Raw genomic sequence first — 115,343 nt, 5'->3', positions numbered from 1 at the left:
CTAAGTGCGGCCTCAAAGGTTTTCGACCAACGTCCGGACTGTTACGCCACCGACGACCCTTAAAAGCTGAAAGGGCCCGTCGCCCACCACGGCAACGAACCCCTCTAAGCTCTCTCAACCAGCAAGTTGATCTGAAATCAGATTAACAGAAATGCAGACCGATGCAAGTCTATTGCATAGGGATCTGCAAAAATATGCATCACTGCCGTGGCGGCAGGTATTCGGGATCAGGTTCCATGTCCTCGTACGGAGAACGCGCGATTACGCCCGCGCGGTCCTCCGCGTGGAGTTCGGCCATCATCTTCCGAAAGTCCTCAGGGTCAAACTTCGCCATGTCGTGAAGCTATATCGAAGGTCCGACAAATTTGAGCGCTAATAGTCGGGGCTCGTGCCTGAGTGGTAGCACTGGGCTGTAGGATCCGGGGTATTGAGCGTCATGCTCGACCGTTTGGGGGATCGCTTTGTGGGGGGATCATTGCCGCGTGCTCATGACTCTTCTGCGCCTCAAATCCCGAACACATTTCGTTCACATCGCACCCCTTTCGCATGATTTGCGCTGATGTACGTGGCGCTTAGGAGGATCTTCATGATTTCCAAGTTCACACAGTTCAGGGCCCTTCTTGTCGGTACCGTCCTGGCTAGCGTCGCTTTGGCTGGTTGCGGCGGGCCCGGTGGGGCTGCGCAGGCAGACCAGGCACCATCAGCAACTGCCACGCCCACACCAACCCCCGCTGCCTCCGTTGCTCAGTTCGCGAGCATCATCACTGAACGAGAAGAGGCCCGGCGGGAGTACGAAGACAACATTGTTGAGTGTGCCTTGGCGTCGATAGGGGACACTGCCATTGATTTCGCCAAGCGGACCACTTGCGGCTATACGGTCAGTACGGTTGCTTTGACTGCCAAGCAAGCAGCGGCCCAGATGCGCAAAATGCCTACTCCTCCTGCGGAGGTGCAGAGCCTGGTTGCTCGCACTCTCACCAATTTGGATGTCTTGGCTAAGAACCCAGCGCCGACCGCCTGCGAGGACAAACAGAGCGAAGCGTGCGACGCCGCAATAACTCAGGCGAATGGGGAGATAAGGCCGCTCATCACCGTCCTTGACGCCTGGAGGCCATACACGCGCTAATCGATAGCGGCCCGAAGCGACGGGCAGCTCCGACGGCAAGACACCCAGGAGACCCACCTGGCCAGGCCGTCAGCTTTCCGTGCACGTTCTCCCTGATCAGAGCCGATTCCGCGCTGCAGGTTCTCCGTTCCAAAATGGCGGTTTTCCGGATGACGCCGTGAACTATGCCGGTGACGAAGGTGAGAACTTCGTCAGACGAACTGTCGTATCCGGCCCCGAAAAATTCGTTATGGGAATCACCACCGGCAAATATGAGATAAGCCTCGGAGGAAATACTCGTTGTGTTCCCGACTCGGAAAAGAAACGGCTCTACTTTGCGGTCGGAGAGGGGCTGGGGTTGGAAGGGGCCCCGTAAATTTCGGGATACAGCTCCTTGTAGATTGCGGTTTGGTCTCCGGCGATGCAGACGGTGTCCATGTCGAGGCTGGACCCCTTGAGGTTTGCAGAGAACGACAGAAGGTGTCCGCCGTTTTTGTCAGCGTAGAGGCGGATGACGCCTGGATCCTGGGGGTTGGTTTCGGTACGGGTGGTGAAGCCCTTGGATTCCCAGAAGGATTTCACTGATTTTACAGAGTCGTCCAGGTCAAGCGTTTCCGTAGTATCCATGATTACCCTGTAGTTGACACCTTCCTTTCCATCATTGGTTCTACATCCGCCGTTAACTGGGTTCTCAAAGGGCGCCCATTTTTGGGCTCCGATAACCCTTTGTGTTTCGGTCTGGAGAGCCTGGACGTCCCTGAGGGCTTGTTTGAGTTGCTCGACCTGGGCTTTGACGGTTGCAGGATCGCTGGGATTGGCTGAGCCGGTCATAGGGTTCTCCATGGTGGGTGTGCAGGCGCTCAGTGCAACGGCCGCGCAGAACAACGCGATAGTCACGCGCAGGGTTTTCAGTCTCGTCCGGGGTTCATGGTGCATGTAGTTCACTCTTTCTGGGCTATTTGTATGCCGCAGCTCCAACATAGGGCGGTTCAGGTCTTTCCCCTGGCAGGACTCGGTCTCCGTGACCTGTTGTTGTGAGGGCCGCCTCATATAGTGCCGTGGTGTTCTTGTCGAGGTACCCGTAGCCGTCGCCGTCTTCTCTGTGTACGAGGGAGTTGTGTTCTGTGATGCCTTGATACTGGGTCCCGTCGATGGTTGCCTCTTCTGAGGAGAAGACTTTTGCGTCAAAGGATTCCATGCGCGGATCCTGGCGCAGGTGGCGACCCCACCTAGCTAGGCCGTCGCCTTCCGCTTCACTGGCGTAGACCTGCCCGGCGGGCACGTGGAGATCTCCGGCGTTCTGGATCTCTTTTTCTATGCCTGCGGAGCCGAGCATCGTGAAGGAGGCGACGTCCAATTTCGCGGCGGCAAGGGCGTTGGACGTCACAGTGGTGCCGTAGGAATGGGCCAGTACGTGCAGGGTCTCCGGGGTCCTGTTACCCAAACCCTCTCTGACGGCGTTGAACCCATGAAGGTCCGCGATAAACCGGCTGGCACCGGCTTGGGCGGCATCGCCGCTGTTCACGGTCGGGACAGTGGGCGGTTCATAGTTGATCCACGCCACCACGGCAAAGGACTTTCCTGGATCAACGTCGCGCTGTTTAGCCCGTAGGTCATAGGCGTTTTGAGCCCAGTCGTTGAAGCCGCTTTGGGGTGTAATGAGCATGCCGGACACGGCGTAGGTAACGTTGTCAGCCGTGTCCGGGTTACCCGCAGAAACCTGCGCCTTCGGAGAACCATTAGTCAGGTCGAAACCGAGCAGGACAGCATCGCCAGAGGCTCCGGCGTTGACAAGAGCCCCACGGATGCCGTCAAGGGCTTTCTGCTGGGTTTGCAGCAGTGTCCAGGCCGGGTTGGTGATGGACAGGCCTTGGCTGGCGGGCAGGAATCGAGGCGTACTGGCCAGTTCAGCGTTGATGCGGTCCTGCTCGGTGAAGAGACGCTTGAGATTGGCCTCATGCCGGGCAGTCGCGGTGATTCCGTTCAGGTTCCCAAGAACCGCCGGGAGGGCGTCGATCAGGAGCAACTGAGCCTCGCCGGGTTCCATTGCCCGGCCGACCATTTTGTGGCCCAGACCGGCCCACCACTTTGCTATCGCCCCGGGGTCCAGGCCAGGTTGTTGCAGGAGCCCTTGTAGCCGGTCTTTGTTCGCAGGCGCGGCGAGCCAGGCTTTCAGTTGATCGACGTTTAGGGCCCCGATGTCGGTCAAACCGACTTGCCCCGGTGGTGCGTACTGTATGAGGGCGCTGTTGAGCATGATGTCGGCCATGGACCCGCTGCCGGCTGTTTCGAATGCCGCGGCGATGTGCTCAAGCCACACCGCGTCAGCGGCGTTCTCAGCCAGCAGCTGCTCGAAGCCGGACACGAACGTGACAATGCCGCTGTTCACCCAGGAACACGCTGCGGTGAATGCGCTCCACGCGTTCCGGATTCTCCCCAGCTCTGCGTCCAGGATGTTCGCGGAGGCGCGGGACTGGGACACGAACCCGCGCAGCTTTCCAGGATCAGCCGAGCTTGTTCCGCCTCCCGATCCACCGGCGAACCGGGCCCGGTCGTGTGCGGAAAACACCGCTGAAATCGTCGGTGGCGCGACCCGCGTTTCCTCGGGTTTCGGATCATTTACCTTGCTCAGCAGGGCCACGGACTGGCGGGCTGGGTCGAGGGACGCCAGTTCCCGTTCACGGGCATCGGCGCGTTGCCGCCAGGCGGTGAGCTTTTTTAGCCGGGACTTCTCCTCCTGCGCTTTGAGCTTTGCTTGCCGGACGTCCTCGGCCAACATCGCGAGAACACCGGCAAGCCTGGCGCGGTCATCAGCCCTGATGGCACAAGCCTGGGTGAATAGCTGCGCGTATCCGCCTTTGAAGTCCTCCACGGCATGATCCATGGCCCCGTCCAGGAATCCACCTTCGCCACGCAGAACCTGATCCGCTGAATCAGCAGCACTGATCAAAGCGTCGGCAGCGCCATCATTAAAGACGATCCCGACAGTCGCGCTGTCATCAAAGGTAAAACTCATGCCCCTACCCCCATAAAGCGAACAATTAATCCAACGATTAGCATAACCCGTGGAATCCGGCCAACGGACTCCACCGCTACAGGACTTTAGGATTGATGAATGCCCCATGAAATCAATAAGCGCCGTTTCCTGACGATTGAGCAGGTCGCGGAGGAGTTAGCGACCACTGACGTTCAGATCCGCGCCATGCTCAAGACGGGCCAGCTCAAAGGCATCCAGATCGGGGCCGCAACGTCTGGCGCATCGGACGACAAGACCTTGAAGACTTCATCCAAGACGCCTACCGACAAGTCAGCGAACGAATCTCTTCGACGGTGATCTGGACTCAGTTTCGGACGCTCTAGATCACGCCGTTTCACAATCAAGTGTGGGCAAAATGTGGGCAAGCTCCTGATTTAGAGATGAGAAAGGCCCTGCCTCCCTTGTAAACAAAGGGAAGCAGGGCCTTTCTCATTGGCGGTGACGGTGGGATTTGAACCCACGTTGGCTTTTACACCAAACAACATTTCGAGTGTTGCACCTTCGGCCGCTCGGACACGTCACCAACTGAAATAGGCTACCCGAGATTGGCCCGGTTCCCCAAAACGAGTCCCTCTGGACCCTCCCCAAAAGGCAGGTGGCGCACCCTCAAATCCACGCCAACTTCCGTCCACAGCTCCGCACCGATAGATTCGTAAGCATCATGACGATTTCGCAGGAACACGAACGGAAACAAGAGCACGAAGCCCACGCCTACTGGGTCACTGAGACGGGCGATGGTGAGCTGCGCCAGGAAGACCTGCCAGCAAGGCAAGAAGGAGAAGCCCTCGTCAGGACCCTGTACTCAGGTGTCAGCCGAGGCACGGAGCGTGTGGTCCACGAAGGCCGCGTCCCGGAGCGCGTGGCTGACTTGATGCAAGCCCCACATCAGGAGGGCGACTTCCCGGGCCCGGTCAAGTACGGCTACCTGAGCGTCGGGGTAGTGGAACAAGGACCGGATGAATGGCGGGGTAAGACTGTGTTCAGCCTTCATCCGCACCAGGACTTCTTTATCCTCCCCACCAGCCAGCTCACGGCAATCCCCGAAGAAGTCCCTGCGAAGCGTGCCGTGCTCACGGGCATCGTGGAGGTCGCCATCAATGCCCTCTGGGAAGCCGGACCGAGGCTGGGTGACCGTGTCGCCGTCGTCGGGGGTGGCCTGGTGGGTGGGGTCTTGGCGACGCTCCTGCGGAAGTACCCGCTCGGTCGCCTGCAAATGGTTGACGCGGACCCGGAAAAGCAAAAACTCGCGGAAACACTCGGCATCGATTTCGCCCTTCCCGAAAACGCACAAGCCGACAACGACATCGTCTTTCACTGCTCAGCCTCCAACGACGGCCTCAAGCTGAGCCTTCAACTGGCCGGAGACGACTCGGACGTCATCGAGCTCTCCTGGTTTGCCGACAAGGAAGTTACCCTCCCACTAGGCGAGGACTTCCACGCCCGCAGGCTGAACATCCGTTCCAGCCAGGTCGGCGCCGTTGCCCTTCCACGAAGGCACCGGCGAACCAACGCCCTGCGCCTGCAGGAAGCGGTAAACCAGCTCAAAGACCCGCTGTTCGACACGTTCCTGAGCAGCGAATGCCAGTTCCAGAACCTGCCCACCACACTCGTTAAATTGTTCGAACGGCCCGGCGGTTTCTGCCACGTGGTCGCCTATCCCACCCCGGAGGATTAGTACATGTTCAGCCTGACCGTCCGACGCCACTTCATGATCGCCCACAGCCTTCCCCGCGAAGCGTTCGGCCCGGCCCAGGGCCTCCATGGTGCAACGTTTGTGGCCGAGGTCAGTTTCCGTCGCCCGGATCTCAACGACGACGCAATCGTCCTGGACATTGGCGCGGCGGGCGGCATCCTTGAGGAAATCCTGGAGGACCTGAACTACAAGAACCTCGATGAGCACCCGGCATTCAAGGGCAAGCTCTCCACCACGGAGGCACTGGCCAAGCACATCGCCGACGCCATGGCCACCCGGATCCAGGACACAGAAGACGGCCCGGCGCTCAGTGGCATCGACGTCGTCCTCCGCGAAAACCCCGATGCCTGGGCAGGCTACTCGCTGGAGCTCCCGGCCAAGTAGATGCACGTGCGCTTCCTGGTCCCGGGGAACGTTCGCCACGGCTCCGGGGGGAACAAATACAACGCCAAACTCGCGGAGCACCTGGCCGCCTTGGGCGCGGACATCGAGACGGTAGTGGTCGACGGCGACTGGCCGGTTGGCAGCCCAGCGGACCGGCAGCGATTCGCGGAAGCGCTCGACGGCGGCGCAACGGTGATTGCCGATGGCTTGGTGGCGGGTGGGGCACCAGATGAAATCGCCGGCGCCGCGGGTAAAGGAACCAAAGTCTGGATCCTGTCCCACATAGCGTTGGCGGACCACGATGACCTTGAGGCCAAGGCGCTGGCTGCGGCAGCGGGAATCATCTGCCCGAGCGCCCACGCCGCAGCGGAATTGGGTGCCAAATACGGGGCACTGGATGTGGTGGTGGCGACGCCGGGCGCAGCATCGGCCGGTGTCAGTGCCGGATCTGTACCGACGCACATCGTCTCGGTGGCTGCATTGCTTCCCAACAAGAGCCAAACGCTTTTGGTCGAGGCCCTCAGCCAGTTACATAACCTCGAATGGTCCGCGTCCCTGATCGGCTCCCACGATCCCGACCCGGCGTACGCGGCAAAGGTGAGGGACGCCGTCGAACATTACGGGCTGCAGCAACGCGTCACCTTGACCGGTGAGCTGACGGGCCAGGAACTTGAGGACCACTGGCACAAAGCCGACCTCAGCATCCTCCTGTCCCGCTCGGAGAGCTTTGGCATGGTGGTGACGGAATCGTTGGCCCACGGCGTCCCGGTGATTGTCCGGCAGGGGACCGGTGCAGTCGAAGCCTTGGGCGGCACCGGAGCGGGTGCGGCGCTGGACCTCAGCGACCTCAACACCCTGACAATGACACTCCGCGCCTGGCTCACTGACCCCGCCCTGCAGCAGCGCTGGCGCAACAATGCCCTCCAAGCCCGCCAGCACCTCCGCGGCTGGGACGCCACTGCCGCGACGGTCCTGAAAGCCATCACGTAGCAGCGTCCGAGGGTGCAGAATGGGCGCATGACCGCCACAGCGCCCGCCGCAGCCACCCTCACTCCCGAGCCGGACGCTGACGCCTTCAAGGACCAACCGAATCAGCCCGAACCGTACGGACGGGTGATCGCCTCAAGGAAGTGGCCGTCCGGATCGGTAAAGTAGATGCCGCGGCCGCCGTCGTTGTGGTTGATCTGTTGTGCACGAGCACGGGAAGGGTCCGCCCAATAAGGAACGTGCTCGGCCGTGATCCGGAGGAAGATCTGGTCGAACTCCTCTTCGCTGACCAGAAAGGCGTAATGCTGCGGGACGATGTCCCCGGAAGTCTCAAGGAAGTCCAGGGTGACGCCGTTCTCCAAGGAAACAGTGACAAAGGACCACATGGGCTGCGGCTTGGGAAGTCCGAGGATGCGTGCCAGGAACTCGGCAGACGCGTGCTTGTCGGTTGCGTAAACGATGGTGTGGTTGAAGGAAACTGACATTGCTACTCCCACAAAGAAGAGGATCAGGCCGGGCGATTACCCTCGCTGGGGACCCGGTGTGAGGCGAAGAACTCCTTGAGCAGGGCTGCGCATTCTTCCTCCCGCACGCCCGCGTAGACCTCCACCCAGTGATTGAGACGGCGCTCGCGGAGGATGTCGAACACGGAACCCACCGCTCCCGCTTTCTCGTCCCACGCGCCAAAAACGACGCGCGGAATCCGGGCCAGGACAATAGCCCCGGCGCACATGGCACATGGCTCCAAGGTGACCACCAGCGTGCAGTCCTCAAGCCGCCAACCGTCACCGTCCGAGCCCGTCTCCGCCGCGCGCTGGCGCAGCGAAGCAGCCGCTTGGCGGATTGCAACCACCTCAGCGTGGGCCGTAGGGTCCCCGTGCGCTTCGCGTTCGTTGCGTCCGGAACCCAGCACGCGGCCGTCGGGCCCCAAGACGACCGCACCGATCGGTACGTCGTCCGTTTGCAGCGCCAACCGGGCCTCGTCCAGGGCAAGGCCCATCCAGGCCATGTGGTCTGCGTGATACGGCTCGGTGGCGCTCATGTCTCAATGATAGTTTTGGGGGATGCGCACACTCGTCGTGGACCACCCGCTGGTCGCTCACAAGCTCACCGTTCTGCGGGATAAGAACACCCCTTCACCGGTCTTCCGGCAACTCACTGAAGAACTAGTCACCCTCCTGGCCTATGAAGCCACCCGCGAGGTCAAGACGCAGCCAGTCGAGATCGAGACCCCCGTCACCACCACCATCGGTACGGCTTTCACCAAGCCCACTCCGCTGGTTGTCCCCATCCTGCGCGCAGGGCTGGGCATGCTTGAGGGCATGACCAAGCTGGTCCCCACGGCCGAGGTCGGCTTCCTGGGCATGGCCCGCGATGAAGAAACCCTGGACATCATCACCTACGCCGAGCGCCTCCCTGAAGACCTCACCGGTCGCCAGATCTTCGTCCTGGACCCCATGCTCGCAACCGGCGGCACCCTGCGCGAGGCCATTAAGTTCCTCTTCAAACGCGGCGCCTCGGACGTCACCTGCATCTGCCTGCTGGCCGCTCCTGAGGGGTTGTCCAAGCTTGAGGAAGAGCTCTCCGACGCCAACGTGAAAATCGTCCTGGCCTCAATTGACGAGAAGCTCAACGAAAAGTCGTACATCGTGCCGGGCCTGGGCGACGCCGGAGACCGCCTCTACGGCGTGGCCGGCTGATCTTCACAGGGAACGACTGACCCCTACCGGTTTCCGGCGCACCCCGTTAGCCTGTGGCGCATGGACTGGAAACTTGAACTGGTGTTTGTCCCTGTGTCCGACGTCGATCGCGCGAAGGACTTCTACGTCAACAAGGTTGGTTTCAACGCGGATTTTGATGAGCGCCCCTCAGACAGCATCCGCTTCGTGCAGCTGACTCCGCCGGGCTCGGCGTGTTCCATCGCCATAGGCGAGGGCCTGAGTGACGCCCCTCCCGGAACAGCTCCAAGCCTGCAAATCGTGGTCAGCGACATCAACAAAGCGCACCAGCAGCTCAAGGACAACGGTGTAGACGTCAGCGATGTCGACATCCAGGACTGGGGCCACTTTGTGTACTTTGCGGACCCAGACGGCAATAAGTGGGCGTTGCAGTACCTTCCGCAACGGCCCAACGGCTGAGTCACACTTCAACACCACACCATGAGTGTGCGGCAGGATGGAACCATGAGCCATCCTGCCGCACCCGTGTTGACTGTTCGTGCCGTCCTCTTCGACATGGACGGAACGCTGGTTGATTCCACGGCGATCGTCGAGCAAGTGTGGCTGGAATTCGCTGAGCGATACGGCTTGGACTTCAACGAAATCCTGCGCACCTCCCACGGCGTCCAAGCCGGCGATACCGTGCGCCGCTACGCGCCTGCAGGTTCCGACGTCGCGGCGCTGACGGCGGAACTGGGCGAAATGGAGCGTTCCCGGACCGATGGCGTCATCGCGCTTCCCGGTGCCGAGGCCCTGCTGGCGGGCCTTCCTGACGACGCCATTGCGTTGGTTACCTCTGCTGACAGCGTCCTCGCCGATATCCGCATGCGGGCGGCCGGACTCACCATGCCGTCTACAACGGTCACAGCCGAGTCTGTCACCCGCGGCAAGCCGCATCCGGAGGGGTACCTCAAGGCGGCGGCGCTGCTGGGAGCCGACCCTGCCGACGTCGTGGTTTTCGAAGACGCACCTGCCGGTATTGCCGCCGCCCGTGCCGCAGGGATGCGGACCGTGGTGGTGGGCAAGGCCCCTGCAGGGCACACTGCGGAACTGGGGGCGGGTATGTGGCGGATCCCGGACTACTCGGCCGTGACGGTCACCTCGGTAATGGACAACGACGGCGGGCACCTCCTCACGCTGACCCTTTAGTACTGCCGGATTAAAGACTGTTCCAAGCGAAGAACCGGGCGTAGGCTGTGCGCATGTCTGCGATGCCGGAGGCGTACGGTGCTGCATTGGAGCGGGCCATGGTCCACGCCGGTGATTGGCTCGCGTCGGTACCCACCCGTTCTGTCCGTCCTTCCTCCGACGCCGATCAGGTTGCCAAGAGCATCCTGCCGCGTCTGCCTGATGAAGCGACGGATGCCGCCGAAGTAGTTGATGAGCTCGCCGCACTGGCTGAGCCCGGCTTGATGGCGATCCAGTCCGGACGGTTCTTTGGGTGGGTCATGGGCGGAACCCTGCCCGCTGCCATGGCCGCGGATTGGCTGGTCTCGGCGTGGGACCAGAACACAGGTCTCCGCTTTGCAACCCCCGCCGCTGCTGCCATCGAGGAATCTGCCGCCGCGTGGTTGCTGGACCTACTTCACCTTCCGGCAAGTGCCGACGTCGGGTTCACCACCGGCGCCACCACCGCCAACTTCGTGGGACTGGCGGCCGGGCGCCAATACCTGATGGACGAAGCGGGTTGGGACCTTGAGGCGCTGGGGCTGACAGGTGCCCCACGCATCACCACCTTTGCGGGCAGGGAGCGGCACGCCGCAGTGGATCTGGCGTTGCGGTATCTCGGATTGGGTGCCTGCGTGCCTGTCGACGCCGACGACGAAGGACGGATTCTCCCCGACGCGCTTGCCGACGCCATGGATCAGCAACCCGGCCCATCATTGGTCTGCCTCCAAGCAGGCAACCTGCATTCCGGCGCCTTTGATCCCATGGAGGAAGCAATCGCGGTGGCCCACGACCGTGAAGCGTGGGTGCACGTAGACGGCGCGTTTGGACTGTGGGCTGCTGTGAGCCCGGAGCTGCGGGGACGGCTGGCAGGAGTGGAAGAAGCGGATTCCTGGGCCACGGATGCCCACAAAACCCTGAATGTTCCCTACGACTGTGGATTGGCGATCGTTTCCCGGCCCGAATCCCTCAGGCGCGCTTTCAGCGTTCACACCAGCTATTTGATCGCCACCGAAACCGGACTCGGCGATCCGCTGGAGAAAGTCCCTGAAATGTCCCGTCGGGCCCGTGGCATTCCGGTGTGGGCGGCCCTGCGCCAACTGGGCCGGTCCGGGGTGATCTCCATGGTGGAGCGGCTCGCAGCAAACGCCCGCGCCTTGGCCGAGGGACTCGCCGCTATTCCGGGCGTCGAGGTGCTTAACGACGTCGTCTTCACACAGGTGTCGGTGAGCTTTGGCAGTGACGACCGCACCCACCGCATCACCCAACGGCTAATGGCTGAGGGAGCTGTATGGATGTCTGGTTCGTCGTGGCGTGGCCGGGAAATCCTGAGGATCTCCGTGAGCAACTGGACCACTGACGCCGGAGACGTTGCCGCGTCGATCGCCGCTGTGCGGGGTGCGGTGGAGGCTGAGCCGGAGGCCTGAGGGGACCGCCGTCTGCATGGTTACGTGGTCCTTCGACCAATCAGGCAGCCGCCAAGATGGGCGACGAGCGACGCGACAGCCAGTGCAGCCCCCTCAAGCCAGCGGTCCGGCGTCGTTATGAGCGGCAATAAGGCGAGCGCAACCGTGCCCAGCAGCAGCGTGAGAAAGATCGTGACCGGACCTTGGAAGCGCAGGCGGGTGCCGCCACTCACGAAAACAAGCGCGATGAGATGTGCCGGCAGGGGATCCACGACGCCGCGGACCAGCAGGAAACTCAGCGCGTAGACCAATGTCCAGGCCAACGCTTCCAGCACGCGCCCGGGAATGCCGGCACTTGGCGTTGTAGGTGGCCGGCCAATTTCCCGGCGAAGCTCATGAAGTGGAACGCGTCCACGCCCAAGGTCGCGGGTCAGGCGCGCCACGCCGCGCAGATCGGCCCAGGCGGTGCGTACGACGTCGACACTTGGGTTGGGGTCGTCGGTCCAGTCGACGGGGACTTCATGAATGCGCAAACCACAGCGTTCGGCGATCACCAGCAATTCTGTGTCAAGGAACCAGCCATCGTCCCTGGTATGTGGAAGAAGTCGGTGGGCAACGTCCGCGCGGACGGCCTTGAAACCGCACTGGGCATCCGAGAAGCCTGCCCCCAGGACAGCGCGCAGCAGGGCGTTGTAGCTCCGGGGAATGAACCCGCGCCGGGAGCTGCGTATCACGTGGGAGTTCCGGGCCAGCCGCGTTCCGATAGCGAGATCCGAGTGGCCGGAGAGCAGAGGCGCGAGGAGGGGAGCCAGCGCTGACAAGTCCGTGGAAAGGTCTGCTTCCATGTAGGCGAGCACGGGGGACGGCGAGGACTGCCAGACCTGGCGGAGCGCGTTTCCGCGGCCCCTTTCCTGGAATCGGACCACCAGCAGTTCAGGGAGCTCCCTGGCCAGGCGCTCGGCGATCCGCAGGGTGTTGTCCGTGCTGGAATTGTCCGCCACGGTGATCCGGAAGGTGTGCGGAAAAGAGTCAGTGAGATGTCCGTGGAGCCTGCGCAGGTTCTGTTCCAGGCGGGCTTCCTCATTAGACACGGGAAGGGTGATGTCCAGGACCGGGACGGCAGCCAAGGTGTCGACGGGGGAGCGCCGCGGCTGTGGCTCCGCGTAGTGCGTGGCCGGCTGCGCAATGGGTGACCTCGCGCCACCGAAGCGCTCGGAACGGACCCGTCGTGGAGTGGCGCTGATGGCTGGATCTGTGAGCGTCATGTTTCCAGAATGGAGCCGGCGATTATGAGGGCTGTAGGCGGAAACTGTGTCCCCACTGTGAACCACGGAGGACAGCTGTGAAACGGGAAAACCGCGCCGGCTCCCGCCATCCGCTCCAGTGGGTACTGGTGCGAACGGCAGGAACCGGCGCGGCAATCAAGCAGCCTGGTTTAGTACCAGTTGTTGGCCAGGTGGAAGGCCAGAGCGGCTGACGGGGATCCGTAGCGTTCCTTGATGTAGTTCAGGCCCCACTTGATCTGGGTCTGGTAATTGGTCTGCCAGTCAGCACCGGCCGATGCCATCTTGGAAGCCGGCAGGGACTGGACGATGCCGTAAGCGCCACTGGAAGCGTTCGTGGCAGTCGTCTTCCAGTTGGACTCCTTCTCCCACAGAGTGTTCAAAGCAGTCATTTCGCCGGCACTCCAGCCGTAGCTGCCAAGGATGCTGGCAGCGTAGGCCTTGGCGGCGGCGGGGTCGTCCACGGCCTTCGGGGCGGCAGCAGCAGCTGCAGCTTCCGCAGCGGCGGCGGCAGCAGCGGCGTCGGCGGCCTGCTTGGCAGCAGCATCAGCGGCTGCCTTCTCTGCAGCGGCCTGGTCTGCGGCTGCCTTCTCTGCGGCAGCCTTCTCAGCAGCGGCCTGGTCTGCGGCAGCCTTCTCGGCAGCAGCCTTCTCAGCAGCGGCCTTGTCGGCAGCAGCCCTGTCAGCAGCGCCCTTGGCGGCGGCTGCATCCAAGGAAGCGGAGATTTCAGCTGTCTTGTTGTTGCTGACCTGGGTATTCGCCTGGGTCTCGGCCACGCGGCTCACTTCAGGGAGGGTCAAAGCGGCGTTGGCAGCAGTACCGAGCGATGCAACGCCCAGTGCGGCGGCTACGACACCGGCAACAACCGACATGCGGTGGCCGGACTTACCTTGACGGGCGGCGTTCTTCAGGACAGCCTGCGACTTGGTCAACGGTGCGTTGTGCTCGTCGCGGTGACGCGCGGAAGGGCGCGTCTGATCGTTAAATTCAGACATGTGTGATTACCTCTCAGCGCCTGCGGAGTTAGCTGTCGGGTTCGGATGAGGTCATCCGGCCGCGCATCACGCTGCGGCTTCACCCCAAGGGCCGGCAAAATGCCTGGGCCCGGAGACTCTGGGTCCCCCGTCTCTGCCTCGGAGTAAGAACGGACTCCGGGAAGTGGCAGAGCTCGGCGCATCCCGGATGTGGGCCTGCTAGGGACGACCCACCCTTTCGACGGTACAGGAGGTTTCCGTAGAAGTCACATTTAGGTAACAGAGATCACGATGGCGGTGAGTCGCCTTGCTGAATTCGTTACACCCGTTCGTTGCTCACGGTGGAGAGTCGAAGGGCGAACTCCGTGCGTCCCGGACGCGAGGTCACCTCAACGCTCCCTCCGTGCGCTTCGACGATGGATTCAACGATGGACAGGCCCAGTCCCGACGTACCTTCGGACCCCGATCTCGCGGCATCGGCGCGGGCAAAACGGGAGAAAATCCGGCTTTGGAAATCCTCCGGAATGCCAGGCCCGTTGTCCGTCACGGTGACTACTGCGCTGCCGTCGGCAGAGAGCATGACGCCCGTGACGACGGTGGTGCCGGCCTCGGTGTGCTTGCGGGCATTGGACAGCAGGTTGGCCAGCACCCGGTGGAGTTGCGTCGCATCGCCGCGGACCGTGACGGGCTCATCCGGGAGCTGGAGTTGCCATATATGGTCCGGCGCCATGACCTTCTCGTCGCTCACGGTTTCGACCACCAGCTGTGTGAGGTCCACGTCCGTGACCTTGACCGGCTGGCCCTCGTCGAGCCTGGCAAGCAGCAGGAGATCCTCCACCAACGTGGTCATGCGCTCGGACTGGCTTTGGACACGTGCCAGCGACTTCCGGCCGTCATCGGTGAAATTCTCGGTCATCCTCAGCAGCTCGGTGTAACCGCGGATGGCGGTCAGGGGCGTCCTGAGTTCGTGCGAGGCGTCCGCGACGAACTGGCGCACCTTGGTTTCGCTCTCCTGGCGGGCCTCCAACGCGCTGGAGACGTTGTTCAGCATTTGGTTCAGTGCGTGGCCAACGCTGCCGACTTCCGTGCCCGGATGTGCGGCCGACGGCGGTACGCGCACCGCAAGCGCCACCTCACCGGCGTCGAGAGGAAGACGGGAAACCTTCGTGGCTACCTCGGAGAGTTGTTCCAGCGGGCGCATGGTCCGGCGGATGATGACGGTACCGGCCAAGCCAATAATCACCAGCCCGCCCAAGGAAACCAGTACCATCGTCCACACCAGGGAGGCCTCGGCGCTCTGCTTGTCTGCGAGCGGAAGGCCCGTCACGATCACGTCGCCGTAGGCGGTGTCTACAGCCATCAGCCGATAGTCGCCGTTGGAGAGCGAACGGTCCACCGGGCCGGTGTCTTTGGGAAGCGACAACAGGACTTGCTCGTCGGCTGCAGAGAGCGAAACGCGGTTGCCTTGCGCGTCGATCAGTCCGGAACTTCGCACCGTGGAGCCGTCGATCCTGGCATTAAGGGTTCCTGCGGCCTGGCCGCGTGCCTCAAGGGGGTCGGGCCTTCCTGACGGCGAGGAAGGGAAGTTCGACGGCGGCCTGCCGAAGTCGTTCGCTCGGCTGGATGCCTGCTCCAGTTGCCTGTCGAGCTGCCGGTTGAAGACCATGTCCATGGAGGCGTAGCTGACCACACCAACGGCACTGCAGATGGCGACCAGGAGGGCCATGGCCACCAGGACCAACTTTGTCCGTAAATGCCAGGTGGACGGGTTGAGCCAGCTGCGGCCTGACGTCCTGGCCACTCCCGAAAGTGTGCTCAACGCCTAGTCCGCTGGCTTGATGACGTAGCCGGCGCCACGGATGGTGTGGATCATCGGCGGGTGGTTGGCTTCGATCTTCTTGCGCAGGTAGGAAATGTAGAGCTCCACGATGTTGGCCTGGCCACCAAAGTCGTAGTCCCACACACGGTCCAGGATCTGGGCCTTGCTGACCACCCGTTTGGGGTTCTCCATGAGGTAACGCAAAAGCTCGAACTGGGTGGCAGTGAGCGGGATGTCCTCGCCGGCCCGGGTGACTTCACGGGTGTCCACGTTCAGGGTAAGGTCACCCACCACCAGCTCGGCGGTGTCCATGGCGGCTACGCCCGAACGCTGGACAAGACGATGGAGACGCAGGAGGACTTCTTCCATGCTGAAAGGCTTGGTGACGTAGTCGTCGCCGCCGGCAGCCAAGCCAACAATACGGTCCTGCACGGCGTCCTTCGCCGTGAGGAACAGCGCGGGAACCCCGGGAGCGAAAGCGCGGATGCGGTTGAGGACCTCAACTCCGTCGAACCCCGGCAGCATGACGTCCAGGACCAGGACGTCGGGCCGGAAATCCTTGGCAAGCTTCACTGCGTCAGGCCCGTCGCCGGCAACCGCCACGGACCAACCGGCCATACGCAGGCCCATGCTCATGAGCTCGGCCAGGCTGGGTTCGTCATCCACCACCAGGGCGCGGATTGGAGAGCCGTCCGGGTGGGACAGCTGGGGAAGGTTGTTGGTCATGGAGTGCGAGGAAGCCATGGGACAACTCTCCGTTCTGCTGGTTTGCCAACGCTTTGACCGTCCTGTGAGGACGCTGTGAAGTCAACACTAGCGAGGTGGGAGTCCGGAAACACGCGTATCCACAGGTCACAGGAGTGACCTCTCCCGACCCTGCGCAGCCTGCGACCCGTGCTGTAACGCAGCAAACTTCTTCCCATTCCGGATCGTCGTGGGCGTGGTCAGAAGCGGAGATGCCGGACCGGTCGGTCGGGAGGCTTCGTCCTGAGCAGGGCGTGCCGGTTCTACAGCTTGTAGCAGATTTTCGGCAAAAAAATCCGAAGTGCTGCCGGCGGCGATTGGACAACAACTGTTTCAGATCGTGAGATTCCGTGGGTGGGTGGTTCGCGGGAATGGTGGTGCATATAATGCCCGATTGACCGAAGAAAATTCATTGGAAGGCGAATATTTCTTCCTCCAGCCGAATGAAATGGAGTTCATTTATCCCCACAGCTGAATTGTGATTTGCGGCACAATAGACCTCCTCGTCTCAAAATGTGGACGGTTCGGCGCTTTGTTACTTGCGTGTTGCCATTGTTACGTTGCACACTTCCAATGTGAACAAGAACTCAACAGCACCTGCAGCCGCAGCAACCTGGCCCAGCACACCCGCTGGCCATGATGACCGCTGTTGTCGAATGCAAGCCTAACTTTCCACCCCAAGAAGTTTCAGGCATTCGCCCCCTAGCCCAGCGTTGGGCGCCCCTCCCCAAACTCATTGCGGGGACAACCAGCATTCGAAGCCGCGATGACGGCTATTCACTTTTGAGGTAAGCACTCCATGTCAGTTGCATCTGGATACGTCCACATCTCCGTCCGTAACGCCAACAAGGCAGCGTCGAACGCAGGGCTCCGCCCCGGATTCGGCAACCGCCCCGGCTACGCCCCCACCCAGCAGGGCGCGGGCCAGCAGGCTCCCGGTTACGTTCCGCAGGGCTACAACCCCAACTCCTATGGCCAGTTGCGCGCCGTACCTGCCACTGAGTCGGCACCCATGACGGCACCCACTCCGGTGATTGCCCAGTCCGACAGGCTCCGCCCCGTTGCCAACGACAACGTGGCCCGCGGTTTCGTGCTCTACATGGGCATCGACGAAGAAACTGCCGCAGCAGCCGGCACCTCCATTGCCAAGCTGGCCCAGGAAATCCGTGCCTACGCACAGTCGCTTGTGACCGGCGCCGAGAGCTACGCTGCCGTCGCAGTCGCTCCCGCCGGGGCACCCGGGTCCGCACTCGACGTCGTGCGTTCCACCTTCGGTGACCCCACCGTGGCCTCCCGCCAGCGCACCGAAACTGCCCGCCCGGCGCCGCAGCAAGAAGCCCGCCCCTCCGGCGTGCTGATCGACCTCGCCCGCCGCGAAGTGCACCTCGACGGCGAATCGTTGAACCTCACGTTCAAGGAATTCGAACTGCTCAACTACCTCGTCGAAAACGGCACCCGCACCGTGGGCCGTGACGAACTTCTTGAAGGTCTGTGGCGCAACGCCGAAGAGGTTCCCAACGAGCGCACCATCGACGTGCACATCCGCCGCCTTCGCTCCAAGCTTGGTCGCCTTGCCAACACTGTCCGCACAGTACGTGGCCAGGGCTACCGCTTCTACGAGCACCCCGAAGTTATTGTCTGGGCCGCTCCGGAATACTCGATCTAGCTTTACAGCCGCCGGAAGGCGGCACATACCTCTGCGCCTGCGCTCGTATCTCCCTACGGCCGCCCTCACCTCGCAAGCCCGGTCAGGGAACCCAAGCCCGGTCAGGGAACCCTGGCTGCGTGGGCCCAGCAACAACGGCGCTGTCGGGATGTGCCGCCTTTCGTCTCTTGTCACGCCCAGTGAGCATTGGCCTCCAGGGCTAAGCGGGGGCGGATAGGGTTGATTCATGAGCGACCATCACATCAAGCGGCTCGTGATCATGCGACATGCCAAGGCTGATTGGCCCATGGGCGTGCCTGATCATGAGCGTCCCCTCGAAGAGCGCGGACACCGGGAAGCTCCGCTTGCAGGGAAATGGTTGCGTGAGCAGGGCGTGGTGCCGGACTTCATTTTGTGCTCGTCTGCGTTGAGGACCCGCCAGACCTGCACCTGGGTCTGTGATGAGTTGGGCGATAAAGCGCCGACGCCGAAACTTGAGGACGGCTTGTACGCCGCCTCCGCGAACCGCATGTTGACGGTGATCAACCACGTTCCCGACACCGTGACCACCCTGATGGTCATCTCGCACATGCCCGGAGTCCAGGACCTCGCCATGCACTTGGCATCGCGCGATTCGGACCACGACGCATACATGGATGCCGCTACCCGCTACCCAACGAGTGCGTTGACGGTCATGGAAACGGAGAAATCCTGGGCTGAGCTGGATGGGCAGGACGCGCGGCTGACGCACTTCACGGTTCCCCGCCACTGACCTGCGGGCAGCCTCTATTGCGGGTTGCTTGGGTCCCCGTGGGCCAGTTGGGGCATGCACATGCAGCGGATCTCGAAGACGGGCAGGCCTGCAGCTTCTTCGCCATGCCCGGTCGCGACCAGGTATTCGCCGTCGAACATGTACACGGGCAACTGCGGCGCCAAGTATTCGTTGTACCGGCTGGGATAGACCCATTGCCCGCGGATGTCGAACGCCGGCAGGGCGTACGGATCGCGCCGGTTGTGGGCGCTCGGATAGAGTCCGTCGTCGATCATGATGTAACTGACAAGGCCATAGGTGTGATGGTGGTTCATGTCCGTGGGAAAGAGGATTGCTTCCACAGTAGGGCCCCTTCAAAAGTTTTCGGCGATCGCGCTCCGAGCGACGCAGGTAGCTAAGTAAGGTTAGCCTAAGCTAACAGCTGGCTGCGCGTCGAATGTTCCCCCGTGTGACGTTGATCAACCGCGCGGAAGGGGCAGATCTTCCGCGGCGATCTCACGCAGCATGCGTACGGCGAGCCGGATGGTGGGGCTGGCGGTCATCGTCTTGCGGAACACGACGCCAACCGATCGCTGCTGGACGGGGTTGACCACGGGGATGGCGACGACGCCAAGCGGCAGCGGCGGTCTACCGAGCCGCGGGACCAACGCCACGGCCACGCCCTGCTCCACCATCGCGATGTGCGTGGAAAAGTCGGGATCGTAGACACGGATATCCGGGACCCGCCCCAGCCCCGCGAAGATCTGCAGTAGGGCCTCGTTGCAGATGGCTCCCGCCGGGGTGCTGATCCAGGTCTCGTCAAGCAGGTCTTCACGCTCGACGGCGGTCCGGGACGCGAGCGGGTGGGTGCTGTTGACCAGGACATCGGCTTGGTCGATGCAGAGGTCCTCATGCACCAGGTTCTCCGGGATGACCAGCGGGACCGAGTTCCAGTTATGCACTACCGCCAGTTCCGCTTCGCCGGACGCCACCCTTTGCACCGCTTCGCGGGGGTCTTCTGCCAGCACGGTGATTTCCACGGCAGAGTGGGCAGTCGCCATGCGCGCCAGCAGGGGTCCCACCAGGCCGCGGCACGCCGTGGAGAATGCGACCAGCCTCAGCAGGCCCGACGGCTTGGCGGGATCCGCGAGCAAAGTGGCCTGCAGTTCCTCAAGCTCGCCCATGATTCGCCGGCCATACCCTGCCAGCGCCAAGCCACGTTCGGTGAGGAGTACCCCGCGGCCGTTTCGCTCGAGGACCGTCACGCCGGTCTGCTTCTCCAACTTTTTGATCTGCTGCGAAATGGCGGACGGGCTGTAGCCCATGACATCGGACGCGGCTACCACCGATCCGTGCTGTTCCACGGCCACGAGCGCCCTCAGGGCTGAAATGTCGATCATGAAGCAAATGTACGCTGTTATATATCGAATTCAACGCTGGTTCTTCACGCTGAAGCGGACCATAGTGTACTTGTGAACCTTCGCCACTCTGCCCTCGCCGTCGTGGTCGCCGTCCTGTGGGGCATCAATTTTGTTGCCATCGACCTCGGCCTGCACACGAACGGCAGGGAGGTTCCTCCGCTGCTTTTCGTCGCCATGCGCTTCCTGCTCGTCGTTTTCCCGTTCATCTTTTTCATCCGAAAACCGAACGTGGGCTGGAAAGCGATTGCCGGCGTCGGGCTCTTCATGAGTGCCGGCCAATTCGGGCTCTTGTACCTGGGTATGGCACTGGGGATGCCGGCGGGCTTGGCATCGCTGGTCCTTCAGGCGCAGGTCTTGTTCACTATCCTGCTCGCAGCCAAGTTCCTGGGCGAGAGGCCCAGCCGACGCCAGCTGGCCGGCGTGGTGCTCGGCATCGCCGGGCTGGGAGTGGTGGCATTGGGGCGCAGCGCTGTGGCACCGGTCCTTCCGCTGATGATCGTTTTGGCCGCAGCCTTGTCCTGGGCCGTAGGCAATGTGGTGGCGCGCCACTCAAAAGCGGCTTCCGGTTTGGGGCTGGTGGTGTGGTCCGGTGCCGTGGTGCCCGTACCTTTGGCCGGCTTGTCGCTGGTGGTGGATGGGCCGGGCACCGTCTGGGCCACGCTTACTGACCTGCAACCAGCCACCATCCTGAGCGCGATCTACACTGCCGTGTTCGCGTCCTTGGTGGGTTACGGCATCTGGAACCGTCTGTTGTCGCTGTACCCGAGTTCCGACGTCGTGCCCTTTACGCTGTTGGTCCCGGTGGTGGGGATGACGGCGGCCTGGCTGGTCCTGAACGAGATTCCCACCATTGCCGAAATCATGGGCGGCCTGATCCTGTTGCTGGGAGTGGCCACGGCAGTGCTCGGGACAGGACGCAAAATCCGGCCCGAAGCGACCGTTGTGAGGCCCGCTCTGCGGCTATAAATCCCGCGGAGTCATGCACAGCGGGCCTCACAACGGCGCCCAGCGGGCCTCGCAACGGAGGGATCAGCGCAGCGTGAAGATCGTCCGGTGCCAGTCCTTCTCGGTGGTGCCGTCCAGTTCGACCATCACGTGCTTTACCTGCGTGTATTCCTCGAAGGAGTACGCGGACATGTCCTTGCCGAATCCGGACTGCTTGAAACCTCCGTGGGGCATCTCGGAGATGATCGGGATGTGGTCGTTGACCCAGACGCAGCCTGCCTTGATTTCGCGGGTGGCGCGCATGGCTCGTTGGAGGTTGCCGGTCCACGCTGAGGCCGCCAGTCCGTAGACGGTGTCGTTGGCGAGCTGGATCGCTTCCTCATCCGTGTCGAAGGGAAGAACCACCAGGACCGGGCCGAATACCTCGTCCTTGACAATCTCCGAGTCGGGCGCCGCATCCACCACCAGTGTGGGGCGGTAAAAGGCGCCGTCGGCAAGGCCCTTATTCGTCGGAGCGTAGCCGCCGGCCACCACTTTGCTGTAGCCCCGGGCCCGCTCCACCATCCCCGCCACATGGTCCCGCTGCTTGCAGGAGACCAGTGGGCCAAGGTCCGCGTCCTCATCCCCGGGGGTGCCCAGGACGATCCCCTCAAAGTGGTCGGCCACCTTCGCCACGAATTCCTCGTAAAGGCTCCGGTGCACAATGGCCCGGGTTGCTGCGGTGCAGTCCTGACCCGTGTTGATGAGGGAGCCGGCAACGGCGCCATGTACGGCGGCGTCCAGATTGGCATCATTAAACACCACGAAAGGGGCCTTGCCGCCCAGCTCGAGGTGCACGCGCTTGGCGTTCACGGCCGCAGCTTCCAGGACTGTCCGGCCCACAGCGGTGGAGCCGGTAAAGGACACCATGTCCACATCGGGGTGCCGCATGAGCGCAGCCCCCACAGTGGCGCCGTCGCCCACCACCACGTTCACCACGCCGTCGGGCAGTCCGGCATCCGTGAGCGCCTGCGCGAACATGAGCGAGGTCAGTGGCGTGATTTCAGCGGGCTTGAGGACAATGGTGTTCCCGGCGGCGATCGCGGGCAGAATCTTCCACGCGGCCATCTGCAGCGGGTAGTTCCACGGCGCGATGGACCCCACGACACCTATCGCTTCGCGGCGGATGGACGACGTGTGCTGGGGCGAATACTCAGCTGTAGCCTTGCCTTCGAGGTGGCGGGCGGCCCCGGCGAAGAAGTCGATGTTGTCAATGGTGCCCGGGACGTCGAACCCGCGGGTCAACCGAAGCGGCTTGCCCGTCTGTGAACTCTCCACCCGGGAGAACTCCGCGGCCCGTTCGACCATGATCCGGGCGAACTTTTGCAGGATCCCGGCTCGTTCTCCCGCGGTGGTCCGGGACCATGCGGGGAAGGCTGAACGCGCTGCTGCCACTGCCGCTTCGAGGTCTGCCAACGAAGCGAGGTTCACGGTTTCCACCACCTCCGATGTCGCGGGGTTCATGACGTCCAGCGTGTCGCCCGAAGTGCCGGTGAGGAGTTTTCCGTTGATGAATTGATGCATGTGGGTGCCGTGCTTTCCCTGCCGGGCGTCGGTGTCCGGGCAGCGGTGAAGGGACGACGCCGGGTGGTGGCGTCGTGCGGGGAAGGTGCGTTGCGTTGCCGGGCAGGCAGGTGTCAGGCCTGCGTGCTTTCGCGTTCGGCGCTGTCCAGGATGGCCGCGAGACCAGCCTGGAACGCCTTCAATGAGTCGAGGTTTTGCAATGCGGCGTGATGCTTTTCGAGCAGGGGGTGTCCGGTGATGCGGGTGAAGACCCTGGGGTTAAGCCAGGGATCGTGTCCCTCGGAGTCCGGGAGCCGCTGGATTTCAACCGCAATGCCGGCGCCCAGCGCAAGGGTGTAGCTTTCCAAGGCTGCGTAATAGTGCACGACGCGGTCCTCTTCGAGCCCGGCGTCGGTGAGGCATTGGAGGACGAACTCGATTGCCGTCAATTCACCGGGGCCGTAGGTGTCCGTGGCGAAGGACTCGCTGCCCAGGGAGGGGTGCTGCATGAAGACCCTGAGGAGCTCGTCCAGGTAGGCCTCAAGCCTGGCGCGCCAGTCCTGATCGCGTGCCACGGCCAGCGTGCGTTCCACCGATGTCATGAACAGCTTGTCCAGTGCTGCCCTGACGATGGCGTCCCTGTTCCGGAAATGCCGGTAGACGGCGGTGGCGTCGACTTCGAGTTCCTGTCCCAGCCGGCGGACGGTCAGCCGTTCGCCGGGTTCCTGGCGTGAAATCCGGAGGACGGCGTCAATGATGGTGGCTGGGTCCAAGCGCGTGCGGCGGTCCGTTGACTGTGCTGGCTGCACCATCTGTTGTCCGCCTTCCACGCGATCCCCGGTTGAATATCAACCTACATGATCCATGGCGACCTCCTCTCGAGAACAAGTCAAAGTCTTTGTCAGCGATGATGTCAACACTGTTGACTTTAATGTGATCCGGCTCATAGTCTGTCTCCCAGAGTTGAATTTCCCCACGAAAGGACTCGATCGTGCACGCAGAGATTTTGTTGGAGAACGGATGGGTGTACACCGGCAAAGACGCCGGACCCAGCCGGTCAGATATAGCTATCGGGGGCGGACGGATCATGGCCATAGGAGACGGCCGGGACGTCCAGGCCACCGTCACCCCGGACACCCGCCGTGTGGACCTCCAAGGCCAACTGGTGCTTCCCGGGTTCCAGGACGCCCACATCCACCCCATCTTCGCCGGGATAGAGCTCCTCCAGTGCGACCTGACAGAGGTGGCCAGTGCAGAAGAAGCGGTGGCAACAGTGGCCCGCTACGCCGCGGACAACCCGGACCAACCGTGGATCGTGGGCGCGGGATGGTCCATGGACCTGTTCCCCGGTGGAACCCCCGGCCGGGAGTTGCTTGACGCCGTGGTCCCGGACCGGCCTGTGTACCTCGTCAACAGGGACCACCACGGCGCCTGGGCCAACACTGCGGCCTTTGAAGCAGCGGGAATCGGTGCGGCAACACCTGATCCGGAGGGCGGCCGGCTGGAACGCGAAGCGGACGGCACTCCAGCAGGCACCGTCCACGAAGGTGCCATGGACCTCTTCAACGCGGTCAAGCCGGCAGTGTCCTATGAGTTGGCCTACCAAGGCCTGCTTGCCTCCCAGCAACTGCTGCTCGCCCAAGGCATCACTGCCTGGCAGGACGCCTGGGTTCCCATCCCGGAGGGCGGACATGCCGATCACCTGGAGGTCTACCGGGACGCCGTGAAGGCCGGGGACCTCAAGGCCCGGGTCACGGCCTGCCAATGGTGGGACCGGACCGCCGGCGTGGCCCAGATGGAAGCAATCGTGGAACGCCGTGACAGCGTGCGGGAAGAATTCGACCCCCTGCAACTCAACGCCAACACAGTCAAAGTGATGGTGGACGGTGTAGCCGAAAACTACACGGCCGCCATGCACCACGTCTACCTGGACCACCACGGCCACCACACGGACAACCGGGGCATTGAGTTCTTCGAACCGGACCAATTGAAGGAATTCGTTACCGCCATCGACGGCGCAGGCATGCAGGTCCACTTCCATGCCCTCGGCGACCGCGCTGTGACGGATGCCCTGGACGCGCTGGAGGCAGCCCGGGATGTCAACGGCACCAACGATCACCGGCACCACCTCGCGCACCTTCAGATGGTGCGCGACGCAGACATTCCCCGCTTCGCGGAGCTCAATGCGGCCGCCAATGTGCAGGCACTGTGGGCCTGCCACGAGGAACAGATGGACACCCTGACCCTCCCGTTCCTGGAACCGGGCGCCGAGGACAAGCACTATCCCTTCGGGAAACTGGCCGGCACCGGCGCCACGGTGGTGGCAGGCAGCGATTGGCCGGTCTCCACGGCCGACCCCATCGCAGCCATCCACGTGGCTGTGAACCGTACAGCTCCCGGGCAAAACTTGCCCCCGCTCGGCCCCGAATCACAAAAGCTCAGTCTCAAGCAGATCGTGGACGCCTACACCCACGGCACGGCGTGGATCAACCACCTGGACGCCGTAACGGGAACTGTGGAACCTGGGAAACTCGCCGACCTCGCGGTCCTGGACGTCAATCTCTTCGAGCTTCCTGTGGAGGAACTGCACCAGGCGGTGGTGACGCAGACGTGGATTGGGGGCGAGTGCGTCTATGACCGCGCGGCAGCCCAAAGCCCGGTCCCGAAAACAGCCCGTGGACACCAGCCGGCGGTGACGCAGTGAGGCCGCCAACAGCACCCGTACCTGCGCAGGCCGCCCTGCGCATTAGACAGCGGACGACGCCGTCCCGCATCACCGCGGTGACCGTCGCCGGCGTCGTGCTCGGCGTGGTCCTGGGCGGCTGCGGCGCCCGGCCCGCCAGCGTGACGGACGCCGCGGGCGCTGCCAAGTACACCCTGTCCACCTCCACAGATGCGCCCACCAAGGAGATCGACAACTTCAGTTGGGCCATGTACGCGGAGCCGTTCTCCCTGGACTACGCCTACGCGTTCGATTACCCGGACAACACCGTCCTGTCCAATGTGTGCGAATCGCTCTTCAGATGGAACGCGGACCTCTCGACCTCACCCGGCCTGGCCACGGGGGTGGAGAACCCCGACCCCCTGACGTGGATCTACACCATCCGCCAAGGGGTGAAGTTCCACGACGGCACTGAGATGACGGCGGACGACGTCGTCGCGTCCCTGAGCCGCCACCTCGACCCGGAAGTGGGTTCGTTCTGGGCATCGTCCTATCAAAACGTGGAGTCCATCGAGAAGACCGGCGACTACGAAGTTACAGTCACCACCACCCGCCCGGACTATGTGTTCAACGCTTCACTGGTGGGCGCCCCCGGCGTGGTGGAGTCCGCAGCAACCCTTGAGGAAGCAGGCAAGGACTACGGCAACTCGAAAACGGGCGTGAACTGCACGGGACCGTTCCGGTTCGATCAGTGGGAAGCAGGGGAGAGCATCACCCTCAAACGCTTCGACGACTACTGGGATCCGGACCTGAAGGCCAAATCGAAGCAGGTCACGTTCACCATGCTCCCGGACGCCACCTCCCGCATCAATGCTTTCCAGACCGGTGAAATCGACGGCGGCTTCGCGATCCCGTCCAACGCAATCGACATCCTCAAAGCCAACAAGGACGCAGGGTCCCTGTACTTCGGCAATGACACCTCCGTACAGAGCATGGTCTTCACCAACCTGGCCGGGACCTTCCAGGACGTCCGGGTGCGCAAGGCGCTCATGATGGCCATCAACCGGGACGCACTGATCAAGGCGGCCGAACAGGGCTATGCGAAGAAGACGGATGCGTTGACCACCAGGAGCGTGTGGAAGGACGTGCCGCAGCAGACGACTGACGAGGCCTTCGACGGCTTGCTGTCCACACCCTATGACCTGGAAGAAGCCAGGAAACTCATCAAGGAAGCCGGAGCCGAAGGCAGCAAATTCGTCTTCGCCACCGCCTCACTGAATGCGGCCTTCGACATCACAGCACGGGCCATAGCGTCCGCGGCCAAAGAAATCGGCCTGGAACCGGAAATCCAGACCATGTCCAACGACAAATACACCACGCTGTTCTCCGACCCGGAGGCGCGCAAGAACGTGGACCTCCTGGTGACGTCCTGGTACCTCTCGAGCACCGAACCCCTGGAAATGTACAGCGTGCTGCGGACCGGGGACTTCAGCAACTACGGCGGCTGGAGCAACCCGGAATTCGATGACGTGGTCAACTCCGCCTACAGCGTGCAGGACCCTGAAGCCCGGGGCGAGCTCACCGGGCAGGCCGCCAAGCTGGCCAGCGAAGACGTGGTCTGGGGGCCGCTGTACGAAACCGTCACCTCCATGTGGCTCGGCAAACGCATCACCGGTGCGGACCCGTCCATCAACTACATGTACTTCCCGTGGGCAGCCCAGATAGGAGGTCGCTGATATGACCGCTACAGAACAGCTCCAGCCTGCCACCGTGCCGGTCGCTCCCGGCAACAAGCGGGACAAACGCAGGGCGGTCCGCCCGGCGGTCTATATCGTGAAGAAGCTGATTGCCCTGGTGCTGACGTTGTTCGTTGCCTCCCTGGCCGTGTTCTTCTCCCGCTTCCTGGTCCCCGGAGACCCTGCACGCTTCCTGCTCAGGGGACGCAGCCCGAAACCCGAGGCACTTGCAGAGATCACCCGGCAGTTCGGCCTGGACAAGCCGGCCTGGGAACAGTACCTGAACTGGCTCGGCGGCATCCTGCAGGGGGACTGGGGCCGGTCGCTGACCTACCGCCAGGACGTCTCCGACGTCTTGCTCGGACGGCTGCCCACCACCTTGCAACTGGTCGCCCTGGCCGCGGTGTTCATCACTGTCCTCGGCTTGTTCGCCGGAATCGTGGCCAGCCTGAACAAGGGCTTCGCGGACCGCTTCATCCTGATCACGCTCACTGCGGCCGGGGCAGTTCCGCCGTTCGTTGCGGCCATTGCCCTGGTGGCGCTCTTCTCCGTGGGCCTGGGCTGGTTCCCCTCCTTTGGAAGCGGCGACGCCGGAGGGGACCGGATCTGGCATCTCACCCTCCCGGCGCTCGCCTTGGGCATCACCTACATCGCCATGGTGGCCCGGGTGACGCGGTCCTCCATGAACGAGCAATTGCTCCGCGAACACGTGGAAGTGGCAACCAGCCGTGGGCTCAGCCGTGGGTCCGTGGTGGCACGCCACGTGCTGCGCAACGCGTTGGGTCCCATCCTGACCGTGAGCGGTGTGCTGGTGGCCGGACTCCTGGTATCCAGCGCCATCATCGAGCGGACCTTCGGCCTCTCCGGCATCGGGCAACTCCTGGTGCAGTCCATCGACAGGCTCGACTTCGGCGTTGTCCAAGCGATCGTCATGGTGGTGGTTGCAGCCTTCGTCCTGGTCAACACCGTGGTGGATCTCGTCCAACCCCTTATTGATCCGCGGATTGCGGCCGGAACGGAGTCCCGATGACGTTGGCCATCCAGCTGCCACAGGCGGGGCTTCGCCGTTACGGCAGCCTCCTCTCACCCATGGCGTGGGGCGCGCTCGCCGTTGCCGCCGCCGTCGTCCTTCTTTCCCTGTTCGCCCCGGTCCTGGCACCCTATGACCCGGACTACGTGGACCTCAACAACGTCCTGGCCGGTCCCAGCGGTCAGCATCTGCTGGGTACGGACGCACTGGGCCGCGACCTCCTCAGCCGGATCATGCACGGTGGGCGGACCTCGCTGGTGGGACCCACCATTGTGGTGATCGGATCCACTGTGCTGGGCCTGCTGCTGGGCTTGGTGGCGGGCTGGTCCGAAGGCTGGTTGGGCAAGGTCCTGGGCCGTCTTTTCGATCTCCTCTTTGCTTTCCCTGCGCTGCTCATGGCCATGCTCGCCATCGCCTTGTTCGGGAAAGGGCTCTTCGCACCCATTCTGGCCATGACCATCGCGTACGTTCCCTACGTGGCCCGGCTCGCGCAGTCCCTGGTGGTGGCTGAGCGCAGCAGGCCGTACGTCCAGGCCTACCGGGTGCTCGGATTCCGGACGCCCTGGGTAGTGCTGGGACGGGTGCTCCCCAACCTCATTCCTACGGTCGGCGCCCAATCAACACTGAATTTCGGCTACGTGCTGGCAGACCTCGCGGCGCTCTCCTTCATCGGACTGGGCGTGCAACCGCCCACCAGCGATTGGGGCGCCATGATCGAGGAATCCCGCGGCGCCCTGCTGGGCGGCTACCTCCTGCCCGCCTTCTGGCCCGCCTTGGTTGTGGTCCTGGTGGTGGTGGCCGTCAACGTCATCGGCGAGGAACTCTCAGACCGCATCGGAGGAAAACTTTCATGAGCCAGTTGTTGCAGATCGAAGGCTTTACGCTCGGCTTTCCGGACCGGCAGCCGCTGCTGGACAGCGTTTCCCTGCACGTGGACGACGGCGAAGCTGTCGCCTTGGTGGGGGAGTCCGGCTCCGGCAAGTCCCTGACCACCCGTGCCGCGCTGGGGTTGTTTCCCGGCGGCTCACAGTCGTCCGGCCTGGTCTCAGTGCAGGGCCGCGATACCCTGACGGCCAGCAAGCAACAGCTCATGGAGCTGCGCCGCAGGCATGTTTCGATGATCTTCCAGGACCCCCGCGCCGGCATCAACCCGGTCCGGACCGTCGGGGACTTCCTCACTGAAACACTGGTGCGGTTTGACGGTTTGACCCGTGCCGAGGCCATCGAACGCGCCGTGAAGCAACTGGAACAGGTGGGGCTTCGGCGGGCCAAGGAACTCATGGACCAGCACCCGCACCAACTTTCCGGTGGCATGCTCCAGCGCGTCATGATTGCCGCGGCCCTCCTGAATTCGCCGGATCTGTTGCTGTGCGATGAGCCCACCACCGCACTGGATGTCACCACGCAGGCCGGGATTGTGCGGCTCCTGCGCGAAGAACAACAGTCCCGCGGGATGGGCATGCTGTTCATCACCCACGACCTCAACCTCGCCGCCAGCCTGTGTGAGCGCGTCTATGTTCTCCGACGCGGCGAAGTGGTGGAGCACGGGGCAACCCAGGCTGTTTTCCTGACGCCCCAGCAGGACTACACACGGAAGTTGGTGGAGGCGACTCCTGCCATTGAGACAGGTGGTGGCTCTGCCGTGGCTGCGGCTCTCGGGGCCGAGCCGGCAGGGTCTCCGTTGCTGGAGGTCACCGGGTTGTCCAAGACGTACCACCTGCCCCGGGGGGAAGTCATCACCGCCTTGGACGATGCCGGCTTCAGCATGCCGGAGGGCGGGTCCCTGGGCATCGTGGGGGAGTCCGGTTCCGGGAAGTCCACGCTCGCCAGGCTGGTGCTGGCGCTGGAAACCGCCACAGCCGGCGAGCTCACCCTTCGCGGTATCACCAGGCCGCACCGGCCCCTGAAAGCATCCGAGCGGAAGGTGCTGGCCAAGGAAGTACAGATTGTTTTCCAGGATCCCTATTTGTCCTTGGATCCCCGCATCACTGTTGGCAAGGCCGTGGCCGATGTCTTCCGGCTGCACCAAAAGCAAGGACGCAAGGAAGCCAAGGACAGTGCACGCGATCTTCTTGCGCGGGTGGGCATCCAGCCGGAACGGTTCGACGCCAAGCCCCGGGCCCTCTCGGGCGGACAGCGTCAACGTGTCGCCTTGGCCAAGGCCCTTGCCGCACGCCCCCGCCTCTTGGTACTGGACGAGGCCACCAGTGCGTTGGACGTCTCCGTCCAGGCCCAGGTGCTCGAACTCGTGGAGGAACTGCGGGACCAGCTTGGACTGACCATCCTGTTCGTCACCCACGACCTGGCCGTGGTATCGCGGCTCTGCGCCGATCTCATTGTGATGCACCAAGGGCGGATCGTGGAGCAGGGACCCACAGCGCGAATCCTTGAGGACCCTGGAGACGAGTACACGCGGAACCTCATCGCCTCCCGTCCCCGGCCCCTGTGGGACGCCGAGCCGGTCATTGCCTGACCGGCTAAGAGATTAACCAGTGAAACAGGAGAACCTCCCGTGAAGACCACCGTTTTCGAACGGAATGTCCCGCAGACCGCCGTCGTATCCCATGCGCTTGATGGTGCCGCCCACCGGCCGTTCTGGATCGACGACTTGAAGGACTCAGCAACGCACTACCCGCAGCTCGACGGTGATGCTGCCGCCGACCTCGTCATTGTCGGTGGCGGATACACCGGCCTGTGGACAGCACTTCGCGCCAAGGAACGTGACCCTGGCCGGACGGTGATCCTGCTGGAAGCAGAACACGTGGCTTGGGCGGCGTCCGGCCGTAATGGCGGCTTCTGCGAGGCAAGCCTCACCCACGGTCATGAGAACGGCAAGAACCGCTGGCCCGGCGACTTGGAGATTTTGGACCGGCTGGGCATGGAAAACCTGGACCGCATGCAGGAAGCCGTGGAGAAATACGGCATGGACTGCGACTGGGAGCGGACCGGTGAGCTCAACGTTGCCGTCGAACCCCATCAGGTGGCGTGGCTCCAGGAGGACGACAGCCCCGGCAGTGTCTTCCTGGACCAGGAGGCCATCCGGGCGGAGGTCAATTCCCCTACTTACCTGGCGGGACGTTGGCACAAGGACTCCGTGGCGATGGTCCACCCGTACAAACTCGGCCTTGAACTGGCGCGGGTGGCAACGGAGTTGGGCGTGGTGATCCACGAAGGAACGCGTGTGCGTGAACTTAAGGACCATGAGCACGGCGTCACGGTGGTCACCGAACGGGGAAACGTGGAAGCCGGGTACGTGGTTCTTGGCACCAACGTGTTTCCATCCCTGCTCAAGCGGAACCAGCTCATGACTGTCCCGGTGTACGACTATGCCCTCATGACTGAGCCCCTTTCCGCCGATCAGTTGGCAGCCATTGGGTGGACCAAACGCCAGGGAATCGGCGATGTGGCCAACCAGTTCCACTACTACCGCATCACCAAGGACCACAGGATTCTCTTTGGCGGGTACGACGCGCTCTACTTCTGGGGCCGGCGCGTGGACCAGCGGCACGAATACCAGCCGGAGACCTGGGAGAGGATTGCCTCCCACTTCTTCACGACGTTCCCGCAGTTGGAGGGACTGAAGTTCACGCACAAGTGGGCCGGTCCCATCGACTCAAGCACGCAGTTCTGCGCGTTCTTCGGTACAGCACGGAAGGGGCGCGTTGCGTACGCGGCTGGTTTCACAGGGCTGGGCGTGGGGGCCACGGCGTTTGCGGCGGACGTCCTCCTGGACCTGCTGGCCGGCCTGGACACCGAGCGAACCCGGGTGGAGATGGTCCGGAAACGACCCCTTCCCTTCCCTCCTGAGCCGCTGGCGTCCTTGGGCATCAACCTGACCCGCTGGTCCATGGACAGGGCCGACCACAACCAAGGCAAAAGGAACCTCATTCTCAAGGCGCTCGACGCCGTCGGGCTGGGTTTCGACTCCTGACCCCCCCGTTGTGAGGCCTGTTGTGCGCGTTTTGGGCCTGGGGATGCGTGGAGAGCGGGCCTCGCAACGCGGGGGTGTCAGCGCTTGGGGGCCGGCTTGCGTTGGGCGGACGCGCTCGACGCCGGTCGCTTGGCGGGCGTCGTCGGCGTACGGGGTGCGGGGCGCCTCACGGCAGGGGGCTTCGTTGCGCCGGAAGTACGCGGCGCCGATTGAACCGGTCGCTTGGCCGATGTCCCTGGGCGAGGGGCAGGTTTGCGCGACGGCGGGGTGCGCTTTGCCGCCGTCGCAGGCCTCTTGGCAGGGACAGCGGCCCGCGATCCGAACGACGGTATCACTGCCCCCAGGAACAGCACGCCCAGCGTCCCGACCCCGGCCACAGCAGCCAGATAGAAGTAGATGTCGGAGTCCTTGGTGCCCACGGCAGTACCCAGTGCGTTGGCGTCCTGGTTGAAGGCGATGCCCCACATCCGCAGAAACGCAATGCTGCAGCCAATGAACAGGCTGGTCCCGGCTGCGGCAAGCAGAACCACGAGGTAACGGCGCCGGTTGAAGACCTGCACCAAGGAGGCCAGATAGCAGACCAGCACAGCGCCCAGGAACAGGTACAGCACCAGCTCTTCCAAGACCACGGCCGCCAGTACCAAGAGCCCGAGCGACACAAAGGCGGCCACTACCGCAAGCTTTCCACTGTTCCCCATGTGACGCATGAGGTTAATCATCGCCGACCAAGTGGCCACGCCACGCCGTCGTACATTGCAGTTGGATACCGTTGCGGGGTGCGGGCTACTTGATGACGTAACCGTGCATGATGGTCATCACAGCCGCGACGCTTTGCTCGCGCGTGCGCTCCGGATTGTAGGTCTGACGGTCCAGGCCCACGACGAAGATAGCGCCGAAGATCGCGGCTTCCAGGGATCCCCGGGCAATGGACTCGTTCACTTTGTATCCCGAGGCGACGCTCTCCACGGCCGAACCGATCACGGCCAGCAGCTCGGCGCGGAGCTCGGCAAAAACGGCGCTCCACTCGCCGGGCGTGCGCCAGTTTTCGCTGACCCACAGGCGGGCGAAGGACGGGTAGTCGTCCATAAATTCCATGGCCTGGCCCACCATGTTGTTCATGGATTCCAAGGGGTCGCTGGCCTGACCGCGAACGTCCTGGAGACGGAGCAGCATGATGTCCACACCGTGCCGCAGCAGTTGGGCGATCAGGTCCGACTTGCTGCCGAAGTTGTAATAGACAGTCCCCTTCGACACCCCGGCCGCTGCCGCGATCTCGTCCACCGTGACCCCGGCGGCGCCGCGCTCGCCGATCAACTCCATGGAGGCCTCGAACAGGCGCTGCTTGGTGGCGTTGGTGCGGCCAGGGCGGAGCTTCTTCTCTGCGGTGCCGCTGCCGTCGGGCCCGGTGGTGCTCATACTGCGATCTCCGGCTTCAGCGTCTTGAGGGTCCACACCTTGTGCTTGCGGACGGCGAGCGTGGACAGCGCCATTCCCAACAAAGTGTATCCAAGCAGGCCAAGGACGGTGGGCCAGATCATGCTGAGCTCACCTCCGTAGATCAAGTGCCGCATGCCGGTGACGACGTAGCCCATGGGCAGGACCTCGTGCACCACATGCAGCGGCATTGGGGTGGTCTGCCACGGGAAGGTACCGCCCGAGGATACAAGCTGCAGGACCAACAGGATCAGCACCACGAACTTGCCAGGTGTCCCCATGAGCGCCACGATCCCTTGGATGATCGCGCTGAAGGCCATGACCGCTGCCAGCATGAACAGCCACATCCCTACGGGGTGCGCGGGGTTCAGGCCCAGTCCGAGGTCCACCACCAGGGTCAGCATGGTGGCCTGCAGCACCGAGACAACGAAGAAAGGCAGCCAGCCTCCGACGGCGATTTTCCAGGCGGGGGCGTTCGAGGCGAGGGCGCGCTGGGTGATGGGCCGCATGGCCTGGACCAGCATGAACACGCCGATCCACAGGGCCAGCGTCAGGAAGAAGGGTGCCAGGCCGGCGCCGTAAGAACCTGCCTTGGCCTGCGAGACATTGTCCACGGCGACCGGATCAGCGATGACCTTGGACACGCTGCTCTTCTGCTCATCGTTCGGGTTGGGGATGTCTCCCGCGCCCTTGGCGAGCTCGGTGGCCAGGGTGTGTGAACCATCGGCTGCGGTCACTGCGCCGCTGGCAAGCTGTCCTGCGCCGTCGTCCAGTTGGCGGGCGCCGTCGTCGAGCTTGGCGGCACCGTCCAAAGCGGTCTGCTGGCCGGCGGCCAGTGTTGCCGAGCCGCTGTTGAGCTGGCCCGCACCTGCCGCGGCTTTTGAGATCGCGTCGGTGAGCGTTGGTGTTGCGGCGGCAAGCTTGGAAGCTCCGGCGCTCACGGCGGCCGAGCCGTCCGAGAGCTGCTGGATCTTGGCGGCGTCTCCGGAGATCTTCGCCTTGGCATCAGTCACCGGGCTCGATGCCGCGGCGGCGTCGAAGTCCGCCAGGACCTTGTTCGCCTGCTCCTGTGTCAGCACACCGGCTGTGACCAGCCGCGCGTTGGATTCGACCACGCGGTTCCGGAGGCCCTTGTCCGCCGCTTCAAGCTGCCCGACGACGTCCTGGACTTTCGCGTTCAACTCGGCGTTTCCGGCGGCTACCTGGGCGGCGCCGTCGGCGAGTTTCTTGGAGTCGCCCGGGAGCGTGGAGGTCTTGTTCTTCAGTTCTGTGAGCCCTGAGCTCAGCTGGCTGGCCCCGTTGTTGAGCTGCACGGCGCCGTCGCGAAGTTTCGTTTGCCCCGCAACGAGTTGGTCGGCGCCGGTGACCAACTGGGTGGTGCCGTCGTGGAGGGTGGCGGCTCCGTCGCTCAGCTTTCCCACGCCCGTGGCAAGTTCCGAGGCTCCGTCGGCCGCCTTCACGATGGAGGCGTGGATGGTACCGAAGCCGGTGAGGAGCTGGTTGGCCGTTTCCTCGCCGACTTCTTTGGCGACCGTGGAGTGGACCGCCGTGGTGAGCTTGTCCACGATGGTGCTCAGGAGATAGTTGTTGGCATCGTTGGTGGTGACATGCAGCATGGCCTGGTTGGCGGCGTCGAAGCTGCCGGGGGAGACGAGGTTGGCGGAAAAATCCTTGGGGATGCGCAGCGCAAAGGCGTATTCCCCGGTGCGCACCCCGGCGTCTGCATCTTCGGCGCTGGAGACCTGCTTCCAGTTGAAGACATGTCCTTCCACCAGGCTGTCCGCCACTTTCCTGCCGGCCTGTAGCTCGGTGCCGTCCGATGATGTAGCGCCCGTATCCTCGACGACCAGTGCGGCGTCGATCTGGTTCAGGTTGCCGTACGGATCCCAGTTCGCGTAGAGGTACACGGCGCCGTACAGCAACGGAACCATGGTCAGGGCGAGGATGGTCAGCTTGGGCAGGAGCCCGCCGGTCATGCGCTTGAGTTCGGAGCGGGCGAGCCGCAGAACAGTCACTTTGCAGTCCTTTGAAGGTTTTCGGATTCAGGATCGGCAGCTGCTTTTGGTGCTGCCGGAGTTTCGGGTGCTTCGAGCGTTGTGGTTTCTTCCGGCACCGGTTCGGCTGCGTGCTTTGCCTTGGGCTCGACGGCGGCGGCCGGCTTGGGCCGCGCGGGTTGGGGTACTGAGGGGGTGGCTTCCGCCTCCGGTTCAGGCGGGTTCGTGACGGAGTTGCCGATCACGGCCGCGGCACCGGTCCAGTTGTCCGGGAGGGCACCCACGACGGCGACGACGGCAAGCGGCCGCCCGGCGTCGGACGCCAACGCCTGAAGCCGTGGCAGCCAGGTTTCGGGATCCGCGCTGTGGCGGTCCGGGGAATCGACCACGAGGAGGTCCGTGGCCGGGTCTGCCAAGGCCAGGGCAGTGAGGAGTTCCAGCCTGCGGCCTGCGGGAAGCTGTTCGATCCAGAGGCCTGCGATGTCCTCGAAGCTGTTGACCTTAAGCCACGGCTTGCTCAGCAAAGCACCACGGTAACGGCGGGGAATGAGGGAAAGGTCCTCGGTGACCAGGTCGCGAACGCTGAGGTGTTGCTCGGGCTCGTTGACTCCGGGGGAGTCCACCAGGGCGCTGGCGAGCCGGATCTTCTTGGTCTTGGTGGTGGTGTCCCAGCTGAGGACTCCGTTGCTGGGCTTCATGCGGCCACTCAGGGCCAACGCCAAAGCGGTCCGCTGGTCCTGGCCCTCACCGGCAACGAGCAGGAGTTCGCCGCGGCCGACTTGGAGTGACGTGGCCGGAAGGAGATCGTCCCGGCGGCCGTTGATCTGAAGTTGCTGTACGGACAGCACAATGGAGCCTTTCGCAGAAATGGTGTCTGCTGAAAGTCTAACTAAACTGACTGGTCAGTTCAAATAGAGATTTAGAGTCCGTACTTCTCCAGAAGTCGCAGCCATACTTCGCTGATGGTCGGATAGGACGGAACTGCATGCCACAACCGCTCGAGCTTCACTTCGCCCACGATGGCGATGGTGGCGGAATGGAGCAGTTCGGCCACGCCTGGACCCACGAATGTAGCGCCGAGGATCACGTGTCGATCCTCGTCCACCACGATTTGGGCCCACCCTTTGTAATCGGGGGAGTGCAGTTGGGAGCCGGACACGTTGATGGGGAGTTCCACGCCGGTGACGTTCTTTCCCTGCAACAAGGCCTGCTCCAGGCTTGGCCCTACGGAGGCGACTTCAGGATCGGTGAACACCACGCTCGGGACGGCGTGTTCGTTGGCCGTGTGGGCCCACGGGCTCCACGGGGCGGGTGTGCCCTGGAGCCCGCCGTTGGCCCGGGCCACGATCGCATCGCCGGTAGCGCGGGCCTCGTACTTGCCCTGGTGGGTCAGGAGCACCTTGCCTGCGGCATCCCCGGCGGCATAGAGCCAGAGTCCGCTGGTGCCATCGCTCGCCGGGCCTTCCACGAGGCCGCTGGCATCGGTAGTGAGCCGAAGGGATCTGCCGTTCTGCGCCTCAACCCCGACATTTTCCAGGCCCAGGTTGGCCAGGGCGGGGTGCCTGCCGGAAGCTACCAGGAGTTTGTCGGCGGTGACTGTTTTGCCGTCGAACGTGACGGTTACCGAGCCGTCGTCGTTCTTCCCGACGTTCTGGACGTCCGTGTGGGCATGGACGGCGACCCCATCGGCCCGGAGCCCGGCCAGGACCAGGTTGGCGGCCTCTTCCGGGTAGCTGCTGAGCAGCCGGCCGCGGGCAATCAGCGTAACGTCGGAGCCGAGCCTGGCGAATGCCTGCGCCATCTCCACGCCCGCCACGCCACCGCCGAGCACCGTAAAGCGCTTCGGAACTTCCTTCGCCGCTGTGGCCCCGCGGGTGGTCCAGAAGGGGACGTCCTTCAAGCCCTCGATGTCCGGGATGGTCGGTGTCGAGCCGGTTGCGACCACCACGGCATGGTGTGCTTTCAAGGCGTAGCTGTTGCCATCGATGCCGTCCACGTGGACCTCGCGCGGACCAGTAATGCGGCCACGCCCACGCACCAGCTCGATGCCAGCGCTGTCCAGCCATTCCACTTGGCTGCCGTCCTGCCAGTTGTTGGTGAACCAGTCCCGGTGCTTCAACGCGGCCTGGGCATCGACCACTCCCGTCACAGCCTCGGATGCTCCCGGGACCACTTGGGCCGCGTGCAGGACATTGCCCGGACGGAGGAGCGCCTTGGACGGGATGCAGGCCCAGTAGGAGCACTCACCGCCCACCAATTCGCTCTCGACGATCACCGCCGACAGGCCGCCCCGGACCACCCGGTCCGCCACATTTTCCCCAACGGCGCCTGCGCCGATCACTATTACGTCGTACTCGCGGGAGCTCTCGGCAGTCATGGGGAAAGCCTACAACTGCTCCCTGCGCGTTGTGAGGCTTGCTCTGCAGGGTTGGAGTGGGTTTTTTGGCGCAAAGCGGGCCTCGCAACGCCAAGCAATGTCCATATAGTGATGTCCGTATCTCAATATATGGGACTTCTGGCTAGGCTGCGTGCATGGGAGAAGAGATGAAACCTTTTGTCGACTGGAGTTGGTGCGCGGACAACCCCGGGAAATTCGTTCTTGCAGACTGCCGCTGGTATCTCGATGGATCCTCCGGGAGGGACGCATACGATCGGGGCCATCTTCCAGATGCAGTCTTCGTCGACCTGGACCAATGGTTGTCAGGGCCGGCATCCCCCGGGGCCGGGAGAAATCCGCTGCCCGAGCCCGAGGTATTCGCCGAGGGCATGCGCCAAGCGGGTATCGATGAGTCGGACACCGTGGTGGCCTACGACGATGCCGGAGGAGTCATCGCCGCCAGGCTCGTCTGGATGCTCCGATCCACGGGGCACAAGGCCTCGATCCTCAACGGAGGCCTGGCCGCCTATCCTGGCGAACCCACCACCAACACCCCTGCACCACGGACGGGGGACTTCCCGGTTCACGCCTGGCCCGCGCACGTGCTGGCGGACATCTCCGAGGCATCTGGCGGCACGTACCCGGTCATCGACGCGCGGAACCGCGACCGCTACGACGGGCTCCAAGACCCCGTGGACCCTCGCCCTGGACACATACCCGGGGCCGTGAACGTCCCATGCCGCGAAAACATCGACTCTTCGGGACAGCTGTTGCCCGAGCAACAGGTTCGCGCGAACTTCGAACGTGCCGGCGTCACATCCGCAGGGAACACCGTTTCCTATTGCGGATCCGGAGTGACGGCCTGCCACAACCTTCTCGTGATGGAGCAACTGGGAATGGGCTCCGGCCGGCTGTTCGTGGGCGGATGGTCCCAGTACGCTCGTGCGAACGACAGGCCGGTGGCAACCACGATTTAGCCTGACATGGCGTTGCGCGGCCCGCTCTGCAGGGGTCGTGGGGGTTTTAAGGCGCAGAGCAGGCCTCGCAACGCTTCGGTTACGCCTGCATTGCGCCCTTGAACCAGCCCGTGATGCTGGCCGGATGGGTGATGGCAGTGCCCACAACAACCGCAAATGCGCCCGCATCGAGTGCTTGGCGCGCCTGGGCAGGGGTGTGGATACGACCCTCAGCGATGAGCGGCTTGCCCAGCCCGGCCGAGGCGATCTGTTCCAGCAGTTCCAGGTCCGGGCCGTCGGTCTTCGGGCGCTCGCCGGTGTAGCCGGCCAGTGTCGTACCGATCACGTCCGCGCCGGCTTCGACTGCTGCCACGGCGTCGTCGAAGGAACCGCAATCGGCCATGACCAGTGCGTGGGATTCTGCGTGGAGACCAGCCACCGTTTCGGCGAGGGTTAGCCCATCCGGACGGGCCCGCCGCGTTCCATCGATGGCCACCACATGCGCACCCGCATTCGCAACGGCCAAGGCGTGCCGAAGGGTTGGGGTGATGAAGACGCCGTCGTGGCCGTCTTTCCAGAGGCCAATGACAGGAACTTCGACGGCGGCACGCGTGAACTGCACGTCGGCCAACCCTTGGACGCGGATCGCCGCAGCGCCACCGATGACGGCCGAGGCCGCCACTTGGCCGGTGGTCCGGGGATCACGCATGGGCTCGCCGGGGTAGGCCTGGCAGGAAACGATCAGTTGGGAGCGGAGGGCTTCGAGGCCTTCGGGGGTGAGGATCATGATGTATCCCTTACTTAAGGACGAGTTTCGCGGCGCCAACAATGGCGGCTGTGTTGCCAAGGGCGGCCCTGACGACGGGCACGGAAACCAAGGGGGCCAGCAGTTCCTGGCGAAGAGCGGCTTCCATGGGTGCCCACCAGAGCTCGCCGGCGTCGGCCAAGCCACCGGAGACCACCACGGTTTCGGGGTCAAGGATGTTGATGAGTCCGCCTACGGCTTGTCCTGCGGCGGCCGCACCGACGCTGACGGCGTGCCGGGCTGCGGCAGCTACGGCGGAGGCGCGGCGGTCCGCGGAGGTGGCACCCGCACCGCCGTCGAGCGCTTCAGCAGCGGAGGCCAGCGCAAACACGGCCCGCGTGTCCACGGCGTCCACGGCAGAACCGCCACACCGCAGGAAGGCTTCATGGATCGCAGGGCCGGAAGCGATGGCCTCAACATGCCCGGATGCACCGCACACACACGGCAGCGGAACACCGTCAGAGCAGGCGAAAGGCGACGCAATGTGCCCCACATGGCCACCCACAAAACGGTGCCCCAAAACCGGGGTGCCGTTCACTACAAAACTTCCGCCAACGCCCGTCCCGAAGGCGACCATGAGCGACGTCGATGAGCCCGCCGCCGCACCCAGCCACGCCTCACCGAGGGCGTGGGCGTGGACGTCGTTGACTGCACGGACGGCCGAAGCAGGGAGCGAAAGCCGCGCCGCAAGCCCGGCAACAAGCGCGGTCCCGGCCCAGCCACGAATCGCGTCCGTCGCAGAAACCACCGACCCGGCAACAGCATCAATCACCCCAGCGGAGCCGACGCCGACGCCGGAAACTGACATTCCGGCGTCGGCAGCGTGCTCCACCAAGCCCGCGATCAGCGCTGCGGTGGCATCGAGGATCGCTTCGCCACCGTCCCGGTTCAACGTCGGAATGGTCTCCGACATCAAGACTTCGCCAGAAGGGGAAACAACCCCGGCGGCGGTTTTGGTGCCGCCGAGGTCAACGCCGATCACGTGGGTTATGGAAGCGGTCATGGAAAAGCTAGACCAGCCCGTTCCGCTCCAGGATTTCCCGGATCAGCGCGGTCTCGGAATCATTCAGGGACAGCATCGGCGAGCTCATGGTGTTGGACTCGATAACGCCCATTACCTGCAGCGCGGTCTTGAAAGCGCCAAGACCGGCGGCCCCGCCGGACACACGGCCGTTGGGGGTGTAGACGATCTCGAAGACATCGGCGAGCCGGTCCTGCTCCCTTGCCGCGAGAGCCCAGTCGCCGGCCTGGGCGGCGTCGAACAGGCGACGGTAGCCGGCCGGATCAACGTTGCCGAGGCCCGGAACAACGCCCTGCGCACCGCCCAGGAGGGCACCGTCCACCACAACTTCGTGACCGGTGAAGATGTCGAAGTTGGGAATGTCCCTGGCTGCGAGGAGCAGTTGACGGAAGGAGACGTCGTCCCCGGAGGAGTCCTTGACGCCGGCAATGACGCCGTCGCGGCCGAGGCGGACCAGCAGGTCCGCGGGCAGCTTGAAGTGCGTGCGGACCGGGACGTCGTAGGCGAAAATGGGCTTCTCGATGGCGGCGTGGACGCTGCGGAAGTGTGTTTCTGTCTCCGCTGCATTGCCGATGGCGTAGTACATGGACGTGACCACGATCGCGTCGGCACCAAGATCGATCACCTTGCGGGCTTCCTCGATGACGCGGTTTGTGGTCTGCTCGTTGGCGCCCACGATCAGCGGAACCGCCCCGGCGTTGGCGTCGGCGATGGTGGAGACCACCAGTTCACGCTCGTCGTTGGTCAGGTAGGGGACTTCGCCGGAGGAGCCCAGGACGAAAAGGCCGGACACACCGCCGTCGATCAGGTGCTTGGTGACGTTCTTCAGCGACGCGGTGTCGATGCTGCCGTCGGCGTGGCGGGGAGTGATGACCGGGGGGATGACGCCCTGGAACTGAGTGGACACAGAATTCTCCGTTGTTTGTAGCTTGTGAAGGGAAAAACTAGATGTGGAGCAGGCTCGGGGCGGCGCCCAGCAGCTTCTTGGTGTAGTCGTTGCTCGGGTTGTCGAAGACCTGGCTGGCTGTGCCTTGTTCGACGATCTTGCCGAAGTACATGACGCAGATGCGGTCCGAGACGTACCTGACGGTCTGGATGTCGTGCGAAATGAACACCATGCCGAGGTTCAGTTGGGTCTTCAGGTCCGAGAGCAGGTTCAGGACCTGCGCCCGGACCGAAACGTCCAGGGCCGACGTCGGCTCGTCCGCCACGATGATGTCCGGGTCGAGAGCCAGCGCGCGGGCGATCGCTACACGCTGGCGCTGTCCGCCGGAAACCTGCGACGGCGTCACCTCGGCTGCCGATTGCGGCAAGCCAACCAGCGCCAACAGTTCCCTGACCTTGGCCGCGCGGCCGGCCGCGTTTCCGATGCCGTGGATCTGCAGGGGATCGGTGAGGATGTCCTGGATGGTCATGCGCGGGTTCAGCGCCGTCGCGGGGTCCTGGAAGACCACTGAGACGGAACGGCCGAATTCCTTGCGCATGGCAGCGTTCCGCTTGATGGCGGGCTTGCCGTGGAACAAAACCTTGCCCGACGTCGGCGGCTGGAGTCCCACGAGCACTGAAGCAAGCGTGGACTTGCCGCAGCCGGACTCACCGACGATGCCTACGGTTTCGCCGCGGCTGATGGTGAAGTCCACGCCGTCCACGGCTTTGACGATGTTCGGACGGAACAGGCCGCCGGTCCGTGCATGGTGGTAGACCTTGACGTCTTGGAGTTCGATGACCGGTTTCCCGGTGGATTCACTCATTTCGCGTCCTCCTTCAGGTGGCTAGCCCAGTAGTGGTCGGCATCGTGGCCGTTGACGGAGTCAACCGAAGAAACCGCGGTGAGGACCAGTTTTTGGTGGGGATCGGCGTCTGGCCGCAGTGAGCGGGCTGCGAAGCGGTCGCCCGTGGCGAAGTCGCGGGGTGACGGGACCGTGCCGGGGATCTGGTGCAGGCGGACGGCGTCGGCTTCGATGGAAAGAACTGCGCCGAGCAGGCCACGGGTGTACTCGTGTTTGGGGTTCCGCATGAGCTCCGAGGCCTGTGCGGACTCCACTACCTGGCCGGCGTACATCACCGTGATGCGGTGCGCCAGGGAAGCAACCAAGGCGAGGTCGTGGCTGACGAACACCATCGCGAAGCCGAGCTGTTCGCGGAGCTCGTTGAGGAGGTCCACCACCTGTTTCTGGACAGTGACGTCAAGGGCGGTGGTGGGCTCGTCGGCTACAACGATCTTCGGTGAACGCGACAACGCCATGGCGATCAGCACGCGTTGGCGCTGGCCGCCGGAGAGCTCGTGCGGGTAGCTCGCCAGTGTCCGGACGGGATCCAGTTTCACCATTTCCAACAGCTCGGTGGGGGTCTTGCGGCCGCCGCGCTTGGTGAGCTGCACCAGCTGGTCCTTGATCTTCATGGACGGGTTCAGCGAGCTGAGCGCGTCCTGGTAGACCATGGCGATGTGTTCGCCCCGCAGGCCTTCATAGGCCTTCGGGTTGCTGTGCCGGGTGGCAGGGTCCAGGAGTTCCTTGCCGTCGAACTTGATGGAGCCGCTGACTTGGGCGGTTTTGGGCAGCAGCCCCATGACAGCCAGCGAAGTGATGGACTTGCCGCAACCGGACTCGCCCACCAGGCCCATCGTTTCGCCTTCGCGGACGGTGAAGGACACGTTGTCCACGATCGCGATGTCGCCGAAGCGCCCGGGGAACCGGATGGACAGGTTCTTCACTTCAAGGACGTTGCGTGCGCCTGCCGGTACCTGGGGGAGGCGGTCGGTGCGCTTCGCTTCGATGTCTGCCAGGAGCTCCAGTTCGCGGTCCAGGAGGAGGTGGGGGTTGGCGGCGGCCAGCCTCACGTCGGTGAGGACGGCTGAGGTGCCCACATCCGACGTGACGGCATCACCGGACGCCGCACGGACGCCGTCGAGCTCGTGTTCCTCAACCACGGAGGGCTGGGCCACGGAAGTGCCGACCTCAGCATCAACAGCAACGAGGGCTGAAGCACCGTCGTCGTCCTTCACCACCGGCGCCCGGCGCAGCTTCGGGTTCACCATGGCGTCGGTGAGGCCCTCGGCCAGGATATTCAGGGACAGCACGGTCAGCAGGATGGTGACACCGGCGAAGGTGGTGGCCCACCAGCCGCCGGACAACACCAGGTTGCGGCCGTAGGAAATCACGTTGCCCCACGACGGTGCCGGGTCCTGGACACCTGCGCCGAGGAAGGACAGCGAGGCTTCAAGGATGATGGCGTCGGCCACCATGACCGTGGCGAACACCAGCACGGGAGCGGCAGTATTGCGGACAATGTGCTTGACCAGGATGTAGAACCGGCCGGCACCGATCACGCGTTCAGCACGGACGTAGTCTTCGCCGTACTGTGCCAACACGTTGGCACGGACCACCCGGGCCAGTTGCGGGGTGTAGATGATGGCGATCGCGATGATGATGGTCGGAACCGAGTTGCCGAACGCCGCCAACAGCACGGCGGCCAGTGCGATGCCCGGGAAGGCCATGAGGATGTCCATGAGCCGCATGATGATCTCATTCACGGACTTGCTGGAGGTCGCGGCGAACGACCCGAGGAGCGCGCCGGCCAGGATGGCCAGTGCCACCGCGCCGAGGCCGATCATCAGGGAGGATTGTGCGCCGAAGAGGAGGCGGGAGAAGATATCCCGGCCCAGGCGGTCGGTGCCGAAGAAGTGTTCAGCGCCGGGCGGGGTGGCCGGGATGAAGGTCTCCAGCGGATCGTGCGGGGCGATGACCGGCGCGAAAATGGCTGCCAGCACAATCACGATGAGGAAAAGCAGGGCGATACGCGAGCCCCAGGGCAGGGCCTTGAAACGAATGCCCGGTGCACTGAGCCGTTCTGCGAGCTTGCTGCGCATGAGCTATACCGTCCTGATTCGGGGGTTGATGAGCAGGTAGAGAAGGTCCACCACGATGTTGACCAGAACGAAGGTGACAGAGATGGTGAGCACCACGCCCTGGACCAGGTTGACGTCCAGGTTGGTGATGCCGTTGAGGATCAGCTGGCCCATGCCGGGCAGCGCGAAGATCATTTCAATCACGACGGCGCCACCCAGCAGGTAGCCGACGCGGAGTCCCAGCACGGTCACCGGGGTGACGAGCGCGTTGCGGAGGACATTTTTGGAGACGACCTCGCGGTAGGGGACACCGTTGCCGATGGCGGTGCGGACGTAGTCGCGGTCGAGTTCTTCAACCATCGACGTACGGACCACGCGGATCAGCGATGCTGAGACGGGGATGCCGAGCGCCAAGGCCGGCAGGGCCATCGAGTTGAGCCAACCGCCGAAGCCGGATTCCGGCGTCGCAATTCCGCCCGAGGGGAACATCGGGTTCTCGCCCAGCGCGAACCACTGGATGAGCAGGATGCCGAGCCAGAACGACGGCGTGGCGATCGCGGCGATCGAGAAGACGCGGACCAACTGGTCCTGCCACTTGTCGCGGTAGAGGGCGCCGAGGATGCCGAACGCGAGGGAAAGCACGATCGCGATGAGGACGCCGAGGAAAGTGAGCTGCAGCGTCAGCGGGAACGCCGAGCCGATCATTGATGCCACCGACTTTGCCGGCGGGGTGGTGACGCCGAGGTCGAACTGCAGGAGCTTGCCGAGGAATCGGAAGTACTGCAGGACCAGGGGGTCGTTCAGGCCATTGTCCTGGCGGTACTGCTGCTTCGCTTCTTCGCTGGCGCCGTCGCCGAGGGCCGAACTGGCCTGGTCGCCGGGAGCGGCCTGCAGGACGAGGAAGACGAGCAACGTAATGCCCAGGATCATTAATGGCAATGCTGCAAGCCTGCGGCCAAGCAGACGCAATATCGTGACCAATGTGTTCTCCGGTTGGTTGGGTGCTGCTGGTTGTGGGGCCCGCTCTGCGCGCTATTTTGGGGAATCAGCCTGCAGAGGGGGCCTCGCAACGGGGGGGTGCTTAAGCAGTTCGTCCGACGCCGACGAAGGACAGGCCGGTGGTGGGCAAGGGCTGGAAGCCGTTGAGCTTCTTCTCGTCCCAAGCGCTGGGCAGCTGGCGGTGGAAGACCGGATACAGGGGAACCTCGTCAGAGACCATGTCCACGATTTCGCCGACGATCTTCTTGGCGTCGTCACCGGAGGCCTGTGAGCCCTTGTTCATGAGCTCCTGCAGCTTGGCGCGCTCTGGGGTGGTCCAGAAGGCGCGCTTGTCCATCCAGGTTGCACCGGAGTAGAACCAGCTCAGGAGGAGGTCTGCGTCGTTGCCGAAGACCGAGGGATCGCCCGGTGCTGCAACGACGGAGTAGTCACCCTTGCCAACGCGGTCACTGTACAAAGCGCCGGACTGGAGGCTCTTGACGGTGACCTTGACGCCCGGGATTTTGTTCCAGGATTCGAGGATCAGTGGTGCCACGTCCTTGACCCAGGCGGTGTCCGTGGTGAGGAGCTCGAACTCGAGGCTGGTGACGCCGGCCTGCTTCAGGAGCTCTTCGGCCTTTGACGTATCGAAGCCGTAAACGTTCTTGGCCTTGACGTAGTCCGGGTGGCCTTCCTGGAAGTAGGAGGTGGCCGCCTTCGCGTTGCCGAACAGTGCCTTCTTGATGATGGCTTCCTTGTCCAGGCCGTAGTGAAGGGCCTGGCGGACCAGCTTGTTGTCGAACGGTGCCTTGGCGCAGTTGAACATGAGGAACAGAAGGCCGAACGACTGCACGGATTCAACCTTGACCTTGGACTTCAGGCCGTCGACGTCCAGGTACGGGACGTCTTCGATGGCCTGGACCCGGCCTGACTGGACAGCCGTGACACGGGCTGCCGCATCGGAGAGGAGCAGCCAGGTCATGCCCTTGGCGAGTGCGGGCTTGGGGCCGTTGTAGTCGGCGAAGGCTTCGAAGACGATCTTGTCGTCCTTGACTGCGGAGATCAGCTTGTACGGTCCGGAGCCGACCGGCTTGGCATCGAAGGCCTTCAGGTCTGAAGCCAGTGCCTTGGGGACGACCTTGACGACGGAGATGCGGGGACCGAAGCCTGGGAAGGCGTACTTCAGGGTGAATTCCACGGTCTTCGCATCCAGCGGCTTGACGTCCTGGATGAAGGGGATGAACTGGGAGAACAGGGACTTGTTGGCAGGGTCCATGACGCGGGTGAAGGAGAAAGCAACGTCTTCGGCGGTCACAGGGGAACCGTCGTGGAACTTCGCGCCGTCGCGGATGGTCACCTGGTAGGTGGTGTCGTTGACCTTCTTCGGGTCCGCCGCTGCGAGTGCGTTGTAGGGCTCGCGGGTGGCCGGGTGCAGTTCGATCAGACCTTCGAAGATGTGCAGGTTGGCGGCCATCGGGGTGGCTCCGGACGAGCTCAGGGGATCGAAGCCGGTGGACAGGGCGTAGGAGATGCCCGCCTCGATGGTGAGGTCCTTGTTGACGGCCGCAGTGTTGGTGCCGGTACCCGTGGTAGTGCTGGCAGCGCCGCCGCACGCGGAGAGTGTTGCCGTGAAGGCGGCTGCTGCACCAACTGCGCCGCTTAGCTTCAGGAAGTTCCGGCGGCTGGCATCGTTGACCAGCGGCAGGCTGTGGATCGTCTTGCTCATAGGGTGCCTCACCATTCGCGTTTCGTGGGTTATCGGATGTAGGACGTCCGATGCTCGTATGGAAACTGTAAGGGCGGTCACAACGGAACGTCAAGTGAGAATCAGCGGCGCAGGCTGTGGCGCGGTCTTCGTGGATCGCCGGCTGCGGCCGGTCCGTGGGGGAGATCTCGGAGAAATCCCTGCACATAGCTATTACGGAGGTGGGACATCCGATATTGTATGTTGCGAGTCACTCATTCTTTGGTGGGCACTAAGCTCGCCTCAATATTAACACTGCACCTCTTTCCCAGGCTGGCCTTCGCCGGCTCCGGAGGAGGTGCATCGGCAAGGAGAAAGCCATGACAACTTCCGGTGTGGTTCCGCAGGCGCGGTTCAGTGCACAGGCCCGGCTGCGTGCACTGCAGTCGGACATTATGGAATTGATCCTTGAGCGCGAGCTCGAGGCCGGCGATCCCTTGCCAACGGAAAGCGAGCTTTCCGGCGCCCTTGGGGTCGGACGCAACACTCTGCGCGAGTCACTCAAGGTGCTCCAGGCGCTGGGCGTCATCGAGATCCGCCATGGCTTCGGGATGTTCGTCGCACCGAGCAACTTTGACGCCCTGGCCGACGGCCTCACGTTCCGGGGCCGGCTCTCCCTGCGGCACCAAGGCCTGGAGGCCCTGCAATTGGTGGATGTGCGCCAGGCGCTGGAATCCGGACTGATCGGCTCTTCCATCGACGTCATGACCAAGGAGCAACTTGCGTCCATCGAGGAAGCAGTCAAGCAGATGGAAGAGCTTGCCGCAGCGGGCGAAAACTTCGTGGCTGCCGATGCGGAGTTCCACCGCCGGCTCTTCGAGCCCTTGAACAACGAGCTCCTGATCAACCTCATGGGCGTCTTCTGGAAGGTGTACCGGAAGATCCACGTGGAGATCGGCCCCGGCAACGAGGATTTGGTCAAAACTGCAGCCATGCACCGCGGAATCTACGCGGCAGTCGCGGCAGGGGACAAAGTCCTTGCCTCCGAATTGCTGAACCGGCACTTCGATGGCATCCGCCGCCGCATCAGCGAGGCCGTGGGGGACTGAACCTCCGCGCTCGACGTGACGGGCCGCCGTCGTACTTCTTGTAAAAGTACGACGGCGGCCCTTTCGTTTCCCGGGGCCCCTCACCTGACCAGGTGACAGCACGCGCCACAATGAGCGCTCACTAAGGTGCACCCGGGCACAACAAAAAGACCCGCACCGGCGAACCGGTGCGGGTCTTCATCTGTGCGCCCAAAGGGATTCGAACCCCTGACCTTCTGTTCCGTAGACAGACGCTCTATCCAGCTGAGCTATGGGCGCATTTCGTGTGATTCCCGGCGGTCTGTTTCTCTGACCCCCTCGAACCTCAATAAACTTTACAGAAGTTCATGAGAAGTTCCAAATCGAAAACCTGTAATCTGCGCAACTAGACCGGTCTACGTGACCTTAGTCACTTAAATTCGGCCTTTCGAGATGCCAACCCTTGATTTCTAGCGGTTTTCACTTTTCGTTCCAGTGGATGTCCGATGTCTGACAGCGGATTGGTCTGGTCCGCGGCCCCTATCGTTTAGGACACACCACTGAACCCGAGGAAGGGAACCGCAATGGGCGATCTGGCGCGACTGCCGCTGCTTGAGAAGGCACCTACTACGCATGCACGCCTGCTGGCCTGGGTTGAGGAAGTTGCCGAGCTGACCCAGCCGGACCGCATCCACTGGGTCGATGGCAGCGAAGCAGAAAACAAGAAGCTCACCGACGAACTCGTCGAAGCCGGCACGCTGAAGCGACTCAACCCGGAAACATTCCCGAACTCCTTCGCGGCGTTCTCGGACCCCGCCGACGTTGCCCGTGTGGAAGAACAGACCTTCATCTGCTCCGAGAACGAGCGCGACGCAGGCTTCACCAACAACTGGATGGCCCCGGCCGAGATGAAGCAGAAGCTGCGCGGACTGTTCGCCGGCTCCATGCGCGGCCGCACCATGTACGTCATTCCGTTCGTCATGGGCCACCTGGATGCCGAGGACCCCAAGTTTGGCGTCGAGATCACCGACTCCGCCTACGTGGTTGCCTCCATGCGCATCATGGCCCGCATCGGTACCGACGTCCTGGACCGCATCACGCAGACCGACGCATTCTTTGTTCCCGCCCTGCACTCACTGGGCGCTCCCCTCGAAACCGGCCAGGCTGACGTTGCCTGGCCCTGCAACCCGGACAAGTGGATTGTGCACTTCCCCGAAGAGCGGTCCATCTGGTCGTTCGGCTCCGGCTACGGCGGAAACGCCCTCCTGGGTAAGAAGTGCTACGCGCTGCGCATCGCCTCGGTGATGGCCCGCGACGAGGGTTGGCTGGCCGAGCACATGCTGATCCTCAAGCTGACCTCCCCGGAGCAGAAGACCTACTACATCTCTGCTGCCTTCCCGTCCGCGTGCGGCAAGACCAACCTCGCGTTGCTCGACCCCACCATCAAAGGCTGGAAAGTTGAGACCCTCGGCGACGACATCACCTGGATGCGCTTCGGCAAGGAAGGCGAACTCCGCGCCGTCAACCCCGAAGCCGGCCTGTTCGGCGTTGCGCCCGGCACTGGTTGGGGCACCAACCCCAACGCCATGCGCGCTATCGCCAAGGGCAACAGCATCTTCACCAACGTGGCCTTGACCGACGATGGTGGCGTGTGGTGGGAAGGCATGACGGAGGAGACCCCGGCACACCTGACTGACTGGCGCGGTGAGTCCTGGACTCCGGACTCCGATGCCCCGGCAGCGCACCCGAACTCCCGGTTCTGCACGCCGATCGACCAGATTGACATGCTTGCCGAGGAATACTTCAGCCCGGAGGGCGTGGAACTGTCCGCGATCCTGTTCGGTGGCCGCCGCAAGACCACCATCCCGCTGGTCACCGAGGCCCGCGACTGGTCCAACGGCATTTTCATGGGTTCCACGCTGTCCTCGGAAACCACGGCTGCTGCCGCCGGTGCCGTAGGCGTTGTCCGCCGCGACCCCATGGCCATGCTGCCGTTCATTGGCTACGACGCAGGCGACTACCTGAACCACTGGGTGAACCTGTCCGCCAAGGCCAACCCGGAGCGTCTGCCCAAGATCTTCCTGGTCAACTGGTTCCGTCGTACGGCTGAAGGCGGCTTCGCCTGGCCCGGCTTCGGAGACAACGCCCGTGTGCTCAAGTGGGCCATCGAGCGCCTCGAAGGCAAGGCCGACGCCGTGGAAACTCCGATCGGTTTCGTGCCGACCGGCGAATCCATCGACCTCGAGGGCCTGGACATGACTCCGGCCGAGGTGGAGTCAGCGGTCCGCGTTGATCCTGACGAGTGGGCAACCGAGCTGGCGTCCATCGAGGAATGGTTCGCGAACTTCGGCGAGTCCCTCCCGGCGGCACTGCAGTCGGAACTGGATGGTCTCAAAACCCGTCTGGGCTAGACCTCTTAGGAACAACGGCGTTCTTAAGTGAACGACGACGGCCCGTCACCTTTCGCACGAAAGGTGACGGGCCGCCGTCGTTCTGCCGTGAACCAGAAGAGTTGTGCACACCAGGAGGCAGGCTGGGAAGGTTGTTTCCGTTGGAGCCTTACTGCTGGATGGCAGGAACCCTGAACTCCGGCCGCAGGCCGATGGATTGGAACACCGGGTTCATTTGGCGGGCGTGGGGGAGTGAGGCGATGACCACGGTATCGAGCTCGCGGTAGAAGGCCTCCCGGGCGCGGTTCATCGCATGGCGCAGCCCGCACTCGGTGATGAGCGGGCAATTCTTGGTGGGCGATTGGCACTCTGCTGGATCCTGTCGGCTGTCCAGATGCCGCAGGACTTCGCCGACGGTGGCTCTCCGGCCCACCTCATTGAGCCGCGATCCGCCCAGACGTCCCCGTTCGACGTCGATGTAACCCAGCGCGCGCAGTCGGACCATCGCCTTGCTGACGTGGTTGTACGGCGTCCCCACTGCGTCGGCCACCGCTTGGGTGGTCAGGAGCGTACCGTCGGGAGCCGCGGCCAACACCATGATGGCGCGGAGGCTGACATCTGCGAACGCGTTAATTTTCATGGGATCAGCTCACGGGTCGGGTCCAGCTCGCGGTCAGGGTCTAGTCCACCCAGATGGATGGCTCATGTGTATCGGGCTCCATCGCGCTGAAGGCGAAGCCTTCCGCTGTGGGGGAGTACGGAATGATTGCTGCCAGGACATCGCCGTTCCGGTGCTCCGCCGCTCCGTGGATGCCGTCGGAACCGTGGTCCGGCAGGCTGACGTCACTGACCACCGCGATGGCCCGGAATTCGTCGCGACCCTGCCGCAGCAGCTCATGGACGTCGGTCAGCATCTGCCCGGCATCGACGTTCCCGTCCTCGTCCGGCTCCCCGGGGGCGATCATTACTATCCGCAGTTCGCCATCGTTCGACAAGGTGACGCCAAACGGAAAGAATCCGCCGTTCTGCTGGATGTGCTCCTGGGCAGTTCCCAAAGCGGTGCCCAGGGTTTCACGAAGTTCGCGGTCCTGGTCCGTCTCCGCTGGAACGCCGTCGGTGGCAGTCTCGTGGTTCATGCTGGAACCTATGCCCGGACCAGTGCGAGGACGCGGTCGCGGATCTTTTCCATGGTGGCCTGGTCCTTGGCTTCTGCGTTCAGGCGGAGGAAGGGTTCGGTATTCGACGGGCGCAGGTTGAACCACCAGCTGCCGTCCCTGGCCGTGAAGGTGCTGCCGTCCATGTGGTCAATGTCGATGTCTTCGGTTTCAAAGTCGACGCGGACGCGTTCCACGGCGCCGGCTTTGTCCTCGATTTCGGAGTTGATCTCGCCCGAGGAGACGTAGGGCTCGTACTGGCGGCCGAGCTCGGACAGCGGACCGTCCTGCTCGCCGAGGGCGGCCAGGACGTGCATTGCGGCGAGCATGCCGGTGTCGGCGTTCCAGAAATCCCGGAAGTAGAAGTGTGCGGAGTGCTCGCCACCGAACACGGCGCCTTCTTTGGCCATGACGGCTTTGATGAAGGAGTGTCCCACGCGGGTCCGTACGGCACGCCCGCCGTCCTTGGCGACGAGCTCGGGCACGGCCTTGGAGGTGAGGAGGTTGTGGATGATCACGGGGGTTTCTTCTCCCGCGGCCTGGGCACGGGCGATTTCGCGGCGGGCCACCATGCCGGTGATCGCGGACGGGGAGACGGGCTCGCCCTTTTCGTCGATCACGAAGCAGCGGTCAGCGTCGCCGTCGAACGCCAGGCCGATGTCCGCACCGTGCTTGATGACAGCGGCTTGCAGGTCGCGCAGGTTTTCCGGTTCCAGCGGGTTGGCCGGGTGGTTCGGGAAGGAGCCGTCCAGTTCAAAGTAGAGCGGGATGATCTCGAACGGCAGTGCCGGGAGCAATTTGTCGCCGAGCACTGCCGGTGTTGTCAGCCCGGCCATGCCGTTGCCGGCGTCGACGACGATCTTCAGCGGGCGGGACCCGGAAAGGTCCACCAACCGGCGGAGGTATTCGGAGTAGTCCTTCAGGACGTCGTGCACGCCGATCTCGCCGCGGCTGGCCGCTGCGGGGATGGTGCCGTCGTTCAGATACTGCTCGGCGAGTGCCTGGATTTCCTTCAGCCCGGACTCCGAGGAGATGGGCTGCGCGCCGGCTTTGGCCATTTTGATGCCGTTGTACTCGGCCGGGTTGTGGCTCGCGGTGAACGTGGCACCAGCGGCATTCAAGGCCCCGCACGCGTAGTAGAGCTCATCGGTGGAGATCAGGTCCAGCAGCTGGACGTTCGCTCCACGGGTGGCTGCGCCGTTGGCGAAGGCCTGGCTGAACTCAGGCGAGGAGGGACGCATGTCCCCACCGACCAAGACGGTTTCACCCTCAAGGCCCAGGACGTCGATGAAGGCGGCACCCACGGCCTCGACGATTTCAGCCGTGATGGACTCACCCACGATCCCGCGGACGTCATACGCCTTGAAGGATGCCGAGAGGTCGAATGTCTTGTTCTGCTCGCTAGTCACGCGCTCAATCCTACTGTGGCAACGCAATTGGGCAGGAATGCGGGCACCTGAGTTGTGGATAATCGTTGTCCACATAGCAGGGATTCCAGGTTCTGGCTGTCAGGGTCGGCTGGAATACTGGGGTGATGGCCAACAACTCCCAGAACGCTGCCGTTTCCGTGCAATCATCCACCGAGCAACAGGCATTGGCGTGCCTGCGGGAGTTGGTAGGGCACCCCGAAGCCCGGTTCCACGACGGCCAATTTGAAGCCATCGAGGCGTTGGTTGATGGCGGTCGCCGGGCGTTGGTGGTCCAACGCACTGGTTGGGGAAAATCGGCTGTCTATTTTGTCGCTTCGCTGCTTCTGCGACGGCGGGGAGCGGGCCCGACGCTGATTGTCTCGCCCTTGCTCGCGCTCATGCGTGACCAAGTGGCCGCAGCCGCCAGGGCGGGAGTGCGCGCGGTGGCCATCAACTCCGCCAACGCGCTGGAATGGGACACGGTTCTGGCCCAGTTGGCCGCCGACGAGGTGGATGTCCTGCTGGTTTCTCCTGAGCGGCTGACCAACCCCTCCTTCAGGGAGAACCAACTGCCGGAGCTCATCCGCCGCACCGGACTCCTGGTCATTGATGAGGCCCACTGCATTTCGGACTGGGGACACGACTTCCGGCCCGACTACCGCCGCATCGCCGACCTCATCGCCCAACTGCCGGCGTCCGTTCCCGTCCTGGCCACCACGGCCACCGCCAATTCCAGGGTTGTCCACGACATCGAGGAACAACTCGGCGATGGAGTGTTGACCATCCGTGGCGCCCTTGGCCGTGAATCCCTGCGGCTCGGCGTCCTGACCTTGCCCGATTCCCGGGACCGGTTGGGCTGGTTGCTGACGCACCTTGCCGACATGCCCGGGAGCGGCATCATCTACACGCTCACTGTCTCCGCAGCCGAAGACACCGCCAGGCTCCTCGCGGAGGCCGGGCATAACGTCCTCTCCTACACAGGACGCACCGATCCTGCCGACAGGGAGCGCGCCGAACAACTCCTCAAGGAGAACCAGGTGAAGGCCCTGGTGGCCACATCCGCCCTGGGCATGGGCTTCGACAAACCGGACCTGGGCTTCGTCATCCACCTGGGAGCGCCGTCGTCACCCGTGGCCTACTACCAACAGGTTGGCCGTGCAGGCCGTGGAGCCGCCAACGCCGATGTCCTGTTGCTTCCCGGTTCAGAGGACCGTGAAATCTGGCAGTACTTCGCCACGGCGTCCATGCCGTCTGCCGAGAAGGCCGAGGCCGTGCTGGCCGTCCTCGGGGACGCAGGCTCAGCCCTGTCCACGGTGGCACTGGAAGCCAGGGTGGACCTCCGGCGCACGCCCCTGGAACTCCTCCTCAAGGTGCTGGCGGTCGACGGAGCCGTGGAACGCGTCGGCGGCGGTTGGCGCTCCACCGGAGTGCCCTGGAACTATGACGCCGAGCGCTACGCACGCATCGCCGAGGCACGGGTGGACGAGCAGGATTCCATGGTGATCTACCAGGACACCGCCGGCTGCCGCATGGAATACATCACCTCGGTGCTGGATGACGAAACTGCTGCCGCGTGCGGCCGCTGCGACAACTGCGCCGGCCGCTGGTTCCCCGTAGACGTGGCGGCCTCGGCAGCCGATGCCGCAGGACAAACCTTGCGTCGTGCCGGCATCGCCGTGGAACCGCGGCTTCAATGGCCCAGTGGAATGGACCGGCTCGGAGTGGCGGTCAAGGGAAAGATCAAGCCGGACGAAAGCGTTTCCGAAGGGCGCATCCTGGCCAGGCTCACCGACCTCGGCTGGGGCGGGGCCCTGCGTGAACTGTTCGCCGCCGGGGCTCCTGACCGGGCCGTGGACCCCGCAATGCTGCAGGCCTGCGTCCAAGTACTGCGTGAGTGGTCAGGCGCGGAGGGCGGGACGCCGTGGAGCGGAGCCGGCCGTCCGGCTGCGGTTGTCAGCATCCCGTCGCGTACCAAGCCGCAACTGGTCGAATCCTTGGCGCAGGGCATAGCGGGCATAGGACGGATGCCCTACCTCGGACAGTTGCAGGCCCAGCACGGCGGGCCAACCGGGGCACGTGGCGGCAACAGCGCTTACCGGTTGGCAGGTGTTTGGGACAGACTCGTGGTGGGTCCCGATCTTGCCCAGGCCTTGGCCGGTATTGGCAGCCAACCCGTGCTGTTGGTCGATGACCTCATTGACAGCCGCTGGACCATGACAGTCTCCGCCAGGGCCCTGCGCCAGGCAGGAGTGGGCGCGGTCCTGCCGCTGGCACTGGCCCAAGCCGGGTAGCACCAACGGGCCGGCGAGGACTCCCGCCCGCGACGTGCGCTTGGTAGGACTACGTCATGTTGTGATCGCTCCCACGCTGCGTCTATAGGATCGAGCAAACAGCCTGCTGCCTGTCGCGGGCCATCAGCCTGAAGCGGACCGGAGCCATGAGCACAAACCCGAGCAACACCGATGTTGAAGCCGTCGACCAGACGACATGGCGGCCGCGCCTGGCACTGCTGGTAGCGGCAACGTTCTTCATGGAGTTCCTGGACGGGACCATCCTCACCACGGCCATCCCCAGCATTGCCTCCGATTTCCGGGTGGCCCCGGCCGACATCAACATCACCATGACCGCCTACCTGGTGACAGTCGCCATGGGTATTCCCTTGAGCAGTTGGCTTGCTGAGCGTTTCGGCGCTCGCAGGATCTTCTGCCTCGCAATTTCGGTGTTCACCCTTGCCTCCCTGCTGTGCGCAATCAGCACCGACCTGACCATGCTCACCATCAGCCGGGTGGCCCAGGGCATGGGCGGTGCCATGATGGTTCCGGTGGGGACCTTGGTGGTGCTGCGGGGTACCCCGAAATCGGAGCTCCTGCGCGCCACTGCGTACCTGGTGTGGCCGGGCCTGTTGGCTCCGGTGCTGGCCCCGATGGTGGGCGGCGCCCTCACAACCTTTCTGTCGTGGCACTGGATCTTCATCATCAACGTTCCGCTGGGGCTGGCTGCATTCCTTGCCGCCCTCAGACTGGTGCCGCGCACTCAGTTCGACGGGAAGCGCCGCCTGGACTGGTTCGGCCTCCTGCTCACCACGCTGGGTGTTGGTGCGCTTGTTGTCGGACTGGAAACTTTGGGTGGGCACGCATCGAATGTGCTGGCCGCTGCAGTGGTTGTCGCGGGGGTGCTGTCCCTCGCCGGTGCCGTCTGGTGGATGAGCAAAGCGAAGGTACCGCTGTTCAATCTCAGTGTCTTCGGCACCCGCACTTTCAGGGCAACATCCACCGGTGGATTCATTTACCGGCTGACCATCAGTTCGGTCCCTTTCCTGTTGCCTCTGATGTTCCAGGACGGGTTTGGCTGGGACCCGTTGAAGGCCGGTGTGATGGTCGCGGCGGTCTTCGTGGGCAACATCGGGATCAAGCCGGCCACTACACCGCTGATCAGGCGTTTCGGGTTCAAGCCGGTGCTGGTGTTTGCTTCGTTCGCGTCGGCCGTGACGTTTGCATTGTGCGCTTTCCTCGATGCCCAAACTCCAGAGCCGCTGATCTTCGCCCTGCTGCTGTTCAGCGGTGCCTTCCGTTCCATCGGTTTCTCCGCTTACGCATCGGTGCAGTATGCGGACATCGTCCCGGGGCAACTGCCTTCAGCCAACGCCATTTCGGCCACGCTGGTTCAGTTGGCGGCAGCGGCCGGTATCGCGGTGGGTGCCCTGTTCCTGCGCCTGTTTGAGACCACGGACGTGTTCGGCCCGGACCAGGCGGCGGCTTACAAGGGGGCTTTCGTCGCCATGGCCGTGTTGATGCTGGTCAGCACCGTGGACAGCCTGACCCTCCACCGTCACGCGGGAGCCGAGGTCAGCGGCGGCGCGAAGCGGGGCTAGGCGCCACCGCAGGTTAAACGCAAAAGGTCCCGGTTCGAAAACCGGGACCACTCGCGGAGACGGGGGGATTTGAACCCCCGGTGGAGTTGTGCCCCACACTTCATTAGCAGTGAAGCCCATTCGGCCGCTCTGGCACGTCTCCCTTTGCTATTGCTAGCCCACCAAGGATACGCAGAACGTGCCGTCGAGCGCAAAACAGGGCGGTTGTTAGTTGCTTCCAGCCAGTGAACGCCACAGGAAGTGGTTGCTCCGCGCCTGCAATGCCGCCGCCTGCCTGTTGTCCGAAGCGCCGGCGTGGCCGCCTTCCAAGGCTTCGTGGAACCACACATTCGGGATGCCCATGGCCTGCATGCGTGCCGCCATCTTGCGGGCCTGCACAGGCCCCACACGGTCATCCGACGTGGCAGTCCAGATGAACGTCTCCGGGTATTCCACCCCGTCATGGAGCAGGTGGTAGGGCGAGAAGGTGCGAATGAACTCCCACTGTGCCGGAACATCGGGGTCCCCGTACTCGGCAATCCACGAGTACCCGGCGGAGAGCTTGGTGTACCGGCGCATGTCCAGGAGCGGCACGCCGCAGGACACCGCACCGAACAATTCGGGGTACTGGGTCAGCATATTGCCCACCAGCAGCCCGCCGTTGGAACCGCCCACGCAACCCAGACGGCGGCGGCTGGTGACGCCGCGGGATATGAGGTCGCGGGCCACTGCAGCGAAGTCCTCGTACGCGCGGTGGCGGTTTTCCTGGAGTGCGGCACGGTGCCATGCGGGCCCGTATTCACCGCCGCCGCGGATGTTTGCCACGACATACACGCCGCCGCGCGAATGCGCCTCAGCACCGTCTTCCGACGAAGCACCAGCTGTGCGCCGCTCCAGCCATGCCCGGCCAATGGATCCGCTGTAGGCCGGAGTGCGGGAGATCTCGAACCCGCCGTAGCCGGAGAGCTGCGTGGGGTTCTGGCCGTCCAGCACCAGGTCCTTGGACGCCACCTGGAAGTACGGAACCCTGGTTCCATCCGCGGACACGGCGAAGTGTTGTTGGACCTCGTAGTCGGATTCGTTGAAGAACGACGGCGACCGCTTCACTTCGGCATGCCGGCTCACCACGCCGCCGGGCTGCTCATCCACGCCGCCGGGCTGCTCATCCACTCCGCCGGACTGCTCATCCGCGCCGGCGTGCTCATGGCCGGGCGTGAGCGTTCCCCGGGTCAGCGTGGTGGGAGTGGTGAAGCCCGTGGCCACCAGCCAGAAGTCGTTGCCGGCAGGGCCCAGGTCTTCGTCATCCACGGCATAGGCGTTGACATCGTGCAGCGGAGGGCACGCATCCAGGAGGGTGGATCCCCAGCTGCCGTCCGGATCGGGACGCGAAGGTTCCAGCACCCGGATCTCCGAGGAGACATCACGCAGGAGGTTCAGCAGCAGGTAGTCCTTGGTCCAGCTCCAGGACTGCAGTGACGTTTGTGCATCCGGAGTAAACAGGACCAGCAGGGAACGTGACCCCGCAAGGTACGAGTCGAAGTCGGCAGCCACCAGGCACCCGGCTGGGTACACGACACCCGCAACGTCCCAGTCCTTCTGCGGACGGAACAGCAACCAGTCGCGGTGTGCGCTGATGTTGACGTCGGTGGGAACCTCGATTGTCACCCACGAGTCGTCGCGCAGAAGCCAGGTACTCCGGTTGTAGAAGTCGATGTAGTCCACGGCGAAGGTCCGCTCGTAGCCCGGGGTCGAGTCATGGGCCACCATGGCCAGCATGTGGTCCTCGGGAATGTCGAAGATGCGCTCGGCTTCGGCCAGTGATTGGCCGCGGCGCAGCCTCACGCCGGTCCGCGCATAGGAGGAGGTCGTGGCAGGCAGTCCGTCGGCTGTGCTGGACACCAGGAGCGTGTCAGCATCGAGCCAGCTCACATTTCCCTTGGCGGTGGGGAGGTCGAAACCGCCCTCCACAAAGGTGCGTGATTCGACGTCGAACTCGCGGTGGCGGTCGGCGTCACCTCCGTCGGGGGAGAGCGAGACCATGGCCAGACGGTACTCGTCGCCGTCGGCGGGCCGGAGGAAACCTGCGCCGTGGAAGACCCACTCCACGCCTTCCGCAGCGGCAAGGGCGTCGACGTCCAGCAGGACATCCCATTCCGGCTCCTCTGTGAGATAGCTTTCCCAGGTGGTGCGTCGCCAGAGGCCTTTGGGGTGTTCCTGGTCTTTCCAGAAGTTGTAGTAGTAGTCGCCGCGTTTGGAGACCATCGCGATCCGGTCTGTCGAGTCGAGGACTTCCAAAATGCCGGCTTCCACCGCGGCGTACTCGGCGTCCTCCAGCAGATCTTCGGTGCGGGCGTTTTGTTCCCGGACCCACGCCAGCTGTTCATCGCCGTGGATGTCTTCAAGCCAGACGTTTTCGTCCGTGGGCTCAGGCGCCAGGTCCGCGGCGTGGCGTGGCCCACGGGGTGTCGCGGTGCCATTCTCGGGACGTGGCGTCTGATCAGCTTCTGTGGTGGTCATCGCCCCATCCAAGCAACAGAGTTCGACGGGAAGCAAGTCACAGGAAGTTAGGCTTGAGCGTGGCTAAATCGCAAACCAACCGTGTTGCCCTGATCGGGGCCGGCCCTCGGGGCACCAGCGTCCTTGAGCGGTTGCTTGCGAATTGGGCTGCCGACGGCCACCGCGGGACCACCCTGCACATCGACGTGGTGGATCCTTTCCCGGCTGGGTCCGGCCATGTGTGGCAGCCGGAGCAGTCACGCCTGTACCTGATGAACACCCAGTCGTTCTATCCGACGCTCATCCCCGAGGACCCCCGGCTGGCCCCGCCGCTGGCAGGTGGTTCCTTCGACCAATGGCGGGAGGCCCGCCGTCGTGATGGCGTGGGACTGAACGACGCCGAAAAGGCCGAGCTGGCCACCCTGGAGTCGAACAACTTCCCCAGCCGGGCGCTGTACGGCCGGTACTTGCGGCAGACCCTGGAAGGGTTGCTGGAACGGCTGCCCGACGGCGTCGAGGTCATGTTCCACGAGACGTCCGCCGTGGCGGCACGCCCGCTGGGGGACGGAACGGGGGACGGGTTCGACGTCGAACTCGCCAACGGTGCGACCCTCACCGTCGGCTCCGTGGTTCTCGCGCTGGGGCACATTGAGTCGCGACTGAATCCAGAGCAGCGCTCATTCAAGCGCGCCGCCGAGGAGCAGGGCCTGCTGTATTTCCCGCCCGCCCCGCCGGCCGACGTGGACTGGCAATCGGTGCCGGACAACGAGCCTGTGCTGGTCCGCGGCATGGGACTGAACTTCTTTGATGTCATGGGCCAGTTGACGGAGGGCCGTGGCGGCAAGTTCGTCGATGCGGGGGCGCCGGGAGCCGGCGTATTGGAGTACAGCGCATCGGGGCGGGAGCCGAAAATCATTGCCGCTTCCCGCCGGGGTACGCCGTACCGGGCCAAGGCCGGCCTTGATGGCTACTATCCGGCCAGTATCACCATGCGCTACCTGACCGAAGACGCCGTGGACCGGTTCCGGGCAGCGGGAATCCAGCCGGGCTTTGACCATGATCTGTGGCCACTGCTGCACCGCGACGCCTTGTGGGCTTACTACTCAACGCTGGCCCGGTCCCAACCCACGGCCATCAAGGATCCTGCGCAGTTCCTTGCCGATCTTGAGGACGCCCTTCAACCGCACGCGCACACTACGACGCATTGGGAAAGCAGCGTAGGTGACCTCGTCGAAAAGCACGTTGTCTCCTCCCGCCGGCTGAACCTCCGCGGACTTGCTGCGCCGCTCGCGGGACGCACCTTTGCCTCCCGGCGTGAGCTGGATGCGGCCATCACAGCCTATCTGGATGACGACGCACGACGATCCGCCTTGGGTGAAGCGGACCCTGTCAAGATGGCTATCGGTGCCCTCCATACCGGCAGGGCCATCCTCAAATCGGTGGTGGCAGACGGCGGCATCACGGATGAATCATGGCTCGCCGGGTTGCGCGGCTGGTTCGAATCCTTCGTCGAAGGGCTTGCCAGCGGTGCGCCTGCCCTGCGCTCGGAACAGTTGGCCGCTTTGGCGCGTGCCGGCGTCGTAAGTTTTGTCGGGCCGGACCCGAAGTTCAGCGTAGACAGGGCCGCAAAAGTGTTTCGGGCGGTTTCGCCATGGGTTCACGATGAGCCGGTTGAAGCGCCGACCCTTATCGAGGCGATGTCGCCCGCCAACAGGGTGGGCATGAACGTCTCGCCGCTGTTGGAGCAGTTGATGGCCGATGGCTTAGTGCGGACCAAGATCATGATGGGTGGTGAGGGCGCACCCGTGCAGACCACAGGCTTGGACGTGGAGCCGCATCCTTACCGGCCCTTGGCGGCGAACGGATCCGTCACGGAAAACCTCTACGTTTTGGGCTTGCAATTGTCTGCGTCGCAGTGGGGCACTGCGATTGCCGCTGAAGCCCGGCCGCGGACCGGACAGGCCTACGCCAGTGGACAGCGGACTCTGCGGGACGCCGACGAGATTGCCCGTAGCATTCTGGCCCGCTAACCACCCACGGTTGCGGTGCAGCCCGGCCTTCGCTACTGTGTGAGCTGCATCACCCAGCTGGTGGTGCGCGCTTTTGATCCGCGGCGGGAGAGCCCTGCCGGTACATCACCCCAGGCGCCGTAGGAGCAAACCCTCCCCAGGAATCTCTCAGGCCCATGTACCGCCGCGGCGAGGCAACTCTGGAAAGCAGCCCGGGCAACCGGGCTCACCGAAGGTGCAAGCCTTCCTGCCCTGCAGGAAGGCGGAAACTCTCAGGTCCACCTACAGAGCGGGGAGGAACCCGAATCTTGTGGCACCCTGTGCCGCCTGAACGATGGAGTTCCAATGACGATTCAGCCTTCCACCGGTACCGATTCACCCCATCTCGAGCGCCAGCTCAGCAATCGCCATATCCAGCTCATCGCCATCGGCGGAGCGATTGGTACGGGCCTTTTCATGGGCTCCGGCAAGACGATCTCCGCTGCCGGACCGTCCGTCATTTTCGTGTACATGATCATCGGCTTCATGCTGTTCTTCGTCATGCGTGCCATGGGCGAACTGCTGCTGAGCAACCTGAACTACAAATCCTTCAGCGATTTCGCCGCGGACCTGCTGGGACCCTGGGCAGGGTTCTTCACCGGCTGGACGTACTGGTTCTGCTGGGTGATCACCGGGATCGCGGACGTCATCGCGATCGCCGGGTATTCCCAGGAACTGTGGCCGTCCTTGCCGCTCTGGGTACCCGGGCTGATCACCATCGGCATCCTCCTGCTCCTGAACCTGGCCACGGTAAAAGCCTTCGGCGAGACTGAGTTCTGGTTCGCCCTCATCAAGATCGTCGCCATCGCCGCACTGATCATTGTTGGCTTGTTCATGATCTTCAGCGGCTTCCAGTCCGATGCCGGACCGGCCACCTTTACCAACCTGTGGAGCCACGGCGGATTCTTCCCCAACGAATTCATGGGCTTCGTGGCCGGCTTCCAGATCGCCGTCTTCGCCTTCGTGGGCATCGAACTGGTCGGTACCACGGCCGCTGAAGCCAAGGACCCGGAGAAGAACCTGCCCAAGGCCATCAACTCCATTCCCATCCGCGTCCTGCTCTTCTATGTAGGCGCCCTGATCATCCTCATGTCAGTTACCCCGTGGACCCAATTCGCTGCCGAGCACAGTCCGTTCATCGCGATGTTCTCGCTCGCCGGTCTCGGCGCCGCTGCCACAATCGTGAACCTCGTGGTCCTGACATCCGCCATGTCGTCGGCGAACTCAGGCATCTACTCCACGTCCCGCATGGTGTTCGGACTGGCGCAGGAAGGCGACGCTCCCAAGGTGTTCGGCGCACTCTCCGGACGCAAAGTACCCCGCAACGCACTGTTCCTGTCCTGCGTCCTGCTGCTGTCCGGCGTCGTCCTCATGTACGCGGGCTCGGACATCGGCAAGGCGTTCGACATGGTCACCACGGTCTCCGCAGTGTGCTTCGTCTTCGTGTGGTCCATCATCCTGGCCAGCTACCTGGCCTTCCGGAAGCGCCGCCCGCACCTGCACGATTCCTCAGCCTTCAAGATGCCCGGCGGCGTGGTGATGGTGTGGGTGGTCTTCGCCTTCTTTGCCTTCGTCCTCTGGGCGCTGACCACGCAGCCGGACACCCTCGCCGCGCTGCTGGCCACACCAGTGTGGTTCGTGATCCTCGGCGCCGCCTGGTTCATCCTGCGTCGTCGTCCTGCCCACCTTGCCCGGTACGAGCTCTTCAAGGCAGAGCTCCAGCGCGACGCAGACAGGGTCCAGGAACAGGAGCCGGAACCAGCTACCAAGTAACCGCGCCGGAAACACAAGGCAGGGCCCCTCACGAAGAAGATCGTAAGGGGCCCTGCCTTGTGTTTCACTCAGGGGACGGTCAGCCCCTCAAGCACCTCTGGTACTCCAGCCACGCAAACGCGTACCGGAGCCAGCCCACAATGTCGTACCACTTGGACGGCTTGGTGGGTGCGATGCACTGCGGCGGGTTCGTTCCGCTCCCGGCTACCTTCACCAACGCCTTCACCACGGTTCCGCTTTCGACGGCGGTCAGCACCACAGTGCCGGTGCCTGCGGCTGCGGCCGCGGGAACCTTGAGGTCCACCGTGGCTGCGCCCGCTGTGACCGGAACGGATCCAAGTGCCACTGCTGCACCCTTGCTGTCAACGAAGACGGCGTTGAGCGTAGCGTTCGCGGGACTGCCGATGGACGTCAGGTTCAGCTTGGAAACGGCCAGGGCGATGGGTTCACCGGCCTTGACCTCGGCGGCCGTGGAGTTCACCACGGCAACAGAGCGGCGCGCGAAGTCCGGTGACACTGGCTTGTGCTCCTGGAGGTACTTGATCCAGGCGTCGCGGTCCACCAGCCCGGTGTCCTTCGTATTGCTGCCTTCCTTGAAGACCCGGAAGTTGTCACCTCCGGTGGCCAGGAAGCTGAACGTCCCGATCCTGTATTGCTTGGCAGGATCGATCACAGCGCCGTTCACCCAGATGCCGGTGACGCGGTCGCCCGCCGCGCGTGCGGCGTCGTAGGTGTAGTTGACGTTCTTGGACAGGCCCAACTGCTGGTAGGGGCGGCTGGGTACCGTGCCGTCAGCGTTGGTCTGCCACTGCTGCTCCAGGAGCGTCTTGAACTGCGCACCCGTCAGGGACGTGGTCCAGAGGTTGTTCACGAACGGCAGGACCGCATTGGCCTCGGCGTAGGTGATGGTGCCGTCCGGCGCGTAGTAGAGCTCGTTACGCAGGCCGCCGGGGTTGACGACGCCGATCTCCGCCGCACCCAGCTCGGGCGCCTTGAGCGTATCCACCAGTGAGTCCGCCACCAGGTTGCCCAGTGTGGATTCGCTCGCGCGATCGTCCCGCTTGGGGGCGCCGCCGGCCGGATCCGGCGTGAATGCCGTGGTGATATCAGCGGTGACTGCACCCACCGGCTGGTTGCCGATCTCCGCAGCCTGCGCAAGGGCCTTGTCCACGATGGTCTTCACGGCAGCCACCCGCGGGTAGGCAGCAACCAGGCTGTCAGCGGTTTCTGTGGTCCGGTCCACAACGGCGGCCTTGTACGCGGTCACCGACTTCGTGGCGGTATCCACCGTGAGGGTCACGCTGCCCACATTCTCGCCGTAATTGCCGGTCTGCACGATCGGACGTGTTGTGCCGGTCGGTTGGCCGTTGGCGTCCAATACCGGGGCATCCCAGGCGTACTCCTTGTGCGTGTGCCCGGTGAAGATCGCGGCGACGTCAGGCGTGGTTTCATTGACGAGCTTGGCAAACGGTCCGCCGGCTGCAACTTCCTGCTCCAGCGTGGCGCCTTCGGGCGTGCCGGATGCGGCGCCGTCGTGGTTTTCCACGATGATGAGGTCGGCCAGGTTCCCCGCCTTGATCTTCGCGGCAACCCGGTTAATGGCGTCCACAGGATCGCCGAACTCCAGGTCCGTGATTCCGGCAGGAGTGACCAGGGAAGGAACTTCCTGCGTTACCGTGCCGATCACGGCCACGCGCATGCCGTTCATGTCCAGCACCTTGTATTCCGGCAGGACCGGAGTGGTGGTGCCCTTCTGGTAAACATTCGCACCCAGGTAGGCGAACTTCGCGTTGTTGCCCTCCGCTATGACGCGGTCGCGGAGGTCCTGCCAGCCGCCGTCGAACTCGTGGTTGCCCACAGCGGAAGCCTGCAGTTCCAGGGTGTTCAGGACGTCAATGGTCGGCTGGTCCTTCGCTACGGAAGATGCGAAGAGCGAGGCGCCGATGTTATCGCCGGCCGAGATGAAGGCCGTGGCGCCCGGGGCGGCTGCCGCCCGGAGCTTCTCAACTGTTCCGGCAAAGAGCACCGTGTTGGAGTCGATGCGGCCGTGGAAGTCGTTGATTCCCAGGAACTGCAGGTCAACGCTCGCCGGCGCCTCCGTGGTCAGGTTCAGGCCCACCACCACAGGATCGTGGTCGCTTGCCCGGAACTCGTCCGCGGCATAGTAGTTGGTCACATTGTTGTTATACCTGCTGTACTCCAGGGCGACGGACTCCACGGAGTTGATATTCCAGATGTCTGTTCCCGTGACCACCTTGTGGGCGGCAGGGGAAGCGAGGATGTGGTCCAGGGAACCCACCATGCCGCCGAACAGGTACGAGTGCTTGCCCGTACCCACCTCAAGGTCGGTGTAGCCGGCGCCGGTGAGGACGTTGATGGGGTCTTCCTTGGAGTAGGCGTTGAAGTCACCGATCAGGAAGACCTTGTCGGTGCCTTTGGACGCCTGGAGGTCCTTGGAGAAAGCGAGCAACGATTCCGCCTGCTTGGTGCGGGCGATGTTCGAAGCGCCCTGGCCCTTGTCGGTATCGTCCGGCGTGGCCGCGGAGCCCTTGGACTTGAAGTGGTTCACGATCGCGATGAACTTCTTGCCATCGTCTCCGCCGACCGGCTTGAAGACCTGGGCCAGAGGCTTGCGGGCACTTGCGAAAGCCACGGTGTCGTTGTGGATGATGGACTCGCCCACGGGTTCGGCAACGGCCTTCTTGAAGATGAATGCTGTGCGGATCATGTCCTCATCGCCCAGCGGGGGAGCGTTGGCGGGTGTGCGCACGTAGTCCCACACACCCGGCGTCTTGACGTTCAGGGCGTCCACGAGTTTGGAAAGTGCGTCGTCACGGTTCTTGCCGAACTGTGCTGAGTTCTCGATCTCTTCGAGGGATACGACGTCGGCGCCGGACTTGGTGATGGCCGCGACGATCTTGGCCTGCTGGCGTTCGAAGTTCTCTGCGTTGGCCGCGCCGCGGGCGTTGCAGCCCTCCTTGACCGTGATCGGATTGCCCTCGCGGTCGGTGTAGAAGACGCAGCCGGCCAGCTGGTCGCCGGTGGTGGGGAAGTAGTTCAGCACGTTGAAGGAGGCGAGCTTGAGGTTGCCCCCAACGTCAGCGGGGCCTTCAGGCCTGGTGGCGGTGAAGCTTGCCGGTTGGACCGACTCGGCGTTGGACGGGCTCAGCGCGGCAAGGGGCTGGAACTTCCAGGAGTTGTTGCCGTAGCCCAGGATGACGTCGGTCCGGAACTGAGCCGGCGAGCCAACACGGACAGGATCGGACGTGGTCAGGTACGGCAGCTGCTGGGCTTTGGTGCCGGCGTCCTTGAGGAAGTTGGTGGACGCGCCGTCGTCGAGCTTGATGCCGCGCAGCGCGTTGTCTGCCACCACCGCGGCGTACTCCGGCGACCCGTAGGTGGCCACCGCCGTCGGCTGTACCAAAGGCGAGGTGCCGGCCGCCAGGCCGATTTCGCCGTACTGGTTCAACGAGTAGTTGTCCGTGACGGTGAAGTCACCCTGGGGAGCCACGAGCATGCCTTCGAGGCTTTCCCGTGCGGCTTCGTTGGCGGGCAGCGCGAACGGCGTGGACTTGACCTCGGGGGCCGCCTCGGTGAGCTTCTTCAGCCCGGCAGCCTCAACAGTGAGCTGCGTCTGGTTGGCGAATTCGCTGACGACACCGGTGAGTTCCAGGTAGTCGCCTTGCCGGACCGTTCCCGCCGTCGTGGGTGAATAGATAAACAAAGCGTCCGACGCCGACCGTGCCGCCCCGGCGGTTTCGCCGCCGGTTCCCGGAGTCTGGACGTAGTAGCCGTTGAAACCGCCGGTGGCGTAGACGGCAGTGACCTTGCCGCGCGTGGTCACTGTGCTCCCGACCAGCGGGCTCGCCGGTCCGGTTCCCTGGATATCGGCAATGGCCTTGACTCCCGGGACGGGTTCCGGTTCCGGGGGAGGGGTTCCACCGTTGGAGGCTATGGGGGTGATGGTGGCGCTGAGGCTGAAGTCGGCGGCATTGGAGTTCGTGTCCACGCCGTTGCTGCGGTTGAGGCTCCTGACGTCGGAGTTGCCTGTGGGCGCAGTGGCAGCGGCATTCTCAAACGTGTTGGAAGTGCCGTATCCCAGGAGGTCGGCAATGGCGGCATTGCCCGTCACCGAACCGGCCGGCAAGGGGGAAACGGCAGTGGCCTGCTTCGCCAGGATCAGCGTCCCCGTGGTTCCGCTGGGGTTCAGCGTTCCGGTGGCCTGGACGTCCGCTGTGGGAAGGGCCGGGGCAGTGGACGTTCCGCTGTTGGTGGCTCCCTGGACCAGGAAATAGCCTTTGGCAGGAATGCTGCCGGTCAGGGGAGTGATCCCCGTGGGTGCTGCGGTGGCTGTGCCCGCACGATACTGCAGGGACCAGCCCGCCAGGCTGACGGGGGAGTCCGAGGAATTATAGAGCTCCACGAATTTGTTCTTGAACGCGGCGCCGGTGCTTCCGCCGCTGAGGTACGCCTCGTTGATCACCACCGGCGATGTGCCGGCCGGTGCTGACGGATCGTCTGCTGCCATGGCCGGGGCGGCCGTCAGCGGGGCGGCAAGCAACCCCGCTGACAAGACCGTTCCTGCCAGTATTTTCCACTGTTGTTGGTGCATCCGCTCTAACTTTCATTAGGGGGCCCTGTGGGGCCCTGTGGACGACGCCCACACTCTTGTGCAGGGGGCGTTGTTCCGGAAGTTACTCCGGGGTAAACCTGGTGCTCGGGCATAGCAGAACACGATGGAATGAATGGGAGGTGGACCGGGAGTGGCCGGAGGGTTCCCTGCGCACTGCGGTTACTTGGCGGCACCCTTAAGGGTTCCGGTGGTGGCGGCTCCGGCCTCGCCACCGATCAGGCAGACGATCTCCCGGTCCCCGTTCTTCCAGGAATCGCTGGTGGGGTGGAGGAAGGTCACATCCAGTGCAGATTCCTCGAACGGCAGGCCAACGAACGTTGCGAACTGGGCGCCGCAGTACTCTTCGGCTTTGGCGCCCACTTCGGTGTCGCCGGGGAAAGTTGCAGCATCGATGTTGGTGGCTGCGTAGGCCTCGAGGTCGTGGCTCTGATCGCAGGGGATGATGGTGACATCCACAACTTCCTGGCTGTCAGGGTTGGCGATGCAATCGCCCAACTTCACTTTGAAGGCGTCCGCCTTGGACGATTCCGTCGGCTTGCCGGATTCGTCCCGTTTGGCGTCGCCGCTGCTGATCAAGGAACAGCCCGCCAGTGCCAACGATGCCATGGCCAGCACGGCGGCGGCTTTCAGGCCTTGTGAAAGGTGGTGCATGATGGGTCCTCATTCCCGAAGGACCGCCGACAGCTGGAGCAGCAGGCCTGCGGTCAACAATTGCGGTCAACAATGAGGGACCAGGCAAGGCCCCATGCCGGCGGATCCCCCAACGCCGGTATGGAGTGGTGAAACCTAGGCCGTCCGGCCCAGGTCCTGGATGACTTTGAAGACGGCGCCCGTGGGATCCGACAACGTCGCCAAACGCCCGAACGGGGTGTCTTCGGCAGGCTGGGTGATGGTGGCGCCCAGTGCCGTAGCTTGCTCCACGGTGGCGTCCGTGTCTTCCACCGCGAAGTACACGCTCCACATGGAAGGGACCTGCTCGGGCAGGAAGCCAGAGGCATCCATGATGCCCGCCTTGGCGTTGTCGCCGGCACCAAGGGTGGTGTAGCGGAATTCGGGGGTATCGCTCATGACGTCCGTGTCCCAGCCGAAAACGTTCTGATAGAAGGTGACCGCGGAGTCGTAGTCCTTGGAAAGCAGCTCATGCCACGCCGGCGCACCGGCCTCGGCGGCAAGCTCGTAGCCCTTCATTCCACCGAACTGCCAGGCTCCGATGGAGGCGCCTGAGGCATCCCCGTACATGGCCATGCTGCCCTGTTCCGGAACCTCCATGGGTTCCAGGTACACCTGGCCTCCATGGGCGGCTGCCGCCTCGGTGGTTGCCTTGATGTCATCAGTGCGCAGGTAGGTGGACCAGACATCCGGCATCGCACCCATGTCTGCCTGTTTTGCCATGATGCCTGCAACCATCCGGCCGTCCTTCAGCGCCGTGGTGTAGCCGCCGTACTTTTCCTGGTCCCCGGTCTCGTACGTCCAACCAAAAAGCGCGGTGTAGAAAGCCTTGGCCTTCTCGGTGTCGGACGTCATCAGGTCAATCCAGCACGGTGCACCGGGAGTGATGTCAGGCTTAGGCATGGGTCAGGCTCCTGTTGTTTTCCGCGGCGAAGGCTACGGCATATGTCAGTGGTGTGGAGACAGACAGAACACTATGCGGGGGGTCTGACAGTTTCAATGATCTTCCGGGTGTCGGTTCTCAGTTCCGCGCCTGGAAGCAGCCCAGCGCAGCCCCGGGGAAACAAAAATGCCCCGGGTTCTGGAACCCGGGGCATCTCTTTGGCGGAAGGTAAGGGATTTGAACCCTTGGTACGGGGTTACCGCACACTGGTTTTCAAGACCAGCTCCTTAGGCCGCTCGGACAACCTTCCTTGCCTAGTAGTGTTTCATAGGGAGTTGGCTGTTCCAAAACATCACGTCCTCCACCCCCAGCCCCCGGGGGCTGGAGTACCAGCAAGAAACCGGGAGTTCGTCATGAAAGCCGTCTACATCTCAGAGCCGGGCGGGCCCGAAGTCCTCGAAATCCGCGAGGTCCCCGCTCCGGTGCCGGGCGACGGCGAGGTCCTGATCGACGTCGTAGCCGCCGGCCTGAACCGTGCGGACGTCCAGCAGCGGCGCGGATTCTATCCGCCGCCGCCCGGAGCCTCCGAGATTCCCGGGCTTGAGGTCTCAGGCCGCATCGCAGCCTTTGGTCCCGGCGTCACCAAGGCCTTCTCCGTGGGAGACAAGGTAGTGGCGCTGCTTTCCGGCGGCGGTTACGCCCAGCAGGTTGCCGTACCCGCGGAACAAGTGCTGCGGGTACCCGAAGGCGTGGACCTCATTACCGCCGCGTCCCTGCCCGAGGTGGCCGCCACGGTGTACTCAAACCTCATCATGACCGCACAGCTGCAACCCGGGGAGACGGTGCTTATCCACGGTGCCACCGGCGGCATCGGCACCATGGCCATCCAGCTGGCCAAGGCGTTCGGCGCAACGGTGGCGACGACGGCAGGAACCGATGAGAAAGTCGGGACAGCCAAAGCCTTCCTTGGTGCCGATATCGCCATCAACTACACCGAAGAAGACTTCGCCGAAAGCCTCAAGGCACACAACGGGGGCAAGGGCGCGGACGTGATCCTCGACGTCGTGGGGGCCAAGTACCTGCAACAAAACGTCGACGCGCTCGCCGACTACGGCCGGCTCATCGTCATCGGCCTTCAGGGCGGGACCACAGCCGAAATCAATCTCGGACAGCTCCTCAGCAAACGCGCTGCCGTGATCGGCACAGCGCTTCGGCCGCGGCCGGTCGCCGAAAAGGGCATCATCATGTCCGCCGTGCGGGAGTTCGTGTGGCCGATGCTTACCGATGGCAGGATCAGGCCGCTCGTCGCCAAATCCTTCCCGCTGGACCAGGTCCGGGAAGCACACCAGTACTTTGACTCAGGCGAGCACGTGGGCAAGGTCCTGCTGCTCCTCTGACATCCCCGACCAACCGCAGCGAGGAGCCACATGTCAATCCGGCACAGCCTGCTGGCCCTGCTCCAGGACCAGCCCCGGTACGGCTATGAGCTGCGCGTCGAATTCGAAGACCGCACCGGCGCCGCCTGGCCGCTGAATATCGGACAGGTTTACACCACGCTGGACCGCCTTGAGCGCGACGGCCTTGTCAGTAAAGACGGCGACGACGGCGGCGGCCACGTCGTTTACAGCATCACTGACGCCGGGGCTGAGGAAGTTAAGGCCTGGTTTGGCGGGGCCGTGGACCGTGGCAATCCGCCGCGGAACGAAATTGCCATCAAACTGGCACTCGCGGTGACACTGCCGGGCGTGGATACCTCTGCGGTGATCCAGTCCCAGCGGGAGGTCTCTGTCCGGGCCCTGCAGGAGCACACGCAGGCGAGGAAAGCCGTGTCCGCCAATCAGCGTTCCATGGACACTGCAGGGCTTTTGGTTCTCGATTCGCTCATCTTCCAGGCGGAGGCCGAAGTGCGGTGGTTGGATCTCTGCGAGGCCCGCATGGTCCAGGCGCAGGGCAATATGGTCCAGGCGCAAGGCAATGGGGGAGTGAACTAGCTTTTCCGGTGTCCGGATGCCAATCAACTGTGCGGCCCGACCCGTCACCCGCCGCAAGAGTGTTACCGCTCACCGCCCCCTTTGATCCATGGTGGCGTGTGCCCCTTTACATGTCTGTGACGGTTGTTACTGTGCTGGAAGGCACCCGGCGATGCGGCCCCCACCGCGAAGATCGCCACAAACAGCAGTACCCATCACTGCAGCAGTTCTCAAGGAGGAGATATGGGCAAGGTTCCTGACAAGACCGGACTCGCGGAAGGGCTGGATCCTACGTTGCCGTCGCCGGCCGTGGATGACTCGGTCAGGGAGGCTGAGGAGGGCAAATGGACTCCGGCCAAGATCGGGCTGTGGGTAGCGATTTCGCTTCTGGGAGCGGTGGCATGGTTCATGCTGGCGCTGGTGCGCGGCGAAACAGTAAACGCCATCTGGTTCGTTTTCGCGGCAGTCTGCACCTATCTGATTGGCTACCGGTTCTATTCCAAGGTCATTGAGCGCTACTTGCTCAAACCGGACGACCGCCGCGCTACTCCTGCCGAGTACAAGGCGGACGGCAAGGACTACGTCCGCACCGACCGCAACGTGCTGTTCGGCCACCACTTCGCCGCCATTGCCGGCGCGGGGCCGCTGGTAGGACCCGTCATCGCAGCCCAGATGGGGTACCTGCCAGGCACTATCTGGATCATCATCGGCGTCGTTCTTGCCGGTGCCGTACAGGACTACCTGGTCATGTTCTTCTCCATGCGCCGCGGTGGCCGTTCACTCGGCCAGATGGCACGTGAGGAACTTGGCGTTATCGGCGGGACTGCGGCGCTCGTCGCCACCCTGCTCATCATGATCATCATCGTGGCCATCCTCGCCCTGGTGGTGGTCAACGCCCTCGGCGAGAGCCCTTGGGGTGTCTTCTCCGTAGGAATGACCATCCCGATTGCCCTGTTCATGGGCATTTACCTGCGCTTCCTCCGGCCCGGCAAGGTAATGGAAGTGTCCATCATCGGCTTCGTGCTCCTGATGGCGGCCATCATTGGCGGCGGCGCCGTGGCAGGTACCGAGTGGGGCGCGGCATTCTTCCACCTGGACAAGGTCACCATCGCGTGGGGCATCATCATCTACGGCTTCATCGCCGCGATCCTCCCGGTGTGGCTGCTCCTGGCACCGCGCGACTACCTCTCCACGTTCATGAAGATCGGCGTGATCGTGATGCTGGCCCTGGCCATCATTGTGGTGCGTCCGGAAATCACCGTCCCCGCGTTCAGCGAGTTTGCCAGCCGTGAGAACGGACCTGTTTTCTCCGGTGCATTGTTCCCGTTTCTCTTCGTCACCATTGCCTGTGGTGCGCTGTCAGGGTTCCACGCCCTGATTTCCTCCGGCACCACACCCAAGCTGATCGAGAAAGAGCGGCAGACCCGCTTCATCGGCTACGGCGGAATGCTGATGGAATCCTTTGTGGCCATCATGGCTCTGGTCGCGGCGATCTCGATCGACCGAGGCATTTACTTCGCCATGAACGCACCCCTTGCGCTGACAGGCGGCACCGTCGAATCTGCGGCGCAATGGGTGAACAGCCTGGGCTTGGCCAACGTGAACATCACCCCGGACGTGCTGGCCCAGACGGCCAAGGACGTGGGCGAGGAAAGCATCATCTCCCGCTCCGGCGGTGCTCCGACGCTGGCGGTGGGCCTGGCACACATCATGCAGCAGTTCATCGGCGGACCCGGCATGATGGCCTTCTGGTACCACTTCGCCATCATGTTCGAAGCCCTCTTCATCCTCACCGCAGTGGACGCCGGCACCCGCGTTGCCCGGTTCATGCTCCAGGACTCCATTGGCAACTTCCTTCCCAAGTTCAAGGAAGCCTCATGGCGTCCCGGGGCCTGGCTGTGCACGGCCATCATGGTGGCAGCCTGGGGTGCGGTGCTGATCATGGGCGTGACGGATCCGCTGGGCGGAATCAACACCCTGTTCCCGCTGTTCGGCATCGCAAACCAGCTCCTGGCAGCCATTGCGTTGGCTGTGTGCATGGCCATAACGGCCAAGCGCGGGGTGTTCAAGTGGCTGTGGATCGTGGCGGTTCCGTTGGCCTTTGCGGCCGTGGTGACCATCACCGCCAGCTTCCACAAGATCTTCTCGCCGGTTCCCGCAGTGGGCTACTTTGCCAATAACCAGGCGTTCTCCAAGGCCCTGGCCGATGGCAAGACCGAGTTTGGCACGGCCAAAACCGTGGCAGCCATGGAAGCGGTGGTTCGGAACACCATGATCCAGGGCGTGCTTTCCGTTATCTTCGTGACGTTGAGCATCATCGTGATCGTCGCCGCACTGATTGCGACCTACAAGGCCATCCGCGCCGGCGGTGGACAGGACCATGAGGACCCAGCGGTGCCGTCCAAGGTGTTTGCCCCTGCAGGCCTGTTCCCGACCACGGCTGAGAAGGCCCTGCTCGCGGAGTGGAACGCACTGCCTGCGGAGAAACGCACGCAAAAAGCCGGGCATCACTGATGAATACCCTGGCCAAAGGGCTTCGCGGATTCGCCGCCTATATAAGTTCGCTCATGGGTGCTGACGCCTATCGCAAGTACTTGGAACACTTCGATTCCAGCGGCCACGCGGGTCCCGCCATGACGGAACGGGAGTTCTGGCGGGATCGGATGGACCGGCAGGACAGCAACCCCCAGGGTCGCTGCTGCTGACCCGGGTCTGTTGGTAGTTTCGCTACGAACGAAGTCCAAAATGAGGGACCGGACGGGGGTTCGCAGGAACCCCATGAGAGTATGAACGCATGAGCGATCTGAACAACATTCAACCCACGGATGAGGCTTCGGACGACACCCCCGTGGAGGGAACCACGCTGGACGAGGGCCTCGCGAAGGCCAACGGACAGCAGCCCAACAGGGGAGAGCCCGGAAAGGACGCCAAACCCAAGGGTGGCAACCTTCACGAACTCGTTGACGAACCAGCCAAGGTGATGCGCATCGGGACCATGATCCGCCAGCTCCTTGAGGAGGTTAAGGCCGCGCCCTTGGACGACGCTGCGCGGGGCCGCCTTGCGGAAATCCATGAGCGCTCCATCAAGGAACTCGAAGATGGGCTCGCCCCCGAACTCATCGAGGAACTGGAACGCATCAGTTTGCCTTTCCCTGATGAGAAGGCGCCTTCGGATGCGGAGCTTCGCATTGCCCAAGCCCAGCTCGTGGGGTGGCTGGAAGGGTTGTTCCACGGCATCCAGGCCGCTATCGCCGCCCAGCAGGCTGCCAAGGAGCATGCGGCTGCGCAGATGCAGCTTCGCCAGCTCCCACCGGGCACTGTCATCGCGCCAGGCATCGTTATCGGTGAGAACGGGCAACCCCAGCGGGCCGCGGCACCGGGGGCTCCTGCCGCCGCCCCGCAGGGCCGGCCGGAAGACCCCGACCACGGTCCGGGTCAGTACCTCTGAGTTCGCAGGTGGGTTTCTTTGGGGCCGTCCGCCAAGGACGGAGAGACGATCTGGAGCTCGGCAAGGGTTTGTGGCGCCGGGCCCACGATCGTTTCCATCGTGGCTTGGACCGGTACCACCAGGTCCTTGAGGGCGTGGACGACGACCAGCTGTACAACGAGCTGGTGCAGATCGCCAATGAATTGGCCGAGCTGTCCCCACGGGTCAGGACCATTTGCGTTGAGGCGCAGAGACGTTCACCGAGCGACGGGCTGGATGTCCCGGGCGCACTGGCAGGTGTCCACCGGGCGTTGTCCAAGGCGGGAAACTCCCTGGCGACCACCGCGGAGGCCGCTGCGATGTTGCGGCTCGCCGTTGGCCCGGTTCCGGTAGGGGCGCTGTCCGTCAAGCGGCGCGCTGAGGCTGTCTTCGAGCAGGTCGCCGACGCCGAGCGGCAACTCAACTCCTGAAGGCCCGTCCACTATAAGGCCAGCGTGCGCAACTACACGCGTGCGCCTTTACTCCACCCTTGCAAGAAGTTAAGCGTATAGCTGATCTCCGTAACATTCCGCGCCATCGGCGGCCCCTGGCTGGCAGGATGGCAGCTATGACTTCGTCACCAACACTTACTTTCAACGACGGCAACACCATCCCCCAGCTCGGCTACGGGGTGTGGCAAGTTGAAGACGATGTAGCCGAAAAGGTGGTGCGCCAGGCGTTTGAAGCCGGCTTCCGCCACATCGATACTGCCAAGATCTACGGCAACGAGGCCGGCGTAGGCCGTGCCATCGCCTCCTCCGGCCTTTCCGCTGAGGAAATCTTCATCACCACCAAGCTGTGGAACGCGGACCAGGGCTACGAATCGACCCTCGAAGCGTTCGAGAAGTCCCTGGACCACCTCGGCCTGGAGACCCTGGACCTGTACCTCATCCACTGGCAGCAGCCCAAGCAGGACAAGTACGTTGACACCTGGAAGGCCCTCATCGAGCTCAAGAAGCGCGGCCGGGTCAAGTCCATTGGTGTCTCCAACTTCACCAAGGAGGGCCTGCAGCGCATCATCGATGAGACGGGCGTCGTGCCGGCCATCAACCAGGTGGAACTGCACCCGTTCTTCAACCAGGCCGACCTGCGCGAATTCAATGCCTCCAAGGGAATCCTGACCCAGGCATGGTCCCCGCTCGGTCAGGGTGGCGAGCTGCTCGAAAGCGCCACGATCGCCGAAATCGCTGCCAAGCACGATGCAACCCCCGCCCAGGTGGTTATCGCCTGGCACCTGGCCATCGGCAACGTGGTCATTCCCAAGTCGGTCACGGAGTCCCGGATCCAGGAAAACTTCGCAGCCCTGAACGTCACGCTGGATGCCACCGACGTCGAGGCGATCAACGGCCTGGACCGCGGTGCTGAAGGCCGCATCGGGCCGGACCCGGCAGTCTCCGACTTCGCCTAAAACCGAAGCTTGACCCGGTGCCCCGTCCCTCATATGGGGCGGGGCATCTGCCGTTAAGGCTCGACGACGGCACGCGCCGCCGTGACGCGCAGCGCCGAAGTCCGTGGTGAAATTGAGCGAACCCCAGCAGACGGAGGACGGAGCTTGCATGGTGGTGTTTGACGCATTGGAGCGGCAGATCGTTGCCGCCCTGCAACTGGATCCGCGGTGCCCGTGGCGGAAGATGGCAGCAGTCCTCGGTGAAGCGGAGCGAACTGTTGCGCGCCGGGGATCACAGCTCCTGGAGTCCGGCGCTGTCTCCGTGGTGGGAATCCGGCCCAGGGCCGCAGTGGTGCTGGTGGAGATGCGCTGCATGCCGGGCACGGTGCGTGCCGCGGCCCACGCTCTGGCGCAGAGGTCGGACGCTACCTTTGTGTACACCACCACGGGCACAGGTGATTGCGTGGCGGAGATACTCACCGACCCCTCACGCATGGGCGATGTCCTCTCCGACGAGCTACCGGCCACCATTGGCCTGCGCGATTCCACCAGCTACCCCGTGCTCCGCTATTTCCGGACCATCCGGGGGTGGCGCCCGGAAATCCTGACGGCCGACAAGGCGGAGGCGCTCCGGTCCGTTCTGACGAAGGATTCCGGCAGCCTGGTGCCAGGGCAGGACTTGAGCCGTCAGGACACCGAGCTCGTCGATGCCCTCTGCGCAGACGGCCGGATGAGCTTTGAAGCACTGGGCCGCCGGGTAGGTGCCTCAGAGGCAACCGCACGGCGCCGCACGGAATGGCTGTTGGCCAACAACCAGGTCCATTTACGCGCCATCGTCGAGCCCGCCTCCTTTGGCCTGGGGGTTGAGGCCCTTCTGTGGATCCGGGCCTCTCCGCAGCACGTTGAACACGTGGGCCAGAGTCTGGCCGAATTGCCGACAGTCCGCTATGCCGCCGCGATCGCCGGGAATTACCAGATCGTTGCCGATGTCACTGTTGAGGACATGTCAGCCCTCTACCGGTTCATCACGGACTCGGAGTGGGCGCGGAACGCTGTCACCGTGGACGTCTCCATCCTGTTGGACGCCCACAAGCGCGGCGGCCGGGTCATGCGCTCACGGTAGCCAGCGGCGGTTCGGCCGCGGTGACGACAGGGGCGACGGCGGCGTACCCGGTCTGCTGCTCGAAAGCGCGGCCGTACCGGAGCAACTGCAGATCCGTGTAGTGGTTGCTTGCGAGCTGGAGGCCGATGGGGAGGCCTGTGGAACTGAAGCCGGCCGGGACGCTGAGCACGGGCAGCCCTGTGGCGGACAGCAGGCATGCTGAGCGCATCCAGTCGAGGTAGGTCTGTGAAGGAACGCCCGCGATGTCCAGGGGGTACCGCAGTGAGGCGTCGAAAGGAAGTACTTGGGCGCAGGGGCTGGCGAAAAGGTCGTACTGCCCAAAGAATGACTGGACGCTCCGTTCCAGCCGGGTACGGGCGGCTGCGGTCTCGATCTGGTCCCGGGCAGTCAGGGCGAATCCTTTCCGGACGTTCCAGTGCACTTCGGGCTTGACGACGTCCCCTGCGCGTTCCAGGATCGGCCCGAGTCCTGCGGCGAAGTCCATGGCCCGGGTGTTGCCAAACACCAGGTCGGCTTCGCTGAAATCCGGGGTGGCTTCTTCCACGATCGCACCCAGGCCTTCGTAGACCGCCAGTTGCCGTTCGAGGTGATCCAGGATTTCAGGGTCCACCGGCACTCCGAGGCCAAAGTCCCGTGACCAGCCGATCCGTACACCGCGCATGTCTGTCTCGAGTCCGGCCCGGAACACGTCCGGTTCAAGGACCGCAGGGTATGGCACGCGGGGGTCCTTGCCGGCCGTCACGGACATGAACAACGCAATGTCCTCCACGCTCCGGGCCATGGGGCCCGTCCTACCCAGCCACGCGTAGGCGTTGACCTCGGACGGCATGGGGATGACCGCCGTCGACGGCCTGAAACCCACCACGTTGCAGAAAGAAGCCGGGATGCGGAGCGAGCCGCCCATGTCGCTGCCGTCGCCGATGCTTTGGACGCGGGAAGCGACGACGGCGGCCACCCCGCCGCTGCTGCCACCGGCACTCAGGGTGGGAGCATACGGGTTGGTGGTGGTCCCGAAGAGGTCGTTGAACGTGTGGGAGCCTGCCCCAAACTCGGGAACGTTCGACTTTCCGGTACTGACCACCCCGGCCGCCTTCAACCGGGCGATGATGAGGTCGTCGGCGTCGGGAACAAAGTCACGCAAGGCGAGCGAGCCCTGGGTGGTGCGCATCCCGGCGGTGTTGTTGGTGTCTTTGTGCGTCATGGGCACGCCGTGCAGCGGTGGAAGATCGGCACCCGAGGCTGTTAGCTGGTCCGCCTGGTGTGCCACCTTCCGGGCGCCCTCGGCATCGAGGGTCACGACGGCATTGATCACGGGGTTCACCTCTGCAATGCGTTCCAGGTGGTCGGCCAGTGCTTCGCGCGCCGAGATCCTCTTCTCCCGGATGGCTGCGGAAAGTTCGACGGCGGACAGCTCGCCAATGGTGTCAGGCATGGTGCTCCTTTGCTGGATGTCTACTGCCTGAAAGTGTGCCGGGTCACATCGGGCCGCGGAAGTCCGTTTGCGGAGAAGGCAAGGTTTGACTGATTCGGCCAGCATCTCGGCTGATTCCGTCAGCTATTGTGTGTGATCCGGCTCATAGCAGAAGGTGTTGCTAACCCCGTGGCCGATCTGGTTGCAGGGTCTGGATTTGCCCCACACGCTCCACGCCGCACAACGTCGTCCGGAGAGGAGTTGCTGAGAGGCTCACACCCGGAGGTTTCCGTGCATCAACCCCTGGCAGTTCAACCGTTCGCTCCCACCGAGTCAGCCGACATCATGGCAATCGCCAACAACCCCGTCCTGTGGATCTGCGTGGCCGGCGTCTTCGGCGTCATCATGATCCAGTCCCTGATCTTCATGAAGGCCGCGCGGCGTGCCGCACCGTCCGTGGAGATGAGCCCACAGGACATCAAGACCTCGTTCCGCTCCGGTGCGGTCTCGGCCATAGGTCCGTCCCTGGCCGTATCCCTCGTCGCCATCGCGCTCCTGGGTCTCTTCGGTGCCCCCGCGGTGCTCTCCAGGATCGGTCTGATCGGCTCCGCGGCATATGACGTGTCCGCCGCCGGTATCGCAGCAGGTTCCATGGGCGCCAAGCTGGGCGACGCCAGCTACACCCAAAGCGTCTTCGCGGTCGCATTCTTTGCCATGAGTATCGGCGGTGCCATGTGGATGCTCGCCACCCTGGTCCTGACCCCGTTGCTCCGCAAGGGCGATGCCAAGATCCGCTCAGTGAATCCTGCGGCCATGGCGATCGTGCCGGCCGCCGCTTTGATCGGGGCCTTCTCCTGCCTGGGACTCACCGAACTGCCCAAGTCCGGAGTCCATGTGGTGTCGTTCGTCGTCTCCGCAGCAGTCATGGGCTTGTGCCTGTTGCTGGCCAAGAGGCTCGGCAAGAGCTGGCTGCGCGAGTGGGGCCTCGGCTTCTCCATCGTCATCGGACTGGGTGCGGCCTACCTCGCCGTCGGTCCAGCAGTCGGCGCCTGAACCGGCCGTCCGTCTGCAGCCCTGACCACTGAGCACGAAAGGAACACCCCGCATGTCTTCCATCACTTCCGCTCCCACCACCAACGCCATGGCGGACTTCAGCCGCACCACGTCCCGCTGGGGCCAGATCACCATGATCTGTGGCTTGTTGATCTCCGTAGCCGGCCCATTGTTCCTGGTCTTCGCCAGTGGCCTGGACATCGGCCCGGCACAGCTCTGGATTGCCTTCGCCGCAGTGGCCGCGACTTTCGGCATCATCTGGATCGTGGAGCCGCTCACGTACTACCCGATCCTCGGTCCGGCCGCCATGTACCAGGCGTTCATGATCGGCAACATCTCCAACAAGCTCCTCCCGGCGGCTTTGATCGCCCAGACCAACATCGGCGCAAAGCCGGGCAGCAAGCGTGCCGAGCTGGCCGCCGTCGTCGCTATCTGCGGAGCCGCCGCTGTCCATCTGATCTCGCTCGCGGTCTTCGTGGGGCTTTTGGGGAGCTGGCTGATCAGCGTCATCCCGCCGTCGGTGCTGCTTGTCACCCGCTTGTACGTGCTGCCCACCGTTCTCGGAGCAGTGCTGGTGCAGGCCATCGTGTCCATGAAGCAGCCCCGCACGACTGTCTTCGCGCTGGTGGTCTCGGCCGTCGTCGTGTTCGTTGTGCTGCCGTTGGTACCGTCGCTGGCGATGGTGTCAACCGCCATCGCCGTGCTGGGCACCATCCTGCTGGCCTGGTTTTTCCGCAGCAAAGCCAGCATCACCGAGGCGAAGCCGATCCACATCGAGTAGCGGCGACCCCGCACCGGACAAAATGCACACCACCACCAGGAAGACAGGACCATGACCCACACTGCCACCGCGCTCCAGCTCGACGCCGAACAGACCTCCCAGCTCCACTCCCTGTACCGGCACCTCCATGCCCATCCGGAGCTGTCCATGCAGGAGTTCGCCACCGCCGGGGTGATCGAGGAACAGTTGGACCGTCTCGGGATCGGGCACTTCCGCTGCGGCGGCACGGGGGTGGTGGGAATCCTGCGGAACGGTGACGGTCCCGTGGTGGCGTTCCGCGCCGATTCCGATGGCCTTCCCATCGAGGAAGCCACCGGATTGGACTACGCCAGCACGGATACCGGCACCCTTCCGGATGGCACGGTGGTCCCGGTCATGCACGGATGCGGGCATGACACGCACGTGGCCGGTTTGCTTGGCGCCGCAGAGGTGTTGTCGGGAAACCCGGATGCCTGGTCCGGAACGCTCGTGCTGATTTTCCAACCGGGGGAGGAGACCGCGGCCGGTGCGCTCGCCATGCTGGACGACGGGCTCTGGGACAAAGCTCCGCGGCCCGAAGTGGTTTTCGGGCAGCACGTCATGCCGCGACCGGTGGGCACCGTGGCGATTTCCAGCGGACCGGTGGCCGCCATGGCAGATTCGCTGCGGGTTACCGTGCACGGCCGGCAGTCCCACGGCTCCCAGCCGCAGGACTCCATCGATCCCATCGTCATGGCCGCGCACATGGTCACCCGGCTCCAGGGGATCGTGTCCCGTGAGCTGGACCCCCGGAAGTCCGCCGTCGTTACCGTGGGGACCTTCCACGCCGGGCTGAAGGAGAACATCATCCCGGCCTCGGCCGAGTTCACCCTTAATATCCGCACGTTTGACGATGACGTCCGTGGCCAGGTCCTCGCCGCTGTACGGCGCATTATCGAGGCCGAAGCCGCCGCGTCCGGGGCGCCGGCGCCGGCCATCGAGGAAATGTACCGCTTCCCGCAGTGCTTCAACGACCCCGACGCCGTCCCTTCCGTTATTGAGGCGCTGCAGCATGCGTTGGGGGCTGAGTCAGTGGAGATCACCCCGCCGATGATGGGCAGCGAGGACTTCGGGCATCTGGGTACCGCCATCGGAGTTCCGTCGGTGTTCTGGATGTTCGGGGGAACGCCCGCCTCGGGGATTGAAGGTCCAGTCCCCGTCAACCATTCGCCCTTCTTCGCTCCCGAGCTGGAAGGTGCGCTGGCAGGGGGAGTCACTGCCGCCGTCGCCGTGCTGATGTCACGCCTGGGCAGGTGACTTCCCGTGGAGCCATCAGTTCGGGGAGGGGCCAAACAACCGCGGTCGCTCTAGGATGGCCCCATGGGGGATATCGAACGGCTTTTTGATGGGCCGGCGTCAGGACTGCCTGCACCGCTTTCCTCCAGGGCGGCCCTGTACCGTCAGGCTTCCGAGGAAGAGCCGCCCGTCAAGCACCTCGCCGGGTACGCGCCTTTTGTGGTGTTCTGTGATCGCCGGGGCGTTTCCGCAAAGGACCTGGCAGGCGGTGCTGGGCAGCTGATCACGTTCCTGAAAACCCATGCCGGCGAGCTCGCGGCGGACCCGGAACTCAGCAATGCCGCCACGGTTTTTGTCGGGAACCTCATCGCATCCTTGCGTCCGGACGCACACTGGACCGTGATGGCTGACGGCTCCCGCGAAGCAGGCGACAGGGAACTGCGGATCACGGTGGACCGGCTCGTTGATGGGCTTCAGGACGCCGACGACGACATGCTGGCAGGGCTTGTCACGCGCCTTGTGGACTGGTCCACTGCGGAGCCGGAGTCGCCGTTCCCTGAACTGCGGCCCCTTCCGGTCCGGAAGGCCCACACACCATTCGTGAGGCCGGAACTGCCGGCACGCGAGTATCGGGGCGAGGATGGGGAGCTCATCCGGTATGGGAACAGGTGGGGGGCAGAAAGCCCGCCAGAGGACTCGTACAGTGTGGACACCCACCCTGAACGCTTCGAGGGCCTCCACGCGGTGGCCCGGGCCCTCGTCGAGTACCTGACGAGCAATTACGACGTCGAGGTGAGCCTGGATCCGGCCCACGCGGCGGATATTAAGGTGCATGCAGGTGAAGTCATCGACGTTGCGGGAGTGACGCCACGGGACCTCCAGTCGGCTCCGCTGACGTTCTTGTGGACCAGCTATCCGGGGGTAGTGGTCCACGCTGGTGTGCTGCACGATTTTCCGTTTCCCATCTGCGGCTGCGATGCGTGTGACGAGACGGCCGAAACAGAAGCCGATCGCCTGGAGAAGCTGGTCCTGGGCGTGGTCGCAGGCGGGTACGCCGAGCGCTACCCGGTAGGAAGGGAACGGTGGGTGGAATATGCGCTGACGGCGGCCGACGGATCCGGCAGCCACAGCGGGAGGGGCAAGGTGGCGCCGGCCAAGGCCGGAGAACTGGAGGCCGCGGAGGAGCGCCTCCGCGCCCTGCCGGAGGGCTGGAGACCGTGGCCGCTGGCCAGGAACAGTGGCGTTCACGACTGAACAATTCAGTGACGCAACGCTGGGGGAGCGCCAGCGAAGATCGTGCTGTACGTTGTGTGGGGCTATTTGTGCCCGCCGTGTTTTTGGGCTTGGCCGGGGGGCTTGTTGTGGTTCGGGATACTCCCCGTGGGCTGACGGCCGGGAAACAAAAACCCCGCCGGTTTAGTGAACCGGCGGGGTTTTTTCTCTGAGCTTCCTATCAGAATCGAACTGATGACCTTTTCATTACGAGTGAAACGCTCTACCGACTGAGCTAAGGAAGCACCGCGTCCATCGCCGGTTTCCCGGGCGATCACGCAAGACATAACTGTAATAGAGGCACCGCGCCCGGGTCAAAACGAGGGCGGCGGCGGCCGTTGCGGGGATGTTCACCCGGGCGTCGGGCCGGGTTCAAGCGGGCGTTTCCCTGTCGCCGGAAGCTGGGGCATCAACCCGATGCGCGGAAAACAAGACCGTGCAGCAAGCCAAAGGAGCCGCTCAATGACCGGGGACGCATTGACCAGGGCCGCCGGCCACACACCCACCCGCCTCCGGCTGGCGGTCGTGGACATGGTGGGCACCACCATCACCGACGACGGCCGCACCGAGCGGGCCGTGTCCCGGGCCCTTGCAGAACACGGCGTTGAACCGGGCAGCACCCGTTTCGAAAGCATGCTCGGCTATGCCCGCGACACCATGGGTTTCTCGAAAATGACAGTTTTCAGCCACCTGTTCGACGACGCAGCGGTGGCGGCCAGCGCCAACAAGGTCTTCGAGAAGGCCTATGACGAAATGATCGACGACGGCGGGGTCCGCGCCATTCCGGGCGCGGAGGAGGCCATTCTGTGGATGCGTGAGTCGGGCCTGCAGGTTTGCCTTGCTACGGGCTTCGGCCGCCACACACAGAACATGGTCCTGGAATCCCTGGGCTGGATGGGCCTGGCGGACTTGAGCCTGTGTCCGGCCGACGCGGGACGCGGACGGCCCTATCCGGACATGATCCTGACGGCCGTGCTCGCGCTCGACCTCGACGATGTCCGCGAGGTGGCGGTGGTGGGGGACACCAGCTCGGACATGCTCTCGGGCATCCGATCAGGTGCGTCCCTGATCGCCGGGGTGCTGACGGGTTCCCACTCCGAGGCGACCCTACGGGCGGCAGGCGCCACCGTCGTGGTGGATTCCATCAAGCAGCTGCCGCTCTTAGTGGAGAAACGCGAAGCGAGGCACCTCTAGCATTTCAAGCCGTCCTGCGGCAGCTTTCCGTCAACAAAGTACTCGTCGACGGCGGTGCTGACGCACGAGTTCGAGCGGCCATAGGCGGTGTGCCCCTCGCCTTCCCACGTGACGAGGGAGGCGTTCTCCAGCTGCTTGCGCAGGGACTGGGCCCATTCCAGGGGGGTGGCGGGGTCGCCGGTGGTGCCCACCACCACGATGGGGGCCGATCCCTTGTAGTCGACCGGCGCGGGCGTACGGGTGTTCTTGTACGGCCAGTCCTTGCAGTTGACGCCGCCGTAAGCAAAGAAGGAACCGAACGTGGGGGAGTCCTGGATGAGGCGGGCTTCCTCGGCGCGCATCCCGGCGGTGTCAGTGACCATCGGGTAGTCCAGGCAGTTGATGGCCTGGAACGCGAAGGCGGAGTTGGAGCTGTACGTGCCGTTGGGTTCGCGGTCGGCGCCCAGGTCCGCGAGCCGCATCATCTGCGAAACGTCGCCGGAGAAGGCGCTCTCCAGGGCCTGTGTCAGCGCGGGCCAGCTTTGGTCGTTGTAGAGGGGCAGGATCAAGCCGTTGACGAAGTCGTTGCTGGTCACCAGGCGTCCGTCCTTGGCCGTCTGGGGGTTCTGGTCAACGGCGTTGATCAGCTCACGGATTTCCTGGACCCCGTTGTCCACGGACCCGCTCAACGGGCATTGGTTCTGCTGCTGGCAGCTGGCCACGTACGTTCGGATCGCGCGCTCGAACGCCCGGGCCTGGCCGGCGGTCAGTTCCTCGTTGCTGATGGATGGATCCACGGCACCATCAAGGACGAGGTGGCCCACGTTGTCCGGGAAAAGTGCGGCATAGGTGGATCCAAGGAAGGTGCCGTAGGAGAAGCCCAAGTAGTTCAGCTTGGCGTCGTTGACCACGGCGCGCAGGACATCCAGGTCCTTGGCCGCACTGACGGTATCGATGTGCCCCAGCACATCTCCCGTCTGCTCTGCACACTGCTCAGCGAAGGACTTGTTGAAGGCCAGTGCTGCCTCCAAGCCTTCGTCGGTGTTCTTCCGGAACACCTTTGCGCGGGCAGCGTCCCTTTCGGCATCGGTCATGCAGGTGACGGGAGCGGAGCGTTTCACACCCCGGGGATCGAAGCCCACGAGGTCGAAGTTGGACTTCAGCTTCTCCGTGAAATTGGTGTTGCCGGCGTCCTTGATGTAATCCACGCCGGAGCCCCCGGGACCGCCGGGGTTGACCAGGATCGACCCCTGTTTGTTGCCGGTGCTGGACAACTTGATGACGGACAGCTCGATGTCCCCGGCCTCCGGATTTGCGTAATCCTTGGGCACCTGGACTTGGCCGCACTGGAAGCCGTCCTCGCACGAGCTCCACTCCACTGGCTGGGAGTAGTACTTCTCCAGGCCCTTCGGAGCTGAAGCCGCGATGGACGGATCCACGGTGCTGGTGGAGGGTTTTGCCGTGGGCGCCGGCAGGAAAGGTACAGTGCAGGCGCTCAGCACCAGTGCGGCAGCCACGGCAACGCACGTCGCCACGAGGCCGCGGCGGGCCCCGCGCTGGGCGGACCGGTCCCTTGAAGGGGCACCGGCGGGCCGGCGGGGTGCGGTCGTCATGGGTTCTCCTAGTGCTGGATGAGGCTCGTGGCCATGGACTCGACGGCCAACAGGGGGGCCACGTTGGTGGTGGTGATGCGGACACGGGCTTTGTTGATGGCGTCCATGCGGGCCAAAGTAGTTTCCGGGGTCGAACTGCCGGCGTAGTCTTCCAGCTCGCTCTTGAGCTCAACGTTGACCAGTTCCACGGCGTTCCCCAGTTGGATGATCAACACGTCCCGGTAGAAGGACAGAAGATCGGTCAGGGTCCGGTCCAGCGAGTCGGTGATGGAGCGCTTGGCCCGCCGTTTTTGGTCGTCCTCAAGCTGCTTGACCTGGCTGCGCATGGAGGGCGGCAGCGTCCCTGACTCGGGGGCGCCGAGGCTTGCCAGCAGGGCGATCTTCTCTGCGGCGTCCCGTTCGTCATTGGAGCTGTTGGCTTCCTCCGTGGCGATTTTCACCAGTTTCTCAGCCATCATCACCGCGGCGGTGACCCCGCGGAGGCCCAGCGGAATCCGCACAGTGTCCAACCTGCGTTGCCGCGCGTCTGCATCCTTGGCCAGACGCCGGGCAATTCCGATGTGGCTCTGCGCTGCGCGGGCGGCCCGGTCCGCAAGCTGGCGTTCGACGCCGTCGCGCCTCACCAGGAGGTCCGCGACGTCGGAGGCGGGCGGAAGCCGGAGGCTCACGGGACGGCACCGGGAACGGATGGTGACCAGGACGTCTGCGGGGGAAGGGGCGCACAGCATCCAGATAGTGCGCGGGGTGGGTTCCTCGATGGCCTTCAGCAGCACGTTGGTGGTGCGCTCTGCCATACGGTCCGCATCCTCCACCACAATGATCCGCCACCGCCCGGTGGCAGGCCGGTCACCGGCCTTGGAGACCAGTTCGCGGGCTTCATCGATGGTGATGGTGACTTTCTCGGTCCGCACGAACGTCACATCCGAGTGCGTCTCCCCAAGGATCGTGTGGCATGCGGCGCACTCGCCGCAACCCCGAAGGGTGACGTCGTCCTGCTCGCAGTTCAACGCAGCGGCGAAGGCCTTGGCCGCATTGGAACGGCCGGAGCCAGGGGGACCGGTGAACAGCCAGGCATGGGTAAGGCCGGTGTCGCCCTGCGCCGCCTGTTTCAGTTGCGCAACAACGGGGGCCTGCCCTTGGAGGTCGTCCCAGACACTCACGGACGGTCGCCTGAAACAGCGCTGCCCGGCACTGGTGCGCCGTCGGGGCGCTCTGCCAGCAGTGACTCCACCCGCTCCAGGATCTGTGCGGCAAGGGCCTCAATGTCCGCGTTGGCCGGCAGCACAAGGTAGCTCGACGGCGCGGCCTCTGCGAGCTCCAGGAAAGCATGGCGGATGGCGGAGTGGAACGAATCGGGCTCGGACTCCAGCCTGTCCTCCGTGGCATCCCCGGCGGTCCGCCGCTGGCGGCCATCGGAGGGGTCGACGTCGAGCAGTACCGTCAGGTCCGGGCGAAGGCCTTCGGTGGCCCAGTGGTTAAGCGTCAAAACGCCGTCGGCACCCAAGCCGCGTCCGGCACCCTGGTAGGCAACGGACGAATCGATGTATCGGTCAGTGATGACCACCGTGCCCTCAGCCAAGGCGGGGCGGATTACCTGGCTCGCATGGGCGGCGCGGGCGGCAGCAAACATGAGGGCTTCGGTGCGGGCATCAATGGTGCCGTGACCGTGGTCCAGGACCAGGGACCGCAACTTCTCCCCGATGGGGGTGCCGCCGGGCTCGCGGGTGCGCAGCACGGAAAGGCCCCTCGACTCAAGGGCATCAGAGAGCCGGGCGGCCTGGGTGGACTTGCCCGCTCCATCCCCACCTTCGAAGGCGATAAAAAGACCTGGGCTCTGAATACTCACGCGTCTAGCCTACCGAGCTTCCCTGACATCAAAGGTGCGTAACGCCTTTCATCCACAGCGCCGGCCCCGACTACGCTGGAAACCATGAGCCTTTCCGATCAGCACGCTGCCGAACTGTCCCCGGAAACCGTTGTGGTTGCTGCCGGCCGCCCGGAGCGCGCCCACGATGAACCGGTGAATCCGCCCATCGTCCTGTCCTCCACATACTTCGGCACCGGTTCGCTGAGTGACGGTGACCGCGGCTACGGACGCTACGCGAACCCCACGTGGGACCCGTTCGAAGACGCGCTGGCCAAGCTCGAGGGCGCCACCCTCCCCGGCCTGCTCTACGCGTCCGGGCTCGCGGCAGTCAGCTCGGCCCTGTCCCTGGTTCCTGCCGGCGGCGTCGTGGTGATGCCGTCGCACAGCTATGCCGGTTCTCTGGTGATGGCCACGGAGCTTGCAGAGAAGGGCTTCCTGGAACTGCGCACCGTCGATATAACGGACACCGACGCCGTGAAGTCCCTCATCAGCCCCGAAAGCGGCAAGCGCGCAAACATGCTGTGGCTGGAAAGCCCCACCAACCCCATGCTTGGCATCGCCGACATCCGAGCACTGACCGATGCCGCGCACGCAGCAGGCGCAATCGTTGTCACGGACAATACTTTCTCAACGCCCTTGGTGCAGCAGCCCCTCAGCCTGGGGTCCGACGTCGTTCTTCACTCGGTGACCAAATACCTGGCCGGGCACTCGGACGTGGTGCTGGGCGCCCTGGTGACCTCCAACCCTGAGCTGCGCGCAACGCTGCTGCACCACCGCATCATCCACGGTGGAATCGCCGGCCCGTTCGAAGCATGGCTGGCGCTGAGGGGACTGCGAACGCTGGCGTTGCGGATAGAGCGCTCGCAGGCCTCGGCGGCAATCCTTGCCGAACGCCTGAGCACCCACCCCCGCGTCGACACCATCCGGTACCCGGGCCTGCCCAGCGATCCGGGGCACGAACGCGCCAAGGTACAGATGAAGGGCTTTGGCTCCATCCTCTGCATCCAGATCGCGGGCGACGAACACCGCAGCGGGGCGGATGCCGCCGATGAACTGGTCCGCGCGCTGCAGCTCTGGCTTCCGGCCACGTCCCTTGGCGGGGTTGAGTCCCTGATTGAACGCCGACGCCGGCACACGGCAGAGCCGCTCAGCGTTCCGGAGAACCTGGTCCGCTTGAGCGTCGGAATCGAGAACGTCGAAGACCTGTGGTCCGACCTTGAGCAAGCACTGAAGTCGCTGGACGGCTAGGCTAAGGGCGTGGACGGAAAACTCTTGATTGCCTATGTCACCAGCGGGGTCTATTTCATCCTGGGCTTGGTGGCACTTGCCTTGGAACTGTGGGCCTTCGCGGACTGCCTGCGCCACCGGCCGTCCCTCTTCGTGGCTGCCTCCAAGCGCACCAAGACGTTCTGGACGGCGCTCACGGGTATTGCTTTTGCGATTGGCGCGCTGACGGTCTTCACCGGCGGAAGCGGCCTGGGTCTGTTCGGTATCGCTGCGGTCACCGCGGCCTGCGTGTACCTTGCCGATGTCCGTCCCGCCCTGCGCGAGGCCGGCAGCGGCGGCAACCGGAACGTCGGCCCGTACGGTCCCTGGTAAACGCTCGATAAAAGAGCGTTACGTGGGCGCCACCGCGTCCCACGCCACCGTCACTTCACCGAGCCGCCAACGCGCCGGACCATCCTGAAGCGGCCACCCGGCGTCGCGCAGTGAGCGACACATTCCCGTCCAGCGCTGCCGGTTTCCGAACGACGCCAGCGGCGCCGCCTCCAACCAGGCCTTGTCCATGGCCTGCAGGAACGCATGGATCGGTTCGCCGGGCACATTCCGGTGGATCAGGGCCTTCGGCAGGCGCTCGGCCACTTCGGAGGGCAGCTCGAAACTGCCGAACCGTACCGAGAAACTAAGGCTCAACGGGCGCTCGGGATCCAGCGCCACCCACGTGACCCGGCGGCCGATCTCGTCACAGGTGCCGTCAATGAACAGTCCACCCGGCGCGAGCCGCGACTGCACCAGCTGCCAAATCCCCGCAACGTCCGCTTCCTCGTATTGCCGCAGCACGTTGAAGGCGCGGACCAGCACCGGGTTTCCCGGCACGGGAACCTCGAAGCCGCCCACATGGAAGCTCAGTCCCGGCCGTTCCAGTTCCTTGGCGGTCCTGACCCGTTCCGGTTCAATCTCGATCCCGCAGACGCGGACATCCGGCCGCACGGCCTGGAGCCGTTCAAAGAGCTCGACGGCGGTAGTCGGCGAAGCGCCATAGCCCAGGTCCACCACCAAGGGCTCGACGGCGGCGCGCAGCCGCCACGCCTGCGGCCCGGCAAGCCAGCGGTCCAGGCGGCGCATGCGGTTGGGATTCGTGGTCCCGCGGGTGATGTTGCCAACGGGCTTTCCGCCCCGACTGCGGGGAGAGCCCACCCGTTCCGCTTTTTGCACCACGGCCACCACTTTATCCCTGCCTGCAATGGACCGCGGAGTCCGTTGCCGGACGTAACGCCGGGCAGGGCACCTGACTGCTCAGCTAGGATGAAAACCATGACTTACAAGCTGATTCTGCTGCGCCATGGCCACAGCGAATGGAACGCCAAGAACCTGTTCACCGGTTGGGTGGACGTTGACCTGAACGATCAAGGCCGCAAAGAAGCAGTGCGCGGTGGAGAGCTCCTGGTTGAGAATGACATTCTCCCGGACGTCCTCTACACCTCGCTCCTGAAGCGAGCCATCAACACCGCAAACATGGCCTTGGACAAGGCCGATCGTGGCTGGATCCCGGTCAAGCGCGACTGGCGCCTCAACGAGCGCCACTACGGCGCCCTGCAGGGCAAGGACAAGGCCCAGACCCTCGCCGAGTACGGTGAAGAACAGTTCATGGAATGGCGCCGCAGCTACGACACCCCGCCCCCGCCCCTGTCGGACGACAGCGAATTCTCCCAGGCCCACGATCCCCGTTACGCGGACCTCGGTGACGCCCTGCCTCGTACCGAGTGCCTCAAGGACGTCCTGGTCCGGCTGCTTCCTTACTGGGAATCGGAGATCAAGGAAGACCTCAAGGCCGGCAAGACCGTTCTGGTCACCGCCCACGGCAACTCCCTGCGGGCCTTGGTCAAGCACCTGGACGGCATCAGCGACGAAGCTATCGCCGGCCTGAACATCCCCACGGGCATCCCGCTGGTGTACGAACTGGATGAGAACTTCCAGCCCGTCAACCCGGGTGGTACCTACCTTGACCCGGCAGCAGCCGAGCAGGCCATCCTCGCGGTAGCGAACCAGGGCAAAAAGTAAATCCTCCGCTGCTGCCGCGGCGACTGCCCGGTCGTTCCTCCCTTGGACGCAGTTCGCCCGCGGCACCAGCTGCGGAAGCAAATCAAACGACGGCGGCCGGCCACTTTTGGTGACCGGCCGCCGTCGTCGTTAATGCTGGGAAGTCTAGAAGCCCTCGGGCTGCCATTCGCCGGTCACCAGGTAGGTGACCTTGCGGGCAACGGAGACGCCGTGGTCGGCGAAGCGCTCGAAGTAGCGGCTGGCCAGGGCCACGTCCACGGTGGTGGACGGGCTCTCGCTCCACTCAGGAGCGGCAATGGCCTTGAAGACGCTCAGGTGGAGGTCGTCCACGGCGATATTGATCTTGAGGATGTCGCGGGCCACCTCGAGGTCACGGGTTTCAAGGAGCTCGATGACCTTGGCGGTGATCTCGATGTCGTGCTGGGCCATGGCCTTGAACGTCTGGGTCAGGGAAGCCGGGATCACGGTGGCCGGGTAGCGCAGGCGCGCGAGTTGGGCCACGTGGCGGGCGAGGTCACCCATGCGTTCCAGCGACGCACTCATGCGCAGCGAACCCACGATCATGCGGAGGTCGCTCGCGACAGGGCCCTGGAGCGCAAGGATGTCGATGGCGCGCTCATCGAGGCTGTTCTGCAGGAAGTCGATCCGTGCATCTGCCGCGATGACGTCCTGGGCAAGATCCACGTCGGCGCCTTCGAAGGATGTTGTAGCCTTCGTGATTGCTTCGTGAACCAGCTTGGAGATCTCGATGAGGTCGTCACCAACCTGGGTGAGCTCCTCCTGAAAAACCTTGCGCACTAAGGCGTCCTTTCCTTGGAAATCCGGTTCCCGTGATGCGGGCGGGATTTCAAAACCATTGGCAGTCCAACCAGTAACTGTGTCAGGACCCAGTGAACTGTTCGGCTCCTTTAGATGAACGTTAGTTGAACCGTTCGCGTTTGGCCCCGGATCACTGCTTGCCCGTCTTTCCACAGCATAAGCTGGACCCGTGGATCCATTGCTCATAGGTGTCGTCGCCGGCCTCGTTGGCCTGTCGTTGGGCGTCTTTGGCATGCTCGCCTTCAGGATCAGCGAGCGGCAGCGGAGCATCGTGGACCTGGACGTCACTGAGCCCCGCCTTCCCGACGGCGCCGCGGAAGTGCTCGCCGTCGTCGGGCGTGCGTTCGTTGTGGTGGACGCGATCGACGGCGTCGTCCGCGCAAGTCCGGCCGCGTATGCGTACGGGCTGGTACGCGGGCACACCGTGGTGCACAAGCAGCTGCTGGACATGACCGCAAAGGTCCGCCGCGATGGCGTGATCCTGGAGGAACAGTACGAGCTCCCGCGTGGTCCATTGGGCAAGGGCACCATTGTGGTCCAGGTGCGCGCCGCCATGCTCGGCCAGGAGTACATCGTGCTCCTCGCCGATGACCGGACCGAGATCACCCGCACCGAGGAAATCCGCAACGACTTCGTCGCCAACGTGTCCCACGAGCTGAAAACACCCGTCGGCGCCATCTCGCTCCTGGCGGAGGCTTTGGAAGCCTCGCCCGATGACGAGGAAGCCGTCCGACGGTTTGCCAAGCGCATGCACAAGGAATCCGGCCGGCTCGCAGCCCTGGTCCAGGACATCATTGAGCTGTCCCGCCTGCAGGGTGCCAACGTCGCCCAGCAAGGCCACGCGGTGGACATCAACACAGTCATTACCGAGGCCGTCGATCGCTCCCAACTGCCGGCCGAGAGCAAGAACATCCAGATGGTGGTGGGCGGCCACTCGGATTCACTGGTCTTTGGGGACCGGGACCTGCTGGTGACTGCTTTGCGCAACCTGATCGACAACGCCATCCGCTACTCGCCGGAGAACACCCGGGTGGGCGTCGGCATCCGAACCCGGGAGGGCGTCGTCGCCATCTCCGTCACGGACCAGGGCGAGGGCCTGACGCCCGAGGACCAGGAGCGGGTGTTCGAACGTTTCTACCGCGTTGACGCTGCACGTTCCCGGCACACCGGCGGCACCGGTCTTGGCTTGAGCATCGTCAAGCACGTGGTTTCCAACCATGGCGGCGAGGTGACCGTTTGGTCCCAACCCGGCCAAGGGTCAACGTTCACCATCCGCCTGCCGGAGATGGAAGGCCAGGACGACGACGGCGGCCTGCCGGCTTCCGGTGCCTCGGCGGCGCCTGCGGATCGTCCCGCGGTTGCTGCCCCAGGACTTCACCCTTCGATTCAACAACCTCATATCGCGAGTCAACAAGGGGGCCCCAGCGGCTCCCAAGAGCAAGGAGCCAGCGCTTGAGCCGGATTTTGATTGTGGAGGACGAAGAGTCCTTCAGCGACCCCCTGTCCTATCTCCTGGGCAAGGAAGGGTTCGACGTCGAGGTAGTGGACAACGGCAGCGACGCTTTGGTGGAGTTCGACCGGAACGGTGCGGACCTGGTCCTCCTGGACCTGCAGCTGCCGGGAACGCCGGGAACGGAGGTGTGCCGTCAGTTGCGCCAGCGCTCCAGCGTCCCGGTCATCATGCTGACCGCCAAGGACTCTGAAATCGACAAGGTAGTGGGCCTGGAACTCGGTGCCGATGACTATGTCACCAAGCCCTATTCCTCCCGCGAGCTCGTGGCCCGGGTGCGTGCTGTCCTGCGCCGCCAAGGCGAGCCGGAGGAGCTCATCACCTCCACCGTGCAGGCCGGTCCTGTCCGCATGGACATTGAACGCCACGTGGTGAGCGTCAACGGAGAGCAGGTATCCCTGCCGTTGAAGGAGTTCGAACTGTTGGAGATGCTGCTTCGCAACTCCGGTCGGGTGCTGACCCGCGGCCAGTTGATCGACCGCGTGTGGGGCTCGGACTACGTCGGCGACACCAAGACGTTGGACGTCCACGTCAAGCGCCTCCGCAGCAAGATTGAGCCTGATCCCTCCGCGCCCCGTTACCTGGTGACTGTCCGCGGTCTGGGCTACAAATTCGAGCCGTAAAGCATCCACAGGGATAAACAAAGGAAGGGCCCCGCTCCGGCGGGACCCTTCCTTTGTTGTATGGCGTGTAGCGTGCTGCCTGCTAGTGGCCGGCCGCGGCGGATTCCGTCGGCGTCGCGGACGACGTGGACGTCTCCGACGAGGTGGACGTCGGCGTTGCCGATGAGCTCGGGGTGGCGGGCAGGTACTTGGCGTACTCGGGGAGCGTGCCGTTGACCACTGGTACCTTGATCGTGGCGGAGTCGGATCCGTTGCGGATGGTGACCGGGGTCAGCCCACCGGGGATCACGCCAGCGGTGCTCAGGATGGCGGCATCGGTGGTGTCGTTCAGGTACGTCTCCGAATTGGCCTTGACCGGGATCTCGGTCTGGGCACCGTTCGCACCACTGATGGTGAGCGTTGCATCCGTGCTGGACTGGTTGAACACGGCACCGATGACACGGCCGGGCTCGTTCTCGCCTGAGGCGACGATCAGGATGTTGCGCAACTGCAGCTGTCCGAGATCAGCTTTGATCCCGTCCGATGCCGAGTACTGGTGGGTGGTCTGCTGGGCGTTGACGAAGCCACACCCGGTGACGGACAGAAGACCGACGCCGATTGCAGCCGCCGCAATTGCCAGCTTGCCGCGCTGGACAGGGTTCATCGCAGTATTGCGCACGACACCTACTCCTCAAGAGTCATTGGAACACTTTTCAGCCATAGCCTATCGGCAAACCCGCCAAAATAAGGATTCGGGAAGGCATTGTGGCGCAGCCAACGGGCCGGATCCGCTGGCCGGGAGGCTGGCTCGAAGCATCTTTCCCCGGTTTCGTCAAGAGGTTGGAGGAAGTCGTTTAAGGCCTTATTCCCTTTATTGGCGCGGCAGGAGAGCCTGTGGGATGCCAGTCGTATGCCTTAATCGTGATAGACTAATCTGCGGGAAAGGGGAAAGTCCACATGGTTTTTGAGGTCGGCGAGACAGTAGTTTACCCTCACCACGGTGCAGCAAAAATTGAGGAAATCAAGATGCGCACCATCAAGGGCGAAGAGAAGATGTATCTCAAGCTCAAGGTGGCTCAGGGTGATCTGACCATTGAAGTTCCAGCAGAGAACGTTGACCTTGTTGGGGTCCGGGACGTAGTGGGCAAAGAAGGCTTGGAGCACGTTTTTGACGTTCTCCGCGCCGAGTTCACTGAAGAGCCTACCAACTGGTCACGTCGTTACAAGGCGAACCTGGAGAAGCTTGCTTCGGGCGACGTCATCAAGGTGGCAGAGGTCGTTCGCGATCTTTGGCGTCGTGATCACGATCGCGGCCTTTCCGCAGGTGAGAAGCGGATGCTGGCCAAGGCGCGGCAGATTCTGATTTCAGAACTGGCCCTGGCTGAGAAGACGGATGAAGAGAAGGCTGCAAGCGTTCTTGACGAGGTCTTGGCTTCCTAAGAATTGAGCCCCGGTGGTGCGAAAGCGCCGCCGGGTTTCTTTTTGCCCAAATAGTGCCGCAGGTAGTTGATGATCAAGTACCTCCAGATACTTTCCAAGTAACCTTGGGCGCATGAGTACTCCTTCCAAGCGCGCCGTTACGGCCGTGATCGTGGTTGCCGCCGGTTCCGGTGAGCGCCTCGGCTACGGCATGCCCAAAGCCCAGGTTCCGCTCGGCGGTGAAGCCATCCTGATGCACGCCCTCCGTGGGGTGGTCGCGGCGGATGTAGCGAGGCAAATCTGCATTGCGGTGCCCAAGGGCGACACGGACCTCCGCGAACTCATTGCTGACTTCACCATTGAGCTGGTGGACGGTGGCCCGGAAATCTCAGTAGTCGACGGCGGATCATCCCGCGCGGATTCCGTCCGCGCTGCTTTGGCTGCTTTGGAGGACGGTACGGAATTCGTCCTCGTGCATGATGCGGCCCGCGCGCTGGCCCCTGAGCGCGTGTTCCAACGCGTGGCCGATGCTCTGGCCTCCGGTGCGAAAGCCGTCATCCCGTCCATGCCGGTGGTGGACACCATTAAGACCGTCGCCGAGACCACGGGCACGGACTCGTCCATTGCACCGGAAGTCGTCACGGGCACTGCCCCGCGCGAGCACCTCAGGGCTGTGCAGACGCCTCAAGGCTTCGAACTGGCCACCCTTCGCCGCGCGCACGAAGCCGCGGAGCTTTTCGACGACAAGCAATCCGCGGCAGTGACTGACGATGCCATGCTGGTGGAACTTCTTGGCGTTCCAGTCCACGCCGTCCGCGGGGCCAGCCAATCCCTCAAGATCACCACGCCGCTGGACCTCATCATCGCCGAGGGCCTCTTGGAAGGTCCGCTGGGAATTCGTTGGGTGGAAGGCTGATGACTTTGAACCAAAACACGGTGCTTCCCCGGACCGGCATCGGCGTCGACGTCCATGCGTTCGCTCCGGACAACGATCCCCAGCCGCTCTGGCTGGGCGGGCTTTTCTGGGAAGGCGAGCAAGGACTATCAGGGCATTCCGACGGCGACTGCGTAGCCCATGCCGCTGCTGACGCCCTCTTCTCCGCATGCGGCATCGGTGATCTTGGCACGCACTTCGGGACGGATCGCCCGGAATTCGCCGGCGCATCCGGGGTCAAACTCCTGGGCGAAGCGGCCCGCATCGTTCGGGCCGCCGGCTTCGAGATCGGCAATGTTGCCGTGCAGTTCGTGGCCAACCGCCCCAAGTTCGGGCCGCGCCGCGAAGAATCCCAGCGCGTTTTGACCGAAGCTGCGGGCGCTCCTGTCAGCGTCACAGCCACCACCAGCGACGGCCTGGGGTTCACCGGCCGTGGCGAGGGAATATCCGCTGTTGCCACGGCCCTGGTCTACCGGATCGCCGGGCACGAGGTGCAGGATCCAGAGCCGGGACCAGCAAAAGGTGCGCCGCATGCTTAAGCCACCTGCCGGCGTCGTGCGTTCCGCAGTGGTGCTGTCCGCCGCCCTGGCTGCTGCGCTCCTGCTGGGCGGTTGTTCGGGGACGCCGACAATGGACGTCAAAGCCAGCTGCGCGTTCCTGAACGAGGACACCTTCAAGCCCGACGGCAACCAGCAGCAGCAGTCCAGGCAAATCGCTGCGCACTATCACGGGATCGCTGACAAGCTGGCTCCGGAGATCAGCAATCCGATCAAGGAGATGGCCACGATCATGGACGACGCCGCGGCGTCATCGCTGGGCGCGGCAACGCAGGAGCAACAGGAGAAGCTCAAAGTGCAGTTCAACAAGATCGGCGAATACTGCAAGTAGGCAGGTCATGGCGCGTCATCGGCTAATCTGGAGCGGTGACCCTGCGCTTCTATGACACCGCTTCCGCCGAAGTCCGCGACTTCGTTCCCCTCGAAGACGGCAAGGCCAGCGTGTACTACTGCGGGGCCACGGTCCAGGGAATGCCGCACGTGGGCCACGTCAGGTCGGCCATCGCCTTCGACCAATTGACCCGCTGGCTTGAATTCCGCGGCCTCAGGGTCACAGTGGTGCGCAATGTCACGGACATTGATGACAAAATCCTGGCCAAGTCCGCTCAATCCTTCGGGCCGGACTGGGACGCCGAACCCTCGGCACGCCAAGCCGAGGAGTGGTGGGCCCTGGCGTACCGCTACGAGCAGGAATTCGAGAATGCCTACGAATCCCTCGGCGTTCAACGGCCTACGTACGAGCCCCGCGCAACGGGTCACATCCCCGAAATGCACGCGCTCATTCAGCGCCTCATAGACCGCGGTCATGCTTACCCTGCCCTGGATGATTCCGGCGACGTCTACTTCGACGTCCGCTCATGGAGCAAATACGGTTCGCTGACGCGTCAGAATATTGACGACATGCAGGGCGCTCCCGACGCGGACCCCCGCGGCAAGCGCGACCCCCGCGACTTCGCGCTGTGGAAGGGTTTCAAGGATGGCGAGCCCGTCACCGCCAAATGGGAATCCCCCTGGGGCGCCGGTCGTCCCGGGTGGCACCTCGAATGCTCAGCCATGGTCACCAAGTACCTGGGCACGCGGTTCGATATCCACGGTGGGGGACTGGACCTTCGCTTCCCGCACCACGAAAACGAGATGGCACAGTCCCAGGCGGCCGGCGACGAATTCGCCAACTTCTGGATGCACAACGGCATGGTCACTTTCGAGGGCGAAAAGATGTCCAAGTCCATTGGCAACACCGTGAGCCCGGCTGAGATGCTGGAGCTCGCCTCGCCCCGCGTCGTCCGTTACTACCTCGGCCAGGCCCACTACCGTTCGGTGCTGGATTACCGGCCCACCTCCCTGCAGGAGGCCGCGGCAGCCGTCGAGCGCATTGACGGATTCATCTCCAAAGCGTCCGCCAAGGTCAGTGGCACCCCGGCTTCGGACGTCGCCCCGCAAGCCAACATGCCAGCTGCCTTCACCGCAGCGATGGACGATGACCTCAACGTTCCGCAGGCGCTGGGTGTCCTCCACGAAACGGTCCGCGCGGGCAATACAGCGCTGGCTTCCGGTGACGTTGAAGCTGCGAAAACCGCTCTCTACAGCGTGCTCTCCATGACCGACGTCCTGGGCCTGGACGCGGTCAAACGACCGGAAGCTGTCCAAGGCCGTGAACATGCAGCCTTGGAAGTGCTCGTCGAAGCGCAACTCGAAGCCCGGGCTGCCGCGCGGGCCGCAAAGGACTGGGCCGCGTCCGACGCGATCCGGGACACGCTCGCCGCCGCAGGTGTCGTCGTCGAAGATGGTGCGGACGGCGCCACCTGGAGCCTCAAACGCGACTGACAAACGGCCGCGGCGGCCGAATTGCATCGGGTCAGTAGACTTGATTCCAGACTTACTCACAAAATCAAGGATGGAATCTCATGGCCAACAACGGTCGCCGGTCGGTCAAGCAGAAGAAGGGCCCCTCCACCGGAACCGGTGGCCACGGCCGCAAGGCCCTGGAGGGCAAGGGTCCCACTCCCAAGGCGGAGGACCGCACCTACCACAAGGCTTACAAGAACAAGCAGCTGGCTGAGCGCTCGGCTGCCAAACGCGGCACAGGTTCCCGTCCGGGTGGAGCCGGTGCGCGCTCCGGTCCCAAGGGCCGTGCAACGGAAGAGCTGGTCACCGGCCGTAACTCCGTTGTCGAAGCCCTCCGCGCAGGCATCCCCGCGAAGGCCCTGCACGTCGCCATCCGCATCGAGATGGACGACCGCGTCAAGGAATCCCTCAAGCTCGCGGCCGAGCGCGGCATTCCGCTGCTGGAAACCGGCAAGGTTGAGCTCGACCGCATGACCGAGGACGCTGTCCACCAGGGCCTCGTGCTGCAGATCCCGCCGTACGAATACGAGGACGCCTACGACCTCGCAGAGCAGACCCTCGCCAAGTGGAAGAAGGGGCACATCTCCAACGCCCCCATCTTCGTGGCACTGGACGGGATCACCGACCCCCGCAACCTCGGCGCCATCATCCGTTCAGTGTCCGCGTTCAGCGGCCACGGCGTGATCGTTCCCGAGCGTCGCTCCGTAGGCGTCACCGCGTCCGCATGGAAGACCAGCGCCGGTGCCGCTGTCCGCGTGCCCGTGGCCCGCGCGTCGAACCTTAACAACGCGCTCAAGCAGTTCAAGAGCATGGGCATCTATGTCCTGGGCCTGGACGGCGACGGCGACGTTTCGCTGCCTGACCTCAGCGTCGCGACGGAGCCCGTGTGCATCGTGGTGGGTTCCGAAGGCAAGGGCCTCAGCAGGCTCGTCCGCGAAAACTGCGACCAGATCGTCTCGATCCCGATCGATTCCGCCATGGAGTCGCTCAACGCATCCATGGCCGTCGGAATCTCGCTGTACGAAGTGTCGAGGCAGCGCGCCGCCAAGTAGTTCTGCGTTATGGCGCCGCAAGCGCCAGTAGTCCTCGATAAGGCGCCTCAGGCGCCAGTAGTCCTCGATAAGGCGCCGCAAGCGCCATCCTCCGCGTGCTCGCTCGTTCCTCGCTTGGACGCACGCTTCCGGATGGCCCCTGCGGCGCCTTACGTGTGCCTGGAGTCCAAACGCTCTCTCACCTTTGGCGGGTTTGAGCTGGACGCTCTCTCACCTTTGGCGGGTTTGAGCTGGACGCTCTCTCACCTTTGGCGGGTTTGAGCTGGACGCTCTCTCACCTTTGGCAGGTTTGAGCTGGACGCTCTCTCACTTCCGACCGCTGGAATGGCGTGGGGTGAGAGGGCGTCCGGGAAAAGGTGGCTAAAGGTGAGAGGGCGTCGGAAGTGGAGTTAGAAGTGGTGGCGGTTGGCCAGGACTGGGAGCTTTTGGCGGGCTTCCTCCACCACGGAGGGATCAAGGTCGTAGAAGATGAGCCCGGGCTCGCCTTCCAAGGCCTCAAGGACCTCGCCGAAGGGGGACACGACGGCGGAGTACCCCACTCCTGTGGGCGCGGCACCTTTGGCCTCGACGCCCTGCGTCGCCGGATCCCCTTGTCCACAAGCGAGCACGAAGGTGGTGGTGTCCACGGCACGGGCACGGGCCAGGAGCTGCCACTGCCCGGCCTTGCCTGGTCCGGATCCCCAGGACGCAGACACAATGTTCACCACGGCACCGCGATCAGCGTTGGCCGTGAACAGGGCGGGGAACCGGATGTCGTAGCAGGTGGCCAAGCCGAAGGTGAGGCCACCGGCGTCGAAGGTTACGGGGGCGGAACCCGCCTCAACGGTGTCCGATTCCGCGAACCCGAACGCGTCAAAGAGGTGGATTTTGTCGTAGCTTGTATCGACGCCCGGGCCGGTGGCGAGCAGCGTGTTCCGCACGCGCCGGGAACCGGAATCCGAGGGTGTGCCGGGGGTGAACATGCCCGCCACAATCACCAGCTGCAATTCGTCGGCGAGGGCGCGCACACGGCCCGCCCATGGCCCATCCAAAGGTTCGGCGATGTCCAGCAGCGAGTTTCCGAACGCGCGCATCATCGCCTCGGGGAAGACCACCAACTCGGCACCGCCGTCCTTGGCCCGACGGGCGTTCTCCTCAAGGAGCCGCAGGTTGTCGGCCAGATCCCGGCCGGTGATGACTTGGGCAAGTGCCACGCGCACGATAAACCTCCAGTTGTCTCCGTCCCAGTATGCCAAGCAGAGGCCCCGGCAGGCGGCCCGTGCGACACATTTGCGTAGTGCCTGTGGCTTAAACCCGCCACCGGTACAACGTTTGAGCACGTGAGCGGCCCAAGGAATCCGGCCCTCCGGAGGCAAGTAATCAAATCGCTACGTGGAACGTCGTCACATGCACCGCTGGCGCGGCACATACTGGGCGTGGAACTAAACTTGCAAGCAATGGTTATGCCTATTTTTGACACAGAAGCCGCCGTAGACGCGTCGCGGCCACGGCCCCTCGGACTGAGCACGCCCCAGCCCGGGGTTCACGGTGCCGAAAACACGCACGACCACCAGGTGAACGTGGCAGTTTTTGCGCCCGACCTGGACGAGGTGGAGATCGCCTTCCAGGCTCCGGGAGAGCCGTGGCGCGCCCACATCCTTCCCAATGTTGAGGACGGCGTGCACTTCGGGCTGGTCGGTGGGATGCCGCCGGGCACCCGTTACGGTTTCCGCGCGGCACCGTCCGAGGCCAGCCTCCCCATGTCCGTTCCGGCTGTGGACCTCGACGTCGACGGCGAACGGCACCTGTTGCTCGATCCCTACGGCCGCGCTGTGGACCAGAGGGGCGAGTTCCTCACGAGCGTCCATGTGGACACCGGTTTCGATTGGGGCGACGACCGTCCGCCACGTACGCCCCTGCGGACCTCGGTCATCTATGAAGCCCACGTGCGTGGGCAGACGATGCTGCACCCTGACATTCCCCAGCACCTTCGTGGCACCTACGCGGGCATGGCCCACCCGGTGATGGTCCAGCACCTCACGGAGCTTGGCATCACGGCCGTCCAGCTGCTGCCCATCCATTTCCACCTGGATGAGTCCCACCTCCAGGACCTTGGCATGACCAACTACTGGGGTTACAACACTGCTGCCTTCTTCGCCCCGCATGCCGAGTACGCAACGGAAGCCGCCCGCAACGCCGGCCCCCACGCGGTGCAGGACGAGCTGAAGGGCATGATCAAGTTGCTGCATGCTGCCGGCATCGAGGTCATCCTGGACGTCGTGTACAACCACACCGCAGAAGCCGGCCCCGATGGGCCGGCACTGAGTTTCCGTGGGCTCGCGGAAAAGCGCTATTACCGCCACGATGCCCACGGCCGATACCTAGACACCACCGGCTGCGGCAACACCTTGGACTTCAGCGATCCCGTGGTGGTGGACCTTGCCCTCGATTCCCTGCGGTACTGGGTCAACGACTTCCATGTGGATGGCTTCCGCTTTGACCTCGCGGTGACCCTGTGCCGGGATGCCGGCAACACGTTCGACCCCCAGCACCCTTTCCTGCAGGCCATTGCGGAGGATCCGGTGTTGTCCGAGGTCAAGCTCATCGCCGAGCCATGGGACGTTGGCTACGGTGGCTGGCAGACGGGCCGTTTCCCGCAGGGTTGGTCGGATTGGAACGACCATTTCCGCGACGGTGTCCGGAGCTTCTGGCTGTCCGACCGTGCCGCCATCGAAGCAGGTGGCCAGGGCGGTTCCGTGGCCTCCTTGGCTGAGCTCATGGCGGGTTCTGCCAATCTTTTCGCATCATCGGGCCGCACCCGCCTGGCGAGCGTCAACTTCATCACGGCCCACGACGGATTCACGCTCAAGGACCTGGTGAGCTACGACCGCAAGCACAATGAGGCAAACGGTGAGCAGAACCGCGACGGCCATGGCGACAACCGCAGCTACAATCACGGCGTGGAGGGCCGGAGCGAGAACGAGGCCATCGTGGCCGCACGCGCCCTCTCCATCCGCAACCTGATGGCCACCCTGCTGCTGTCCTTCGGTGTTCCCATGATCACGGCCGGTGATGAAATCGGCCGCACCCAACAGGGAAACAACAACGCCTATTGCCAGGACAATCCAACGGCGTGGTTGGACTGGAGCCGGACCCAGGAAGCGAACGCCATGTTCAGGACCACGCGGGAACTGGTCAGGCTTCGCCGCTGGTTCCTCCGGCACCAGCCTGAGAGTTTCCCCGGCAACGCGAACGATTCCAGCCTGCAGTGGTTCGATGACAAGGGCAAGCGCATGACGCCGGCACGCTGGAACGATCCCGGCGTGCGTTCCGTCCAGCTGCTGATGGGCCACGAGGACAGCGAGATCCGGGGCTTGATCGTGGTGAACGGCAGCAACCAGGATGTGAAGATGGTCCTGCCGGAGATCCTGAGCGAATCGGGCATCGGCAAGCGCATGTTTGAACTCCGCTTCACGACGTCGGTGCTGCACGACCGCCGGAAGGGCGCGTTGGTGGCCTCTGGCGAGCGGGATATCCTGCAAGCCAACACCATCAACATTTACCGCACGTAGGCACACACGCATCAGGAGTTCTTAGCATGAACCGCAGCCGCAGCAAACTGGTGGCTTTCGCGGGGTTGGTGATCGCCGTCGTCGTGCTGGTGGTCGCCATGGTGGGCGGCGGCTCGCTGACGACGCAAACCACGACGCCGGAACCTGGCTCGGTGACGTCGTCGGCGGCTTCCGTCGTGGAAAACCCGTCGACACTGCCCACGATCAACGCCTCGCAGCTCCCCAAGGAAGCCCGTCAAACGCTGGCCCTGATCGCGAAGGGCGGCCCATACCCCTATGACCGCGACGGCGTGAATTTCAGCAACTTCGAAGGCCTGCTCCCCAAGAAATCCGGCGGTTTCTACAAGGAGTACACGGTGCCGACGCCCGGGGAATCCGACCGTGGCGCCCGCCGGATCATCGTCGGCAAGGACTCCGCGAAGTACTACACCGCGGACCATTACGCATCGTTCAAGTTCATCGTCGAAGGCAAGTAGGAGCCCATGAAGATCTATTCCGCAGACACCTGGACCCTGGAAGAACTACAGGAGCAGATTTCCGACGCCGGCCGCAGGACCGTGATGGTCCCGCCGGCAAACACCAAGCAGGCAGTCCTGGAGGTCTTCGCGCAGGTCCTGGACTTCCCCGAGTATTACGGCGTGAACCTGGACGCGTTGAATGACTCCCTGCACGACTACGCAGATGCCCTCTCAGATGACGACGGCAGCCCGGTCACCATGATCTGGCAGGTCCCGGCGGCCTACCGCACAGACCGTTCCTTCGGAGTGGTCTGCGAAGTCCTCCAGGACGCCGAACGCTACGCCGGCCGCGACCTGGCAGTCATTGCCGTCTTCCAAAACTAAAATCGCGAACCGGCTGCACCTTCTGCGCCCCATTGGGCAACAGTGGTCCGGAGGCGTGCGTCAAAAGCGAGGAACAAGCTAGCACGCGGAGGATCAGTGTTGCCCAGTAGGGCGGACAAAGGCTTAGGCGTTCGCGATCAACCCCAGTTCAGCCTTGGAAGCCAACGCCGAGTGCTTCGGGAACACCCGGACGGTGTAGCCGAAGGAGCCGGACCGGTTGATGACCAGGGAGCCGTGGAAGAGGTGGCGTCCGCCGCCGAGGTCCTCCAGCGAGTCCAGTTCGGCCACCACGATGTCCTCGAGCTCGTCGGATTCCTCGGCACGCCCAAAGGCAACTTCCACGGAGACATCGTCGGGGGTGAGGCTGTTGAGGGCCACGTAGGCGTTGACCTGGAGGGTGTCGCCCACTTGGGGTTCCTCGGAGACACCCACGGAGTCAACGTGTTCCACCACTACCTGGGGCCAGGCGTTCCTGACCTTGGTGGTCCAGGCGGCGAGTTCCTTGGCTTCCTTGAAGCCTTCGGCAACAGCCCTGCGCCCGGAAACAGCAGCGGGGCAGTAGAGATTGTTGACGTAGTCGTGGAGCATGCGTTCTGCCGACACGGCTGGACCGAGGTGGGCCAGGGTGTGCTTGATCATGGATACCCAGTGCGTGGGCACCGTCTCCCGGCTGGACTCGGACGGTCCCGCGGCTCCGGCGCCCTGGTCGACGGTGGTGCCGTAGAAGCGCGGAGCCACCTGGTTCTCGAGGAGCTCGTACAGTGCGGATGCTTCGATGTCGTCACGTTCGTCGGCTGAGGCTCCGTTGTTGGCGGTGGGGATCGCCCAGCCGTTTTCGCCGTCGTACATTTCGTCCCACCAGCCGTCCAGGACGGACAGGTTGAGCGAGCCGTTGATGGCGGCCTTCATGCCGGAGGTGCCGCAGGCTTCCAGGGGGCGGAGCGGGTTGTTGAGCCAGACGTCGCAGCCCGGGAACAGGGTCCGGGCCATGGCGATGTCGTAATTGGGCAGGAACACGATCCTGTGGCGGACCTCGGGATCGTCGGTGAAGCGGACCAGGTCCTGGATCATCTTCTTCCCGGCGTCGTCAGCAGGATGCGACTTGCCGGCAATGACCAGTTGGATGGGGTGTTTGGGATTCAGCAGCAGGGCCTTCAACCGCGCGGGGTCGCGCAGCATGAGGGTGAGGCGCTTGTAGGTGGGTACGCGGCGCGCGAAGCCGATGGTGAGCACGTCCGGGTCCAGCACGGAGTCGGTCCAGCCGAGTTCCGCGTCAGCGGCGCCGCGCTTCTTCCACGACGCCCGGAGCCGGCGTCGAACGTCCTCGATGAGCTGTGCTCGCAGCTCCCGGCGGAGTGCCCAGACGTCTTCGTCACTGACGTTGTAGGCCAGGTCCCAGCGGCCCAGCGCTTCTGCTTCGGCACCGAACTGGTTCCGGGCCAGGGAGGAGATGCGGGGGTCAACCCAAGTGGGCACGTGGACGCCGTTGGTGACGGAGGTGATGGGGATTTCGGAGTGGTCGAATCCTGGCCACAGGCCGGCGAACATTTCGCGGGACACCACGCCGTGCAGTTTGGCCACGCCGTTGGCGCGTTGCGCCAGGCGCAGGCCCATCACTGCCATATTGAAAACGGAAGGGTTGCCGCCGTCGTAGTTTTCGCGGCCGAGTTCCAGGATGCGGTCGGTGGGCACGGCAGGGGCCAGGCCTGCTTCGAAGAAGTGCTTGATCTGCACGGTCTCGAAGCGGTCGATGCCTGCGGGGACGGGCGTGTGCGTGGTGAACACGGTGGAGGCACGTCCGGCAGCGAGGGCCTCTTCCCAGCTGAGGGGCACGTTGGGATCGGACATGGCTTCCTGGATGCGTTCGATCCCCAGGAACCCTGCGTGGCCTTCGTTGGTATGGAAAACTTCCGGAGCGGGCGTTCCGGTCAGCTCCTGGTAGACACGCAGCGCTTTGACGCCACCCATGCCCAGGAGGAGTTCCTGCTGCAGCCGGTGGTCGCCGCCGCCGCCATACAGCCGGTCGGTGATGCCGCGGGCGGCCTCGTCGTTGGAAGGAACGTTGGAGTCCAGCAGCAGCAGCGGAACGCGTCCGACGTCGGCACGCCACACGTGCGCGTGGAGCTCGCGGCCGTTGGGCAACGGAAGGGAAATGTGGACAGGCTTGCCGGGCGCGCCGTCCTTGCCCGGGTAGCGAAGAAGCGTCAGCGGCAGTCCGTCGGGATCCAGGACCGGGTAGGTCTCCTGCTGCCACGCGTCGCGGGACAACGACTGCTTGAAGTAGCCGGCCTGGTAGAGGAGCCCGACGCCGATCAGCGGCACGCCGAGGTCCGAGGCGGCTTTGAGGTGGTCGCCTGCGAGGATGCCGAGGCCGCCGGAGTACTGCGGGAGAACTTCGGTGATACCGAATTCGGGGGAGAAGTACGCTATGCAGGCCGGAGCGTCCTCACCGAGGCCCTGGTACCAGCGCGGTTCGCTAAGGTACCGGTCCAGGTCGGCCGCGGCGTGCTGCACGCGCTCCACGACCTCGCCGTTGTTGGCCAGGTCCTGCAGTTGTTCGCGGCTGATCGACCCCAAGAGGGCTATGGGGTCGTGCTGCGAAGCCTCCCAGAGAGCCGGATTGAGGCTCGCAAAAAGTTCCCGTGTGGGCCGGTGCCAGGACCAGCGCAGATTGGTCGCCAAACGGGCCAAGGGCCGGATGGGCTCGGGGAGGACGGTACGGACTGTAAACCTTCGAATTGCCTTCACGAGCGCCACACTAACGGACTCACATGGCAGCGGGAACTGCATCGGGTTTCTTTTAGGTAAAAGTCATCTTGCGTCGAGTAGATAGGTCGTGTGCTTAGCATTCTCTGATTTTTGTCGCTAACGTCGTGCTTGTGACGAATACCGCGCGAACCATCACCGCCCTGAAATCCAAGACGAAAACGGACATCACCGACGGACTTCGCTTCGGCCGGTTCCCGATCACGGCTGTCCAGCCGGTGGTTGAGGGTGGCCGTTTCCCCGCGAAGGCCTTGCCTGGCGAGGACCTCGTTGTCGGCGCCACGGTCTTCCGTGAGGGCCACGACCAGCTTGGCGTGTCGGCCGTATTGCTCGATCCGAGGGGCAGGGAGCGCCAACGCGTGCGCCTGGCGCCGGCGCAGGGTGAGCAGTGGAAGGGCCTCGACCGCTGGGAGGGTCTGATCACGCCAGGTGGCACCGGCGCATGGTCCTTCGCCATTGAGGCTTGGCATGACCGCTACGGCACCTGGCACCACAACGCCGAGGTGAAGGTCGCCGCCGGCATTGACGTGGAGTTGATGCTCGCCGAGGGCGCTGCCCTCCTCTCAGGAGCAGCCGACGACGCCGGACGCACCGGTGCGGAGAAGCGCACCTTGCGTGCCGCTTCCGTTGTGCTGGCCGACACCACCAAGTCAGCCGAGGAGCGCCTTGGCGCCGGTTTCAGCCCGGAGGTGCTGGCCGCCGTCGAACGTCTTCCGATCCGCGAACTGGTAACCGTGTCGGAGCGTTTCCCGCTTCAGGTGGAGCGCGACCTCGCAGGCCGCGGTGCCTGGTACGAGTTCTTCCCGCGTTCCGAGGGCGCCGTGCTGGACCACTCCACGGGTACGTGGACTTCCGGTAATTTCCGCACGGCAGCCAGGAGGCTCGACGCCGTGGCGGAGATGGGCTTCGATGTCATCTACCTGCCGCCCATCCACCCCATCGGCTTCCAGCACCGGAAGGGCCGCAACAACACGTTGACGCCGGGGCCGCAGGACCCGGGTTCGCCGTGGGCCATTGGTTCCAAGGATGGTGGACACGATGCCATCCACCCTGAACTGGGAACTTTCGAGGACTTTGACGCTTTCGTGGCGCGCGCCAACGAGCTGGGCCTTGAGGTCGCTTTGGACCTCGCGTTGCAGGCAGCGCCGGACCACCCCTGGGTGACTTCCAACCCTGAATGGTTCACCACGCGGGTGGACGGTTCCATTGCCTACGCTGAGAACCCGCCGAAGAAGTACCAGGACATTTATCCGCTGAACTTCGACAACGACCCGGCGGGCCTTTCCAAGGAAATCCTGCGGATCGTCCAGCTGTGGATCAGCCACGGCGTGAAGATTTTCCGGGTGGACAATCCCCACACCAAGCCTGTGTGGTTCTGGGAGTGGCTGATTGGCAAGATCAACAAGAAGAACCCCGAGGTTGTTTTCCTGGCGGAGGCCTTCACACGCCCGCCGATGATGCATGCCTTGGGTCGCGCGGGGTTCCAGCAGTCCTACACGTACTTCACCTGGCGGAACACCAAGACCGAGCTGGAGCAGTACTTCCACGAGGTCAGCCACGAGAGTCCGGCGTTCTTCCGCCCGAACTTCTTTGTCAACACCCCGGACATCCTCACCGAGTACCTGCAGTTTGGCGGTCCGGCGGCCTTCCGCATCCGGGCTGCGTTGGCCGCGACGGCCAGCCCGCTCTGGGGCGTCTACGCAGGGTACGAGCTGTACGAGCACGTGGCCCGCCCGGGCGCCGAGGAGTACATCGACAACGAGAAGTACGAGTTCAAGGCGAGGGACTGGGAGGGTGCCGCGGAATCCGGACGGACGTTGGCGCCCTACATCACCAGGCTCAACACCATCCGCAAGAACCACGTAGCGCTCGGCGACCTGCAGAACCTGACCCTGCACAGCAGCACGGATGATGCCACGATCGTGTACTCCAAGCACAAAACGCTGCCGGACGGCACCAAGGACACCTTGATCATCGTGGTTAACGTGGATCCGCACAGCGCCCGCGAAAGCACGGTCTCCCTGGACCTCGCAGCCTTGCAACTGGACCCGCAGGACTTCACGGAGGACGGCCGGTTCCGGGTGGATGACCTGATCAGCGGCCAGAGCTGGGAATGGGGCGAGCACAACTACGTCCGGCTGGATGCCCATGTAGAGCCGGCACACATCCTGAGCATCCGGAGGCAGCCTTAGTGAGTTTTTCTCCGCAGAACCCGAGCCAGTACTTCACTCCGAAGAACACCTTCGAGCTGAACGCCCCCGGTCTCCAGCATGATCCACACTGGTACCGCAAGGCAGTGTTCTACGAGGTACTGGTGCGGGCCTTTGCGGACGCCAACGGGGATGGTTCCGGCGATTTCCATGGGTTGATCGAGAAACTGGATTACCTCCAGTGGCTTGGCGTTGACTGCCTCTGGTTGCCACCGTTCTTCCATTCCCCGTTGCGCGATGGCGGCTATGACATCGCGGACTACACGTCGGTGCTGGATGAGTTCGGTACCATCAGCGACTTCAAGCGTTTGGTGGCGGAGGCGCACGCCCGGGGTGTCCGGGTGATCATCGACCTTCCGTTGAACCACACCTCGGACCAGCACCCCTGGTTCCAGGAGTCCCGGAAGGATCCCACGGGTCCCTACGGCGATTTCTATGTGTGGAGCGATACGGACGAGAAGTACCAGGACGCGCGCATCATCTTCGTTGACACCGAGGAATCCAACTGGACGTTCGATCCCATCCGGCGGCAGTTCTTCTGGCACCGTTTCTTCAGCCACCAGCCGGACTTGAACTTCGAGAACCCCAAAGTCATCGAAGCGCTCTACGACGTGATCCGGTTTTGGCTGGACCAGGGGATCGACGGCTTCCGGGCAGACGCCATTCCGTACCTGTTCGAGGAAGACGGCACCAACTGCGAGAACCTCCCGGCAACCCACACGTTCCTGCAGGACCTTCGCCGGATGGTGGACGCGAACTACCCCGGCCGGGTGATCATCGCGGAGGCCAACCAGCCGCCCCATGAAGTGGTGGAGTATTTCGGCACCGAGGAAGCTCCGGAGTGCCACATGGCGTTCCACTTCCCCATCATGCCGCGGCTCTACTATGCGCTGCGGGACCAGAAGGCCGCACCCATTATCGAGACCCTGCGCGACACCCCGGACATTCCCAAGGGTGCCCAGTGGGGGACGTTCCTGCGCAACCACGATGAACTCACCCTGGAGATGGTGCCGGCCGAGGAACGCGCAGCCATGCTGGGCTGGTACGCCCCGGATCCCCGGATGCGGGCCAACATCGGCATCCGTCGCAGGCTGGCGCCACTGCTGGACAACTCCCGCTCCGAGATTGAGCTCATCAACGCGCTGCTGCTTTCCCTGCCCGGCAGCCCCTTCCTGTACTACGGGGACGAGATCGGCATGGGAGACAACATCTGGCTCGATGACCGTGATGCCGTCCGTACCCCCATGCAGTGGAATCCCGACCGCAACGCGGGTTTCTCCGGTGCGGATCCAGGCAAGCTGTACCTTCCGGTCATCCAGTCGCTGGTCTACAACTACAGCATGGCCAACGTTGAGGCGGAGGCTGCGCACTCAGGTTCGCTGCTGCGCTGGACCCGGCAGATCCTCAGCGTCCGCAAGAACCACCCGGTGTTTGGCTTGGGTGGATTCCGGCACATCGAGGCGGACCATGAGGTGGTCCTGGCCTATGTACGGGAACTGCCGGCGGGCAACCCGGAGGGGGAGGACGCGGAAACCATTCTGTGCGTGTTCAACCTTTCCCAGCACCCCGTGGCGGCAACGTTGGACATTCCCGAATTCGCGGGCCGCGGCCTGCGCGACATTTTCGGCGGCCAGCCCTTCCCGGCCGTCGGCGACAACGGTCACCTGACCGTGATGCTGGGCAGCCACAGCTTTTACTGGCTGCGGGTCCGCTCGGCGTTTTCCAATCCCTCGTCGCCTTTTACCCAGGCGATTCCCGTGGTGACCTCCAAAGGATGAGATGAGCAAGGAAAACTTGAACCCCTCCGTTGAAGGACTTCTCCGGAACTGGCTGCCAACCAAGCGCTGGTTCCCGGTCAAGAGCCCCGATTTTGTGCTGGAGCAGGTGGGAGGCTTCAGCCTCCCGGGCCTTGGCAACGACACTGCGTTTGAGGTGGTGCTGCTGGCGGTGACCTACCGGACGGCCGACGGCGGTCCCCGGACTGACGTTGTGCAGGTTCCGTTGAGCTACAGGAGCCAACCGCTGGTGGATGCCCCGGCGGCGTTGTTGGGCGAGTTCACGGATGCCTCGGGGCTGCACCTGGTGTACGACGCCGTTTACGATCCGGATTTCGTCACCTCCTGGTTGGAGCTGATGCGCAGCGAGGGAGCGGTGGGAGGTGCCCAGGGGCATCTCACCCGCGGCCGCGTGGCGCTCCCGAAAAACCCCACGTCCGTCCGCGTGCTGTCCGGCGAGCAATCCAACACCTCCGTCATCATCGACGACGGCGATTCAGCAGCGATCCTAAAAATCTTCCGGGTGCTGGCCGCCGGGAAGAATCCCGAAGTCGAGCTTGGCGCCGCACTGACCGCAGCGGGAACCAGCGAGGTTCCGGCGACGCTCGGCTGGATAACCGGCTCGTGGGAGGGACCGGCATCGGACGGTTCCACCGCGGCCACCGGCGAACTGACGGTAGCGCACGAGTTCCTGCTCGGAGGGCTCGATGCCTGGCGCCTGGCCGTAGAGGCAGCGGCGGCCGGCAAGGATTTCACTGCAGAGGCCCGCGGGCTCGGGGCGGCGACCGCGACGGTCCATGCCCGGCTTGCCGAAACCTTCGGCACCCAGGACGGACAGGAACAGGGCCCGGACATCATCGCGACTGTAGCCCGACGCGTCCGCCAGTCGTGGGCAGAGGCCGCATCCGCCGTCGGGCCCTATGACGAGAACCTCGACGAGTTGTTGGCGGCCCTGGATCCCCGGGACGTTGGCCAGTTGCAACGCGTTCACGGCGACCTCCACCTGGGCCAGATCCTTTTGGTTCCCGGCGCTGAGGGGCGGCCGGGGCGGTGGGCGATCCTGGACTTCGAAGGCGAGCCGCTCCGCACCATCGATGAACGCAATACCCCGGATCTTCCCCTGCGGGATGTCACGGGCATGCTGCGCTCCTTCGACTACGCCGCCGGGGCCGCCATGCGCGAGAATCCGGACGCCGCAGTGACCGCAACCTGGGTTGACGACTGCGCTGCAGCGTTCCTTGAGGGGTACATCGATGTCACTCCGGGAGCCATAGACCGCCGCTCGCCGCTCTTTGTGGCATTGTGGCTGGACAAGGCCTTATATGAGGTGGTCTACGAGCTGCGTAACCGGCCCGACTGGTTGTCGATCCCGGTCAACGCCTCGCGACGAATCCTCGACAACACAAGCCGCGGCAAGCATGCGGCAGCTACAGCGGAAGGTAATGACATGACTGGCTCTGCACGCACCGAACGGCCCCGAGTCCCCCTGCACGTGGACTCCGAGACCTTGGAACGCGTGGCGGCCGGCGCCTACCACGCGCCCCACTCCGTGCTCGGCGCTCACTTGGACGATCACGGCCACGTCACCATCCGCACCGTAAAGCACCTCGCGAAATCCGTGGCTGTGGTGACCGAAGCCGGCCGCACCGACATGACGCATGAGGCCCACGGCGTCTGGACTGCCGTCCTTGAACCGCTGCAGGCCGGCCACGTGCCGGACTACCGTTTGGAAGTGGTGTACGACGCCGAACCCGTCACCATTGATGACCCGTACCACTACCTGCCTACCGTGGGTGAGGTGGACCTGCACCTGATTGGTGAAGGCCGTCATGAGCGCCTCTGGGATGTCCTCGGTGCGCACGTACAGCACTACCGTTCCGCACTGAGCGACGTGGACGGAGTCTCATTCGCAGTATGGGCCCCCAACGCCCAGGCAGTCCGCGTCAAGGGCGACTTCAACGGCTGGGACGGCCGCTCCCACGGAATGCGTTCCCTCGGCTCTTCAGGCGTGTGGGAACTCTTCATCCCGGGCGTTGTAGCAGGGGCGTGCTACAAATACGAGATCCTGACCAAGGCCGGCGACTGGATCGAGAAGGCCGACCCGCTGGCCTTCGGCACGGAGGTTCCGCCGTTGACGGCCTCACGCGTGGTCGACGCCAGCTACCGCTTCAAGGACGCGGAGTGGATGGACGCCCGTGCGCGGAGGGACCCGCACAACTCGCCCATGAGCGTTTACGAAGTGCACCTGGGGTCCTGGCGGCTGGGCCTTGGCTACAAGGAACTGGCCAAGGAACTCGTGGACTACGTGAAATGGCTTGGCTTCTCCCATGTGGAGTTCATGCCGGTGGCTGAGCACCCCTTCGGTGGATCCTGGGGTTACCAGGTAACGTCCTACTTCGCTCCGACCTCACGCTTCGGACACCCGGATGAGTTCAGGTTCCTGGTGGACTCCCTTCACCAAGCGGGCATCGGCGTGCTCTTGGACTGGGTTCCCGCCCACTTCCCCAAGGATGCCTGGGCCCTGGCCCAGTTTGATGGCCAGGCCTTGTACGAGCACTCGGACCCCGCGCTGGGCGAACACCCGGACTGGGGAACCCTGATTTTCGACTTCGGACGCAGTGAGGTCCGGAACTTCCTGGTGGCCAACGCTCTCTACTGGCTGGAGGAATTCCACATCGACGGCCTGCGCGTGGATGCCGTGGCGTCCATGATCTACCTGGACTACTCCCGCGAGGAAGGTCAGTGGCGTCCCAACAAGTTCGGAGGCCGGGAAAACCTCGAGGCGATTTCCTTCATGCAGGAAGTCAATGCGACCGTCTACAAGTCGCACCCGGGTGCCATCATCATCGCTGAGGAGTCCACGGCATTCCCCGGCGTCACCGCACCCACCAACCATGGCGGCCTGGGCTTCGGACTCAAATGGAACATGGGGTGGATGCACGATTCGCTCAAGTACATTTCCGAGGACCCCATCAACCGTAAGTGGCACCACGGAACCATTACGTTCTCCCTGGTCTACGCGTTCACCGAGAACTTCCTGTTGCCGATCAGCCACGACGAAGTTGTTCACGGCAAGGGCTCCATGCTGCGGAAGATGCCCGGCGACCGTTGGCAGCAGCTGGCCAACCTCCGTGCTTTCTTTGCCTACCAGTGGGCCCACCCCGGCAAGCAGCTCATTTTCATGGGTACCGAGTTCGGGCAGGAAGCCGAATGGTCCGAGCAGTACGGCTTGGACTGGTTCCTCGCAGATATCCCGGCGCACCGAGGGCTGCAGCTCCTGGTCAAGGATCTCAACGGGCTCTACACGTCTACGCCGGCTCTGTACGAGCGCGACAATGAGGCCGGTGGTTTCCAGTGGATCAACGGCGGGGACGCCGACCACAATGTCCTGTCGTTTATTCGCTGGGATCAGGACGGCAAACCGTTGGTCTGCGTCGTGAACTTCTCCGGTGGTCCGCACCGGGACTATCTCGTTGGCGTACCGGCTGCCGGGGAGTGGACAGAAGTGCTGAATACCGATTCTGAAAACTACGGCGGTTCGGGGGTGGTCAACGCGGGAGCGCTGCAGGCCACGACACCCGGTACGGACGGACAGCCCGCAACGTTGACCGTCACACTTCCTCCGCTTGGTGCTTCCTGGTTCGCGCCCGCTGAGTAAGGCCGTATGAGTAGGGCCGGCCGAAGTGGGCCGGCTCCAAGGATTCCGCGGGAGGGGAGGGTCCGGAGCTACCTGCTCCAGGCCCTCCTTCCCTGAGTTTCCGGGGATCCCGCGGTGGCGGTGGACCCCCCGGGAGATGGGTTTTGCCATCTCCCTCAGGTAGGGGTATAGTTAGTACCCGCGCTGCTCCCCAGTGGAGGCCGGTGAAACTGACAAGAAACCGCAAGGAAAATCAAGTCAAGCTTGCCGATTTGACCCGGAGGCAGGCAGCGTGTAAGTTTGAAAAGTTGCTCCGGAGCGATCCTGGACCCTGTGGGGTGTGGGTGGTGCCGGTAGTGTCTGTTGTTTGAGAACTCAATAGTGTGCCAAGTTTGTTGATGCCGATTGTTTTATTGATTGGTTGAAATTATGGCTGGATCATTGCGCACCCCCGTGTGTGGTGGTCTGGTTTTCAGCTGGTTTCGAATTTTGTGCAGCCGTGTTCGCCGTTATTTCCGGTGGGTGTGGTTGTGTCTGTTTGATTTGTTTTACTTCAACGGAGAGTTTGATCCTGGCTCAGGATGAACGCTGGCGGCGTGCTTAACACATGCAAGTCGAACGATGATCCTCAGCTTGCTGGGGGGATTAGTGGCGAACGGGTGAGTAACACGTGAGTAACCTGCCCTTGACTCTGGGATAAGCCTGGGAAACTGGGTCTAATACC

96 protein-coding genes, 5 tRNA genes, 1 rRNA gene and 2 riboswitches are annotated in these 115,343 nt (G+C 63.9%); of the genes, 56 read left to right on the top strand and 46 right to left on the bottom strand.

What is annotated here, in order from left to right; translation table 11 throughout:
- Positions 1 to 199: 199 nt before the first annotated feature.
- Entirely contained in the window at positions 200 to 334 is a 135-nt protein-coding gene (locus tag QF015_RS13620) for a hypothetical protein (RefSeq protein WP_429389635.1), read from the bottom strand.
- Between the two features lie 252 nt (positions 335 to 586).
- Between QF015_RS13620 and QF015_RS13615 the strand changes: the two genes are divergently transcribed.
- Entirely contained in the window at positions 587 to 1,126 is a 540-nt protein-coding gene (locus QF015_RS13615) for a hypothetical protein (RefSeq protein ID WP_429389633.1), read from the top strand.
- A 309-nt stretch (positions 1,127 to 1,435) separates the two neighbouring features.
- Here QF015_RS13615 and QF015_RS13610 read toward each other — a convergent pair whose 3' ends face one another.
- Positions 1,436 to 1,936: a hypothetical protein gene (locus QF015_RS13610; RefSeq protein ID WP_310202664.1), complete on the bottom strand. Its 501-nt coding sequence runs from the start codon at positions 1,934 to 1,936 to the stop codon at positions 1,436 to 1,438.
- 124 nt (positions 1,937 to 2,060) lie between these two features.
- Positions 2,061 to 4,121 carry an alpha/beta hydrolase gene (locus tag QF015_RS13605; RefSeq protein WP_429389631.1) on the bottom strand — a complete coding sequence of 687 codons (2,061 nt, stop codon included), beginning with the start codon at positions 4,119 to 4,121 and terminating at the stop codon, positions 2,061 to 2,063.
- Between the two features lie 99 nt (positions 4,122 to 4,220).
- Here QF015_RS13605 and QF015_RS13600 point away from each other — a divergent pair, with 99 nt between their 5' ends.
- Positions 4,221 to 4,439 carry a hypothetical protein gene (locus tag QF015_RS13600; protein ID WP_354516696.1) on the top strand — a complete coding sequence of 73 codons (219 nt, stop codon included), beginning with the start codon at positions 4,221 to 4,223 and terminating at the stop codon, positions 4,437 to 4,439.
- A gap of 136 nt (positions 4,440 to 4,575) precedes the next feature.
- Here the strand turns inward: QF015_RS13600 and QF015_RS13595 are convergent.
- A tRNA-Ser gene (locus tag QF015_RS13595) sits at positions 4,576 to 4,665 on the bottom strand.
- Between the two features lie 138 nt (positions 4,666 to 4,803).
- On the opposite strand from QF015_RS13595, the gene QF015_RS13590 reads away from it, so the two are divergent.
- Genes QF015_RS13590 through QF015_RS13580 form a run of 3 tightly spaced genes read left to right on the top strand, consistent with a single transcriptional unit; the run spans position 4,804 to position 7,209 of the window.
- Entirely contained in the window at positions 4,804 to 5,817 is a 1,014-nt protein-coding gene (locus QF015_RS13590; RefSeq protein ID WP_429389628.1) for a zinc-dependent alcohol dehydrogenase, read from the top strand.
- Positions 5,818 to 5,820: 3 nt separating this feature from the next.
- A complete protein-coding gene (locus tag QF015_RS13585) occupies positions 5,821 to 6,219 on the top strand; it encodes a 6-pyruvoyl trahydropterin synthase family protein (RefSeq protein WP_310202655.1) in 399 nt (132 codons plus the stop codon).
- Positions 6,220 to 7,209 (top strand): glycosyltransferase family 4 protein, encoded by a 990-nt coding sequence (locus QF015_RS13580; RefSeq protein WP_429389626.1) that lies wholly within the window; start codon positions 6,220 to 6,222, stop codon positions 7,207 to 7,209.
- A gap of 101 nt (positions 7,210 to 7,310) precedes the next feature.
- Here the strand turns inward: QF015_RS13580 and QF015_RS13575 are convergent, their stop codons facing one another.
- Positions 7,311 to 7,691 carry a VOC family protein gene (locus QF015_RS13575; RefSeq protein WP_310202651.1) on the bottom strand — a complete coding sequence of 127 codons (381 nt, stop codon included), beginning with the start codon at positions 7,689 to 7,691 and terminating at the stop codon, positions 7,311 to 7,313.
- 23 nt (positions 7,692 to 7,714) lie between these two features.
- Positions 7,715 to 8,248, bottom strand: coding sequence for a nucleoside deaminase (locus QF015_RS13570; RefSeq protein ID WP_429389623.1), 534 nt, complete (start codon positions 8,246 to 8,248; stop codon positions 7,715 to 7,717).
- A gap of 22 nt (positions 8,249 to 8,270) precedes the next feature.
- On the opposite strand from QF015_RS13570, the gene upp reads away from it, so the two are divergent.
- The 4 genes from upp to QF015_RS13550 are packed head-to-tail and all read left to right on the top strand — an operon-like array spanning position 8,271 to position 11,518.
- On the top strand, positions 8,271 to 8,906 hold the full coding sequence (upp, locus tag QF015_RS13565) for a uracil phosphoribosyltransferase (protein ID WP_017198151.1): 636 nt from the start codon (positions 8,271 to 8,273) through the stop codon (positions 8,904 to 8,906).
- Between the two features lie 60 nt (positions 8,907 to 8,966).
- A complete protein-coding gene (locus QF015_RS13560; RefSeq protein WP_309994895.1) occupies positions 8,967 to 9,344 on the top strand; it encodes a VOC family protein in 378 nt (125 codons plus the stop codon).
- 45 nt (positions 9,345 to 9,389) lie between these two features.
- Positions 9,390 to 10,073, top strand: a complete 684-nt coding sequence (locus QF015_RS13555; RefSeq protein ID WP_429389620.1) for an HAD-IA family hydrolase — start codon at positions 9,390 to 9,392, stop codon at positions 10,071 to 10,073.
- Between the two features lie 53 nt (positions 10,074 to 10,126).
- Positions 10,127 to 11,518, top strand: a complete 1,392-nt coding sequence (locus tag QF015_RS13550) for a pyridoxal phosphate-dependent decarboxylase family protein (RefSeq protein ID WP_429389619.1) — start codon at positions 10,127 to 10,129, stop codon at positions 11,516 to 11,518.
- Positions 11,519 to 11,538: 20 nt separating this feature from the next.
- Here QF015_RS13550 and QF015_RS13545 read toward each other — a convergent pair whose 3' ends face one another.
- From QF015_RS13545 to QF015_RS13530, 4 genes are all read right to left on the bottom strand, one after another.
- Entirely contained in the window at positions 11,539 to 12,762 is a 1,224-nt protein-coding gene (locus QF015_RS13545; RefSeq protein WP_429389617.1) for a glycosyltransferase, read from the bottom strand.
- A gap of 170 nt (positions 12,763 to 12,932) precedes the next feature.
- A complete protein-coding gene (locus tag QF015_RS13540; RefSeq protein ID WP_310202641.1) occupies positions 12,933 to 13,775 on the bottom strand; it encodes a hypothetical protein in 843 nt (280 codons plus the stop codon).
- Positions 13,776 to 13,780: 5 nt separating this feature from the next.
- A riboswitch (cyclic di-AMP (ydaO/yuaA leader) is annotated at positions 13,781 to 13,940 on the bottom strand.
- 133 nt (positions 13,941 to 14,073) lie between these two features.
- Entirely contained in the window at positions 14,074 to 15,573 is a 1,500-nt protein-coding gene (locus tag QF015_RS13535) for a sensor histidine kinase (RefSeq protein WP_429389615.1), read from the bottom strand.
- A 3-nt stretch (positions 15,574 to 15,576) separates the two neighbouring features.
- Positions 15,577 to 16,317, bottom strand: coding sequence for a response regulator transcription factor (locus tag QF015_RS13530; RefSeq protein WP_429389614.1), 741 nt, complete (start codon positions 16,315 to 16,317; stop codon positions 15,577 to 15,579).
- A 799-nt stretch (positions 16,318 to 17,116) separates the two neighbouring features.
- Between QF015_RS13530 and QF015_RS13525 the strand changes: the two genes are divergently transcribed.
- Complete coding sequence (locus QF015_RS13525; protein WP_310202635.1) at positions 17,117 to 17,983, top strand: winged helix-turn-helix domain-containing protein; 867 nt, start codon at positions 17,117 to 17,119, stop codon at positions 17,981 to 17,983.
- A gap of 226 nt (positions 17,984 to 18,209) precedes the next feature.
- Entirely contained in the window at positions 18,210 to 18,734 is a 525-nt protein-coding gene (locus QF015_RS13520) for a SixA phosphatase family protein (RefSeq protein WP_310202633.1), read from the top strand.
- Positions 18,735 to 18,748: 14 nt separating this feature from the next.
- Here the strand turns inward: QF015_RS13520 and QF015_RS13515 are convergent, their stop codons facing one another.
- Positions 18,749 to 19,075 (bottom strand): hypothetical protein, encoded by a 327-nt coding sequence (locus tag QF015_RS13515; RefSeq protein WP_429389611.1) that lies wholly within the window; start codon positions 19,073 to 19,075, stop codon positions 18,749 to 18,751.
- Between the two features lie 117 nt (positions 19,076 to 19,192).
- On the bottom strand, positions 19,193 to 20,113 hold the full coding sequence (locus QF015_RS13510; RefSeq protein ID WP_429389609.1) for a LysR family transcriptional regulator: 921 nt from the start codon (positions 20,111 to 20,113) through the stop codon (positions 19,193 to 19,195).
- 72 nt (positions 20,114 to 20,185) lie between these two features.
- On the opposite strand from QF015_RS13510, the gene QF015_RS13505 reads away from it, so the two are divergent.
- Entirely contained in the window at positions 20,186 to 21,100 is a 915-nt protein-coding gene (locus tag QF015_RS13505) for an EamA family transporter (protein ID WP_429389607.1), read from the top strand.
- A gap of 63 nt (positions 21,101 to 21,163) precedes the next feature.
- On the opposite strand, the gene QF015_RS13500 is transcribed toward QF015_RS13505, so the two are convergent.
- Complete coding sequence (locus QF015_RS13500; RefSeq protein WP_429389605.1) at positions 21,164 to 22,642, bottom strand: gamma-aminobutyraldehyde dehydrogenase; 1,479 nt, start codon at positions 22,640 to 22,642, stop codon at positions 21,164 to 21,166.
- 113 nt (positions 22,643 to 22,755) lie between these two features.
- Positions 22,756 to 23,433 (bottom strand): TetR/AcrR family transcriptional regulator, encoded by a 678-nt coding sequence (locus QF015_RS13495; RefSeq protein WP_310202623.1) that lies wholly within the window; start codon positions 23,431 to 23,433, stop codon positions 22,756 to 22,758.
- A gap of 179 nt (positions 23,434 to 23,612) precedes the next feature.
- On the opposite strand from QF015_RS13495, the gene QF015_RS13490 reads away from it, so the two are divergent.
- From QF015_RS13490 to QF015_RS13465, 6 genes are read left to right on the top strand one after another with little or no spacing between them, the layout of a single operon-like run.
- The gene (locus tag QF015_RS13490) at positions 23,613 to 25,325 is read left to right on the top strand and encodes an amidohydrolase (protein ID WP_429389603.1); all 1,713 of its coding nucleotides are present in this window, start codon (positions 23,613 to 23,615) and stop codon (positions 25,323 to 25,325) included.
- Positions 25,322 to 27,019, top strand: a complete 1,698-nt coding sequence (locus QF015_RS13485; RefSeq protein ID WP_429389601.1) for an ABC transporter substrate-binding protein — start codon at positions 25,322 to 25,324, stop codon at positions 27,017 to 27,019. The genes QF015_RS13490 and QF015_RS13485 overlap by 4 nt, the downstream gene beginning before the upstream one ends.
- A 1-nt stretch (position 27,020) precedes the next feature.
- Positions 27,021 to 28,049, top strand: a complete 1,029-nt coding sequence (locus QF015_RS13480; protein WP_429389599.1) for an ABC transporter permease — start codon at positions 27,021 to 27,023, stop codon at positions 28,047 to 28,049.
- Positions 28,046 to 28,903, top strand: coding sequence for an ABC transporter permease (locus QF015_RS13475; RefSeq protein WP_429389597.1), 858 nt, complete (start codon positions 28,046 to 28,048; stop codon positions 28,901 to 28,903). The genes QF015_RS13480 and QF015_RS13475 overlap by 4 nt, the downstream gene beginning before the upstream one ends.
- The gene (locus tag QF015_RS13470; RefSeq protein WP_429389595.1) at positions 28,900 to 30,522 is read left to right on the top strand and encodes a dipeptide ABC transporter ATP-binding protein; all 1,623 of its coding nucleotides are present in this window, start codon (positions 28,900 to 28,902) and stop codon (positions 30,520 to 30,522) included. Before QF015_RS13475 ends, QF015_RS13470 begins: the two co-directional genes overlap by 4 nt.
- 39 nt (positions 30,523 to 30,561) lie before the next feature.
- The gene (locus QF015_RS13465; protein WP_429389593.1) at positions 30,562 to 31,980 is read left to right on the top strand and encodes an NAD(P)/FAD-dependent oxidoreductase; all 1,419 of its coding nucleotides are present in this window, start codon (positions 30,562 to 30,564) and stop codon (positions 31,978 to 31,980) included.
- Positions 31,981 to 32,057: 77 nt separating this feature from the next.
- Here QF015_RS13465 and QF015_RS13460 read toward each other — a convergent pair whose 3' ends face one another.
- From QF015_RS13460 to QF015_RS13440, 5 genes are all read right to left on the bottom strand, one after another.
- The gene (locus QF015_RS13460; protein WP_429389592.1) at positions 32,058 to 32,678 is read right to left on the bottom strand and encodes a hypothetical protein; all 621 of its coding nucleotides are present in this window, start codon (positions 32,676 to 32,678) and stop codon (positions 32,058 to 32,060) included.
- Between the two features lie 85 nt (positions 32,679 to 32,763).
- Positions 32,764 to 33,396, bottom strand: a complete 633-nt coding sequence (locus QF015_RS13455; protein ID WP_310202607.1) for a TetR/AcrR family transcriptional regulator — start codon at positions 33,394 to 33,396, stop codon at positions 32,764 to 32,766.
- Positions 33,393 to 35,429 carry a YhgE/Pip family protein gene (locus QF015_RS13450; RefSeq protein WP_429389590.1) on the bottom strand — a complete coding sequence of 679 codons (2,037 nt, stop codon included), beginning with the start codon at positions 35,427 to 35,429 and terminating at the stop codon, positions 33,393 to 33,395. The genes QF015_RS13455 and QF015_RS13450 overlap by 4 nt, the downstream gene beginning before the upstream one ends.
- Complete coding sequence (locus tag QF015_RS13445) at positions 35,426 to 36,256, bottom strand: ABC transporter ATP-binding protein (protein ID WP_429389588.1); 831 nt, start codon at positions 36,254 to 36,256, stop codon at positions 35,426 to 35,428. The genes QF015_RS13450 and QF015_RS13445 overlap by 4 nt, the downstream gene beginning before the upstream one ends.
- A gap of 71 nt (positions 36,257 to 36,327) precedes the next feature.
- Positions 36,328 to 37,785: a dihydrolipoyl dehydrogenase family protein gene (locus QF015_RS13440; protein ID WP_429389586.1), complete on the bottom strand. Its 1,458-nt coding sequence runs from the start codon at positions 37,783 to 37,785 to the stop codon at positions 36,328 to 36,330.
- A gap of 155 nt (positions 37,786 to 37,940) precedes the next feature.
- Between QF015_RS13440 and QF015_RS13435 the strand changes: the two genes are divergently transcribed.
- Complete coding sequence (locus QF015_RS13435) at positions 37,941 to 38,762, top strand: sulfurtransferase (protein ID WP_429389585.1); 822 nt, start codon at positions 37,941 to 37,943, stop codon at positions 38,760 to 38,762.
- Between the two features lie 79 nt (positions 38,763 to 38,841).
- Here the strand turns inward: QF015_RS13435 and QF015_RS13430 are convergent, their stop codons facing one another.
- From QF015_RS13430 to QF015_RS13400, 7 genes are all read right to left on the bottom strand, one after another.
- On the bottom strand, positions 38,842 to 39,528 hold the full coding sequence (locus QF015_RS13430) for an N-acetylmannosamine-6-phosphate 2-epimerase (protein WP_429389583.1): 687 nt from the start codon (positions 39,526 to 39,528) through the stop codon (positions 38,842 to 38,844).
- Positions 39,529 to 39,538: 10 nt separating this feature from the next.
- On the bottom strand, positions 39,539 to 40,537 hold the full coding sequence (locus tag QF015_RS13425) for an ROK family protein (protein ID WP_310204009.1): 999 nt from the start codon (positions 40,535 to 40,537) through the stop codon (positions 39,539 to 39,541).
- A gap of 19 nt (positions 40,538 to 40,556) precedes the next feature.
- On the bottom strand, positions 40,557 to 41,474 hold the full coding sequence (locus tag QF015_RS13420; protein ID WP_429389581.1) for a dihydrodipicolinate synthase family protein: 918 nt from the start codon (positions 41,472 to 41,474) through the stop codon (positions 40,557 to 40,559).
- A 37-nt stretch (positions 41,475 to 41,511) separates the two neighbouring features.
- Complete coding sequence (locus QF015_RS13415; protein ID WP_310202592.1) at positions 41,512 to 42,318, bottom strand: ATP-binding cassette domain-containing protein; 807 nt, start codon at positions 42,316 to 42,318, stop codon at positions 41,512 to 41,514.
- A complete protein-coding gene (locus tag QF015_RS13410) occupies positions 42,315 to 44,435 on the bottom strand; it encodes a dipeptide/oligopeptide/nickel ABC transporter permease/ATP-binding protein (protein ID WP_429389578.1) in 2,121 nt (706 codons plus the stop codon). Before QF015_RS13410 ends, QF015_RS13415 begins: the two co-directional genes overlap by 4 nt.
- Before the next feature lie 3 nt (positions 44,436 to 44,438).
- A complete protein-coding gene (locus QF015_RS13405; protein ID WP_024819607.1) occupies positions 44,439 to 45,395 on the bottom strand; it encodes an ABC transporter permease in 957 nt (318 codons plus the stop codon).
- A gap of 100 nt (positions 45,396 to 45,495) precedes the next feature.
- Complete coding sequence (locus QF015_RS13400; RefSeq protein ID WP_397336536.1) at positions 45,496 to 47,118, bottom strand: ABC transporter substrate-binding protein; 1,623 nt, start codon at positions 47,116 to 47,118, stop codon at positions 45,496 to 45,498.
- A gap of 338 nt (positions 47,119 to 47,456) precedes the next feature.
- On the opposite strand from QF015_RS13400, the gene QF015_RS13395 reads away from it, so the two are divergent.
- Positions 47,457 to 48,185, top strand: coding sequence for a FadR/GntR family transcriptional regulator (locus QF015_RS13395; protein ID WP_261611470.1), 729 nt, complete (start codon positions 47,457 to 47,459; stop codon positions 48,183 to 48,185).
- A 184-nt stretch (positions 48,186 to 48,369) separates the two neighbouring features.
- Here QF015_RS13395 and QF015_RS13390 read toward each other — a convergent pair.
- Positions 48,370 to 48,443, bottom strand: a tRNA-Arg gene (locus tag QF015_RS13390).
- 284 nt (positions 48,444 to 48,727) lie between these two features.
- On the opposite strand from QF015_RS13390, the gene QF015_RS13385 reads away from it, so the two are divergent.
- Complete coding sequence (locus QF015_RS13385) at positions 48,728 to 50,554, top strand: phosphoenolpyruvate carboxykinase (GTP) (RefSeq protein ID WP_429389575.1); 1,827 nt, start codon at positions 48,728 to 48,730, stop codon at positions 50,552 to 50,554.
- Between the two features lie 148 nt (positions 50,555 to 50,702).
- Here QF015_RS13385 and QF015_RS13380 read toward each other — a convergent pair whose 3' ends face one another.
- From QF015_RS13380 to QF015_RS13370, 3 genes are read right to left on the bottom strand one after another with little or no spacing between them, the layout of a single operon-like run.
- On the bottom strand, positions 50,703 to 51,173 hold the full coding sequence (locus QF015_RS13380) for an RrF2 family transcriptional regulator (RefSeq protein WP_310202584.1): 471 nt from the start codon (positions 51,171 to 51,173) through the stop codon (positions 50,703 to 50,705).
- 40 nt (positions 51,174 to 51,213) lie between these two features.
- Entirely contained in the window at positions 51,214 to 51,669 is a 456-nt protein-coding gene (locus tag QF015_RS13375) for a hypothetical protein (protein ID WP_429389572.1), read from the bottom strand.
- An 8-nt stretch (positions 51,670 to 51,677) separates the two neighbouring features.
- On the bottom strand, positions 51,678 to 53,096 hold the full coding sequence (locus QF015_RS13370) for a phosphomannomutase/phosphoglucomutase (protein WP_310202581.1): 1,419 nt from the start codon (positions 53,094 to 53,096) through the stop codon (positions 51,678 to 51,680).
- Between the two features lie 125 nt (positions 53,097 to 53,221).
- On the opposite strand from QF015_RS13370, the gene QF015_RS13365 reads away from it, so the two are divergent.
- Together QF015_RS13365 and QF015_RS13360 are read left to right on the top strand one after the other, a co-directional pair.
- Positions 53,222 to 55,387 (top strand): RecQ family ATP-dependent DNA helicase, encoded by a 2,166-nt coding sequence (locus QF015_RS13365; RefSeq protein WP_429389570.1) that lies wholly within the window; start codon positions 53,222 to 53,224, stop codon positions 55,385 to 55,387.
- A 146-nt stretch (positions 55,388 to 55,533) separates the two neighbouring features.
- Positions 55,534 to 56,967 carry an MFS transporter gene (locus tag QF015_RS13360; protein WP_310202577.1) on the top strand — a complete coding sequence of 478 codons (1,434 nt, stop codon included), beginning with the start codon at positions 55,534 to 55,536 and terminating at the stop codon, positions 56,965 to 56,967.
- Positions 56,968 to 57,021: 54 nt separating this feature from the next.
- Here the strand turns inward: QF015_RS13360 and QF015_RS13355 are convergent.
- A tRNA-Ser gene (locus tag QF015_RS13355) sits at positions 57,022 to 57,109 on the bottom strand.
- Positions 57,110 to 57,174: 65 nt separating this feature from the next.
- A complete protein-coding gene (locus QF015_RS13350) occupies positions 57,175 to 59,463 on the bottom strand; it encodes a prolyl oligopeptidase family serine peptidase (protein ID WP_429389567.1) in 2,289 nt (762 codons plus the stop codon).
- 59 nt (positions 59,464 to 59,522) lie between these two features.
- Here QF015_RS13350 and QF015_RS13345 point away from each other — a divergent pair, with 59 nt between their 5' ends.
- Positions 59,523 to 61,472: an FAD/NAD(P)-binding protein gene (locus QF015_RS13345; protein ID WP_310202574.1), complete on the top strand. Its 1,950-nt coding sequence runs from the start codon at positions 59,523 to 59,525 to the stop codon at positions 61,470 to 61,472.
- A 74-nt stretch (positions 61,473 to 61,546) separates the two neighbouring features.
- Positions 61,547 to 61,645: riboswitch (glycine riboswitch) on the top strand.
- 151 nt (positions 61,646 to 61,796) lie between these two features.
- Complete coding sequence (gene cycA / locus QF015_RS13340) at positions 61,797 to 63,263, top strand: D-serine/D-alanine/glycine transporter (protein WP_429389565.1); 1,467 nt, start codon at positions 61,797 to 61,799, stop codon at positions 63,261 to 63,263.
- 79 nt (positions 63,264 to 63,342) lie between these two features.
- Here cycA and QF015_RS13335 read toward each other — a convergent pair whose 3' ends face one another.
- The 4 genes from QF015_RS13335 to QF015_RS13320 all read right to left on the bottom strand — a co-directional run bounded on the left by QF015_RS13335 (position 63,343) and on the right by QF015_RS13320 (position 69,758).
- Positions 63,343 to 67,875 carry an ExeM/NucH family extracellular endonuclease gene (locus QF015_RS13335; protein WP_429389563.1) on the bottom strand — a complete coding sequence of 1,511 codons (4,533 nt, stop codon included), beginning with the start codon at positions 67,873 to 67,875 and terminating at the stop codon, positions 63,343 to 63,345.
- Between the two features lie 180 nt (positions 67,876 to 68,055).
- A complete protein-coding gene (locus tag QF015_RS13330; RefSeq protein ID WP_429389561.1) occupies positions 68,056 to 68,547 on the bottom strand; it encodes a septum formation family protein in 492 nt (163 codons plus the stop codon).
- 135 nt (positions 68,548 to 68,682) lie between these two features.
- Complete coding sequence (locus QF015_RS13325) at positions 68,683 to 69,468, bottom strand: VOC family protein (RefSeq protein ID WP_429389560.1); 786 nt, start codon at positions 69,466 to 69,468, stop codon at positions 68,683 to 68,685.
- A 199-nt stretch (positions 69,469 to 69,667) separates the two neighbouring features.
- Positions 69,668 to 69,758: transfer RNA gene (locus QF015_RS13320), tRNA-Ser, on the bottom strand.
- Positions 69,759 to 69,861: 103 nt separating this feature from the next.
- Here QF015_RS13320 and QF015_RS13315 point away from each other — a divergent pair.
- From QF015_RS13315 to QF015_RS13280, 8 genes are all read left to right on the top strand, one after another.
- The gene (locus tag QF015_RS13315) at positions 69,862 to 70,845 is read left to right on the top strand and encodes an NAD(P)H-quinone oxidoreductase (protein WP_310202565.1); all 984 of its coding nucleotides are present in this window, start codon (positions 69,862 to 69,864) and stop codon (positions 70,843 to 70,845) included.
- A gap of 30 nt (positions 70,846 to 70,875) precedes the next feature.
- Positions 70,876 to 71,439: a PadR family transcriptional regulator gene (locus tag QF015_RS13310; RefSeq protein ID WP_310202563.1), complete on the top strand. Its 564-nt coding sequence runs from the start codon at positions 70,876 to 70,878 to the stop codon at positions 71,437 to 71,439.
- A gap of 222 nt (positions 71,440 to 71,661) precedes the next feature.
- Entirely contained in the window at positions 71,662 to 73,932 is a 2,271-nt protein-coding gene (locus QF015_RS13305; protein ID WP_310202561.1) for a carbon starvation CstA family protein, read from the top strand.
- On the top strand, positions 73,932 to 74,123 hold the full coding sequence (locus QF015_RS13300) for a YbdD/YjiX family protein (RefSeq protein WP_429389557.1): 192 nt from the start codon (positions 73,932 to 73,934) through the stop codon (positions 74,121 to 74,123). Before QF015_RS13305 ends, QF015_RS13300 begins: the two co-directional genes overlap by 1 nt.
- An 89-nt stretch (positions 74,124 to 74,212) precedes the next feature.
- Entirely contained in the window at positions 74,213 to 74,866 is a 654-nt protein-coding gene (locus QF015_RS13295) for a bacterial proteasome activator family protein (protein WP_429389555.1), read from the top strand.
- Between the two features lie 8 nt (positions 74,867 to 74,874).
- Complete coding sequence (locus QF015_RS13290) at positions 74,875 to 75,315, top strand: hypothetical protein (RefSeq protein ID WP_429389553.1); 441 nt, start codon at positions 74,875 to 74,877, stop codon at positions 75,313 to 75,315.
- Positions 75,316 to 75,452: 137 nt separating this feature from the next.
- Positions 75,453 to 76,292, top strand: a complete 840-nt coding sequence (locus QF015_RS13285) for an aldo/keto reductase (protein WP_310202553.1) — start codon at positions 75,453 to 75,455, stop codon at positions 76,290 to 76,292.
- A gap of 148 nt (positions 76,293 to 76,440) precedes the next feature.
- Positions 76,441 to 77,394, top strand: coding sequence for an Lrp/AsnC family transcriptional regulator (locus tag QF015_RS13280; RefSeq protein ID WP_429389551.1), 954 nt, complete (start codon positions 76,441 to 76,443; stop codon positions 77,392 to 77,394).
- Here QF015_RS13280 and QF015_RS13275 read toward each other — a convergent pair.
- Positions 77,378 to 78,826: an amidase gene (locus QF015_RS13275; RefSeq protein ID WP_429389549.1), complete on the bottom strand. Its 1,449-nt coding sequence runs from the start codon at positions 78,824 to 78,826 to the stop codon at positions 77,378 to 77,380. The genes QF015_RS13280 and QF015_RS13275 overlap by 17 nt on opposite strands.
- Before the next feature lie 270 nt (positions 78,827 to 79,096).
- On the opposite strand from QF015_RS13275, the gene QF015_RS13270 reads away from it, so the two are divergent.
- The 4 genes from QF015_RS13270 (at position 79,097) to QF015_RS13255 (ending at position 83,147) form a co-directional block, all read left to right on the top strand.
- On the top strand, positions 79,097 to 79,858 hold the full coding sequence (locus tag QF015_RS13270) for a DUF5058 family protein (protein ID WP_310202547.1): 762 nt from the start codon (positions 79,097 to 79,099) through the stop codon (positions 79,856 to 79,858).
- 52 nt (positions 79,859 to 79,910) lie between these two features.
- A complete protein-coding gene (locus tag QF015_RS13265; protein WP_429389547.1) occupies positions 79,911 to 80,639 on the top strand; it encodes a hypothetical protein in 729 nt (242 codons plus the stop codon).
- A 51-nt stretch (positions 80,640 to 80,690) separates the two neighbouring features.
- Positions 80,691 to 81,914 carry an amidohydrolase gene (locus QF015_RS13260; RefSeq protein ID WP_429389545.1) on the top strand — a complete coding sequence of 408 codons (1,224 nt, stop codon included), beginning with the start codon at positions 80,691 to 80,693 and terminating at the stop codon, positions 81,912 to 81,914.
- Positions 81,915 to 81,977: 63 nt separating this feature from the next.
- Complete coding sequence (locus QF015_RS13255; RefSeq protein ID WP_429389543.1) at positions 81,978 to 83,147, top strand: DUF6226 family protein; 1,170 nt, start codon at positions 81,978 to 81,980, stop codon at positions 83,145 to 83,147.
- A 190-nt stretch (positions 83,148 to 83,337) separates the two neighbouring features.
- Here QF015_RS13255 and QF015_RS13250 read toward each other — a convergent pair.
- Positions 83,338 to 83,410: transfer RNA gene (locus QF015_RS13250), tRNA-Thr, on the bottom strand.
- A 217-nt stretch (positions 83,411 to 83,627) separates the two neighbouring features.
- Between QF015_RS13250 and QF015_RS13245 the strand changes: the two genes are divergently transcribed.
- Positions 83,628 to 84,359 carry an HAD family hydrolase gene (locus QF015_RS13245; RefSeq protein WP_429389541.1) on the top strand — a complete coding sequence of 244 codons (732 nt, stop codon included), beginning with the start codon at positions 83,628 to 83,630 and terminating at the stop codon, positions 84,357 to 84,359.
- Here QF015_RS13245 and QF015_RS13240 read toward each other — a convergent pair.
- From QF015_RS13240 to tmk, 3 genes are read right to left on the bottom strand one after another with little or no spacing between them, the layout of a single operon-like run.
- On the bottom strand, positions 84,356 to 85,951 hold the full coding sequence (locus tag QF015_RS13240) for an alpha/beta hydrolase (RefSeq protein ID WP_429389539.1): 1,596 nt from the start codon (positions 85,949 to 85,951) through the stop codon (positions 84,356 to 84,358). The genes QF015_RS13245 and QF015_RS13240 overlap by 4 nt on opposite strands.
- Positions 85,952 to 85,959: 8 nt before the next feature.
- The gene (locus tag QF015_RS13235; RefSeq protein WP_310202536.1) at positions 85,960 to 87,111 is read right to left on the bottom strand and encodes a DNA polymerase III subunit delta'; all 1,152 of its coding nucleotides are present in this window, start codon (positions 87,109 to 87,111) and stop codon (positions 85,960 to 85,962) included.
- Positions 87,108 to 87,797, bottom strand: coding sequence for a dTMP kinase (tmk, locus tag QF015_RS13230; protein WP_429389537.1), 690 nt, complete (start codon positions 87,795 to 87,797; stop codon positions 87,108 to 87,110). Before tmk ends, QF015_RS13235 begins: the two co-directional genes overlap by 4 nt.
- Positions 87,798 to 87,881: 84 nt before the next feature.
- On the opposite strand from tmk, the gene QF015_RS13225 reads away from it, so the two are divergent.
- Positions 87,882 to 89,066, top strand: a complete 1,185-nt coding sequence (locus QF015_RS13225; RefSeq protein ID WP_310202532.1) for a trans-sulfuration enzyme family protein — start codon at positions 87,882 to 87,884, stop codon at positions 89,064 to 89,066.
- A 9-nt stretch (positions 89,067 to 89,075) separates the two neighbouring features.
- Positions 89,076 to 89,417: a DUF2516 family protein gene (locus tag QF015_RS13220; protein WP_429389535.1), complete on the top strand. Its 342-nt coding sequence runs from the start codon at positions 89,076 to 89,078 to the stop codon at positions 89,415 to 89,417.
- Between the two features lie 18 nt (positions 89,418 to 89,435).
- On the opposite strand, the gene QF015_RS13215 is transcribed toward QF015_RS13220, so the two are convergent.
- Entirely contained in the window at positions 89,436 to 90,257 is an 822-nt protein-coding gene (locus QF015_RS13215) for a class I SAM-dependent methyltransferase (RefSeq protein WP_310202528.1), read from the bottom strand.
- A 96-nt stretch (positions 90,258 to 90,353) separates the two neighbouring features.
- Here QF015_RS13215 and QF015_RS13210 point away from each other — a divergent pair, with 96 nt between their 5' ends.
- Complete coding sequence (locus QF015_RS13210) at positions 90,354 to 91,100, top strand: phosphoglyceromutase (protein ID WP_310202526.1); 747 nt, start codon at positions 90,354 to 90,356, stop codon at positions 91,098 to 91,100.
- Positions 91,101 to 91,244: 144 nt separating this feature from the next.
- On the opposite strand, the gene phoU is transcribed toward QF015_RS13210, so the two are convergent.
- Positions 91,245 to 91,898, bottom strand: coding sequence for a phosphate signaling complex protein PhoU (gene phoU / locus QF015_RS13205; RefSeq protein WP_026548399.1), 654 nt, complete (start codon positions 91,896 to 91,898; stop codon positions 91,245 to 91,247).
- Between the two features lie 199 nt (positions 91,899 to 92,097).
- On the opposite strand from phoU, the gene QF015_RS13200 reads away from it, so the two are divergent.
- Positions 92,098 to 93,375 carry a sensor histidine kinase gene (locus QF015_RS13200; RefSeq protein WP_429389842.1) on the top strand — a complete coding sequence of 426 codons (1,278 nt, stop codon included), beginning with the start codon at positions 92,098 to 92,100 and terminating at the stop codon, positions 93,373 to 93,375.
- Positions 93,372 to 94,052 carry a response regulator transcription factor gene (locus tag QF015_RS13195; protein ID WP_020608526.1) on the top strand — a complete coding sequence of 227 codons (681 nt, stop codon included), beginning with the start codon at positions 93,372 to 93,374 and terminating at the stop codon, positions 94,050 to 94,052. The genes QF015_RS13200 and QF015_RS13195 overlap by 4 nt, the downstream gene beginning before the upstream one ends.
- Before the next feature lie 82 nt (positions 94,053 to 94,134).
- On the opposite strand, the gene QF015_RS13190 is transcribed toward QF015_RS13195, so the two are convergent.
- On the bottom strand, positions 94,135 to 94,695 hold the full coding sequence (locus QF015_RS13190; protein WP_310204004.1) for a hypothetical protein: 561 nt from the start codon (positions 94,693 to 94,695) through the stop codon (positions 94,135 to 94,137).
- Positions 94,696 to 94,988: 293 nt separating this feature from the next.
- Between QF015_RS13190 and QF015_RS13185 the strand changes: the two genes are divergently transcribed.
- The 6 genes from QF015_RS13185 to rlmB all read left to right on the top strand — a co-directional run bounded on the left by QF015_RS13185 (position 94,989) and on the right by rlmB (position 99,838).
- The gene (locus tag QF015_RS13185) at positions 94,989 to 95,471 is read left to right on the top strand and encodes a CarD family transcriptional regulator (RefSeq protein ID WP_011690592.1); all 483 of its coding nucleotides are present in this window, start codon (positions 94,989 to 94,991) and stop codon (positions 95,469 to 95,471) included.
- Between the two features lie 112 nt (positions 95,472 to 95,583).
- A complete protein-coding gene (gene ispD, locus QF015_RS13180) occupies positions 95,584 to 96,366 on the top strand; it encodes a 2-C-methyl-D-erythritol 4-phosphate cytidylyltransferase (RefSeq protein WP_429389531.1) in 783 nt (260 codons plus the stop codon).
- Positions 96,366 to 96,923: a 2-C-methyl-D-erythritol 2,4-cyclodiphosphate synthase gene (ispF, locus tag QF015_RS13175; RefSeq protein WP_310202521.1), complete on the top strand. Its 558-nt coding sequence runs from the start codon at positions 96,366 to 96,368 to the stop codon at positions 96,921 to 96,923. The genes ispD and ispF overlap by 1 nt, the downstream gene beginning before the upstream one ends.
- A complete protein-coding gene (locus QF015_RS13170) occupies positions 96,916 to 97,272 on the top strand; it encodes a hypothetical protein (RefSeq protein ID WP_429389529.1) in 357 nt (118 codons plus the stop codon). Before ispF ends, QF015_RS13170 begins: the two co-directional genes overlap by 8 nt.
- 35 nt (positions 97,273 to 97,307) lie before the next feature.
- The gene (gene cysS, locus QF015_RS13165) at positions 97,308 to 98,765 is read left to right on the top strand and encodes a cysteine--tRNA ligase (protein WP_310202517.1); all 1,458 of its coding nucleotides are present in this window, start codon (positions 97,308 to 97,310) and stop codon (positions 98,763 to 98,765) included.
- A gap of 80 nt (positions 98,766 to 98,845) precedes the next feature.
- Positions 98,846 to 99,838, top strand: coding sequence for a 23S rRNA (guanosine(2251)-2'-O)-methyltransferase RlmB (rlmB, locus tag QF015_RS13160; protein WP_429389527.1), 993 nt, complete (start codon positions 98,846 to 98,848; stop codon positions 99,836 to 99,838).
- A gap of 389 nt (positions 99,839 to 100,227) precedes the next feature.
- Here the strand turns inward: rlmB and QF015_RS13155 are convergent, their stop codons facing one another.
- Positions 100,228 to 101,037, bottom strand: coding sequence for a carbon-nitrogen hydrolase family protein (locus QF015_RS13155; RefSeq protein ID WP_429389525.1), 810 nt, complete (start codon positions 101,035 to 101,037; stop codon positions 100,228 to 100,230).
- Positions 101,038 to 101,274: 237 nt separating this feature from the next.
- On the opposite strand from QF015_RS13155, the gene glgX reads away from it, so the two are divergent.
- The 3 genes from glgX to QF015_RS13140 are packed head-to-tail and all read left to right on the top strand — an operon-like array spanning position 101,275 to position 104,231.
- Positions 101,275 to 103,389, top strand: coding sequence for a glycogen debranching protein GlgX (glgX, locus tag QF015_RS13150; protein ID WP_310202513.1), 2,115 nt, complete (start codon positions 101,275 to 101,277; stop codon positions 103,387 to 103,389).
- Positions 103,390 to 103,415: 26 nt separating this feature from the next.
- Positions 103,416 to 103,865, top strand: coding sequence for a ribonuclease domain-containing protein (locus QF015_RS13145; protein WP_310202511.1), 450 nt, complete (start codon positions 103,416 to 103,418; stop codon positions 103,863 to 103,865).
- 6 nt (positions 103,866 to 103,871) lie between these two features.
- On the top strand, positions 103,872 to 104,231 hold the full coding sequence (locus tag QF015_RS13140) for a barstar family protein (RefSeq protein ID WP_310202509.1): 360 nt from the start codon (positions 103,872 to 103,874) through the stop codon (positions 104,229 to 104,231).
- A 123-nt stretch (positions 104,232 to 104,354) separates the two neighbouring features.
- Here QF015_RS13140 and glgP read toward each other — a convergent pair whose 3' ends face one another.
- On the bottom strand, positions 104,355 to 106,979 hold the full coding sequence (gene glgP / locus QF015_RS13135) for an alpha-glucan family phosphorylase (protein ID WP_429389522.1): 2,625 nt from the start codon (positions 106,977 to 106,979) through the stop codon (positions 104,355 to 104,357).
- Between the two features lie 125 nt (positions 106,980 to 107,104).
- Between glgP and QF015_RS13130 the strand changes: the two genes are divergently transcribed.
- The 4 genes from QF015_RS13130 to QF015_RS13115 all read left to right on the top strand — a co-directional run.
- Positions 107,105 to 109,189, top strand: coding sequence for an alpha-1,4-glucan--maltose-1-phosphate maltosyltransferase (locus tag QF015_RS13130; RefSeq protein ID WP_429389520.1), 2,085 nt, complete (start codon positions 107,105 to 107,107; stop codon positions 109,187 to 109,189).
- The gene (gene treS, locus QF015_RS13125) at positions 109,189 to 110,985 is read left to right on the top strand and encodes a maltose alpha-D-glucosyltransferase (protein ID WP_091552796.1); all 1,797 of its coding nucleotides are present in this window, start codon (positions 109,189 to 109,191) and stop codon (positions 110,983 to 110,985) included. Before QF015_RS13130 ends, treS begins: the two co-directional genes overlap by 1 nt.
- Position 110,986: 1 nt before the next feature.
- Positions 110,987 to 114,640, top strand: coding sequence for a 1,4-alpha-glucan branching enzyme (locus QF015_RS13120; protein ID WP_429389518.1), 3,654 nt, complete (start codon positions 110,987 to 110,989; stop codon positions 114,638 to 114,640).
- Between the two features lie 532 nt (positions 114,641 to 115,172).
- A 16S ribosomal RNA gene (locus QF015_RS13115) occupies positions 115,173 to 115,343 on the top strand; the annotation flags it as partial.

Origin of the sequence: Paenarthrobacter sp. TE4293 (assembly GCF_050435325.1) — a bacterium.
Lineage (GTDB): Bacteria > Actinomycetota > Actinomycetes > Actinomycetales > Micrococcaceae > Arthrobacter > Arthrobacter nitroguajacolicus_C.
Note: the sequence above shows the minus strand (reverse complement) of the source record. Positions and strands in the feature narration are given on the sequence as shown.

What these genes read in the sequence shown, in the direction of transcription:
- QF015_RS13620 (WP_429389635.1), bottom strand. Translation starts at nt 334, where the DNA reads ATGGCGAAGTTTGACCCTGAGGACTTTCGGAAGATGATGGCCGAACTC.
- QF015_RS13615 (WP_429389633.1), top strand. Translation starts at nt 587, where the DNA reads ATGATTTCCAAGTTCACACAGTTCAGGGCCCTTCTTGTCGGTACCGTC.
- QF015_RS13610 (WP_310202664.1), bottom strand. Translation starts at nt 1,936, where the DNA reads ATGACCGGCTCAGCCAATCCCAGCGATCCTGCAACCGTCAAAGCCCAG.
- QF015_RS13605 (WP_429389631.1), bottom strand. Translation starts at nt 4,121, where the DNA reads ATGAGTTTTACCTTTGATGACAGCGCGACTGTCGGGATCGTCTTTAAT.
- QF015_RS13600 (WP_354516696.1), top strand. Translation starts at nt 4,221, where the DNA reads ATGCCCCATGAAATCAATAAGCGCCGTTTCCTGACGATTGAGCAGGTC.
- QF015_RS13590 (WP_429389628.1), top strand. Translation starts at nt 4,804, where the DNA reads ATGACGATTTCGCAGGAACACGAACGGAAACAAGAGCACGAAGCCCAC.
- QF015_RS13585 (WP_310202655.1), top strand. Translation starts at nt 5,821, where the DNA reads ATGTTCAGCCTGACCGTCCGACGCCACTTCATGATCGCCCACAGCCTT.
- QF015_RS13580 (WP_429389626.1), top strand. Translation starts at nt 6,220, where the DNA reads ATGCACGTGCGCTTCCTGGTCCCGGGGAACGTTCGCCACGGCTCCGGG.
- QF015_RS13575 (WP_310202651.1), bottom strand. Translation starts at nt 7,691, where the DNA reads ATGTCAGTTTCCTTCAACCACACCATCGTTTACGCAACCGACAAGCAC.
- QF015_RS13570 (WP_429389623.1), bottom strand. Translation starts at nt 8,248, where the DNA reads ATGAGCGCCACCGAGCCGTATCACGCAGACCACATGGCCTGGATGGGC.
- upp (WP_017198151.1), top strand. Translation starts at nt 8,271, where the DNA reads ATGCGCACACTCGTCGTGGACCACCCGCTGGTCGCTCACAAGCTCACC.
- QF015_RS13560 (WP_309994895.1), top strand. Translation starts at nt 8,967, where the DNA reads ATGGACTGGAAACTTGAACTGGTGTTTGTCCCTGTGTCCGACGTCGAT.
- QF015_RS13555 (WP_429389620.1), top strand. Translation starts at nt 9,390, where the DNA reads ATGAGCCATCCTGCCGCACCCGTGTTGACTGTTCGTGCCGTCCTCTTC.
- QF015_RS13550 (WP_429389619.1), top strand. Translation starts at nt 10,127, where the DNA reads ATGTCTGCGATGCCGGAGGCGTACGGTGCTGCATTGGAGCGGGCCATG.
- QF015_RS13545 (WP_429389617.1), bottom strand. Translation starts at nt 12,762, where the DNA reads ATGACGCTCACAGATCCAGCCATCAGCGCCACTCCACGACGGGTCCGT.
- QF015_RS13540 (WP_310202641.1), bottom strand. Translation starts at nt 13,775, where the DNA reads ATGTCTGAATTTAACGATCAGACGCGCCCTTCCGCGCGTCACCGCGAC.
- QF015_RS13530 (WP_429389614.1), bottom strand. Translation starts at nt 16,317, where the DNA reads ATGGCTTCCTCGCACTCCATGACCAACAACCTTCCCCAGCTGTCCCAC.
- QF015_RS13525 (WP_310202635.1), top strand. Translation starts at nt 17,117, where the DNA reads ATGTCAGTTGCATCTGGATACGTCCACATCTCCGTCCGTAACGCCAAC.
- QF015_RS13520 (WP_310202633.1), top strand. Translation starts at nt 18,210, where the DNA reads ATGAGCGACCATCACATCAAGCGGCTCGTGATCATGCGACATGCCAAG.
- QF015_RS13510 (WP_429389609.1), bottom strand. Translation starts at nt 20,113, where the DNA reads ATGATCGACATTTCAGCCCTGAGGGCGCTCGTGGCCGTGGAACAGCAC.
- QF015_RS13500 (WP_429389605.1), bottom strand. Translation starts at nt 22,642, where the DNA reads ATGCATCAATTCATCAACGGAAAACTCCTCACCGGCACTTCGGGCGAC.
- QF015_RS13495 (WP_310202623.1), bottom strand. Translation starts at nt 23,433, where the DNA reads ATGGTGCAGCCAGCACAGTCAACGGACCGCCGCACGCGCTTGGACCCA.
- QF015_RS13480 (WP_429389599.1), top strand. Translation starts at nt 27,021, where the DNA reads ATGACCGCTACAGAACAGCTCCAGCCTGCCACCGTGCCGGTCGCTCCC.
- QF015_RS13475 (WP_429389597.1), top strand. Translation starts at nt 28,046, where the DNA reads ATGACGTTGGCCATCCAGCTGCCACAGGCGGGGCTTCGCCGTTACGGC.
- QF015_RS13470 (WP_429389595.1), top strand. Translation starts at nt 28,900, where the DNA reads ATGAGCCAGTTGTTGCAGATCGAAGGCTTTACGCTCGGCTTTCCGGAC.
- QF015_RS13460 (WP_429389592.1), bottom strand. Translation starts at nt 32,678, where the DNA reads ATGGGGAACAGTGGAAAGCTTGCGGTAGTGGCCGCCTTTGTGTCGCTC.
- QF015_RS13455 (WP_310202607.1), bottom strand. Translation starts at nt 33,396, where the DNA reads ATGAGCACCACCGGGCCCGACGGCAGCGGCACCGCAGAGAAGAAGCTC.
- QF015_RS13440 (WP_429389586.1), bottom strand. Translation starts at nt 37,785, where the DNA reads ATGACTGCCGAGAGCTCCCGCGAGTACGACGTAATAGTGATCGGCGCA.
- QF015_RS13435 (WP_429389585.1), top strand. Translation starts at nt 37,941, where the DNA reads ATGGGAGAAGAGATGAAACCTTTTGTCGACTGGAGTTGGTGCGCGGAC.
- QF015_RS13430 (WP_429389583.1), bottom strand. Translation starts at nt 39,528, where the DNA reads ATGATCCTCACCCCCGAAGGCCTCGAAGCCCTCCGCTCCCAACTGATC.
- QF015_RS13415 (WP_310202592.1), bottom strand. Translation starts at nt 42,318, where the DNA reads ATGAGTGAATCCACCGGGAAACCGGTCATCGAACTCCAAGACGTCAAG.
- QF015_RS13410 (WP_429389578.1), bottom strand. Translation starts at nt 44,435, where the DNA reads ATGCGCAGCAAGCTCGCAGAACGGCTCAGTGCACCGGGCATTCGTTTC.
- QF015_RS13400 (WP_397336536.1), bottom strand. Translation starts at nt 47,118, where the DNA reads ATGAGCAAGACGATCCACAGCCTGCCGCTGGTCAACGATGCCAGCCGC.
- QF015_RS13395 (WP_261611470.1), top strand. Translation starts at nt 47,457, where the DNA reads ATGACAACTTCCGGTGTGGTTCCGCAGGCGCGGTTCAGTGCACAGGCC.
- QF015_RS13385 (WP_429389575.1), top strand. Translation starts at nt 48,728, where the DNA reads ATGGGCGATCTGGCGCGACTGCCGCTGCTTGAGAAGGCACCTACTACG.
- QF015_RS13380 (WP_310202584.1), bottom strand. Translation starts at nt 51,173, where the DNA reads ATGAAAATTAACGCGTTCGCAGATGTCAGCCTCCGCGCCATCATGGTG.
- QF015_RS13375 (WP_429389572.1), bottom strand. Translation starts at nt 51,669, where the DNA reads ATGAACCACGAGACTGCCACCGACGGCGTTCCAGCGGAGACGGACCAG.
- QF015_RS13365 (WP_429389570.1), top strand. Translation starts at nt 53,222, where the DNA reads ATGGCCAACAACTCCCAGAACGCTGCCGTTTCCGTGCAATCATCCACC.
- QF015_RS13360 (WP_310202577.1), top strand. Translation starts at nt 55,534, where the DNA reads ATGAGCACAAACCCGAGCAACACCGATGTTGAAGCCGTCGACCAGACG.
- QF015_RS13350 (WP_429389567.1), bottom strand. Translation starts at nt 59,463, where the DNA reads ATGACCACCACAGAAGCTGATCAGACGCCACGTCCCGAGAATGGCACC.
- cycA (WP_429389565.1), top strand. Translation starts at nt 61,797, where the DNA reads ATGACGATTCAGCCTTCCACCGGTACCGATTCACCCCATCTCGAGCGC.
- QF015_RS13335 (WP_429389563.1), bottom strand. Translation starts at nt 67,875, where the DNA reads ATGCACCAACAACAGTGGAAAATACTGGCAGGAACGGTCTTGTCAGCG.
- QF015_RS13330 (WP_429389561.1), bottom strand. Translation starts at nt 68,547, where the DNA reads ATGCACCACCTTTCACAAGGCCTGAAAGCCGCCGCCGTGCTGGCCATG.
- QF015_RS13325 (WP_429389560.1), bottom strand. Translation starts at nt 69,468, where the DNA reads ATGCCTAAGCCTGACATCACTCCCGGTGCACCGTGCTGGATTGACCTG.
- QF015_RS13315 (WP_310202565.1), top strand. Translation starts at nt 69,862, where the DNA reads ATGAAAGCCGTCTACATCTCAGAGCCGGGCGGGCCCGAAGTCCTCGAA.
- QF015_RS13310 (WP_310202563.1), top strand. Translation starts at nt 70,876, where the DNA reads ATGTCAATCCGGCACAGCCTGCTGGCCCTGCTCCAGGACCAGCCCCGG.
- QF015_RS13305 (WP_310202561.1), top strand. Translation starts at nt 71,662, where the DNA reads ATGGGCAAGGTTCCTGACAAGACCGGACTCGCGGAAGGGCTGGATCCT.
- QF015_RS13300 (WP_429389557.1), top strand. Translation starts at nt 73,932, where the DNA reads ATGAATACCCTGGCCAAAGGGCTTCGCGGATTCGCCGCCTATATAAGT.
- QF015_RS13295 (WP_429389555.1), top strand. Translation starts at nt 74,213, where the DNA reads ATGAGCGATCTGAACAACATTCAACCCACGGATGAGGCTTCGGACGAC.
- QF015_RS13285 (WP_310202553.1), top strand. Translation starts at nt 75,453, where the DNA reads ATGACTTCGTCACCAACACTTACTTTCAACGACGGCAACACCATCCCC.
- QF015_RS13280 (WP_429389551.1), top strand. Translation starts at nt 76,441, where the DNA reads ATGGTGGTGTTTGACGCATTGGAGCGGCAGATCGTTGCCGCCCTGCAA.
- QF015_RS13275 (WP_429389549.1), bottom strand. Translation starts at nt 78,826, where the DNA reads ATGCCTGACACCATTGGCGAGCTGTCCGCCGTCGAACTTTCCGCAGCC.
- QF015_RS13265 (WP_429389547.1), top strand. Translation starts at nt 79,911, where the DNA reads ATGTCTTCCATCACTTCCGCTCCCACCACCAACGCCATGGCGGACTTC.
- QF015_RS13260 (WP_429389545.1), top strand. Translation starts at nt 80,691, where the DNA reads ATGACCCACACTGCCACCGCGCTCCAGCTCGACGCCGAACAGACCTCC.
- QF015_RS13255 (WP_429389543.1), top strand. Translation starts at nt 81,978, where the DNA reads ATGGGGGATATCGAACGGCTTTTTGATGGGCCGGCGTCAGGACTGCCT.
- QF015_RS13245 (WP_429389541.1), top strand. Translation starts at nt 83,628, where the DNA reads ATGACCGGGGACGCATTGACCAGGGCCGCCGGCCACACACCCACCCGC.
- QF015_RS13240 (WP_429389539.1), bottom strand. Translation starts at nt 85,951, where the DNA reads ATGACGACCGCACCCCGCCGGCCCGCCGGTGCCCCTTCAAGGGACCGG.
- QF015_RS13225 (WP_310202532.1), top strand. Translation starts at nt 87,882, where the DNA reads ATGAGCCTTTCCGATCAGCACGCTGCCGAACTGTCCCCGGAAACCGTT.
- QF015_RS13210 (WP_310202526.1), top strand. Translation starts at nt 90,354, where the DNA reads ATGACTTACAAGCTGATTCTGCTGCGCCATGGCCACAGCGAATGGAAC.
- QF015_RS13190 (WP_310204004.1), bottom strand. Translation starts at nt 94,695, where the DNA reads ATGAACCCTGTCCAGCGCGGCAAGCTGGCAATTGCGGCGGCTGCAATC.
- QF015_RS13185 (WP_011690592.1), top strand. Translation starts at nt 94,989, where the DNA reads ATGGTTTTTGAGGTCGGCGAGACAGTAGTTTACCCTCACCACGGTGCA.
- ispD (WP_429389531.1), top strand. Translation starts at nt 95,584, where the DNA reads ATGAGTACTCCTTCCAAGCGCGCCGTTACGGCCGTGATCGTGGTTGCC.
- ispF (WP_310202521.1), top strand. Translation starts at nt 96,366, where the DNA reads ATGACTTTGAACCAAAACACGGTGCTTCCCCGGACCGGCATCGGCGTC.
- QF015_RS13170 (WP_429389529.1), top strand. Translation starts at nt 96,916, where the DNA reads ATGCTTAAGCCACCTGCCGGCGTCGTGCGTTCCGCAGTGGTGCTGTCC.
- rlmB (WP_429389527.1), top strand. Translation starts at nt 98,846, where the DNA reads ATGGCCAACAACGGTCGCCGGTCGGTCAAGCAGAAGAAGGGCCCCTCC.
- glgX (WP_310202513.1), top strand. Translation starts at nt 101,275, where the DNA reads ATGGTTATGCCTATTTTTGACACAGAAGCCGCCGTAGACGCGTCGCGG.
- QF015_RS13145 (WP_310202511.1), top strand. Translation starts at nt 103,416, where the DNA reads ATGAACCGCAGCCGCAGCAAACTGGTGGCTTTCGCGGGGTTGGTGATC.
- QF015_RS13140 (WP_310202509.1), top strand. Translation starts at nt 103,872, where the DNA reads ATGAAGATCTATTCCGCAGACACCTGGACCCTGGAAGAACTACAGGAG.
- QF015_RS13120 (WP_429389518.1), top strand. Translation starts at nt 110,987, where the DNA reads ATGAGCAAGGAAAACTTGAACCCCTCCGTTGAAGGACTTCTCCGGAAC.